Below are 115,343 nucleotides of genomic sequence, written 5' to 3'. Positions count from 1 at the left end.
CGGCAATTACCTAGCAGAAAGCATTACCACCACCCTAAATCTTAAGGAAGGCGGGGTAAGTCACGTAATAGCCAAAGCTTCTTCGGAAACTCACTTAAAACTGTTGAAAAAAGTCGGTGCAGATCATGTAGTTTTTCCAGAACGAGAAATGGGCTGCTCTGTGGCCCGCCTTCTTACAAAACCCAGCATTTTAGAACGCTTTGACCTCGACCCAGATCACAGCATCGTTGAGTTGCTCGTTCCTGAAAAGTTTGACGGTAAAACCATCTCCGAATTGGAGCTCCGGCGCAAGTATGGTTTGAACTTGCTAGCAGTCGGGCGCGCCGAAAAGTTCGAGATTAATCCGGAGCCAAGCGAACGCTTGAGAAAGGGCGACGCGATGGTAGTAATTGGTTCTAATAAAGATATCAATCGCTTGCCAATTTAACAGCTTGCCATTTTACGCACATACAGCAACACTCCTGGACTCAGAAACCCGGTTTCTTGGGTTCCGAGTGTCTAAGTCCTCAGCAAGTGGTGCGGGATGTGTCAAAATTTCAGGCCCTCAGAAACCCGGTCGATCTTAGATCGACCGGGTTTCTCTGTCGATTTTTATGTTCTAATTTTTAACCGAAATATCTAAATTGAATTTCACCAATTCTAGGGTTGGTTCCGCCTTTGCGACCCCCTCTGAGAACCTAGCCAGACAAATCGCGAAAAATTTTAACAAAGTAGCAGCACTCTATCGCGCTCCCGCAAATCATAGGAGCGCTAGCCCTAAAAATTCAGCCGACTTTCAAGATTTTTTGCAAATAAGCTTTGCCGAAAACCACCACCGCCAAGACTAGAGCGAGTTCAACAGGCCAAGGACACGCCGCCACAAACCAAATTAACGAACACACTCCAATAATTGCAGCTATGGGAGCCGGAATTCCGTCTAGCGTTCTACTGTCGGTCCCGGCAGTCACCCACCCAGCAATCAAGCACAACGTCAACGGAATTAAGCAACTTGCGATCATGATTTTTACCCCATCAATTTTTTTTACATATGGCATCTGAGCATATTGTAACAATACATCAAAAATTGGGAAATGCACCATGAATTGCGATAAAATGTAAGATTAGATACTTAATAAGTATATAGGCGGAATTAAACTCAGCTATATAACAGTATGTAAACAGGCCTGACTTAGCCACGCTTAGGGCATTTGGATACTTTACAATCGTTTACATAATTGCGTTTGACAGCGCCTAGCTACTTACGCTGGAATCATAATAGTTGGTAATTTTTAGCTTCGGCTATCTCCGAAGGCAGAATTAGGTTGGCATCAGGTAGAATTTAGGGATTTTTTTTATTTCTACAGAAGTGCTTTTGGTTTCTACCTGGAGATGAATTGCGATGCGCCCATCTCTGCAAGTTATACTCAGGATTGCAGTCAGTTACTGTAGAGCGTGAATCAATGCTGGGCAAATTTTTTCGCAAGCCAGAATTAGAAAACAGCGATCGCGTCCCTCCGGGTCAATACCTCGCCAACGGGTTTCCCGTGCTGACCTACGGCGATACACCCTCGGTCAGTATTGAGAGTTGGGAATTTAAAGTCTGGGGATTGGCAAAACCCAAAACCTTCACTTGGTCGGACTTCCAGGCGATGCCCCAAAGTAACTTTACGGCCGATTTTCACTGCGTCACCCGGTGGTCAAAACTCGACGTGCAGTGGACGGGAGTCAAAGTCACAGATTTTATGAACTACATAGAAGTCGATCCGAAAGCTCTGCACGTCCTGGAACACTGCTACGGCGGCTACACTACTAATATTGCGATCGCCGACTTCCTCCGAGAAGAAAACTTTTTCGCCCACACCGTCTTCGGCGAACCTCTATCCGCAGACCACGGCGGCCCAATGCGGCTGGTAGTTCCCCACTTGTACGCTTGGAAAAGCGCTAAATGGATTAACGGCCTGGAGTTTACAGAAACCGAAGAACTCGGTTTTTGGGAACGCAACGGCTATCACCAGCGGGGCGAACCTTGGGCAGAGGAACGCTACAGCGGTCTGTTTTGATGCGGTCGATCGGGAGCAAGGACTCGGCCACAGCTTCTCTATACAATCTTTGTTGAGGGGCAATCCGGTCTTTTACCGCTTCAATCTGCAGAAATTGCATCTCCTCGATCGCCTCTTTGGGATATCTCACGCCACGGGCTCTATTGAATTCAACCAAAATACGTAGACCCAACGATCGCATTTTGTAGGTAATTTACCCGATAGATAAACTACTTTAACTCCCCTATACAAGTCCCAAAAAACAAATATTCCCAGTTTCTGGTTAATAGAAAACTCCTTTAACTATCAGTACACACGAATATTACCGTATTTATACTTAAGTGTTGGCTGTTGAGGATTTAGACTTCAGAATATAATAAAAAATTAGCAGAAGCCCGCTCTAAATCACTTGGGCTTACCCGCGCTCCCATGCCCGCACCTGCAAGGTTTCAAGCCACAATTTTTATAATTATTGGGTGTGTATTTTTAGGGAGCGATCGCCCACCGGCAGATGCGATCGACACCATTTGTGAAGGTTATGTAAAGGCTTGATAAAGAATGTGTCAAACTTTACCTAAAGTGCCCCAAATACAAAAAAAGTATCGCATAATGAAATTATTAAGACCCTCGCACAAAAGGAACAGGTTATGAATACCAAACTATTATCCGCCTTAACAGCTACCGCAGCCGCCACAGCTCTGTTTGGGGCAGCAGTTCCTGCTCAAGCCTTCTCCTTTGGTACCACCGGCATCACATTCGACCAAGATACAACTATCAAGTTTAACTTCAAAGAATCTCACGGTCAGTACCAATCCTCTTTGGGAATATACAGTGTGGAGAACTCGGCGGCCTCTCTAGTTAAGACCCTGTTTTCGGAAACTAAATCCTCAGACAACGAGTGGGAAAATGAATGGAAAGGAACTCTGGGCAATACAGTCCTGGGTTCTGGCTCGGAAGTATTCACATTCCTGGCAAATAAAATTTATACTTTGGGGCTCGACAGCGACTGGGGTGGCCGTGTCTTCTCGACCTCAGCCTTGAACAACCTTAGGACGCAGCAAGCAGTGTTTGGCGGGCAAGAGCAACTGTGGAACGGGCTCAACAAAGAAACAACGAACGTCTTCAAAGCTGCCGGAGAATTCACAAACGGAGCAGGTTCTCTGTTTAATGGAGGCACCCTAATCTCCTTCGACGATCGCGGTAACAGCAAGGACTCAGACTTCCAAGACTTCACAGTGAGCGCAGAAGCAGTTCCAGAACCCATGACAATGACTGGTTTGGCTCTCGGTTTGGGTGGCTTGGTTGCAGCCCGCCGCCGCCGCGCTAGCAAGACGACTTCATGATATTTTTCAACCCGAACAATCTGCTGAATTAGGTTTGACAAAATAAAATAATATTAGGAGGCGCGCTAATGAGAAATCGGCTCGCCTTTTGCTTGATTTGAAAAGTCAGAAGGGAGAAGTCATATCAATTCTGGTTGCACTCCTCATGACTGTTGACTGTTGACTGTTGACTGTTGACTCTGGGTCGCCAAACTGAATAATGGTTGAGTGTTGGATATTGACTCGATTTTACGCCCGACGATGAAGCGCGGATTTGATATCAGGGTGAAGTTCGGGAACGCGCAGTGTACGGGATTTAACGGATGGGTGTTGAGGGAAGAAGTCAAGCCTGAAGAAGTCAAGCGTTAAGCAAGAGGATTTTTCCCACTCTCCCACTCTCTCCCTCTCCCAACTAAAAATTCAAAACTCAGTCACGGTAAAGTGTTCGATAAAGTGTTCGATCGTACAAAGTCACGGATACCGGTTGAAGAATTTGGCGTTGTATAATAGCGGGATGATTTTGATTGTTTTGTGGGATGGGCCCATGAGCCCGAAGGCGTGTATTTTCACAGCAGGCGGGACGCCTAACCCCTACTCCCCACAATAATCATCCTCAAATTGTGCAACGCCAAGAATTTTAATGTCTGCCCGGACGCACGCTACTTTAATCGCCACCCCACGGTTTTTGTCCGTCGCACCTGTGCTTGTTCCCGCAGCTTCCAATAGCGGAGAATAAGATGTAAAGAACCTTGCTTAATGCCTGAACTATCAACTTCTCGAGTTGTGTGGGACAAAACGCCTTCGACTTCGGAAATAGCTTTAACCAAGGTTTCAATTGCTCAGGAAGGCCGGTCTCGTAGGCTAAAATTAAACGCAGGTTGGTTCGCCTGTGTGGAATAATTGTTAGTACCCGCACTGAATTGGTAAATACGATCGCCTTCGGCACGATAACTCGCTCTCCCCGATCGCTAATAATTTGAGTTGAACGCCGCAAAATCTTTTCAACAGTACCTTCAAAGCCTTCTACAATCATCCGATCGCCTGCTTGAAACGGTTCGTGCAACAGCAACAATATTTCCCCTAAAAAGTATTTGAAGATTTCTTGGAACGCGAAACTAATCGCTACTGAACCAAGTCCTAACCAACTGATGATATCTGCAGGCCGCCAAGCTGGGAACGCAATCACGCAGGCGCTCAAACTGCCAGCAGCCAAAGTGAGAGTGTCAAATAATTCCAGAACGCCACGCTAACACAAAAGATTGAGCTCGATCGGCCGACAGGAATGTTTGACTCTCACTGTGGGGGTGACTCCATCGACTCGTTCGCTAATCATTAAAACACAATCAAAATTTAATATTAGCAGCGCCGACCCCGATCGAGTAAAATCACAGCACTTGCCCGCCGATGACTTAATCTGCTAAAACTAACAAAGTTTGATGATTTCTGAGAAATAACATACATGGTTGCTACATCCGTCAAGATTAAACACGAAGTCAAAGACTTGTCCCTCGCCCCCTTGGGAAAGCAACGCATCGAGTGGGCCGGCCGGGAAATGCCCGTTTTGCGGCAAATTCAAGAACGCTTCGCTAAAGAAAAGCCTTTCGCTGGCATTCGCTTGGCTGCTTGCTGCCACGTAACCACAGAAACCGCTCATTTGGCGATCGCCATCAAACTCGGCGGTGGCGACGCCGTACTGATCGCCAGCAACCCCTTGAGCACTCAAGATGACGTAGCGGCTTGCTTAGTTGAAGACTACGGCATTTCCGTCTTCGCCCTCAAAGGAGAAGACGCGGCTACCTACGAACGTCACGTCTACACAGCCCTAGACCACCGCCCCAATATTATCATCGACGACGGCAGCGACGTGGTAGCCGCACTGATCCAGCACCGCCCGGACCAAATTTCCGACTTAATTGGAACTACCGAAGAAACTACCACAGGCATCGTGCGCCTGCGGGCCATGTTGAAAGACGGCGTGCTGACTTTCCCCGCAATGAACGTCAACGACGCCGACACCAAGCACTTCTTTGACAACCGCTACGGCACCGGTCAATCTACGCTAGACGGCATTATCCGCGCTACCAATATTTTGTTAGCCGGTAAAAATATTGTGGTTGCAGGTTACGGTTGGTGCGGCAAAGGCACGGCACTGCGCGCCCGCGGTATGGGTGCTAACGTAATTGTCACCGAAATCGATCCGATTCGGGCGATCGAAGCAGTGATGGACGGTTTCCGCGTCATGCCGATGGACGAAGCAGCAACAGTCGGAGATATATTCATTACCGTTACCGGCAACAAACACGTCATTCGTGCCGAACATTTCGAGACAATGAAAGACGGCGCAATTGTTTGCAATTCCGGTCACTTCGACATTGAGATTGACCTCAAATCCCTCGGCGCAAAAAGCACCGACGTGAAAACAGTCCGGTCTTTCACTCAAGAATATCACCTCAATAATGGCAAGTCGGTTATTGTATTGGGCGAAGGTCGTTTGATCAACTTGGCAGCAGCCGAAGGACACCCCAGCGCCGTGATGGATATGAGCTTTGCTAACCAAGCTTTAGCCTGCGAATATCTGGTCACGAACAAAGGCAAACTAGAGCCTGGTATTCACTCAATCCCCGTGGAAGTTGACAAAGAAATTGCCCGTCTCAAATTGGAAGCAATGGGTATTCACATTGATACCTTGACGGCCGAACAAATTGAGTACACAAACTCTTGGACTTCGGGCACTTAATCATCGTTTCTCGTTTCCACGCTGTGCCGGGGAATGAATACAAGGAGGCTCTGCCTCCCTCATGGGGAGTCGAGGCAGAGCCTCTAGATATGCGTTCCCAAGCACAGTCTAGGAACGAGCGATGACTAATGACTAATGACTACTGACTTCTTCTTACCAAATTATTAAATCAAAATGGTTGAATGGATAACTAACACAATGCAATCGATGGGCTATCTCGGAATTGGCCTGTTGATGTTTTTAGAAAATCTTTTCCCGCCTATACCCTCAGAATTGATTATGCCGCTGGCAGGATTCACGGCATCAAAGGGTGATGATATGCAGTTAGCGCCGGCGATCGCAGCAGGAGTAATCGGTACAATTCTGGGCGCGCTTCCCTGGTACTATGCGGGTAAGTTATTGAGCGAAGAACGCTTGAGGAATTTAGCCGACAAATACGGCAAGTGGATCACAGTATCCGGCGCTGATATTGACAAAGCAAATAGATGGTTTAACAGACACGGCAACAAAGCCGTGTTTTTGTGTCGCCTCGTACCGGGAGTTCGCACCCTGATTTCCCTGCCCGCTGGCATCAACAATATGCCTTTAATTCCTTTTTTACTCTACTCAACAGGCGGCACTCTTTTATGGGTGAGTTTGCTGACTTTTGCCGGATACAAACTAGGGGAAAATTATACAATTGTAGAGGATTATCTGGGTCCGGTTTCCAAAATTGTTGTGGTGATTATTGTCATTTGGTTTATTTTGTGGGTTGTAAAAAAGAATATGCAGAAGGAAAAATATCGCAAATAAATGCAAATTTTGTGAAAATAATCTGCGTTTATTTGCGTTCATCGGCGGCTACAATTACCCTTTTGACCCCGCCCAAAAACCGATACAACTTTCCGACAGGAGTCGCGAGCAGCCCAAAATTTTAGACGAAGGTTCAACCTCCCAGATTCATCTGTGGAGTAAATCTAAAATCTTAAATCTTAAATCTTAAATCCACTGACTTGCTTCCAGCATCTTCCCAACCGTAGCGCTGAAAGATAGAGAGGCATATTTGATAGAAACTTCTGCTATCTTTGCTACTTTTTTAAAGTTACTTTTAAATTTACGATCGCCCAAAAGTCACAGTGACGGCCAGCCGGTCGCCCCAAAATCCAACTTAAATTTATACAAATATTTAGGATTGGTTGAGGTTTAGGCAGATAATCGTGGCAAAATAGGGAACATTGCTATCCGCGCTGTTAAGATATGTACGAAAAGATTGTAGCCCCGACAACTGGTTCTAAAATTACTTTCAAAGACGGTTTGCCGATCGTCCCCAATGACCCGATTATTCCCTTCATTCGCGGCGACGGTACCGGCGTTGACTTGTGGCCTGCATCCCAGAAAGTCATGGATGCTGCGGTAGAAAAGGCTTACGGTGGCGATCGAAAAATCAACTGGTTTAAAATCTATGTAGGCGACGAAGCCTGCGATGTCTACGGTACTTACCAATATCTGCCCCAGGATTCCTTAAACGCCATCAAAGAATACGGAGTCGCCATCAAAGGGCCGCTGACAACGCCGGTAGGGGGCGGCATTCGATCGCTAAACGTAGCTTTGCGGCAAATCTTCGACCTTTACGCCTGCGTGCGGCCCTGCAAATATTATGCTGGAACACCATCGCTACACAAAACTCCTGAACTCCTAGATGTAATTATTTACCGGGAAAATACAGAAGATATTTACCTCGGAATTGAATGGGCTAAAGGCAGCGAAATCGGCAAAAAATTGATTGAATTCCTCAATAATGAGTTAATTCCAGCAACACCCGAACATGGCAAAAAACAAATTCGCCTCGATTCTGGAATCGGAATTAAACCCATTAGCAAAACAGGTTCTCAGCGTTTAGTAAGGCGCGCCCTTACCCACGCTTTACGGTTGCCAAAAGATAAGCAGCAAGTGACTTTGGTGCACAAAGGCAACATCATGAAATATACTGAAGGAGCTTTCCGAGATTGGGGTTATGAATTAGCAACCACCGAATTTCGAGAACTGTGCGTAACGGAAAGAGAGTCTTGGATTCTGGGCAACAAAGAAAAAAATCCAGACATTACCTTAGAAGATAATGCTCGCCAAATAGACCCGGGATACGATGCTTTGACCCCAGAAAAACAAGCCAAAATTCGTCAAGAAGTAGCCGACGTTCTGTTTGCAATTTGGGAGAGTCACGGCAGCGGTCAGTGGAAAGAAAAAATCATGGTCAACGACCGAATTGCTGACAGTATTTTCCAACAAATTCAAACCCGACCGGCCGAGTATTCGATTTTGGCGACAATGAATCTGAACGGGGATTATTTATCCGATGCAGCCGCCGCCATTGTGGGTGGATTGGGTATGGGCCCTGGTGCGAATATTGGTGATGAATGTGCAGTTTTTGAGGCGACTCACGGCACTGCACCGAAACACGCTGGTTTGGATAAAGTCAATCCCGGTTCCCTGATTTTGTCCGGGGTGATGATGTTAGAATACATGGGATGGCAGGAAGCAGCAGACTTGATTAAGAAGGGTTTGGGAGCGGCAATTTCTAATGGTGAAGTTACTTACGATTTGGCGAGGTTGATGGAGCCGCCGGTGCCTGAGTTGAAGTGTTCGGAGTTTGCTGAGGCGATTATTAAGCATTTCGCGGATTGAGTTTGAGGGCTTTTTTTGAACGGGCTAGAAGCCCGTTCCACAACCAGTAAACTTGCTTGGTGGGGTGGGCTTCTAGCCCGCCCGCTGTTTATTAAGAACAGGCTAGAAGCCCGTTCCACAAAAGTCCACTTGCTTGTGGGGTGGGCTTCTAGCCCGCCCGCTGTTTATTAAGAACGGGCTAGAAGCCCGTTCCACAAAAGTCAACTTGCTTGTGGGGTGTCCCGCCCTCCCGAAAATACAATTTAGATGGGGGGTTTATAATGATGGAACAGCCATTCCGCGCTCAACTGCGGGACGCTTCTGCAAGGTTTCTACCCAACGTTTGAGGTGGGGATGATTGTCGAGGCTTAATCCTTGAAATTCGTAAATAGCAACCCAGGGATAGGTAGCAATGTCGGCGATAGAATAGTCGCCGCAGATATATTCATATTTTGCTAGTTGAGTGTCTAATACTCCGTAGAGGCGCAAGGTTTCTTTTTCGTAGCGCCCAATCGCATAGGGAATTTGTTCGGGTGCAAAGCGTTTGAAGTGGTTTAGCTGACCAAACATCGGGCCGACGCTGGCCATTTGAAACATCAGCCACTCTATAACTTGAAAGTATTTTTGTTTGTCTGTGGGCAGAAATCTGCCGCTTTTTTCGGCAAGATAGATTAGAATAGCGCCGGACTCGAAGACGGTGATGCCGTTATCTCGATCGACTATCGCCGGAATTTTGCTGTTGGGGTTGATTGCGATGAACTCGGGACTAAATTGGTCGTTTTTTGTGATGTCGATGACGTGCACGTTGTAGGGTAAACCTATTTCTTCGAGCATGATCGAGACTTTGCGACCGTTGGGTGTGGTAAAAGTGTAGAGGTCAATCATAGTTGTGATGTTAAGTTGAAAGTTGGCGGGGCAGGAAATAACCCTATATATTATCACACTTTGGACGAGAATTGCGGATTTTCGATCTCTTGTGTTAAAATTATATTCTAATAATAGAAGAATAACGATCGCTCGAAATGGACATTATTGAAATTCTCAAAGACGATTATCAAAGATTTCCCGATAATCAGACTTACAGCATCTATGCAAAAGATGTTTATTTTGAAGATCCGGTGAATCGATTTACAGGAGTCGATCGCTACCGCAAAATGATCGGGTTTATGGGGACTTTTTTTCAGGATGTAAATCTCGATTTGCACGGGATTTCCCAGTCGGGAGATACTATAGAAACTCGCTGGACTCTGAGCTGGATCGCACCGTTACCTTGGAAACCGAAAATGGCGATCGCCGGTAGGAGCGAACTGAAAGTCAACAGCGACGGTTTAATTGTTTCTCACATAGATTACTGGGACTGTTCGCGGTTGGATGTGCTCAAACAGCTTGTATTTCCTCTGAAAACTAATGTTTGAGAATTAGAATTTTTCGGAGGTTTTTTAGCCATAAAAAATAGTGTTTCAAGAGCGAGAGCCCTTTTTTAACCGCAGATATTAGCAGATAAACACAGATGAACGCTGATGGATTTTTAGGCGCCGCAATTGATATTTGAAATAAATAATTTTAACTGATCTTGACATGGCAGCAATTTCGTGAATGACCGAAAATGTGCTGTGTCCGGCGGCTGCTTGTCGCCCAAATTAATTCCCCCACTAAATTAATCTCTGTTACAGAACGTTACAATAAAGAAGTAAAGAATTTTCAGGCGAGCTAAACAATCAATGCGCTTAATATTAATGACCGGAAAAGGCGGCGTCGGCAAAACCTCTGTAGCCGCTGCGACTGGGCTGCGCTGTGCCGAATTGGGATACAAAACCCTAGTGCTGAGTACAGATCCCGCTCACTCCTTAGCCGACAGCTTTGACATGGAACTCGGACACGATTCGCGGCTGGTGAAACCGAATTTGTGGGGAGCAGAATTAGACGCTCTCAGGGAATTAGAAGGCAATTGGGGAGCAGTTAAGCGCTACATTACTCAAGTCTTGCGAGCACAGGGACTCGAAGGGGTGCAAGCTGAAGAATTAGCCATCTTGCCAGGAATGGATGAAATCTTCGGTTTAGTGCGAATGAAGCGGCATTACGACGAAGGCGAATTTGATGTTTTAATTATCGATTCTGCCCCAACTGGCACTGCATTGAGACTGCTAAGTTTGCCGGAAGTTGGCGGCTGGTACATGAGAAAATTTTACAAGCCGCTGCAAGGCATATCAGCCGCCCTTCGACCTTTAGTTGAACCTATTTTTAGACCACTTGCGGGTTTTTCTTTACCAGACAAAGAGGTGATGGATGCACCTTACGAATTTTACGAACAAATCGAAGCTTTGGAAAAGGTTTTAACTGACAATACTGTCACTTCGGTAAGGTTAGTTACTAATCCCGAAAAAATGGTAATTAAAGAGTCTCTGCGCGCTCATGCGTATTTGAGTTTGTACAATGTAGCCACTGATTTAGTAGTAGCTAACCGGATTATTCCCGCAGAAGTAACTGACCCATTTTTCAAACGGTGGAAAGAAAGCCAGGAGCAGTACCGTCAGGAAATTCACTCAGATTTCATGCCGCTGCCAGTTAAGGAAGTGCCACTTTATTCTGAAGAAATGTGCGGTTTGGCAGCTTTGGAACGGTTGAAAGAAACGCTTTACAAAGACGAAGACCCCAGCCAAGTTTATTACAAAGAAAATACGATTAAGATCGTCCAGGAAAACAATCAATATAGTCTTGAACTGTATTTGCCCGGAATTGCTAAAGATCAAATTCAGTTGAGCAAAACGGGAGATGAGTTGAATGTTCGGATTGGGAATCACCGCCGTAATTTGGTGTTGCCCCAAGCTTTAGCGGCGCTGCAACCTTCGGGGGCGAAGATGGAGGATGATTATTTAAAAATTAAGTTTGCTTAATTAGGGCTAAAGTCCTCACTACGAACCTTGTTGGGTTTTCGTAGTGAGGACTTCAGTTCTTTCTTTGGTTTTTAGTAGTTGCAGAACTGTTTTCTGGACAAAGGTAATCTCTTCCAACTGGGAAATGGATGATGATTCAGTATGGCGCAGCGACCGGCTGAAATTGCATATCATTAAAATCAAATAATAGGACAACGTTGGTTAATCCTTCCGCTGTTACCTCTGCCGCATAGAGGTTGCCTTCAGCCGCCCAGACTAGCCGTTTGCCATCCAGCTCTGCCCACTCCCATTGGGGATAACTAATCGTGGCATTAGTAGCCCGATTAACCAGTGAATGTTCATCCCAATAACAGCCTTTCCCCTCTGGTTTATCAATCTCGGCATGGGCGATTTTGCGGAGTATCCAGTCGTTGCCGATCGATTTTTCAAAGATATCTTGGGCTTTCCATTTGCCGAACTGTACGCGATCGACCAGTTGCCAACCATCGCGTAAAAGTCGAGGGTAATAGACGCCGAGACACTCGTTGTTGCCATAATTGCAGGTTGGGGCGTAGGTGGTGTCGCGACGGACTGTCGAAGTATCCCGCAATATCTGGTGGCCGTAGCCGTCGTTGAGCCAGTAGGTGGCTTTGCTCGTCCACAGACCACCCCCATGCCAACAATCCCCCTTGGGAAAAATGGCGATCGCATTAAGGTATGGTGCTTGTGAAATCGCAGTCCAGGCACCACAGGCCTCCGATTGCCAGCGACCATTCATCGCGAAGTAAATCAGATATTTGCCGTCGGGTGAGAGGTCACTCCGGCGTTCGTAGATACGTCCCTTTAACCATTGTCCCAGTTGGAATCGATCGCATTGTCGATCCCAGAGTATTGTGGCAACCTGCTTAGACGGGCCGCGTCGAATGATTAGTCCGACGGTAGCTTGACTCGCAAGCAGAATATGAATGCGAGCAGGGAATATTTTCATTTTCATTAATGCTCGATGTCCGAATGCAGATTTGTACCGTTTTAACCAGCGATGAAAGAACTCCTCAGACAGCGGTGGAATCTCGGAGGTATTGATATCTTCATCGCTCATTGCATGGATTCTAGCTTAGGCGGTTCTTGAGGTATTATGTAGAAAGAAGAAGGAAGAATGCTTATATAGCTCCCTGACTAAAATCATAATCTGCTTCAATGACTATTCCTCTCCCTCTTCTTTTCCCTCCTCTGCATCCTCTGCGGTTTGTTCACTGTTTACTGGATTCAACTCAATCTTTTTCTGCTGGCGTTCCGAGGCAGCTTTTTGCAGCATTGTCAGTTTTTCTGGGTCAGCATTCGATCGCCAAAACAACTTATGATCCTTAATTTTAAGGCAGTTTTCCTCCAAACACTTAACCCACTCCCGATGTTTCTTAACTGCGCCACGGTCGAGAATCCCTAACTTTTCTTCTTGGCGGGTGAGTTTAGCAAACTTTTCGTAATGGGGATAATTAGGACTAACAAAAGCTTCTTTCCTCACTAAAATTGGCGGATTGTACAAATCAGAATAGTCTTGATAGCTGACAGAAAGGTCGCGCAAATGTATGTGCATAGCCGTGTGGAGGGCTGGATGCGGGTTAGTGTCAAAATCGGGATAAAATAAATAGGAAATTTGAGGTTTGCGAGCGTAAAATTTGATGATTGTCGCGCCGTCAAGCCTGCCAATTGTGCGGTTAGCGCAGCCTTCGTAGAGCCGCAGCAAAGGGTCTAGTTCTTCTAAAACGGAGACGTGAACTGAAAGGGAACCGGGCTGTTTGTAGCCGATCGCACTATCTTCGCAGCAATCAGCCACAATATCAGGTTTGCTCAGACTGTATAGCATTAAATCTGCCAAAGTGCAAGCTTTTTGATAATTGTCAAACAAACCTTTGATGTCGTTGCGGATTTGAGCCGGGAGTCGGCGGATTGAAGGCCGATCACCCAAACCGTTGAGAGCGAGATATACTAGCAAATCCTGGCGGCGCTTATCGGCGATTGTCTCCCAATCATCCGCATCCGTTGCTTGCAAAATCACCCTCCAAGCGCGATTAAAACTGTGGAATTCCCCCTTAATTACCGATTCTTCAGCTAATTCGCCTTTAACAGGAAGGCGGCCCCGATCGCTCACAAAAGCCATCAAAGGAGCCAACATTTCCGCATAATCCTCAAACCGCTTAACTTGCGATCGCACTCTGGGAGTCGATAAGTGCGATCGAAACCGAGAAGCACGAAAACCTTCACCCTCCGCTGCATCCCGAAACACAAAATAAATTCCCAAAGCCACAGGAATTGCATCAACATTCAAAACTTGGTCAATATAAACCTTCAACTCTTCTTGTTCGTAATACTTCTGAAAAGTATTTCGAGAAGTAATCACCCCATCCCCATAAGCAATTTGGCCTCGATCACTATCATCAATCAAAACCTGAGCAGCCACAACTAATAAATTCTTAGTTAAATCCCAAGCATTCAGCAAAGCTTCTCGTCGTTCCGCCAAAGATTCAATGACATTAATCACATAACCAATATTCACAATATCCGCACAAATTCGCGGAGTATCCGGCTGATAGTAGGGGTCCCAACCTGAAATAGCATAACCCTCTTGTGCAATATATTTAATATCCGCGCCGTAACCGCAACCGTAGTCAAAAAAAGTCGCCCCGTCCCTCACTAAATCAGCTTCTAAAACCAGACGCAGGGGTTTAGAAAGAGAATGACGCACCATTGCAGCTTTGTGTCGCTCGATCTTAGGAATTGATAACTCACTATTCTCCTGTTTCAAACGCTCGACAACAGTATGATCTTGGATTTCTACACCGCAATATCCCAAGTATTTGAGCCAACCCTCGCGAGTGCCGATAACGCTAGTATTGTCCAGCAGGCCCCACTTTTCCTCGCAGCGAGTCAGCCGCGCAAACTTTTCGTAATTGGGATAATCCGCAGCTAGAAAAGTTTCCTTACGGTGCAAAACAGGGGGATTTTCGCTGTTGCTGTAATCAAAATATTTAACTTCCCCTGTTGCTAGATTAATCTGGATGCTGGTTTGCAAAGCAGGATGAGCATCTGTATCGAAATCCGGGTAAAAAAGATAAGATATTTTAGGTTGATGGAGTGAAACTTTAACTAAAGTTGCTTCATCAATATTTTCGAGAGTGCGTCTGGCACAATTTTCGTAGATTACGAGGACAGGGTTGAGTGTCTGTAAAGCCGAAACGTGAACGTAAAAAGCCGTCGGTAATTTTTTTCCCACCTTGCTTTCCCGACAGCAGCGAGCCACTTTTGCTAGGAGATTGTCAAGACATAAATTAGTGATTTCATCGACCGGAGACGGCACAGCATTTACAGAATCTTGCTCAGAAATAACCTTGTTTTCATACAATAAAATTTTCCGAGCAAAAATCATCAAAGGCGTTAGCAGTTTTTCATCATTTTCTAATGAATCGCTATCTAAAATAGTGTTTGTACTGGTATCGTAATTCATAGCTAAATTAATTATTTTTTTAATTAACCGCAGAGAACGCAGAGGACACGGAGTGAAGAAACAAACAAAATTTTCCTATATTTTTTATATGTAGGATGCAGACTCCGTACCGTACCGCTTTATTTCTTAGTCTTTTAGAGAGGAACTTCGTTTTTGTAAGGGCGATTTTAATCGCCGACTAATATCGGCTAGGAGCCAGTAAGATACTAACCAAACATTCTAGTTTCCACAAATTCTTGAACCCGGGCTAAATGAGTTGACAAACTCACTAATATGTTCTCAACCCTCTCAATATTTAACAATTCCCCCTCTGGTGGTTCAGCTTGAAAGCCTCGCGCTTGATGCTCCAATTGTGCAGCCAAATCCGACATCAGAACAACTCCCACATTAGCCGAAGTTCCCTTGAGACGGTGTGCTTGATATTCCACAGCTTGCCAATCTTTAGCTTTTACAGCTATTTTGGCAGCAGCCATATCAGCTTGGGCGTCTGCCACAAAAGCTTGCAAAAGTCGCTCTGGCAATTTAATATTAACTCGTCCGAGTTGCTCCAATCTGCTCTTGTCGAACAGTCCGTCGTAGTCTCTGTGTTCCCAAGCTTGAAGTGCGATCGCCCTTGGTACCGGCTCAGCCACAATCTGTGCTTTTTCCACAACTTCTGTATAATTTGTTGCTAATTGAGATTTATTTTCCGAATTAATACTTTTAACTCCATACTTATTTTCACCCTGAACATTTAGGGCTTCATACTTTTTCAGGGCCGCCGCCAAAGCATCTAAATCTACAGGTTTGCTGAGATAATCGTCCATCCCCGCCGCCAGACACTTTTCTCGTTCCCCCGGCATAGCATGAGCAGTTAAAGCCATCACGATAGTATGCCGATCGCTTCCTTCGATTTGCCTCAACTTTTGCGCCGTTTTGTAACCATCAAGTACCGGCATTTGACAGTCCATCAGCACTAAATCATAGCTTTTTTTTGCGAGCAACTCCAGCGCTTCTTGACCGTTGACCACGCAGTCAGCCTGATAGCCTAAAACGGCCAACTGTTCGACAAGAACTTGTTGATTGATCGGGTGGTCTTCCGCCACCAAAATTCTCAGCGATGACGGCGAATCAGAAGTAACATATTGAGTATTAACTGGTGGCAACTTGCAAGTATTACCAGCCTCCACTCTCCCAAAATCTCCCGTTCCCTTCACCGGCGCCAGCATTGCCTCAAGCAGGTGGCTTGGCCGCACCGGCTCGATTAAATATCTGTTAAAGCCCTGACGGCAAAGCGATTCAGCCTTCGGCTGTTCTCGCAAAGCAGTCATGGCGATTAACGAACCAACTATAGAGGTCGATCGCACTTTCCTAGCAAATTCCTCCGCATCCAACTCGGGCATTTGCAAGTCCACAAGCACCACATCCCAGCTTTTTTCCCCCTCCCCTGAATGCTGAGAAATCCGGCCCTGGGCATTTTTCAACCAACTCAAAGCCTCAGCAGCAGTTTCTGCCTCATCGCAGCGGGCCCCCCAACTTTGAGCGAGCGATCGCACCGCTGCCCTCCTCAAAGCGCTTCCAGAGACTACTAATAGCTTCTTGCCGGCAAGTTCGGGATCATGAGGCTCAACTAGCAACTGTTTTTCCAAAGGTACAGTAAACCAAAAAGTAGCACCGCTGCCTAGCAAACTGCGAACTCCAATGTCCCCTCCCATCATCTCCACTAACTGCTTACAAATAGCCAAACCCAAACCCGTCCCGCCGTAAGGTCTAGTAGGAGAATCGTCTACCTGAGAAAAAGATTGGAACAGCTTTGTTTGCCCTTCTGCCGAAATTCCAATGCCAGTATCCCGCACCGAAAATAGCAATCTTGCTTCTTGTCTACCGTCTGCCAGTCGGTTGCCCTGTTTCACAGTTACGTGAACGAGAACTTGACCCTGATCGGTAAATTTTATGGCATTCCCTGTCAAATTCAGCAAAACTTGCTTCAATCTGCCCGAGTCGCCCACCAACTTCCTCGGCACCGAGCTGTCAACTAAAATATTCAATTCAATACCTTTTTCTTCGGCCAAATGGGCTACAATTTCTATCACCGACTCAACGCAGCTATCCAAATCAAAATTACCCTTTTCCAGCCGCATTTCTCCAGCTTCAATCTTAGAGAAATCGAGGATATCATTAATAACATTCAGCAAATGTTCAGCACTGCGGTAAATAGTCTGAGCGCAATCCCGCTGTTTCGGTTCCAGTGGAGCGCGCAGCAGCAATTGAGCCATTGCCAAAACCCCATTCATCGGAGTACGAATTTCGTGACTCATGTTCGCCAAGAATTGCGACTTCACCCGGCTAGCTTCTAAGGCAGTTTCCCGCCCTTCCACCAACTCATTAATCTTGTCGGCAACCATCACAATTCCCCCGACTTTTTCGTCTGGATCGTACCAAGGGTGAGCAGCCCACCGCAGGTACAGAACAGATCCGTCTGCTCGTTCCCAGGCCTCTTCGCTCACAGAAACTACGTTGCCTTGGAGCGCTTCTTGGTACATTACTTTCCAGCGATTCGGCGTATCTGGAAACAATTCGTAATGGCTGAGATTATTCAGGGACGGCAAGTCCAAATTAAATTGACTAACCCATTTTTTAGAGTTAGCCATATAGCGCATTTGTGTATCGAACATCGCCATTGCTACAGGCACGCAAGTAATAATTTGTCTCAGTTGCTGCCGTTCCCTTTCCAGAGCATCTTCCGCCTGTTTGCGCTCAGTAATGTCGCTAATCATGCCGGCCATCCGCAGCGCTTTTCCTTGGGAATTCCGTTGAGCTTTTCCCTGAGAAGTACAGTAGCGGTAAAGGCCGTTTGAGTGCAGCAGCCGAAATTCTACATTGTAGTCTATTTCTTGTTCCAAGTGAGCGGCGATCGCCCCGACGATTCCCTCCTTGTCATCGGGGTGCAGGCGGTTGTATAGAGCGTCCATAGTCTTGCCAAATTGCTTTCGCGACAAACCGATAATTTCCAAAAGGCGATCGTTCCAATAAACCTCATTTTTACTTAAATCCCAATCCCAAATTCCGTCGTTCACCCCCTCTAAAACTAACCTGTATCGTTCCTCACTTTCCTTGAGTTTTTGACTGGTATGAAACGCCTGAGATTCGGCGCGGTAAACGCGCATAGCATTGTACAAACTGCGAGACAAACTCTCGGGAGAAAGCTTGTTTTTAGCAATATAATCAGAAGCTCCGGCCTTCATTAATTCCACAGCAATTTGTTCGTCGCCTTGACCTGTGAGCACAATTAAGGGAACTTTCAGCCCCGCTTCTCGTAGATTTTTTACCAAACTCAGTCCGTCTCCGTCCGGCAATCCGTAGTCGAGCAATACGCAGTCAAATTTGCACTCAAATATTTGATTTAATAGCAGCCCCTTTTCTGTCTCCTCAACCTCCCTTAAAGGTTGAGATTTATGGTGTTTGGAGAGTTTTGCGGTAGCCTGGGTATAATTTTTGCTGACCGAGAGTTGGCTCAGGGCATCCGCGCAGTCTTCTGCCTCAGTAACTTCTGCCGAAACACCAGCAGACTTGAGCGAGCGTTTGATCGCCATTCGATCGACTGCATCGTCATCAACTATCAGAATTGTGAGAATTTTGTCCATAACAACCGAATTGTGGATTACTCCGAAAAAGCTGCAGTCTGGAAAAAAGAATTAAAACAACTGCATTCCTGAAAAATCACCAAGCCACATTAAAAAATATATTTTTTATTAAATTTCCCCTCTTTTAGGGAATTTCACTCAGCATCCAGTATCTGTTTAGGGTAGCCATCACTTCCACAAAGTTAGAAAAAGTAACAGGTTTAAGAATATAGCCAGCTACATTCAAATTATAAGCTTTTACTTTATCTCTATCTTCATTAGAAGTCGTGAGGACGATTACCGGAATCGACCTCAAACATTCATCCAGTCGCAATTCTTGCAAAAACTCGATCCCGCTCATTCTCGGCATATTCAAGTCCAGCAAAATCAACCGGCGCGCTTGAGGCATTGGAGGATCTATTTTTCCTTCTCCACGCAATATAGATAGAGCTTCTAATCCATTGGCAGCAATGTAGAGGGGGTTGACGATGTTATTTTTTTTGAATGCTCGCCGGACGTTCATCACATCAACCTCATCATCTTCTACCAAGAGAATATGAATTTTTTTGTCTTCCATAAATGAGCCACTTTGCAGATGTTTTTTAAGCGCCAGTCTCGTTGGCGAGGTTTAGCCCGCACGGATCGCGAACCCAGCAGGTTTAATCTCTATTGTCCTTTGTCAAGAATCATTTATGCCTGGGCCGCTCGCGGGATCTACCTGCAGGTGTACTCGCCCCTCATGCTCTGAGGGGCGCAGCCGAAATCCAAAAACTCGCCAATAATGCCCGATCGAGCTACGGTAAAATCTACAACTCATCTACATTATTAATCGCCATGTCAGCCGATCGCAAACTCTACGAAGGCAAAGCCAAAATCCTCTACTCCACCGAAGACAGCGAAATTTTGCTGACCCACTTCAAAGACGACGCTACAGCCTTTAACGCCCAGAAACGCGGCAGCATCGTCGGCAAAGGCGAAATCAACTGCGCCGTATCCGCCCACCTGTTTCGGATGCTAGAAGCCAAAGGCATCCCCACCCACTTCATCGACACGCCGGCCCCCAACCAAATGCGAGTCTGTCGCGTCCAAATCTTGCCGTTGGAAGTCGTAGTCAGAAACATTGCCGCTGGCAGCCTTTGCAAGCAAACCGGACTCGCCCTCGGCACAATTATCAATCCGCCGCTGGTGGAGTTTTATTACAAAAACGACGATTTGGGAGACCCGCTGCTGACCCGCGACAGGCTGCTGCTAATGCAGCTAGCCACCCCCCAACAAGTAGACCAACTAGAAATCGCCGCCCGCGAAATTAACGAAATACTCAAAGAATTTTTCAGCCAGTGCGGCATCACCCTGGTAGACTTCAAACTAGAATTCGGTATCGACCAACATCAAAATCTGATCCTCGCCGACGAAATCAGTCCCGACACCTGCCGCCTCTGGGACAACGCAGAAGCCGACCCCGACGCCCGTGTTATGGACAAAGACCGATTCCGCCGCGACTTAGGATCGGTAGAAACCGCTTACCAACAAGTTCTCCAACGCGTTCTCGCTCAGAAAGTCTAGAGGCCTTGGTAATGCGCTAGAATTGCACAGTTTGTCACCCTTCTGCTTTCGATGTCAGCAATCAGCGGTCAACAGTCATCAATTAGCGGTCAGCGCGAAATTCAACCGACTTATATAACTAATGACTAATGACTAATGAATAATGACTAATGTGGTGTGTGGATTGCCCAAAAAAGTGAACAAAAATGCGTTTATCTGCTGTATTGGTGGCAGTTTTTACTGCCTCAGCAACATTCGGGTTATCAAATTCGGCAAGTGGCCAAACATCCTACTCTGAATCAGCAGAGGAAGCTTTGGCTGCCGTTCCGCCTGCCCCGTCGATCGAATTACCCGATCGCCCCATTCCAGAATTAACCCAAAATCCTCCTCAAAACCGCAAAGCCTCTAAAACCGGCAAAGCCGAAGCCCTAAAAATAGCGGAGGCCCCTGCCAGAGGAGAGGACGACCGCAAACCCCCAGAGCGATTCACAGACACGCCCTCCCCGGTTTCGCCTTCCTTGCTTCAACTCAAACCCGAGCTAGCAGCCAACCCCTCCCCCGCCTCTAGCAGCCAAAACGCCCTGCCCGAGGCGCCGCTGGGCAGCCCGCTCCCCCCCGAGGAATCGGCTGTAACGCCCGCCTGGATCGCAGCAGAGCTAGGGAAACCAGAGGAATCAGGGGCGATCGCTCAAAACGCCCAAGTTACCCCCAGACCGGCCCCGACCAGACCGCCGACTAACACCGTTCCCCCATTACCCCCTGGCCCAGCACCGCAGCCCAGACAAACCCCCGCACCCGCCGGGGCGGCAGAACCGCAAGTGCTAGTTGCAGAAGTTACAGTCACCGGGGCGACGGACGACCTGGAAAGCGAAATTTACCGAGTCATCAGCACCCAACCGGGACGCACGACCAACCGCAGCCAACTGCAACAAGACATCAACGCCATTTTTGCCACAGGCTTTTTCAGAAACGTGCGGGCAGTACCGGAAGACACCCCGTTGGGCGTCCGGGTGACTTTTATTGTGCAGCCAAATCCGGTACTGCGGGGAGTGACAATCACCGGTCAGCAAGTGCTGCCCCAAAGCGTAATTGACGAAAGCTTCCGCGATCAATACGGCAAAATTCTCAACCTCCGCCGCTTTGAGGAGGGAGTGAAAAAAATTAATGCGTGGTATCAAGAGAACGGCTATGTTTTGGGCCAAATCACTGATGCCCCGCAAGTAGGAGACGATGGCACAGTCACCCTGGTAGTGGCAGAAGGCCAGATCGAATCCGTTGATGTCCGCTTCCTGAACAAGGAGGGAGAGGCAACAGATGCCACGGGTCAGCCGATCGGAGGCAACACCCGTCGCTTTGTCGTCACCCGCGAAGTAGAACTCAAGCCCGGAGACATCTTTAACCGCACCAAGGCGGAAAGAGATTTGAGACGGGTGTTTGGTTTGGGAATTTTTGAAGACGTGCGACTTGCCTTGGAACCGGGAACGACTGACCCCCGCAAGGCAAGGGTAATTGTCAACGTCATCGAGAAAAATACTGGTTCTCTGGCCGCTGGTGCGGGTTTGAGTTCCGCGACGGGTTTGTTCGGTACGGTGAGTTACCAGCAGCAAAACTTGGGCGGTAGGAACCAGAAATTGGGGGCTGAAGTACAAATCGGGGAACGCCAAACGCTGTTTGACCTGAGTTTTACTGACCCCTGGATTGCAGGCGATCCTTACCGGACTTCTTTCACCGCTAATGTTTTTAGAAGACGATCGATCAGCGTGATTTTTGACGGTGGCGAACGGGAAGTCAGATTGCCCAACGACGATCGACCCCGCGTCGTCCGCACCGGTGCCGGCATCAATTTCACCCGTCCGCTGTCGCGCAATCCTTTTGCCGATGCTGAGTGGACAGCTTCAGTCGGCTTGCAGTACCAGCGAGTCTCAATTACCGATCGCAAAGGCAGGCGCGAATCCCGGGACGAACTCGGCAACCAGTTGAGTTTTAGCGATTCGGGATCGGATGACTTGACAACACTGCAAGCAGGTGTTGTGCGCGATCGGCGCAACGACCCCCTCCGCCCCACTAGCGGTTCCCTGCTAAGGTTTGGGATGGAACAATCGATTCCTGTAGGTTCCGGCAGCATCCTGTTAAACCGCCTGCGGGCCAGCTACAGCTTTTACCTACCAGTCAAGTACACTAACTTTACCGCCGGCCCTCAAACCCTGGCATTCAGTTTTAGAGGCGGCACCGTATTCGGAGATTTGCCTCCCTACGAAGCCTTTGCCTTGGGCGGCGCCAACTCGGTGCGCGGGTACGCCGAAGGCGACCTCGGAGCCGGTCGCAGCTTCCTAGAAGCCAGCGTTGAGTACCGTTTCCCGATTATTTCGTTTATCGGCGGAGCGCTATTTTTGGATGCTGGCACCGACTTTGGCACGGGCAAAGATGTCCCGGGCGACCCTGCCGGTATCCGCGGAAAGCCGGGTAGCGGTTACGGTTACGGCCTCGGCGTGCGGGTTCAATCTCCTTTAGGACCGATCCGGATCGATTACGGTATCAACGACACTGGCGACAATCAAATTCACTTTGGGATTGGTGAGCGATTCTAATTAACGAAGAGTCAGTAGTTAGCAGTCATTAGTTATTAGTTATGAGTAATTGGTAATTGCTAATTGCTAATTGCTAATTGCTAATTAGTAAGCTACGCCTCGGCGCACCCTACAAATCATGTCTAAGGTGCGCGACCAGGCGCACCCTACTGTTAACTTCCCTCTTCCCTCTTCCTTCTTCCCTCTTCCTTCTTCCTTCTTTCCTCTTCCCTCTTCCCTCTTCCAAATGACTCAACGTACCTTAAAATCTGAATTTGAACTGTCGGGAATCGGTTTGCACAGCGGCGAACAAACTCGCGTCCGAGTTTTGCCTGCTGCGGTTGGGGAAGGCCGCTATTTTGTCAGAATTGACTTGCCTGGTGCTCCGATAATTCCTGCAAAAATTGAGGCGGTTTGCCAGACTGCACTTTCAACTGAACTGGCAGGTATCGATGCTCAAATTCGCACTGTAGAGCATTTATTAGCCGCTTTGGCGGGGATGGGAGCGGATAATGCTCGAATAGAGGTTGATGGGCCGGAAGTGCCTCTGCTGGACGGTTCGGCTGTGGTTTGGGTAGAGGCGATCGCCCATACCGGCTTAGTTCCTCAAGAATCGAAGCAAGACCCCACTTCCTCCTTCGTCCTAGAACAGCCAATTTGGGTGCGTCACGGGGATGCTTTTGCAGCGGCTTTACCCTCAGCCGAAACTCGATTTAGTTACGGAATTGATTTTGAGGAACAGGCGATCGGCAATCAATGGTACAGTTGGTCGCCAGAGGCAGAAAGTTTTGCTAGCGCGATCGCCCCAGCCCGCACTTTTGGACTTGCTCGCCAAGTTGACCAATTGCGACAAGCAGGTTTGATCAAAGGTGGTACCCTAGAGAACGCCCTAGTTTGCGATCGATCCGGGTGGCTCAACCCGCCTTTGAGATTTACAAACGAACCGGTGCGCCATAAAATCCTAGACTTAGTAGGCGACCTCAGTCTGCTCGGAACTTGGCCAAAAGCTCACTACTTGGCTTACAAAGCCAGTCACAATCTGCACGTCCAACTCGCCCAAGCCCTGAAATCGGAAGCTCTAGCTACGCTAGATAAAAGTTAGGAAAAAACACGTGCTCTGTTAAGATTGCATATTCCTTCTGCCATACTACACTCAAAAGTCTTCAAGCAATGTCCACGCTGACTGAAGTTAACACCCTCAATACTGCGAATTCTGAATCCGTTCCCACTGAAAACGGTGAGGATTCTCCAGCGGTTAAATCTACTTTTACTCTCGAAGAAATTCAGAAATTCTTGCCTCATCGCTATCCTTTTGCACTGGTTGACAAGATTGTTGATTACGTGCCGTCGAAGAAGGCTATAGGAATTAAAAATGTGACTTTCAACGAACCACATTTTCAAGGGCATTTTCCCGGACGGCCAATTATGCCTGGGGTATTAATTGTTGAAGCTATGGCTCAAGTTGGCGGTATTGTTCTCGCTCAGTTGCCCGACATCAAGCAAGGATTGTGGATGTTTACCGGAATCGATCAAGTGAAGTTCCGTCGTCAGGTTGTACCGGGCGATCAGTTGCGGATGACTGTAGAATTGCTGTGGGTAAAACGCCACCGCTTCGCAAAAATGCAGGCTCTGGCTGAAGTAGACGGACAAAAAGTTTGTGAAGGAGAATTGACGTTTTCGATGGTAGATTAAATTGGGGAAGTGGTGAGGGCTTGCGGGTAATTGTGACTTGTGAGTTTTGAATTTAAATTAAAACTGCTAAGTGTTCGTCGGAACGACGCCATCTTAAAATTTCTAAAATTCCCTCTTCCTTCTTCCGTCTTCTGTCAACATCCATCCGTTAAATCCGTTCAATCCCTTACACTGCACTTAGCCGAACTTCCTTCCCACTTACCAGCAAAAAAATTGACAAATGCTTACTTTGATTCACCCAACTGCTGTGATTCATCCCGGCGCTGAACTTCACCCGACTGTACAAGTGGGAGCTTATGCTGTAATTGGGGAAAGAGTGAAAATCGGGCCGGATACTAAGATTGGCGCTCATGCAATTATCGACGGGCTAACAGAAATAGGCGCTCGCAATCAAATTTTCCCCGGTGCGGCGATTGGTTTGGAACCTCAAGATTTGAAATACGAGGGTTCTCCGACTAGGGTGAAAATTGGCGACAGCAATCAAATTCGGGAATACGTGACAATTAACCGCGCTACGGGAGCCGGGGAAAGCACGACAATTGGCAATCATAATCTATTGATGGCTTATGTTCATGTGGGACACAATTGCGCGATCGCCGATCGAGTAATTATCGCCAATGCTGTAGCCTTAGCCGGACACGTTAAAATCGAGTCTCAAGCCCGCTTGAGCGGTGTTTTGGGCGTTCATCAGTTTGTCCACATCGGCCGCTTGTCTATGGTGGGGGGCTTGAGCAGAATCGATCGAGACGTACCTCCTTATATGCTAGTCGAAGGTAATCCTTCGAGAGTGCGAGCAATCAACAAAGTCGGTCTCCAACGCGCTGGTTTGACAGAAGAAGATTTGCTAGTTTTGAAGAAAACTTTTCGTATTTTATACCATTCTGGCTACACTCTCAATCAAGCTTTGGAACAGTTGGATTTGTTACCAGAAAACGCCCACTTGCAGCACCTGCGGAGATTTGTGCAGCAGTCTATAACCAAAGGGCGGCGCGGTTTGATTCCTGGCAAAAAGTAAATGAGGTAGAATAAACCTATTGTTTGTAGTAAGGACTTTAGTCCTTATTAGCTAAAAGTCGCGTCAGATAGGACTGCAGTCCTCACTACAAACCTATGAGCAGTTAGCTGTAGGGTGTGTCAGTTTCAAGCCTTGACGCAGCTAAAAAAGTTTTGCTCCGGGGCACCTTACTGATGATATCGAGGATTTTATGAAAATTTTTATCAGCACTGGTGAGGTTTCTGGCGATTTGCAAGGAGCTTTGTTAGTTGCAGCCTTAAAACGTCACGCTGTCGCCGCTGGTTTTGATCTCGAAATAACCGGATTGGGCGGTCCTCGTATGGCAGAAGCTGGGGCTACTATTTTAGGCGATACTGTGGGCATTGGTTCTATGGGTCTGATAGAATCAGTGCCGTATATCTGGCCAACGATTAAAGTTCAGCAAAAAGCTAAACAATATCTCAAAAACTTCCGCCCCGATGCTGTTGTATTGATTGATTATTTGACTCCAAATCTCGGTATTGGCAGCTACATCCGCCGCTGTTTGCCGGATTTGCCGGTGGTTTGGTACATCGCACCTCAAGAATGGGTTTGGTCGATTTCTCGTCGCAATACCGATCTGATTGTCAATATTAGCGACCAACTTTTGGCAATTTTCCCCGAAGAAGCTTGTTATTATCGAAAAAAAGGAGCCCAAGTGAGTTGGGTTGGTCATCCTTTGGTGGATAGAATGCAATCTGCGCCCAGCCGGGAAGTTGCCCGCAAAACTTTGGGAATTGGGCCGGAACAGGTGTCGATCGCCCTAATTCCCGCTTCCAGACACCAAGAACTCAAGTACCTGATGCCGGTTATATTTGAGGCAGCTCAAATTATTCAAGCTAAATTGCCGGAAGTTCATTTTTTGATTCCGCTTGCTAACAAAGCTTTCCACAGCAAAATCGAAAAAGCGATCGAGAATTACGGTTTGCGGGCTACTTTGTTAGAAAATCAAACTCTGGAAATCTTGGCGGCTGCCGATCTGGCGATCGCTAAATCTGGTACTGTTAATCTGGAGCTAGCTTTGCTCGACGTTCCGCAAGTTGTCGTCTATCGCGTCAGTCCGATTACGGCGATTATTGCTCGCCACGTGCTGAAATTTTCGATTCCTTTTATGTCTCCGCCCAATTTGGTGCAAATGAAGCCGATCGTCCCGGAGTTGCTGCAATACGAGGCGACTGCGGAAAATATAGTGAACCACGCACTGGAATTGCTGCAAAATGCCGATCGACGCCAGCAAATCAAAGCGGGTTATCGGGAAATGCGCGAAAGTCTCGGAGATGTGGGTGTGTGCGATCGGGCCGCTGCGGAAATAATGAAAAACGTCAAATTAAATACAGCTTCTTAAAGCAATTTTGGTATTGAAAGGTTATGTATAAACCCGGTTTCTTTGTAGATGGCTCCTTGACAAACCCCAGATTTCTTGCCAGAAACGCGGTTAATTTCCTTAATTTCTATTAAAGCAACTTTGTTATTGAAATGTTATGCCAAGCAATCGGAAAAAGCGACCGATCGCTGTTGATTTATTTGCAGGCGCGGGCGGCATGACCCTGGGCTTTGAACAAGCAGGTTTTGATGTACTTGCCTCAGTCGAAATTGACCCAATTCACTGCGCCACACACCAGTTTAATTTCCCGCTGTGTTCTATTCTGTGCAAAGATGTCGCACAGCTTACGGGTTCGGAAATTAGGAAAAAATCGGCGATCGGGCGGCGCGAGATAGACGTAGTAATCAGCGGTTCGCCCTGTCAAGGATTCTCGATGATGGGCAAGCGCGATGTGGACGACCCGCGAAATTCTCTAATTTTTCACTTTAAACGCTTAGTTTTGGAGCTAAAACCCAAGTTTTTCGTAATGGAAAATGTTCCGGGAATTGCGTCAGGAGAACACAAAGAACTCCTGAATATTTTAATTAGCTCTTTCCTGGAAGCAGGCTATCAAGTAGAAGAAAACTATCAAGTTCTCAACGCGGTTCACTACGGAGTACCGCAAGCTCGCAAACGCTTGTTTTTGATTGGCTGCAAAAAAGATTATGAGCTGCCAAAATACCCTCAGCCAACTACTATACTGCCGAAAGTTAAAATTCCTAAACGCTATAAAAAAGTTAATTTACCTGCTGTCCCGACAGTTTGGGATGCGATTGGAGATTTGCCGGAAGTGGAAAAGTACAGCGAGTTGCTGCACCGAGATTGGGTGATGGCGGAGTACGGAAAGTGCAGCGCTTATGCGAGTATAATGCGCGGAATTGATGGTTTGGATGATGATTATTCCTACGCTCGCGAGTACGATCGGCAAATTCTTTCTTGTAGTTTGCGAACTCAACACTCTCTGGAATGTATAGAAAGGTTTCATGCTGCTAAACACGGCGAAAAAGAGCCGATCAGCCGTTTTTATAAGCTTCATCCCCAGGGAGTTTGCAACACTCTCAGGGCTGGAACCGACCGGGCTAGGGGGGCTTATACTTCGCCGAGACCGATTCACCCGAGCACCCCTCGGTGCATTACTGTCAGGGAAGCTGCGCGACTGCATTCCTATCCTGACTGGTTTAGATTTCACGTTACAAAATGGCACGGTTTTCGCCAAGTCGGAAATTCTGTACCGCCGCTACTGGCGAAAGCTGTAGCAGCGCAGATTATTAGCGCTTTGGGCGTGACAGCAATTAAGCCGAGTCTCAAACTGACCTGGGGAGATGATTCGTTGCTTAAACTGAATTGGTCGGAAGCAGAACAATATTATCTAAAAAGTTAAGAGTTAGATTTAATTATCTCTAACGGGGAATTGGTGAGTAGTAATTGGAAATTGGAAATTGGTAATTGCTAATTGGTAAACAAGTAGTGGTTTTTGCCTGTCATCTCCTTCTACAGACCGGGTTAGATCAAATTGCATAATTACTTATAGCAATCCTCGCATCATTTGTGAATTTCTTACTCCGGAGCGAGGGGATTCGGGGAGGGTTGGGGTGGGGTAAAAAATTTACGACTCCTGCAAGGATTGCTATATGCAGGACTACCCTTAATTAAGCCCGGGCTATCGTCCCCTGTATCAGTGGACACACATTGATGACCCGCAGGAGATGTCCCGGGTAGTTAAACAAACCGGGAATGTATTCCGGCGCGTTGTGCAGTTTTTTTAAGGTGACAGTGGGGGAACTGCTTCGACTATGCCTCTGCTATCCAAGGCGGAGCGATCGTCCTATACATCAAATAGCAACATCAATATCTAGATACCATTTAAGATTTTAGATTGTGAAAGTCTCCCGATAAAACATTTTGATAAATTTCGCTGAGTTTTGCAACAATTACGAGTCTTTTGGAATTCTAGAGCTATCGTGTAAAAAGTGTATTTTCAGGAGACTCAACTAATATGGGTTGGTTTAAAAGACTGTTCGGACTCGAAAAGCCTGAAGCCCCGGCTGAACCGATGGCACAAGTAGTACAGCAAGCAGCGCAAGCGCAATCCATCGCTCCTGCTAAAGTCGGCCCAGACGGAAATTTTGACGACAGCGGCCTCGCGAAGCGGGTCGCTTTAGCTTTTGACGGCGATCCAGAAGTTGCTGATATCGAGACTGTTTATGTAGCTCAGCTCAGCAGCACGGTTGTTCTCAAAGGTCAAGTTCCCAGTCAGGAAATTCTCGACAAGTTGGTGGCGATCGCCTCTGCTGAAGAAGGCGCCACAGACGTGCAAACCGATCAGGTGACAGTTGGCTAGTTCTTCGGAACCGAAGCAGTTTCGCTCCGGATGCTGCTCGAATTAGTCAAAAACTCGATTAAACCCGCTGCGGCGGGTTTTTTCTTGCCCTCTGGCCCTCAAAATATTAATTTTTGTAAATTTAACCGATTTATCTTAAAAAACAGTATAATTGAATACAGAAACTAAAAAAGTTTTAGCAAAGAAAACCCAAGCTGGCCTGACTGCCCTTTTTATCTCCATAAATATAAGGATCAAAAATATGAAACTCACTTATCGCGGCGTCAACTACGAGTACGACATTCCGACAGTCGATATGATCGAAGGCGAAGTAGCGGGCAAATACCGGGGCCAAGACTGGAACTATCGGTATCCGAGACACATTCCCGGCCCAAATAAATACGGCGGCACAAACTATACTACAAAGCGAGATTCTCAAGGTGGCGATCGCGATAGCGCAGCAGTTCGCACCCCAGGGACGGTTGAATCTTACCCAACTGTTGTGGAAGTGGCGCAAATCCACCAAGCGAATATTTGCAATATTCTCGATCGTAGAAAGCAAGCAGCCAAAGCCAATGGCGATGAAAGACTGCTGCGCTTGCTAGAAATTGAGTCGAGACAGATGGTCTGTTAGAGAAAAAGCTTCAGAAAACAAAGCGTTTGTCCAGAGGGGGGAAATCGAGTTAAGCTCAATTTCCCCCTTTTGATGCTGTTTGTGCGATCGACTTCTCCTTTCCCCACAGCGCGCACGGCGATGTATTATTTATTTAGTTGCCCCTTAATTTTCAAACAAAACTTTATAAATTCTTGAAAACTAAGTAAGTGATCTGAATTTGCCTCAATTCTCGCTATCAGTTGTTTAAGGTAATATTCTTCTTGTACTTCCCTCGGTTTAGATTTATGGTAAGAAAAACTCTTGTTTGACGCAGAACTACGCTCTTTGAAAATTTCTCTAAGATAACCTTCATGAAACAGAGCTTTTGTTTTATATCCAAAAATATCCTTTGTATTTTCTTCATCTTGCACAAATTCACCAGCTAAGTCTTCGGGATTACTTTTGCTTACATCAAAATATTCGATGTATTGTGTCAAAGTTGGATTATTTTGTGGATGTCTGACAAAGAAATTCCTATTGCCTAAAAACCAAGTTTCAATACAAACTTTCTGGACAATAATTTCTAGTTGGCAATTTCCCGGTAATGTTTTAAAAGGTTTATCTTGTAATTCTAACTTAATTTGCTCATCAGCTTCCGCTTTTTTTTCTGCAACTGTAAAACGGTCTGCATCTGTAAATAGTACCAAGTAATTATATTTAGGAAAAGCGTTAATGTCTTGGATAGCATTAGCAGCAACTCTGTAGCAACTAGGAACGCCCATATCACTTACGTAATAATAGTTATTCTGATTTACAGCATCAAAACTATCCACTTCTGTCAATTCTGGAAGAAGTACAGATAACCACTTCTTATAAACAATCGGTTCTGTCTTCCCTTCAAATACAAAATAGAAGTTCATACTATGATTGTTTTTCGAGAATTTTGGTTAATTGAATAAATGCGTCTTGTTTAGATTTACCCAAATGATAATCTGAGGCATTACAAATTCTAATATGTCCGCCCTGTCGAGTCACAATTTTCCAATATTCATACGGAATATTATTGATAATGTAAGGGTGATGGCTTGTAGCAATAAATTGTAAGGTTTTATTTTCGTGAATCAGGTCATCAGTCAAGATGTCAATACAATTTATGCCTAAACTATTTTCAAATTCATCAATCAATATTACCGAACCTTCATTTGCCAGAAAAATTTCGGCTATATGAATAATTGTACGCAACATCCCCGAAGACATCCTCTCTTCTATAATCCATTTTTGTACAGATTTCTCTTTTATAGAAATACCAGGCTGAATTGTCTCAGCAATTGCTTTAGGGAAGATGTCAGTTTTATAAGGCTCAACTTTTATATCTCCGATTTTTGGAAAAATGTCAATAAATCTTGACTTTATTTTTTCATAAATATCTAACTTGTTTTCATAAGTCAGATATAGTTTAGTTCTAATATCCTCATCACTATTTACTATGCTGTCTAAGGTTTTGTATTTATTTTTGAGCGAGTGCAAAGATTGGTTTGAGCTTATTATAAAACGCCGACCGTGTATTGTTTTTGTATGATCGCGATATTCTATTTTATTTAGAGCATCAAAGGCTTCTTTAATTACCGTTTCTTCTTTCAAAATATATATCATTGATTGATGCGAAGAAAGTTTAGGCATTGAGCTACCTTTATACCTAATTTCTTTCAAATCTCGCTCAATTAAAACCTGATTGTTTGAGGTCAATTTTTCATAAATTAAGGAAGATTTTTCTCGCTCATCTTGTTTTTCTTTTTCATCATCCTCAAAACTTAGTTCATTTTTTTCAACAGTATCAAAACCACCTTCCCAAATAAATTCAGTACCGGTTACCGTAGAAAATAGGATTTTCCATTCAAACCCATTTATAGCTGTTCCATTTGCAATACGTCTTAAATCGATAATTGCACGCAGGATTTGGGTTTTGCCTGCACCTGATACACCTACTAAAAGGGTTAAGTTTGATGAAAAGTTAATTTCATCAAAATCCCACTCCCAAAAATTATTGTTGAGTCTAAGTGAAATAATCTTCATAATTTAAAATGGTTTTTATTGTTCATATGACCCAACGTATTTGCATTTTTGCAATCGAGTAATATTCGGGATAATTCTAAGCTCTACACTTTATTTATAAACCATTAAGAAGCCTTGTGTCAATACCGACTTTGGGAGACGCACTCCTGAAAAAGAAACCGGGTTTTTCACGAGGGTTCAAGGCTCAAATGCAGTAATTTCGTAAAAAACCCGGTTTCTGATTATCACCATCACCCCTTGACACAAACCACCTGCTTCAAAGTCGCCACAATTTCCACCAAATCCGACTGCTGACTCATCACCTCATCAATTGGCTTATAAGCCCCCGGAATTTCATCTAAAAATTCCTTATCTTTGCGGCACTCAACCCCCTCAGTCTGCCGCACAAAATCATCGAGAGTAAATACATTCTTCGCTTGATTTCGAGACATCAAACGCCCCGCACCGTGACTGCAACTACAGTAACTCTCAGCATTTCCCTTCCCTTTAACAATGAAAGATTTCGCCCCCATCGAACCCGGAATAATCCCGTAATCCTCTACATCTGCGCGCACAGCCCCCTTGCGAGTCACATACACATCTTCGCCAAAATGCACCTCTTTTTCCGCGTAATTATGGTGGCAATTCACCTCTAATAACGGCTTAACAGATTTGCCGCCCGCGACGTGCCTTTCCACAATTCGCTTAAACCGATTCATCATCACATCGCGATTAAAACGAGCATAATCTTGCGCCCACTGCAAATCGTGCCAGTAAGCGGCAAACTCCCGCGTACCCGCTACAAAATAAGCCAAATCTTGATCGGCGAGACTAATTTCTGCCAGTTTAGCTAAATGTTTAGCAGTCTCGATGTGCTGCTGTGCGAGCAAATTCCCAATGCCGCGAGAACCGGAATGCAGCATCAGCCAAACAAAGTTTTCACTATCAACGCAAACCTCAATAAAATGATTGCCGCCCCCGAGGGAACCCATTTGTTTTAAGGCTTTATTGTTTTGGTGCTGCACGCCTTGATGAAGTTTCTTAAACTCGCCCCATCCCTGCCAGTTGGTGACAGTTTTTTCTACTTCCTTGTTTTCCGCAAATCCCACGGGAATTGCGGCTTCGATATCGAGGCGAATTTGTTTGAGTTTGCCTTCTAATTTGTTGGCTGTGAAAGGCATTTTAATAGCAGCCATCCCGCAACCAATATCAACCCCCACAGCAGCCGGAATAATCGCTTCTTTTGTGGCAATTACTGAACCGACTAAAGCACCTTTTCCTAAATGTACATCGGGCATTAGTGCGACGTGTTTGAATACAAAGGGCAAAGATGCTACGTTGGCGGTCATCTTGGTTTCTTTTTCGCCCAGGGCGTGATTGGCCCAAGATAGCACGGGTTTTGGGGTTGATATGTCTAATTTTTCGTAGGGCATTTTTGTTTAAGTTGGTTTTGCCAGTTTGTTATGTAGTATTATTGTAATATAAAAACTTTCGGATGTCAAAAACACTAATTCTGGTAGGGTGTGTCAGTCGGGAATTTATTTTGGGAGTCATAAAATGTTTACTGACGCACCTTACCCACTAATTCTTGGGGCGTCAACTTGACATCAAATGCAGTACCGATATTGTTTGTAAGTCCGACAGTCCGACAGGGAATGAATTCCCTGTCTCATAGCTAAAGTCCTCTGAAAGAGGACTGAAATAGATCGTATTTTCCATCAAAATCTACAGTCGGTTAAAACCGACTTTCGCTTTGAGGCAGGGGTTTAAACCCCTGCGGGATTGCGTCGAAGGGCGTAAAAAGCTGACACTATATTTTACAAATTCGGAGTCTTTCTCCCCGCTTTCTGCACAGGAATAGCAACTGTCTGCGGCTTCTTCGCTGCAAAAATCCCAAAGAAGTCGTGCAGCAAAATATAGAAACACGGAATAATAAACAGCGTCAGCAGCGTCGCCAGCGACAAACCGGAAAACACCACCACTCCCAGCGGTTGCAAGAATTCCGAACCTTCTCCAATCCCCAAAGCTAGGGGAAATAAACCCAAAACTGTGGTAATAGTTGTCATCAAAATCGGTCGCAAGCGCTGAGGTGCTGCCCTGAGAATTGCTGTTGTGCGATCGACCTTTTCCTCTTCCAGAATTTGGTTCGCCAACTCGATCATAATGATGCCGTTATTCACCACAATTCCCACGAGCAAAATTGCACCGATCATCACCGTCGCACCGATCGCAGTTTTGGTCACATAAAGCCCGAATACTCCCGCCGCCAACGCCAGAGGCACTGTCAGCAAAATCACCAGCGGGTCAACCAGGGAATTGTACTGCACCGCCATCGCTACAAACACTAAAAAAGTCGCCAATCCCCCCAAAAGCTTGAGAGAAGTTTGCAATTGTTCATTAGTTTCAGCAGCCGAACTCGGCAGAATTCTTACTCCTCGTGGCAACTTCAGTTCTGATAAAACTGCATCGACTTGCTGGACAGCATCGCCGAGACTTGCACCCTTATTCAAGTTTCCGACAACTAAGAAAACTTGCCGTTGATTGAGACGCTGAATTTCTGCAGGCGCTTTGCCGATCGTAATATTAGCCACGTCGCTTAAACGGATGATGCTATTATTACCAGATAACGGAATTTGTCCGAGTTGAGCAATAGATTTTACAGAAGTGCGATCGAACTGCACCCGCACATCTATTAATCGGTTTCCCCGCTGCAACTGAGTGGGAACAGCACCTTCAATTGCTGTCTGAATTGTCTCCCCAATATCTTGGGCTGTCAGCCCGTACACAGCGGCCCTTTCCCAGTCTGGACGAATTTGTACCTCTGACTGCGGCGCGTCTGCCTCCGGCCGAAACCGGGCTAATTTTACCTTCTCATCTAATTCTTTTAATATCTGACGGCCGGCTTCCTGCAATGATTGTTCAGTTTCCCCCTGAACCACGACATCAATTTCGCCACCCCGCACGGGAGAATTAGTTAAAACTAAACCCCTAATCGATTCTGGAACTAGCCGCAGACGAGTTCCTTTAGGAAGGTCAAGTTTTTTAAATTCCTCAGTCATTTTTTCCGTAAAATCGGTGGTATTCGTACCTGGTTTTAGCGTAATTGTGCTGCTTCCCCTGAGCAAATTTTCCACCGTATTGTTGCCGAAAAGCAGCCCCCCTGCTGTAGTTAAAGTGTAGTCTGTTTCTGGCTGTGCGAGCAGAAGTTTATCGGCTGCAGCAATCACTTTTTGATTGGTTTCCAAGTTAGTCCCCGGAGGAAACGAAGCAAATAATCGGGCTTGACTTGTATTAACTCTCGGCAAAATTTCTTGGGGAATTTGACCCGCCATCAGCCAAGTGCCACCGCCTAAAATCACAAAAGCTACTGCAATGATAATTAACCGTAAACTCAGAACTTTTGACAGCATCGAACCGTAAGCCCGCGTACCGTTCTCAAAGCCGCGGTTGAAATGTTTTATCGGCCCGAACTGACTGATACCGCTGGAATAAGACATTCCCATCAGGCGAGAAGTCAGCATCGGCACTACCGTTAAAGCTACTAGCAGAGATGCTGCTACTGCAAAGCTAATTGTCAAAATTAATTCGTTAAATAGCAGAGAAAAGAAGCCGCCTATCAGCAAAAATGGAAGCACTGATACTAAGTTGGCTGCTGTGGAAGCAACCATTGCTGATTCTACTTCTTCACTCCGCAATACCGACTCTTCTATTGTGCGTTCTTTTCGATCTTTGATTCTGCCTTTTTTCAGATGAGGGTTGCTGTCTAGACCGACTACAATATTTTCTAAAATAACTACGCTGGTGTCGATCGCCTGACCGATACCTAACGCTAAACCGCCTAAACTAAACAAATTCAGCGACAAGCCGAACAGCCGCATTAAAATAATGGCTGCTAGAGTACACAGGGGAATAGTCAGAGAAATAATCAGCGTTTGTCTGAGAGAACCTAAAAAGAACAAAACTGCGACCGCAGCCAACACTGCACCTGAAACTCCCGCATTCGCCACATCCGCTAAGGAATTGCGGATAAATCGGGATTCGTCTAAGGTAGTAACTACGGTCATGTCTGCAGAAATTAAGCCGGACTCCTGCATTTCTTTGATGCGATTTTTCACTCCGTCTACAACAGTAATGGTGTTGGCGTCCGGCTGTTTCAAGATGCTAATTTTAACGGCAGGTTTTTGATTGAGGAAAACTTTGACTCGCTGTTCTTCCGTGCCGTCATTGACTTGGGCAAAATCGCGCAGGTAAACTCGTTTTGGGGGGTTGGAACCGGATACTTGAAAGGAAAGATTGGCGATTTCAGAGGCTGTTCTAAAGCGACCGATTGTGCGCGTCAGCGGTTCGTTAGATTCTTGCCGCAGGCGACCACCGGAAGTGTCTAAATTGCGATCGCGCAAAGCATTAAAAACGTCATTAAGATTAACTCCTAAACTTTGCAGCCGGTTCAGGTCAATATTAACTTGAATTTCTTCTTGAACGCCGCCGGAAACGTCAACCGAAGCTACTCCTGGAATAACGTTAATTTCCCTGGCTAATTCGTCATCGGCAAATACCCGCAAATCTACCCCTTGTCGCGAGTCTGAAGTTAGGGCAAATTCGTACACCGGCTGTTGAGAAGGGTCAAATTTAAACAGACTGGGCGATTCAACTGTATCGGGAAGTCGGTTGCGAATTCGGTTGACGGAGGCTGTAGCGTCGTTGAGGGCTTGGTTGATGTCGCCCCCTGGCCTGAAAAATAAATCGACGCTGACTTGTCCTTCGCGGGTGCGGGAAAAAACTTGCGTGACTCCTTCTGTCGCTGAAAGTCCTTGTTCGAGGGGGCGGGTAATTTCGTCAACTGCAACTTCTGGCGAGACTCCGGGGGCGTCTAAGCGCACGCTGATGCGGGGATAGGTGATGGAGGGCAGCAAGTCAACGGGCAGTTGGGTGATGTAGAAAATGCCCACGACTATAATCGCAAGTGTCAGCATGAGGGTGCCGATGTGGCGGCGAATGGCGGTCGCGCTAATGCTGAATCCGGGTTTATCGGCGGTCATTTGATTTTAGATTTTAGATTTTAGGTTAAAAAATTGAAAAGTTTACCCAGTCAGTCAGCCTGCAAAGGAATGAATCGCAGGGCTGGCGACCAAATTGTTTTCGGTCAGGCTTTATTTTGTATAGGGAGTGAGAGAATATTTACGCTCCGCACCTGACAAGTAGTATAATAAATTTTAATAAATTGTCAAAAATGTTTTTTATAATATTCCTTTAGAGGTAGTCGATCGCCCAAAACGCAGATTGACATAAGTTGCGAGGGGCTTTTAAATCTCTGTAAGTTATCGCAATCAGGAACAGGCAAGATGCCTGTTCCACAAGAAAGTTTATTTGTTGTGGAACAGGCATCTTGCCTGTTCCTAAAGTCTTCTTCCTTGTTCTCTCTTTCTTCTTTTACTGTACTTGAGAGCCGTGGGCGCGGGGGTCGGAGCTACTTGTTTTCACAGGCCCTGTGGGGGGAGTAAAATTAGAAACTTGACCGCCAGCTTGGACGTGTGGCAGAGGTTTTCCTGCTATTAAAGCTTCTAAGTTAGCTTCCATAATACTGCGCGGCATTTCGCCCATCGTTTCCGCAACGGGGCTGCCTTTATCGTTCAAATAGACAAAGTGCGGAATGCCGTCTACTCTATATTTGGTGATTTCTGGCAGCCATTTGTCATTGTCTACATTCAGCATCACAAAATTCATCGGTTCGGCGTATTTCTGTTTGATTTCGCTCAGATCGTTAGCCATTGCCTGACAGCTACCGCACCAATTAGCATAAAATTCCATGAGTGTCGGTTTGCCGTTGATCAAAGCTGTTTCTAATGGCGTTGAAGCTTTTGCCATATCGGTGAGACTGCTTGATGGCGTTTGGGTTTGCAGCCCTAAGAAGATAGATACTGAAAGGGCGATCGCGGCTAACACGATCAATAAGTTTCTGAGCCGCGTGGCGACTTTTGTTTCGGGATTCTTAGCAGCCGGAGAAACAGTTGAGTTGGGCGAATTCTGGGTCATAAAATAAATTGCCGTTTTATTTCTATGTTTTTATTTTAAATAGATTCAGATTATACCACATTTTGAGATAATCAGACCCATATCATAAAAAATTTGGATAAAGGCAGTAATTAGACCAAGTGCGCTAAAACATAAGATAACTAAGATTGTTTGTAAATTATCGAGGACTTGCAGGGTGAAAAAACGGGTAACACTGACGTTTCCCCAACGATCGATCCAAATGCCTGTCACCTATCGACTGGCAAAGGATTTTAATGTTGCAGCCAACATTATCCGTGCTCAGGTGGCTCCCAATCAAGTGGGCAAACTGGTGCTAGAGTTATCAGGGGACATCGACCAACTAGAAGCGGCGATCGACTGGATGCGATCGCAAAACATCGGCGTTTCCCTAGCCAGCCGGGAAATACTGATAGACGAAGATATCTGCGTTCACTGCGGTTTGTGTACGGGGGTTTGCCCGACAGAAGCCTTGACCCTAGACCCAGAAAGCTTTAAACTAAGTTTTGCTCGATCGCGGTGTATCGTTTGCGAGCAGTGCATCCCTACCTGTCCGGTACAAGCTATTTCAACCAACCTCTAGCCCCTGTAAAAAGTCCTCTGGATCGTCATCTTTTTTTTGCCTGGTTCTCCTAATTGTGCCATTGGATGAAAAAAAACTCTTGGGTTTCCCTAACTCTACTTTTTGTTACTTATTTCACCTTTGGCTGGAAATTATCTGAGTTTGATGTTCCCCCGCACCTGACTTGGTTTTTAGCCATAGCTTCAATTTTAGTGTTCACTGTCGCCTTGTCGTTCCCTCTGAGAGACATAAAAGCCTTAATTATGCGGTGGTTTTCTAGTGATCTCGGTGCTTTTCTTTCTATTATTGTAGGAGCTTTGGTGGCAGTGGTAGTTTTTGCCTGGATGCACCTTTTTGCTACTTGTTTACTCTTGATTTCAGCCGGAGCTTTGGCAAGACTCGATATTCAAATATCTGGTTGGAAAAATTGGCGGGCTTTTGCGGTATTAGCTAGCATTTCTTTAACAGGTGTGGGGCTGGGTGGAGCGATCGAGTTTTGGTCAAAAACAGGCAGGCTCGTATTCTCTTAATGAGAAACGGGAAATTCATCCAACCAAATTCTATAACTCGCAACGGATAATTAGCCGAAAACTATCAGATCGCCCATCAATAAATACAGCTTATTTTTTTTCAATCCCCCACCCCCGGATTAAGACCTCGTTCCGCGCCGTAATCAGAGCAGTTTTCAAGCCGGGTGAGGTACAGCATCTCAATTGCCGATTCCCCGCTGGTTGTTACCAATGCCCAATTCCCAACTACCCATTCCCCATTACCAATTACCAATTACCGACGAACCGGGAGTGGAACTGAAAACCGCTATGGCAGTATTGAGGTGTAGCCACTGTTGCTCAAAATGTTATTCCCAAGAGTCCGCAAGTCGGGCAGCCAAAAACTCGATCGCAATAAAAAAGCAGCTTTTGAGAGCTGCTAGTCAGAATGCATGAGGTATTGTTTTTAGAATAGGACAGGTTGAATTCGAGCGGTGCTGGGTTACATTTTTTGATACCGGAAAATTGATGAGTGAATGGACGATCGTAAAATCGTCACATGGGACGATAGCATTGATGCTAAATTTCCCGACAATCAAGTTAGCGTTTAACTGTCCTTGCGCCCTACAGCCCTTCAGCGGTGGGGCCCTTTTATTTTTAGGGAGAACTCAATAGGCGACCTTAACGCATCAGATGAGTCTGCCATTAGTTCTTGTATAAAATCTCCGCATCGCCACATCCTCATAGTTATAAAAGTTACGCCTCACATCCACTCAAACCCGGTGGATTGCAAAATATTGGGTGGTTAAACGGACACACTCAGACAAAAACCAGTATTTTCACCGAAGTCATACCCTTTTAGATTTTAGATTTTGTTAGATTTTGGGAATTACTGATCAAGCTGGTGGTTTGGAGCTTGTGTAGAGTTGCATTATTTTTGGGAACTAATACCACAAGTCCTGAGAAACCTGTTATTTTCTGAGAAACCGGGTTTATGAATGTATCAATTGAGATCGGACCCGGTTTCTGATTTGATAACTTTTTGGATTTCCTCGATCGCCCTAGTCGCCACTGCTTCAGGCCTTTCGCCCACACCAGCAAAGACTCGGACATCTGCTTGAGTGTAAAAACGCTCTCGCTCTTTCAAAAGGCTTTGCAGCTTAGATTTGATCTCGCCCTCCTGCAGTAGGGGTCGAGCGGTGTCCGAACGCAGTCGATCGTAAAGTTGATCTACAGGCACATCCAGCCAAACCACTACACCGTAGTGCAAGTAACCCCAATTCATCGATCGGGCCACAATGCCGCCGCCCGTAGCCACAACCGAATTTTGATAAGCAGACAATTCGCCGAGCACTTTAGTTTCTAGTTCCCGAAAAGCCTCTTCCCCCTCTTGAGCGAAAATCTCAGCAATTGACTGATTAGCAACTCGAACAATTAGTTCATCAGTATCAAAAAAACGGTATTTTAATTTTCTTGCCAAAATCCGCCCCACCGTTGTTTTTCCCGCACCCATCATCCCGACGAGATAAATATTTACTCCCCTCAACCCATCCACTGCCAAATCCTCCAATATTTTTCTATTTTTTTAGGTTAATAGATCCGCCACTGGCGCGATCGTCGTCATCAAACTCATCACCCTCATCCAATCCCCAATCATCCTCTGCTTCTGCAAGAGGATTTATTGGTGCTTCATCAGCGGGTTTAGGAATCTCCCCTCCCGGAGGAACCAGCACTCGATACTCCGCATCGTATACAGCCTCAGTTTGCCCCACCCCAGACTGGCTCGGATCTCGATAGCCGTAAGAATATACTGAGCCAGCCCAAGATTTGCTTTTCGGTTCCTGCTTAGCTTCGTAAGCCCTCGGATTTGCCGCTGGAACATCATTTACCTGCGGTCGATCGGGAAAATCGCGATCGTCCCCCCAATCGTCATCGCCGCCTTGAGAGCCGGATTTTGAGCCATCTGAGACCCAATCGTCCTCATCGTCTGCTGCTGCATAAGTCCCTGGTTGAGCGTAATCCGTCGCCCCATCCTGGTTCGGAGTTTCTTGCAGGAAAGTCCGGGAACTGTAACCGGCCGGCGTACCGTACTCAGTTCGGTAGGAACCAGCAGCCTGAGTTTGGCTATTTTCCCTATTCATATCCGGGTCAATTCCCTCTTTTCTAGGAGGGGGAGATGGCGTGTAAGGTGTTCTCCTGTCCTCTGGGAAAGTATCGGGACGGCTGCGACTGGAGCGGCCGGTGCGGTCTCTTATTACAGATAGGTAATTTGAAAAAGCCAGCAAACCAGAAATCAATAAAGATGTGAGAGCTCCCACCACCATGCTGAGCAGAATCCAGATAGATAAGGGCAAAGCAGGCGATCGAACTCCCAAAAACACCAGCGATAATGCTGGCTCCACATTTTGCAGGGCAAAAATAGTCAGCCCCACCACAATTACTAGCAAAAATACAGGTCGCATATTAAAAATATTGGTAATTGGTAATTGGTAATTGGGAATTGCTAATTTAAACTAACAAATCATCAATAACAAATAACAAACTGTCAACTGTCAACTAACTCCCTTCTTCTTCCTTCCAGCGTTTGAGAGGAACGCAATCAATCCCCAACTGGTCTAAAGCGCGAGCCACCACAAAGTCTACCAAATCTTCAATAGTTTGCGGATTGTGATACCAAGCAGGAATCGCTGGTACAATTCTAGCTCCAGCTTCCGCCAAGGTAGTCAAATTCCGGAGGTGAATCAAGCTAAAAGGCGTTTCGCGAGGCACGAGTACCAATTTTCGCCCTTCCTTGAGCTGAACATCGGCCGCTCTTTCGAGCAAATCCGAGCTCAAGCCAGCCGCCAATTTGCCCAGCGTACTCATGCTACAGGGAATAACGATCATCCCTTGGGTGCGAAAGGAGCCACTAGCAATATTAGCACCGACATCTTGCCAGGGATGGCACCGAAGTTTACCCATTGTGGCTACTCCTGCTTGTTCCCGCCAGAATTCCTCTTGAAGCGTCGGCTCTGCGGGCATTCGGGTGTTCTGTTCGCTTTGCCAAACCATGTAAGTAGACTTGGAAGCGACCAGTTCAATAGCGCGATCGGCCTCCAACATAAACTTCAGAGTTCGCACCGCATAAATCAGTCCCGATGCACCGGTAACTCCTACAATGAGGGGGTAGTTATTCGTCATTAGTTATTTTTTATTTGACCGTTTACTGTTGTTAGTAATTAGTTGTTATATCAAATTTGTTAGCATCGGAATTCTTCCTCTCTCTCTTCTAGACCTCTGCGTGAATCAGCGTCCATCCCTTGTCATTGGCAGTTAATTAATCCTCTTTTTTTTACCGCAGATACAGGCAGATTAACACAGATTAACGCAGATAAATTATATAAATTCCGGTTGCACCGTCCGTGATTGTTAACTCTTGACTACATTTTACAAATCCGATGCTATCGGATTTGATATTAGTCCTTAATTATTTAGTGATGATTGCTGAGTCGAGTTGGCAGCCCACTTCTTAATACTTAGTTGCTAGACAATGACAACTAAGTATTGAGGAAAATCAACAGTCAACTGTCAACTGTCAACTGATTATTCATCATCATCAAAAGCTTGGCTGCCGCCGCCAACTGCAACTAAATCAATTTGCTGGCGGTAGTAGTCAACACTCTTGACTTGAACTTCCACCCGATCGCCCAAACGGTACTGATTGCGGTTTTTCCGGCCCACCAGAGTTTGCTGGCGCGATCGATATTCGTACCAGTCATCCTTCAGCGAAGAAACGTGAACCAGTCCTTCAACTCGCAGGATGTCGCTCTCCGGCGGCCGCACCTCAATTTCCACAAAGAAACCATAAGACTGCACGCCTGTAATCAAACCCTGGAAAGTTTGCCCGGTGCGTTCTTTCATCAATCCGGTTTTCTTCAATCCCTGCAAATCGCTTTCGGCATCCTCAGCAACCCTTTCCCGTTCCGTCAGGTGTACCACGGCCGATGCAAACTCCGTCTCAAATTCGTGGTGCAAATCTGGCGGGAGAACATTCCAAGTAATTTGACCGTGACAGGAGGAATGGTGCAAGTCAACTTTTTCCTTAGCCCGTGTTGTGCGACTGCTGCGGCCTTGCTCGAACACCGCTTGCAACACCCGCAGTATCAGCAAATCGGCGTAGCGGGAAAGTGGCGAAGTGCAGCGCGTGTAACCCTCTGACAGCGCCAAACCGAAGTGCGGCTTGGGAGTTGTGCTGTAAACAGCGGGCTTCATCGTATCTTCGAGCAGGTAGGTGAGAACTCTTTCGGACTTAAGACCTGCAAACTGCTGGGTAAATCGCTGAAAGTCCAAGGGCAAAACTTCTTCTTCGCTTTCGAGATACAGTTCGCCTCCGAGGTTGTTGGAGAGTTTGATGAACTCTTGAATGTCTGCCGGGTCTGGCATCGGCTGGACGCGGTAGATTGCTGGGACTCCCAAGGCCTGCAGGTGAGTGGCGACAGCTTGGTTGGCGAGTACCACCAACTCGGAGACAGCCGACTGGGCGGGGGGAGCGAATGCAAAAGCTCCTAATTCGCCTTCGTCGTCGAAGTGAGAGTTAGCATCGGGCAAATTTAGTTCAAAAGCTCCCCGCTTGAGCCTTGCCTTTCTGGCAGCCTGTGAGGCAGCCGACATTTGATCTAGGAAAGGACGGAGGGCGGATGATAAAGGGTGATCTTCGGCACCGCTTGGTTCGAGAATTGCTTGAGCTTGCTGGTAGGTGAGGTGGTAGTCAATTTGAATGACGCTGGCTTGAATTTCGTATTCTAAGAGTTCTCCAGATTCGTCTAGGGTGAGCAGTATGCTGAAGGTCAGCCGTTCGGTATCTGGCAGCAGAGAGCAGCGCTCGTTGAGGATTTCTGGAAGTACGGCGATGATTTTTTCTCCCAGATGGGCGGCGGTGCCTCGCTTGCGGGCTTCGCGGTCGATCGGGGTTTCTGGCTGCACGTACTCGGCGGCGTCGCTGATGTGGATTCCTATTTGCCAGCGGCCGGGCTTCAGGGTTTCGATCGACACAGCGCGTTCCACTGGCGGATCGGATAGGAATGATGTCGGGTCAAACTCGTTTTCGGCTCCTCCCTCGGAGAGATTTTCCTCTTCAACTTGACGAGCATCGTTTTCGCTGTTGGTTGTTCCCGGTTCGTTTTTGCTGAAGCTAACAGTCAGAATGTTACGCAAATCTAGCCGTTTTTTGATGTCGGTTTTTTTGACTTTGCTGGGCAAATTTTCGGCTGCTTTGATGACGGCGGCGGGGAACGATCGCGGCAAGTCGTGTTTGCAGCATACGATGTCGAGGTCGTCAGCGGCTTCGGCGTCGGAACCGAGTACCTGTACTACTTTGCCGACTGGGCGGTGGGTGCCGAGGGGGTAGCGTTTGACTTCGACGTGTACTAGGTGGTCGATCGCCTCTTGAAGATTTGTGCCATTTGCGAGCAAGTCTAGTTCAAACAACAGGCGATCGTCCAGGGGGATTGCTCTGTAGCTGACGCGGCCGGTGGGGGTGGCGGTTTGCTTGACTCGCGCGAGTACCGAGGGGTTGGCGCGTTCGAGAATGAGCATGACTTCGCCTTCGGGCGATCGGCGGCGGCTACCTTCTTTGATGATTTTGACTAAGACTCGATCGCCATTCCAAGCTGTCGAGAGGTGACTTTCCCGCACGTAAACGTCTTCTGAGCCTTCGGCGTCTTGAATTGCAAAGCAAAATCCTTTGCTCGAACAGCGCAGTTTTGCTTCTACTACGTCGTCTTCAGCTACTCGGCGATAGCGGCCTTTGTCTTTGACTAATATGCCAATTTTCTCTAGAGCTTCTAATGCGATTTGAAGTTTGAGTTGACTGGTGGCGTCGTTGCAGTCGAGTTTTTTCTCTAATGCTTTAGGAGCCACTAATTTGTCTTCTGTAAAATTTGCCAGCAGTGCAGCGATAGAAAATTCCATGTAGCGATCGATCCTCTTGTTTCCAGCAATTAGTCTAATTTTGGCGAAATCAGCCGCACCCCCTCGGGCCCTCGCAGTGCCTGCTTCCCAACAAATGCGCGGGTTAATAGGTGGAGACGCGAGCACAGCCACCTTGTTTCATCGCGAGGTTTTTTTGAGATTCTCTCCCGACACCGGCTTGGTGCTAATTGTCTGCTGTCTGTCTTGAACTGACTGCTGACGGTGCAGACAAATGTCCCGCACGCTATTCCCCAATACAATTTTTTAGCGTTGGTTTGTTTGCTTTTAGGTCAGCAGCGCCGAGCACTTCGCGAATTAGAAAGCCCCTGTCGCTTCTTAAAAGATGGCTCGATACTGAAAGCGACGGCTTGAGTCGAGGATGAGCCGATGGAGGGATGGAGAGGGATAAAATTTGCATTTCTTCCTTCTGCCTTGTTCCTTCTGCCTTGTTCCTTCTTCCTTTTGAAGTGCCTCTTGCTTCTTGCTTTAGCAAAGAATTTACCGGAGCTTTAAGGCAAAATTGCTAGTAGCTCGCTGCTGCGATGCCCTTGTTTTTTTGCACGCGATCTGTCCTTGCGGACGGAGGTGCAACGAGCGGGTCGGGAGCAATCTGTGCTGTAGAAAGTGCAAGGTACACAAAACCGGAGACTTTTACTACTTTTGCTTAGTTGCTGTGTCATCTCCGATAGGTAGAAATGACGCCCGGTGCTTGTTAGCTTAAACTGCCGGATGTGGGATGGGGTTTAGTGGCGTGAAAGGTTGCGCGGATGACTCACCTTTAATTTATTGTATGTTGAATAGGTGCTTTCAGAAAATTGTTTTCTCTCTGGCTGTACTACACTTAAGTCATAAGCCCCTCCTGGTTTCGGGGTCAAAAAATTATGTTTGCTGAATTTCGCGCCCTTTATCCCGCTGGACAGTTAATCTGTGAGTTGTTGACTGTTCATCACGGTAAGTTTGTTGTTCGCTGTCTGGTTCAGGTTGACGGCAAAACTCTTGTTACGGCTATGTCGGCTGCTGAGTCTGTTGAGGATGCTGAAGACCGCGCCCGGTTGCGAGCGATCGCTGTCCTTGGATTTGCTGCGCCCGATCGTGCGATCGCGAGTGTTGAGCCGGCTCCGGTTGCTCCGGTTGCTTCGGTTGCTCCGGTTGCTTCGGTTGCTCCGGTTGCTTCGGTTGCTGCTGTTCCCCCTCCCCCTCCTCCTGCTGTTCCGGTTCCTGTTGGGCCGACAAGTGTTCCTCTTCCGGTTCTAGAAATGCCTGTTGCTGACAAATTGCCTGTAACACATCAAAGCAATTTTGTCAAGACTGAAGCGAAATTAAATGAAGAGCCGATCGCACCTGTACCGGAACCGCTGCCTCCAAAGGTCGATCGCGTGGAGGCTACTGGATTTGTACCGAAGCAGTTAGACTCGGACGCTTGGCTTTCTTCCAGCTACGGCGAACCGCTTGAGGAACTCGATGTGCCGACTCCCAGCCAAAGTGAACCGCTACAGGGTGCCGCCGAAGTCAGGGGATTGCAACCGATCGCAGTGGGAATCCCCAGCGATGCGATCGAGGATAATTCTGATACGATCGCCCAAATAGAGGCAATCCTCAGGCGCTTGAAATGGACTAAGAAACAAGAAACTGACTGTCTCGAACAAAATTTCGGCAAGTCGTCGCAGAGAGAGCTTTCTAGCGAACAGTTGGTAGATTTTCTAGAATATTTGGAAATCTACAGCAGAACTACTGAGGAAATCAAACGATTGGGCTGGACTGCCAACCAAGGAAAAGATCATCTCAAACAAGGTTACGGCAAGGAAGCGCGCCATTTCTTAAATCAAGTAGAATTGCTCGACTTCCTGCAATATCTCGAATCTTTGCCTTAGTAATTCTGTAGGGTTTCTAGGTGTGAGGTTTTTTTAGAAAAAGCTAAAAATAGCAGTTTTCAATTGTATGAAATACAGTAATGACTTAACTGTGACGCCGTATCATGCGCCCCAGCATCTGTAATTCACTCCACTGAAAACTGCTATATAACCGTTAAAAATTAAAAATCAAAAATGAAGAATATTTCCTCATTTTTGATTTTTAATTTTTAATTTAGACGACAGCGGCGATCGGTCTGCTGGCGGAAGGACGGCGATCGATCACTTGATCGACTAATCCGTAGTCCTTTGCTTCTTCAGCGGACATGAAGAAATCCCGTTCGGTATCTTCTTCAATGCGGGAAAGCGGCTGACCGGTATGGTTGGCAAGATGTTCGTTCAGGCGGCGCTTGTGGTACAAAATCTCTTTGGCCTGAATTTCAATATCCGTTGCTTGTCCTTGAGCTCCGCCTAGAGGTTGGTGGATCATAATCCGGGAGTGAGGCAAACTCATCCGCTTGCCTTTAGCGCCGGCACTCAACAGAAAAGCGCCCATGCTGGCGGCCAAACCGAGACAAATAGTGCAAATGTCGGGGCGGATGTGGTTCATCGTGTCAAAAATGCCCATACCTGCTGTTACCGAACCCCCTGGGGAGTTGATATAGAGGTAAATATCTTTCTCCGGGTCTTCGGCGTCTAAAAATAGCAATTGGGCAACGATCAGGTTGGCTAAGTCAGAGTCAACCTGTTGGCCCAAGAAGACGATGCGATCGCGCAGGAGTCGCGAGTAGATATCAAAGGCGCGTTCGCCGCGACCGGATTGTTCTATAACGGTTGGGATCATTGACAGGGCCTGCCTATTACGTATCTTTTTTTTATTTTAGCGATTTGGGTTTATTTGTAGTGAGCCATCGGTGGCGGGCGATCGGCTTTTACGCGCAAAATCCTTAAGCTGCGATGGGTTGAGGCATTTGGGCCGTCGCAATTTCTCGATCGGAAGCTCGATCGGCTGTTTCTGCTTTAGACTAATTGCAATCTAACTGCAATAACGACATAAGTAGTTGAAACAATTCTGTGTAAAGAAACAGGAGGCAATTGCTAGGCAGTAGCCATTATGCCAGTCTTGACAGTCGGCTTAAATGTTCTCTGGCAGAGCTTGGTAGGCTGTTGAAATCCTCCTTAAGGCAATACTGCGGACTATTTTGAGATAGGGATGCGATGCCTGCGGCCAGCAACGCTTACGCAGTACAGCACAGAAGCGAAAAAAGTTAGTCGAATCGGATTTAAAAACAAACAGAAAAAAAAGCACTCTTTTAGGTTAAGCTAAAAAAACACACAACCTCTTCAGATTTACTGATGATTATTATTCAATCAATCTTACAACAAATACCAGGAATTAGTCAACCCCAAAGAAGTTTTTAGGGGTTTTATTTTCAGCTATTTGGCTCGTTTAGGGCAAAGTTAAATTTACAAATCTTAGTTGTCGTTATAGTTTTTTTTTTAAGTAGAAGAACTGATAATCGTCACTTTCGCAAAGACTTTAACTTTCCACAATTTAATCAAGGCTGCTTAAACAGTGTCGGAACTATTTTTAAGGGAGCTCTGCCTGTCTAATTTTTGACAGATATTGAGTAGGAGAGATACGATGTGTTTAAACTGTATGAAATCTTCTAAGAGAAACGATTAAGCGTTGGCCAAATAAATGGATTTAACCCTCACCTTTGGCATTAAGGCAAATTCGGACGCTGGTTGCGGAACAGGCTCAATCCTATTCAATCGTCATTCGAGAGGGCAGCAAACAGCTTTTAGCTCAGTATTTTTAAGCGAGGTATAGTGTGTGAGTGATTTGGTAGATGAGGCTGCTCCTAAAAATTTATTTGCAGGCGATAGCGAGATGGCGATGCGGATACGATCGCACGATTGGTCGCAAACTTCACTGGGGGCGGTCGAAACCTGGTCGGACAGCCTGAAAACGGCTTGGCAAATCCTGTTGACCGAACTCGATCGCACTCAGCACCCGGAAAAGACGCAGCTAGAATCTAATCTTCTGCCGCAGGAGCGCCCATCAACAGATGCCTTGCGCCAAGCTGCCCAAGCCGATGCGTTTCGAGTCAGGCTCACCAATGCGCTACGCCCGCTGAGTGATGCCAATGAGATTCAGGCAACCGCTGCCCGCATTCTGGGGGATTCTCTAGGAGCAAGCCGCGTCATTTACATCGAAGTGTTACCAGGCGGCAAAGAGGTCATCGTTCATAAAAACTACACGAACGGCGTTGCCGAATTGAGTGGGCTGTACCGTCTGGAAGACTTCGGACGCAACCTGACAGACGACCATCGAGCGGGGCGAACAGCGATCGTTCCCGATGTGGCAAACAACCCTAAATACACAGCAAGCCAGAAGGCAAGTTATCAAGCGATTGATATTGCTGCACATATTGATGTGCCGCTGATCAAGAACGCTCGATTTGTCGCGTTGTTGGCGGTGCATCAGGCAAACCCTCGTCCGTGGAGGGAAGATGAGGTGAGACGAGTCGAGGAAACCGCAGAGCAGACGTGGGCAGCCATCGAGCGTGCCCGTGCAGAAGCCGCATTACGCCAGAGCCGCACCGAACTCGAACAGCAAGTGCGGAACTTCGATGCGATCGTAACTGCAATTCCCGATTTTATTTACACCTTTGATTTGGCGGGACGGTTCACGTATATCAGCCCGGGGTTGCTCGCTCTTTGGCAGAAAACTTCGGATGAAGCTCTGGGAAAGAATTTTTTCGAGCTAGATTATCCAACCGATTTAGCGACCCGACTTCAACATCAGATTCAACAAGTCATCGAGACGTGCCAGTTGCTCAAAGACGAAACGCCCTACACTAGCGCCATCGGCACGCGCACCTATGAATACATTTTCGTGCCGCTTTTATGCATAAACGGTGCTGTAGAAGGAGTGGCAGGCGTGATGCGAGACATCACCGATCGCAAACGGGTAGAGCAAGCCTTGCGCCAAAGCGAGGAGCAGACTCGGAATATTCTGGAGAGCATCGCTGAAGCGTTTTTTGCCCTGGATGAAAACTGGCGGTTCACCTACGTCAATCGCTCTGCCGCGACACTGCTCGATCGCACTCCAAGGGGTTTGATTGGCAAGAATTTATGGGAAGAATATCCAGGACTGATTGGCAATGATTTGGAGCAGATTCACTGGATCGCCATGGGCGATCGTGTGGCTGCGTCAATGACCGCGTTTTACCCGGATCACGATCGTTGGTATGAAGTTCGCACCTACCCAGCGCCAAATGGCATCACCGTTTATTTCAACAATGTTACCGAGCAGATTCAAACTGCCGCAACCCTGCGTCAATCCGAAGAACGCTACCGCACTTTATTTGAGTCGATCGACCAAAGCTTTTGCCTCTGCGAAATGCTGTTTGACGAGAACGGTGAACCGATTGATTATCGCTTTCTGGAAGTCAATCCGATCTTTGAAAAGATGACGGGACTTCAGGATGCAGTCGGGAAAACGGTGCGGGAACTGGTTCCAGATCTGGAAGCGCACTGGTTTGATATCTATGGCAAAGTCGTGCAGACTGGTGAATCTGTGCGGTTTGAGAATCAATCCGCTGCGATGAATCAGTGGTTTGATGTCAACGCTTTTCGAGTCGGCGAACCGCAAAATCATCAGTTTGCCCTCTTGTTCACTGATACAAGCGAACGCAAACGGGCAGAAGAAATTTTGCAGCGAGCCGGCGAATTCGATGCTTTCCGTGTTTCTCTCGCCGACGCGCTGCGTCCGCTTGCCGACCCAGTGGAGATTCAGGCTACGGCCAGCCGTGTGCTGGGTGAATATCTCGGCGCCAACCGGGTGGCGTACTTTGAGGTTCGCGGTGCTGATTACGTCGTTGAGCGTGATTACGTCAATGGAGCCTTAGGGATGGCTGGCAACTATTCGATTGATTCGTTCGGGCCGAAGCTGCTCGCAGCATACCGCAGTGGTCGCGCCGTGTCCGCATCTGATGTGGAAGCAGATCCCAACCTATCTCCAGATCAGCGATCGGCCTACGCCGCGATCGAGATTGGGGCATACATCGGCATACCCCTGGTCAAGGAGGGCGAGTTCGTAGCGGGGCTGGCAATCCACACATCCGAGCCGCGAGCCTGGACACTGGACGAGGTGTCCCTGGCCGAAGAAGTGGCCGAGCGCACTTGGGCTGCAGTCGAACGCGCCCGCGCCGAAGCAGCCTTGCGAGACAGTGAGGAGCTAAAGCAACGCATACTCCAAAGCAGCCAAGATTGCATTAAAGTCTTAACGCTCGATAGCGAAATCGTCTATATCAATCCAGGCGGATTCTGCTTGTTGGAAATCGACGATCCGTCACTCGTTCTAAACACCAGTTGGCAAGATATCTGGCAAGGTCAATATTATGAAAATGCCAAGGCGGCGATCGCGGCTGCCAAAGCGGGCAACGTCGGTCAGTTGCAAGGCTATCTTCCCACTTGCAAGGGCACACCAAAATGGTGGGACATCATTATCACACCCGTGCGGAATACCACTGGAGAAGTGACGCAACTTTTAGCAATTTCACGTGATATCACGAAGCAAAAGCAAGCTGAAACTGAACTGGAACGAATGCTGGCGCAAGAGCAAGTTGCACGAGAATCTGCCGATCGCGCTAACCGAATCAAAGATGAGTTTTTGGCGGTGCTGTCCCATGAATTGCGATCGCCACTCAATCCGATTCTCGGCTGGTCAAAACTATTGCAGCAGAGAAAATTGGACGCGGCAAAAACCGCAATGGCATTAGAGACGATCGAGCGTAACGCGCAACTCCAAGTGCAACTCATTGACGATTTGCTCGACATCTCTAGGATTTTGCGCGACAAACTGATTTTAACCGTGATGCCCGTCGATCTGAGTAAAGTTATCTCAGAAGCCCTAGAAACGGTTCGCTTGGCCGCAGAAGCGAAAGCCATTCAAATTGACACAACGATTTTACCCAGTGTTGGCATCGTAATCGGCGATGCTGGGCGCTTGCAGCAGGTGGTTTGGAATCTGTTGTCTAACGCAGTCAAATTCACACCTCAGCGGGGACAAGTCGCTATCACCCTCACTTTGGATGAAACCCACGCTCAAATTCAAGTTACCGATACTGGAAAAGGGATTCGCTCTGATTTCCTGCCCTATGTCTTCGAGCATTTCCGGCAAGAAGATGGAGCCACCACCCGCAAATTTGGCGGCTTGGGATTAGGACTGGCAATCGTGCAGCAAATTGTGCAATTGCACGGGGGAACAGTCGCGGTTGATAGCCCGGGTGAAGGACAAGGAGCTACGTTTACAGTTCGGCTTCCGCTTGCGCCTCGCTCTCAGGAATTGCCAGGGATCGAGCAGCCATCCGACTCAACCGCCGGAGATTTAAGCGGCATTCATGTCTTAGTCGTGGATGATGAGGCAGACTCACGCGAGTTTGTGGCGTTTGTTTTAGAACAAGCGGGGGCGAGCGTCACCAGCGTTTCCTGTGCAACTGAAGCACTGCAAGCATTGTCCCAAGCGGTTCCAGAGATCGTTGTCAGTGATATTGGGATGCCAGAAATGGATGGCTATATGTTGATGCGTCACATTCGTAGCCTGCCGCTCGAGCAAGGCGGACAAATTCCAGCGATCGCCCTCACAGCCTATGCTGGAGAGATGGATCTACAGCAAGCGATCGCCGCAGGCTTTCAACGTCACCTTGCCAAACCTATTGATCCAGAGGCAGTGATTGCGATCGTCACCGAATTAGTATGCTCTTGTAGTTAATTTTGTAATTAAACAATATAGTCAGCCCGAGTTTTGCCGTGGTATTCACCGACAATACCCAAAGCCTTTTCAAGTAGATCGGGCGCTACCCAGAAAAGAGGTAGATCCAATACATACCAAACCACTCAAATTTTTATCGCCCAACCACGTCGGTACATTCCATACAAAATTAACCACCAAAATAAGACCGCAGTCACGGCAAATGCTAGGGAACCATTCAGCGGCCCCGCCCACGGCACAAACCAGTTTTCATAAATCCAAGTGTAAGTTGTTGGAGCTTTTTCACCAGTACCGATATGGGTTTTTAGAAGAATTCTCGCGACAATACCGGAAGCAACAAACAGGAAAATAGCATTCAATCCCAGGATTTCAAAGGGTCGCCCCCATTTCCAACATCGCACTTCTATTGTGTCGTAGCAAACTGCTAGTAATAGCAACGCCCAACCAGCGGTAAACACTACATAGGAACTTGTCCACAGTTGTTTGTTGATCGGAAATAAAAATCCCCACAAGTGGCCGATTACCACGCAACTGAGGCCGCAGATTGCTAAGTTGATACTGGTGCGGGTTTTGATTGGCTGTACGCGCAGCCATTCTCCTGTAAAGTAGCCGATCAGGACTGTGACAACTGCGGGTAAGGTACTCAACAATCCTTCGGGGTCGAAGGGGCCGCCTTTGTACAGGTGTTGGCTACCGAGAATTAGCCGATCGACATATCCCCCTAAATTGCCCTCTGGCGTGAGTTCGCCGGCAGTGTACCCCCCTACAGCAAATACGGTGAGTGCAGCCCAATAGCCCAAAAGTACGGCAACCGCCAGCAGTTTTTGATTGCGGGGGGAAAGGTTGAGAATGGCGATCGCACTGATGAAATAAGCTAAGCCGATGCGCTGCAATACTCCCATGATGCGGATTTTACCGAAGTTTTCAAGCGGGGCGCTGTTGAGAAGTACGTCAAGGGCGATCGAAGATGTATTTAGCAGCAATCCTAATATAAATAAAATCGCGGCGCGGCGCGCAATTCGCCAGTAAATATTTGAATAAGGAAGAAGGAATAAGGAAGAAGGAAGAGGGTTTTTGGCGGATGCTGATTTTTGCTTTATTTGTGTAATTTTTGAGGTTTCTATTCCGGTTTTTGGATAATTTTGAATATATTTAGACAGCGAGAAAGACATCGCGCAGCCAACGATGAACAAGAAAAACGGAAATATTAAGTCTGTCGGGGTGCAGCCGTGCCATTCTGCGTGCTCTAGCGGTGGATACACCTGTTCCCAACTGCCGGGGTTGTTGACTAGAATCATCGAGGCGATCGCAATTCCGCGAAAAACATCAAGGGATTTGAAGCGCATGGGGGAGAAGAGAGAAGGAAGAGGGAAAAGGGAAGACAGAAAAACTACTAATTACCAATTATCAATTACCTATTACCCATTAACTAAATTTCTATTCCTTCCAGAGTCATAATGACTGCATTCTTCATCAACATCTCGCAGCGTTCTGCATAAAAAGCTGCTGCCTTATCATACTTGTTGACTTGCAGGACGCGCAGAAACATTTGCCTTGCTTGCGCGAATTGCTGCTGGTAGTGAAAAAAAATTCCCTGTTCAAAATAAGTTTGAGTTTGTGCTTTTAGTTCGATCATTGTCGGCGAGTCGCCATCGTAAATTTCAAATACAGCAACAGGTGTTTGTTTTCCTTTTACTTGAACGCGATCGAGAAATCGGCACTTGTAATGTTGAGGATCGTCTATCCGGCAAAGGGTTTGGACGCTAGCTACAATAGCCACCCCATAAAGCTTTGTCAATCCTTCCACGCGGGAAGCTAAATTAACGGCATCAGAAATCACCGTACTTTCCATTCGTTCCGCTTCGCCAATCGTACCTAACATTAAAGTCCCCGTATGCAAACCAATCCCTATCGAAATAGGTTGATAGCCACTGTTTTGCCTGTGTTTGTTATAAATCTTCACTTGCTGCTGCATCTCAATTGCTGCTTGCACAGCATCTTCAGCCCTGTTAGGAAACAAAGCCATAATCCCGTCACCAATATATTTATCTATAAAACCGTTGTACTCGCGGATAACTGGGCCAACTCGGCTTAAGTAAGAGTTAATAAATTCAAAGTTTTCTCGGGGAGACATACTTTCTGACAGACTTGTAAATGAGCGAATGTCGGCAAACATAATCGTCATTTCTGCTTGTACAGAGTCTCCTAGTCTGGCATCAACTATGCTTTCTCTTTTGAGAAACTTCAAAAATTCACGGGGTACAAAACGGGCTGATGCGGCTGCAATTTTTTCTAGTTCGCTTTTGCTGGATTCGATTTGATTGAGCGATCTAAATGCTCTCAGTGCGGTGACTACTGTGGTAAATAATTTTTTGTTAGTAAGTTCTGTTTTGGTTTTGTAATCATTGATATCGTAGCTGACAATTACTACATCTTCTGGTACTTGCCCGGGCTGTCCAGTGCGTAAAATAATTCGCACAATTTGATTATTTAAAATATCGCGGATGTATTTAACTACTTCCAAGCCTGCTTCTTCTGTTTCCATAACTACATCGAGTAAAATCAATGCTATGTCGTAGTTATTTTGGATTATTTCTTTAGCTTCTTTCCCTGAGTAAGCGCTGATAAACGTTATACTTTTTCCTTCAAATTTAAAATCGTTTAACGCTAGTTTAGTAATATTGTGAATTTCTATTTCATCATCTACAATTAATATTTTCCAACTGTCTTCTAGGGGTTTTTGTTCCGCCTCGTCTTCTTCTGCAAATATTAATTCATCGTCGCCCGCCGCGATTAATTCCTCATCGCCTGCAGCCAACAGGTTTTTACTAGCTTCTGACATATATCGTTCTCCTATATAAAACTTATATCCATGTTGGCGGTCTAATAACTAATTGCTCATTTTAGCGGGAAATTCAATCATAAATTTTGTGCCTTTATTTACTTGACTTGTGCAGTTAATTGTGCCTTTTAGTTTTTGAGTAACAAGGTTATAAATAATGTGCAGTCCCAATCCCGTGCCTCCCTGACCTCTTTTGGTGGTAAAAAACGGTTCAAAAATTTTACTTAGATTTTCTGGGTCAATTCCTTTGCCGTTATCGGCATATTCAAATATTAGCCGATCGCCCTCTAGTTTGAAATCAAAAGCCAGAACGCCTTCGTCTTCTCCATCGTAGGCGTGAATTAGGGAATTCAACACCAGATTTGTCACAATTTGACACACTACGCCGGGGTAACTGTCCACTACAATATTTTCATCACACTTAATCTCTATTTTGTGCTTAGTTCTTCTTAGTTTGGCTGTTAAGGATGTCAAAATTTCCTCTAGATAGTTTTTAACATTAAACGTGCGTTTTAACTCGCTCGACTGATCTACAGCTACTTCTTTAAAACTGTGAATCAAGTCGGCTGCCCGCGTGAGGTTAGATAAGATCATATTACTGCTTTGCATGGCGGTATCCAGAAACTTTTCTAACTCGGAACGTTTTATTTGGCCGTTACTGTAAACCTCAAAAAACTTTGTGGCTTTTTCAGCAAGCAGGGAGGCGGCGGTGATGCCGATGCCGATGGGAGTATTGATTTCGTGGGCAACACCTGCAACCAACCCGCCGAGCGCAGCCATTTTTTCCGACTCTACGAGTTTATTTTGAGCCGATTTTAAGTCTTCTAAAGTTTGGGAGAGCTCGGAGGTACGCTGCTGTACTAAATTTTCGAGATTCTGATTGAATTGGTGCAAGTTGGCGTAAAGTTGGGCATTTTCGCTGGAGATAGAAATTTGAGATGACAGCAGTTTTAATATTTCTAACCTATCTTGTGTAAAAGCGCCTGTAGTCAGATTGTTTTCTAAATATAGAATACCAGTGAGTTGGCTTTGATTAATTAACGGAGTGCAAAGAATTGATTTAGGTTGAACAGCCATTATATAGGGTGTGCGAGTAAATTGTCCTTCGCGGCTGGCATCGTTTAAAACTATACTTTGCTGGGTGCGGGCGACGTAATTCACAACTGCAACGGCCAGCAAAGTTACTTCTCGATCGTCGGCTACAAAATCTATCGGAATTGATTGCATGACAGCAACGCGATCGACATCTACAGAGCCTGATGCTTCAATCACCCATTGACCATCTTTTTCTAGTATTAAAAAGCCTGTTTGCGCCCCCGCATTTTCAATAACAATTTTCATCATTTTTGCCAGCAGTTTGTCTAGAACTATTTCGCCGGCTAAGGTTTGCGATGCTTTAACTGCTGTGGTCAAGTCTAGCACGCCTGCACTGTCGTTCGTAGTGGAAGCGCTGCTGGTAGATTTGTGAGTTTCAATATTAGTTGAAATCGAGCCTGAAGTTAGCAAGTGCGAGTATTTCGATTCTAAATGCGCTGCTTTGGCTGTTGCTCCCCAGCGCTGATAGCAATAACGCGCTTCTGTCAAGTAAGTTTTAGAACTTTTTTCTCGTCCTATCGATAGATAAAATGCTCCTGCCAATTCTGCTGCTAGTGCTTGGACTTGTATGTATCCGTTTTCTTGGGCTCCTTCAATTGCGCGATCGTAATATTCCATTGCTCTCACAACATTGCCCAAAACCCGCGCTTTTTCTGCCGTAAGTAAGTCGCATTTGTGCTGAAGATTCATGGGCGCCAAAAGCGCTTTTTGTTGCAGTTTGTTCCGGTTACTGACAGCGTAAAAAATATGCTCTTCTTGTTCCTCATCTGTCGCAGATGGATAGGCTGCTAGGCGGGCTAGAGAATCGTAAAACTGGTATTCAGAAACATTAATAAAACCTGCAACTCCGTCTAAATATACTTCGGCTTGCGCTGCATTTTCTAGCGCTGTAGCGGTATCCCCAAATAAATACGCTAGTATTAATTTTTGCACATAAAAGTGCTGTAGTCCCACCCGATCGTTAGCTTTCAACAGCAGCGACAACAATTTTTCTTCGCTGTATGCTTCATCTAATATAAGGTGTGCACTTTCCAATTTTCCCATCAATTCCAAAATAGTTTGCCGATATATTTGATTCCAATTCAAGACAGTTTCTTGCTTGAGTTGAAACAGCAAATGGTTGTAACTTACCATTCTCCGTTCCAGTTGTGGCAATTCTTGACCGATGAAATACAAAGACTGACAAATATTTACGGCTGCATATCCGACACATTCTAAATCCCCATTTTCTAGCGCGCTTTGATAGGCGTCCTCTAATAGCGGCAAAGAGTCTTTAACGTGATGCTTGCCGTTCATCAAAATGAATGCTACTAAATTAAGCGTTTTGCTTTTGAATTCTAACGCATTTAATCTCTCGCTCAAATTTAAAGCTAATTGACCAAAGCGATCGCCAGATTCAATATCTCTAACTATTCCTTTTAAAATTGCTCCGTAATTAGCATAACCGAAAGCAGAAAAAGTAGAGTTTCCGTAATTAATAGATAAATTCACTTGCTCGCACACAATCAGCGGCAGCAGCACAGGTTCAACTATAAATGTAGCTGAAAACATACTGGAAAGCACGCGCATAGTTGCTAGCTTGTGCGGATTTGTCATAATCGGCAAGTTAATTAAATCTTCTATTTTCTTTCCTGTTAAATAAGCTGCCGTTTTAGCCAGTGCTTGCTGAATGTGGAGGGGAATCGGCGATTCGGGAAAGTTTATTCCTAACATTTTTAGTGCTTCGCGACCAATTTTTACCGATTCTTGGAGTTTGGCTTGCATCGCACAAGCTATGATTCTGATTTCAAATACTTTGATTTTGTCTAGTTCATTTTTTGCGTGTTGCAGGACAATTCTCGCCCATTTTTCCATTGGCTCAAAGTCGGTATTGAGGTAAGCAGCTTCTGCTGCTGACTCGTAGAGTGCAAGAGTCAATTCGTAGTCAGTTTCCCAACTTTCCGGGGGCAGCAGTTCAATACCTGCGGTTAAATATTTCAGGGCAAGTTCGTAAGCTGCACTTGCTTTTGCTTTGCGGCCTGCAATTAAATTTAATTTGCATAAATGAAATTGTTCTAATTGGCTGCTGATGATTTCTTTGGCAAAATTTAGTTGGTTTACGGTATCAAAAATATGCTCTTCTAATTGCTCTGGTGGTGCAGTGCGTAATAAAAAACTGCCTATTTTTAGATGAATTTCTTGTTTTTGAGAATCGGATATTAAAGCATAAGCTGCTTGCTGCACTCGCTCATGCAAAAATTTGTAAGTTGCGCTCAAAATATCAGCCACTGGCAGGGAAAATTTATCGGTAAAGTCTCTAGATATTGTGTCTGTTACTTCTGTGCTTGCTGCTAGTGCGATCGGCATTTTGTAGGCGTTATTCACGAGCAAAATCAGACCGGACTGAAGTGCCTCACCGAGGTCGGTTGCTGCGGACGCCAGAGGTTTTTCGGCGATTGTCGAGAGAGTTTTTAAATCAAATTTGTTTCCGATACAAGCGGCTAATTTAAGCAGTTCCTGGGTAGCCTCTGAAAGTTTCTGAATGTTATCTATCATTAATTCGACAACATTGTCAGTTATTCCCATTTCTTGTATTTGTTCGATATCCCACTGCCACTCGCCTGTGATATGGCATTTTTTCATAATTTGCTCTGAGATTGGTTGCGCTAAGCCCGACAGGTTAGATTTAGCTAGCTTGACCAAATTATTCGAGGGTGAAAGTTTAAAGTAAATTAAGTTTTTTGAGTTAAGAAATTTAATCAATTGAGTTAAAAAGAATGGATTGCCAGCGGTTTTTCGGAAAAGCAATTCTGCTAAACTTAGGGATTTTTCTGGGGCGCAGTTCAAAGTATCGGCAACGAATTGGTTGACGCTGCTTATATCTAACGGCGGAAGGGCGATCGCCCTCACAGTTCCGCCTGCTTTTTTAATTGCTTCGGCGGTCAGCATTAGGGGATGATTTGCATCTACTTCCTGCTCTCTATAAGCTCCAATTATCAATAAATATTGAGTTTCTAGGTCAGTTGCTACCAGTTCTATTAACTTGAGAGAGGCTGAATCGACCCACTGCAAGTCGTCGAGGAAAATTACTAGGGGGTGTTCTTTTTGAGCAAAAACGCGGATGAAGTTTTGAAATACTAAATTAAAGCGATTTTGAGATTCATTGGCTCCTAAATCGGGCACGGGGGGCTGCGGCCCGACAATCAGTTCTACTTCGGGAATAGCTTCAATAATTACTTGGCAGTTGCCGCCGAGTGCTTTTAAAATTTTTTGTTTCCAAACATGAATTTGTGCGGCATTCTCTGTGAAAATTTGCCGTAACAAATCTTGAAAAGCTTGGAGCAAAAAAGCGTAGGGAATATCGCGCTTAAATTGCTCAAATTTGCTGTCAATAAAATACCCGTTTTCCCGCCGAATCGGCTTGTAAACTTCATATACTAACGACGATTTGCCCACACCTGCACCACCAGAAATCAGCACGATTTCTGTATTGCCTCGCCTCATCCGCTGGAAAATACTGAGAAGCATATTAACTTCTGCTTCTCGCCCGTAAAATTTTTGCGAAATTTGCAGGTGACTTGACTGATCTTGTTCGCCGAGGATTATGTGGGAAATTTGGCCTGTTGTTTGCAGTTGAGCGAGACAATTTTCCAAGTCGTACAAAAGTCCGAAAGCACTTTGATACCTGTCTTCGGCTGTTTTTGCTAAGAGTTTTATGACGATATCGGAAACGACTTGAGGAATCTCTTTGGTTCCTACTTGATTGATTCTGCCTTCGATGCTTCTGTTTTCTACTTTTTGCTTTCTGTTTTCACAAGGAGAAACTGGCGTTTTAGCAATATGGCAGTGTACTAATTCCATGGGATCGATCGCCTGAAAAGGCAATTCGCCACAAAGCATTTCATAAAAGGTGACGCCTAAAGAATAAAAATCAGTGCGGTAGTCGATCGCCCGATTCATGCGTCCCGTTTGTTCAGGAGACATATAGGCGAGAGTGCCTTCGAGTAAATGGGGATGGCTGGGGGCGGGGTTTTCGCCCGGTAGCAGGGAGGCGATCGCAAAATCAGCAATCTTGACATCTCCTGTCTCGATATTGACAATAATATTGCTGGGTTTAATATCTTTGTGAATAATGTGGTGTTCGTGAAGTTGCCCAATAGTTTCTGCTAGTTTGATGCCAATATGCAGAAATTGTTGTAACTCTAGCTGGTTGTTGCTGAGAAAGTCTTTTAGGGAAATGCCACCAAAATCTTCTAAAACTAAAACAGGAAAGTGATTGTATGTTTCTATTTTGTAAAGCTTGACTATTCCGGGCAAACTCAAATTTTTAAGAATTTCGGATTCGTGCAGGAGTTGGGATATTTGCGCTGGGGTAGGGTATGTCGGCGTGAGAGTTTTGAGGATAACAGGTTTTTCTTCCTCAAGCTGCATCCCTCGATAAATAACTGTGTGAGGGTTTGTATAAAGTTCTTCGTCAATGCGGTATCCAGGGATAGAAATCATGATATTTGGGGTAATTTTAAATATCTGGTTAGACAATTTTAAATGTTAGATTGGGAATGATTGATGACATAAGGTTTTGGATCACACCTACAGTTGCATTCTTTTTTGCCACAAGTATTATTAAGTAAGTGGAAATACACATCGCGAGCGAGTGTGGTTTTTACGGCAGTAAACTGGCTACTATTATATAGCTGAGCTAAATCCCTCCCCAAAGGGCCCTCCTAGATACTTTTTTTGTCGCTTATTTACTTATCTATATTTTAGTCTTCAAAAAATCAGAAGTCGCACTTTGCTATCCCGCCAGTGGCAAAATAAATGGGTGCTTGCAAATCAACAGCTAAAATCTAAAAAAATCATGCAGAATATAACTGCCTCAAATCCAGCTAATGCGACCGATCGCGCTTTTGGCACCGCAGACATTCAATTGCTGGTAGTGGATATAGACGGCACGATCGCAGGTTTGTCAAATACCATCCGAGAACCAGTCAAGCAGGCAATTTTGGCTGCCGAGTCGCGGGGAGTGAAAGTGGCCGTCGCTACGGGCAGGATGTACCGCTCAGCTTTGCGTTTTCACCGCGACATCGGCTCAACATTGCCGCTGATTTGCTACCAGGGCGCGTGGATTCAAGATCACGCTACTCAAAAACGGCTGCGGCACTTGCCGCTGTCGAAACAAACTGCTCTGCAACTGTTAGATTATTTTGAAGAACCGCATTTGCGACCGCTCCTTTCGATCCATTTCTACATTGAGGATCAACTTTACGTGCCGGAAATTACCGCAGCTACCCGAATTTATGCCGAACGATCGGGCATTGAACCAATGGTGATTAAAGATTTGCGGCGAGATCTTCCGGGGGAACCGACGAAAGTTTTGGCTTTGTGCGAGAATCCGGGGGTACTCGACGGCTTGCTCAGCAGTATGCGGCAGCGCTACACGCCTGCGGAGCTTTATTTGACTCGATCCGTTGCTACTTTTTTTGAAGCTACGCATCCTTTGGCGAATAAGGGAGATGCGGTGCAGTATTTAGCGGAGGAACTTTTGGGTTTGCAGGCGGCGAACGTGATGGCGATCGGCGACAATTTTAATGATGTAGAAATGATTGCCTACGCGGGTGTGGGCGTGGCAATGGGCAATGCTCCTGATGCGGTGAAGGCTGCTGCTGATTGGGTGGCGCCGGATGTGGAGGAAGATGGGGTGGCGGCTGCGATCGAACAATTTGTTTTGGGCGATCGTTGATATTTGTAGCACGAATACCGCAGGGGCGGGTTTAGCGACATTTGGAAAAAATGTATATCAACTCGCCCCGACCCAGCGACAATTTATTATTATATAACTCTCTAGTTTTGAGTTCTATGCAATCAAATTTTGATTATAAAAAAAATCCACAATTTCGGATTTTTCGAGATTAAGTCCAGTCAATTACTTTGTTTGCAACATCCGAATATTTATTTAACGAACCGCGAAGACGCTAAGAACGCGTTCGGCGAAGCCGTTCCCGAAGGGTAGGAAGAAATGAAGAAAGCGGGGCGGGCTTACAGATCTTCTGGATGTGAATTTATAGATAATTTCAAACTCTTAAAAATGGGTTCCAACAGAAAGAGCACCGACGACTGGCCGTGTTTCGTCTCGGTGCTCTTACTGGTTCGCTCCTCACACGTCCATCAATATAGCTGACTCAGTAAATTGTGTCAATACTTTTTACAAAAATTGTTTTTTGAGTCGGCTGCTGCCGGGGTGCTGGTGCGGTGGAGCGAGGCTGAACCTTTGTAAGGCAGGGGTTTTTGTCGATCGCCCAAGGGTTGGATTCAGCATAAAAATTTTACTTCACTTCCAGCAGCCAGTCCAAAATCAGAGCGTTGACTTCACTCGGCCGCTCGTCGTGGGGACAGTGGCCTGTGTTGGGAATGGAAACAAATTTCACTGGTTTATCGTTGGCGGCCAATTGTTGATAAATTTGGCTGCCGGCGATTGGCGTCCACGGGTCGTCTGCGCCCCAAAGTACCAATAACGGACGATCGACTTTGGGCAGCAATTCTGACGGTTGAGGGCCTGGAGGAGCTGTGAGAATCGAGGCAAACACTTGTTGAGCTCCGGGCTCGCAGGAGGGGGCGTGGAGGAGTTCTACGAGTTCGTCGGTGATGGCTTCGCGGTTCCCGTAGACTTGGCGCAGGGTGTTGCGGATGCGGTGTTTTTGGCGGATGTTGTTGAACATAAAGGGGCCAATCAGGGGCGATCGAACTAATTTAGTAAAAGTCCCCATTACTACTCGCAGCGGGAAATTCAGTTCGTCGGGCCGGTGGTTGAGCCCGCCAGCACAGTTGATTAAGACTGCACCTGCTGATATTTCTGGATGGTTGGCGACTACCATCAAACTCAGCAAAGCGCCGATCGAATTCCCGACAAATACCGCCGGTTCCTGTACCAGATCCGCCCAGAAATCTCTCAGCAATTCTTCCCACAATTCCAGAGTGTAATCTAGGGCTGGTTTGGCGGAAGCACCGAATCCCAGCAAGTCCAAAGCAAATACGCGATAGCCACCGGCCGCTAGTGGGGGGATATTTTGCCGCCAATGTCCGATCGAAGCCCCAAATCCGTGAATCAAGATCAGAGGGCGGCCGGTTCCTTGGACGGTATATTGGATTTTGTGACCTTTCCAAGTCCAAATTAGCTTTTCAAAACTCGTTGCAGATACTAATTGTTGTGCAGTCACGGCTATTATGTAAAGTTTCGTTAACTACTTTCATCATAGCAGAAGTCAGTAGTCAGTAGTCAGTAGTCAGTAGTCATGAATTATTGGTTATTGGTTATGTGTTATTGGTTATGTGTTATTGGTTATGTGTTATTGGTTATTGGTTATTGGTTATTTGTTATTTGTTGTAATACCCCATGCCCAATGCCCCATGCCCAATGCCCCATGCCCAATGCCCCATGCCCAATGCCCCATGCCCAATTCCCATTTTTAGTTTTTTTCTAGCAACCAATAAGTCATCATATTCCCCTTACCTTTTACCGGAATCACGCCTCGCCTCTCAAATAAATACTTATCTTTCAAAAGCTCATAAGTAACATCAGTAACTTGAATTCTGCCTGCAAAACCCGTAGCTTCCATCCTCGCCGCTACATTCACCGTATCTCCCCACAAATCATAAGTGAACTTGCTCACACCAATTACTCCCGCAACCACCGGCCCGGAATTGATGCCGACGCGAATTGCCAGTTTTTCCCCTGTCTCGGCGCACAACTTTGCTATTTTTGCCTGCATTCCCAGGGCCATTTGGGCGATCGCCTCGGCGTGGTCCTGTCTCGGGGTAGGCAATCCCCCGACTACCATGTAAGCATCGCCAATAGTCTTAATTTTCTCCACCCCGTACTTTTCAGCTAACTGGTCGAAGTGGGAAAAAATTACGTTCAAGCGCTTGACCAACTCGGTGGGAGACATTCTAGCAGACAACTCAGTAAAGCCAACAATATCAGCAAATAAAACACTTACTTGGGCAAAACTGTCGGCGATCGTGCTTTGCTCTGCCTTCAAACGTTCTGCTATTGGTTTTGGCAAAATATTTAACAGCAACTTCTCGCTTTGTTCTTGTTGAACTTTTAGGGCTTCTTGTGCTAATTTGCGCTCGGTAATGTCCGAAACAGTACCCTCATAGTAGAGCAGCTCACCTTTTGAATCTCGAACAGCCCGGACATTTTCTGACACCCAAATCCGCCGCCCGTCTTTGCGGCATACCATAGATTCAAACCCCGAAACGGCATTTTCAGCATCCATAGCAGCCACGAATTCGACGCGGCGTTCCTGGTCAACATACAGTTGCTGAGCAATATTTTTAATGTCGGACATCAGTTCTTCTGGGGATTCGTAACCGTACAATTTGGCCAAAGCTGGATTAGCGCTGAGATAGCTTCCTGAAGGCGTGCTTTGAAAAATGCCTTCCATCGCATTTTCTACAATACTGTGATATTTTTCTTGAGCAATACGCAGCAATTCTTCTGCTTGTTTGCGCTGAATTAAAGAACCTAATTGAGTGCCGACTGCATTAAAAACGTCTATAAATCGTGCGTCTTTCCCACCCGACGAAATTTTAAAGAAAACTAGCACTGCCAATACTTCATCGCCTACCAAAATCGGCACGCCAAAACCCGCTTTGAATCCGAGTTCTAGTGCTATCTGACTTCGGAAAAAATGCGGGTAGCCCTTGGAAATATCTTCTACCCATTCCGGTTGCTTGGATGCCCAAATTCGTCCCGGCAGCCCTATATTCCGGGCAAATGTCAGTTGTTCGCTTTGCTTGCGGAACGATTCCATGCTGGGGTTGCTGGCATACCAGCCCCGGGCAGATTGCAGCACAGTTCCTTCTGCATCGGGAATCCAAGCTTCTCCTACATCCCATCCGATTGTTTCGCCAACATGGTGCAGAATTACTTCTAAAGCTGAGTGAAAGTCTACAGCTTCGCCGATCGCCCGCGTAGTTTCCAGCAAAAACCGGATTGATTCTTCAGCCCGCTGCCGTTCTGCAATTTCTTCCTGCAATCTAGAATTGCGATCGTGCAGTTCCGTAGCTTGCAGTTGCAGTTTGGATTGCAGCGAACGAAGGGAAAGTTGGTTTTGGACGCGGGCTAAGACTTCTTCTACTTGAAAAGGTTTAGTAATATAATCCACTCCTCCTACTTGAAAAGCTTTAACTTTTTCCAGCACGTCATCTAGCGCACTAATAAAAATTACCGGAATATCTTTAGTTTTTTCGCTGAACTTTAACTGCTCACAAACTTCATACCCGTTCATTTGCGGCATATTAATATCTAGTAAAATTAGATCGGGAGGAGATATTTGTGCCCCTTGCAAAGCCAAGTGTCCGTTAATAGCCTTCCTGACATGATACCCGTAAGATGTCAGCATAGTGGATAAAAGTCGCAAATTATCCGGCATATCGTCAACGATCAGAATGTCTTTAGGAGTCACTGGTAATGGATGGTCGTTCATCATAATATAATTGAGTTAAATCGATAATGATATCTATCCGAAAATTATCGACTAAATCTGTTAAAGCGTTAGCGAGATTTGCCTCTGTTTCGGGAATTTCCTCGATCAGTTCGAGGATGCGCTGGTCATCTACACAAAGTGCTGCTCGGTGCAACTCGACCACCCAGTCTGTGGGCATTACACTCAAATCTTCGGTGGTCAAACTTTTAAGCAGCGTCGGTGTTGAAAAAGAAGTAGATAAGTTTTCTTTCTCATAAATATAACGCAGGTTGAGGTGATGCGCTATCTTTTCAAAGAGTACCTCTTCCCGAAACGGTTTACAGATCAAATCGTTACAACCAGCCGACAAAATTATTTGCCGCTGCTCGTCAAAAGCACTGGCAGTCAGGGCAATAATTATTGTTTCTCTACCTTCTAGAGTTTTTTTGATCTGTCTTGTCGCTTCATACCCATCCATCACGGGCATCAGCATATCCATTAATATCAAGTGCGGCTTCCAAGTTGAATGCAAAGCAATTGCTTCTTGACCGTTTGTTGCTTCCCGGACTTCAAATCCCAGGGGTACCAGCAGCTTAAGCAGCAGTTGGCGATTTTCCGCTACATCTTCAACTATTAATATCCGATAAGTTTCTTGTCCGGCTTCTAAAGCAATAACTTGTTTAATCGGTGATTTTTCTTGTTCATCACTTTCTGTTACTAAGTTAACCCAGATATTAAAGCTGAAAGTTGTGCCTTGACCGAGTTGACTTTCAACAGCAATATCACCTCCCATAATCCGGACAAACTGTTGGCTGATCGGCAACCCCAGACCAGTTCCCTGCATGGAGTTTCGACCAGTTTCGGTTTGTACAAAGGGCTTAAATAATGTGGAAAGTTCCAAGGGAGAAATGCCGGGGCCCGTATCGGCAATTTCAAAAGACAATAGGGATTTGTTTTCTTCGGTGGCGTCTTTTTCAGCTTGGCTGCTGACGCGCAAAGTAACGGTTCCCTGTTGAGTAAATTTAATCGCATTGCCGAGGAGGTTAATTAAAACTTGCCGCAATTTAGCTTCGTCTGTTTGAATGTACTGCGGCAAATCCTCGGCATTTTCAAAAATTAGGTGCAAACCTTTTGAGTTTGCTTTTAGTTGCAGCATTTCTTTGAGACTGTTGAGAAGGTTGTATAGATTAAAGCGGCTGGGATTGATAGTAATTTGACCGGATTCTATTTTGGACATTGACAAAACATCATTGATGAGTTCCAGCAAATGTTCGCCGCTGCGGTTAATAATTTCTATGTATTCTTTTTGTTCTTCCGTGATAGAACTGTTGCGGGCCATGACTTGGGAAAAACCGAGAATGGCGTTGAGAGGTGTGCGGAGTTCGTGGCTCATGGAAGCTAGAAATTGGCTTTTGGCGCGGTTGGCAACTTCGGCGTTTTCTTTGGATTTAATCAGTTCCATTGACTGCCTTTGAGTACGGGCGAGCAATTCCGCTTGCTGTAATGCTACTCCTAGCTGAGTGCTTACATCAACTACAACGTTGATTTCAGCTTTGCTCCACTGGCGGGGAGCTGAATTTTGATAGGATGCTAGTAATCCCCAGAGCGTTTGGCCGCAGAAAATTGGCACAATAATGTAGGATTTAGCTTGAAATTTTTCTAGCAAATTGATGTAACAAATATCGAATCCTTGCTTGTAAATGTCTGGGACACAAAGGTAAGTTTTACCTCGGCTGAAAACTCCGCCTTGGGTTTCTTGCAAATAGGTATCCTGTATTTCTTGTGAGGGGCTATCTAATTCTTTGACAACGCAACGTTCGCTGTCTAAAGCGCCTTCAGTAAAGTGAGAATCGAGTTCCTGTTCTTGGATGAAAGAAACCCACTTGTGGTCACGGGATTCGGCTACAAATTCGCCGCTCCAGTCTGGATTGAAACGGTAAATGGCGACTCGATCGCACTTCATGGTTTGGCGCAATTCTCGGGTTGTGGCGTAAAAAATTTCTCGGATATCTAAAGTCTGCCGCATTCTTTCAATGATGCGGGCGATCGCTCTTTGTCGTAAAGCACTTTCTTGCAGTTCGGTTTCTGCCTGCTTGCGTTCAGTAATATCTACAGCCATTAGAGCAATGCCGATCGCTGTACCGTTATCGTCAATTAGCTGAGTATTGTACCACTCGCAGATGATAATTCTGCCGTCTTTAGTCCGATTTTCGGTAGTGCCGCTGGATTTGGCATTCAAGTCATGATTGAAAATCTCAGATAATTGCGGGTGGTAGCTTTCAGGTACGATAAAATCGGAGGCGACTCGACCAATCGCTTCTTGCTCACTGTAGCCAAAAATAGCAACTGCGGCGGGATTCCAAGTAATAATTTCTAAATTGAGGTTTAACTCAATAATGGCGATCGGCGTTTGCTGCAATAAAAACGAGATTCTTCGCTGCGATGCTAGAAGTTTCTCTTCGGCTAATTTGCGGTCTGTGATGTCATTAGCAGTGCTGAGAATTTGTTTGGGTCTACCATCGGCTGTTCTGAGAAATACTGTATCCCAAGTGTGCATCCATCGCCATTCACCGTTTTTGTGTTTCATGCGGTATTGACATTCAATGACATCACCGTCTTTGGCTTGATCTACTTTGTGGAGGTTTTCAAAAAAGTTTGGCAAATCGTCGGAGTGGAGCAGCGTTGGCATCATTGCTGTACCCATATCTTGTATTTCTTGGGCGGTGTATCCAAGTATCGTCGAAATTTGTCGGTTGGTATAAACATTCCGCTGTTCAATTAAATCGTAAACGTACAATAGGTTCGGGTTGGAATCGGCGATCGCTTGAATGAAGTGCTGGCTCTGTCTGAGTGCGGATTCTGTTTGTTTGCGAACGCTAATATCTCTGGCTACGATAATTACTGAATCAGGAGTAAGCGGAGAAACTTTAGCGTCTAGGCAAACTTCGCGCTCTCCGATTTTAAAGCTATATTCAACATTGAGGGTTTGCTTCGTTTTTAGAGCTTGTTTGATGGCATTTAATACTAAATCTGCTATAGGTTGCGGCAAGACTTCATGAGCGGTTTTGTTAATCATTTCGCTGGGAGGTTTCACCAAATTTGTTGATGCTGTAGGGGCAATTTTGATGCAGCGTCCTTCTGCATTTCTCACTAAAACTGTGTCAGTCATGGCGGCAAAAATCGCCCGCAATTCTGTTTCAGATTCTTGCAAAGCTTGCTCGGCGCGGACACGGGTGCGAATTTCTGCTTGCAGCACTTTATTTTGCCGATCGAGCTGCTGAATTCGGTTTTTTTCTCGTTCGATCAGTTTAGCCTGAGCGATAGCGATCCCTACTTGAGCCGCCACAGCTTCTAATAAGTCAATTTCTTCGGAAGTCCATTCCCGGTAACGATCGCACTGGTGCAAACAGATAGCGCCGTTTGCCATGCCTTGGTAGGAAGTGCGAATTGCCAGCATTGATTTTAACCCAACCTTCTGGCAAATCGGTTGAACAGCTAGCAACAGAGGGTCTGAATAAACATTGTTGGAGGCGATCGGCAGATCTTGTATCATCATTTGTATGACGTGAGGATTGCCCCAAATTGGAACAGGTACGTTCCGAATAGATTCGCACTCGGGTTCGAGATACTCTGCCGCCAGAGGAATATCCACTTGGGGAGTAGTAACGTAAGTATGAATCAAACAGCGATTGGCGCAGAATGCCAGACCGATTTGAGTTGCAGCTATTTGAAATATTTGTTCTGGCTGCAAGCTTGAGCGAATTTCTTGAGTTATTTTTGCAATCAGCAATTCTCGCTGAACTCGCCGTTCTAGAGCAGCTTTAGCTCCAGCCATTTCTATTTCTGCGTGCTTGCGATCGCTGATATCAAAAACTACGCCATACCAAACAATATCGCGATTATCGCGTATTTCTGGCCGAGAATTAGATTGCAGCCATTTGAGTTTACCCGACGGTGTAATAATCCGCCATTCAAAGGCAAAAGGTTCTAAAGTTTGGGCGCTAGTAGCAATTTTTTTGACCAGATAATCTTGGTCATCTGGATGATTTTGAGAGAAGCAAAATTCGGGATCTCTTAATATTTCTTCACTCTCTAATTCGTAAATATCCCGACAAGCATAACTAATATATTCAAACTTGAAACTTCCATCTGCCTTCTTTATAAATTGATAAAGAACTCCCGGTATATTGACTGCCAATTTCTGCAACCGTGCTTTGCTTTCCCGGAGTGATTGTTCTGTTCGCTTGCGAAATTCTACCTCTTGTTGCAGTTGGGCATTCTGCTGTTTTAATTGTTTGGATAGCTGTTGTATAGTCAATTGACTTTCGAGCCGCACTAAAATTTCTTCCACTTGAAAAGGCTTAGTAATGTAGTCAACACCGCCGACTTCAAAAGCTTTGACTTTGTAAAAAGTTTCCTCAAAAACGCTCAAGAAAATAACCGGGATTTCTCTAGTTTTTTCGTTAGCTTTCAGTCGGGCGCACACTTCATAGCCGTTCATTTTGGGCATGGCAATATCCAGCAAAATTAAGTCTGGGAGGACGGTTAAATTAGCATTAACCACCATTTCTCCCGAAATTGCCCGCTGAACTTTATACCCTTCTTTCGTCAATATGTCTGATATAAACCGCAGGTTTTGGGGCTGATCGTCAATAATTAAAATTTGAATATTTCCTTTATCTAATATCATTTTTGTCTGATTACTGTGAATTTTTTAGTGCTAGCAGCAGGTTGATAATTTAATAAGTTTAGCGATTCCTTTCCGATCGTAATTATTTTTTATTAAACACTTTTTGACCTCACCAACAAAAAGAGTAATTTTAGATATTAGTTCATCAAATAACGCACATTCTCTACTTTTAACTTATTAGTTGCTAGTCTTAAGTTAGCAACTAAAGTTAACCGTATTTTAATTATATTTAATTGCCCACAAAAATCCCCTTATTTGCTGTCCAAATTAAGTTGGTGGAAAAACAATCATCGCTTAGGCACTCCACACCAAAGCAACCGGGTTTTTTAACTTTGTTCAAGGGCTGCGACAACGTATTTTTGTACAACCAGGTTGAGCCGCCGGGGACAGTTTTTTTTACTTGACTTTAGCATTAAATATCCCAGGAGGGTAACGCAAGTTTCTTGACATTTTGCTGCCATCTTCAAAAAGTTTTAGCACATATACATACCTGGACGCAGTGCGAGGCGAATAAACCGGGTTTTTTACTCTTGCCCCAGGGAGCATCTCAACGAAAGCAACCAAGCTAGAAATTGGAGTTTTGAGGCAGGAGACAGGAAGAAGAAGGAAAGAGGAAGAAGGAAGTAGTCAGAAGAAGTGTTTTTACAAATATGAGATGCTCCCTTGCCCCAGGCTGTAACGAAGTATGGCTGTGAAAAAACTCGGTTTCGACGCACCCGTCCACAAGTCTTAAGATATTTATAGGTGACTAAGAGTATACATCGCTCATCCCGCACCCCAAGCCTACCATATCAACTATTTTCTCCGTCTTTTCTATGCCAGCAATTCCTTAAGTTTAGCAAAATTTTCATGGCTGAAGTAAATTTTAATTTCTAGTTCTTGGTCAGATTCCCACAGCAGCAGCATATTATCTTCGCCCAAGGCGATTTCGGGATTGTTTAATTCAAGTGTTTGATATTTAACTTCGGGAATGCCTACGCGAATTACCAGTTCCGATTCCAACTGAGGATAGATGTACAATTGCTGTTGCAAGTTGTCAAGTTCTAATTTGTCAACAGTGTTGTTACGTTGGACAGGAGAATCGGGTGTGGACCAATAGAGAGTTTGCTCCCGAATTTCGGGATTGACTATCACAAATGTTTCGTCAAAACGCTGGGGGTGCCAGTGAATTTCGCTCAAACCGCCGATTTGCGGAATTAGTCGCTCTACCCAGCTAATTTCTTTGCCGTTGAGGTTGCCCCACCACTCACTGATATTATGGAGGTTGTCAGCATTTTCGGGGTGGCTGCTGCCGGACTGCCAGACTGTTTTTAGTTGTTGCATATACAGGTTCTCCAGCGAATTAAAATTTGAGATTGCAGGCTTTCAATTGGAGATTCATTCGTTATACAATAATTTTAATGGACTTACCAATTATTTACCACGAAGATTACGTTGCACCTCTGCCACCGGATCACCGCTTCCCGATGGCAAAGTTTCGGATGCTTTACCAGATGCTGCTCGCGGACGGGGTAGCAGATAAATCGCAATTTCACGCTCCCGAACTTCCCCCTCAAGAATGGATTGAATTAGTCCACGACCACTCCTATGTTCAAGCTTACTGCAACGGGACGCTCGATAACAAAGCGACTCGGCGAATTGGTCTGCCTTGGAGTCGCGCCCTTGTTAATCGCACTTGCACTGCGGTTGCAGGAACTGTACTAACTGCCAAGCTCGCTTTAGACTACGGTTTGGCTTGCAATACTGCAGGCGGAACTCATCACGCCTTCCCTGCTTTTGGGTCTGGTTTTTGTATTTTTAATGATTTGGCGATCGCCTCTCGCGTCTTACAAAAAAATGGTTTAGTTCGCAAAGTTTTAATTGTCGATTTAGATGTCCACCAAGGAGACGGAACCGCCGTAATATTCCAAGATGACAGCAGCGTTTTTACTTTCTCAATGCACTGCGAAGTAAATTTTCCCGGCACTAAACAAAAGGGCGATTTAGATGTACCTTTGCCTGTGGGTATGGAGGACGACGAATATTTACAAACATTGGATAAATTCTTACCTGATTTGCTTTCAAATGTCAAGCCAGATTTAGTTTTGTACGATGCTGGAGTAGACCCTCATCACGGTGACAAACTGGGAAAATTAGCTTTAACTGATACGGGTTTATTTCGCCGGGAAATGCAAGTTTTGATGGCGTGTTTGGCTGGCGGCTATCCCGTTGCCTGCGTGATTGGCGGGGGCTATTCCGATGACGCTAAGGGGTTAGTTTACCGGCATTCGCTGCTGCACCGAGCCGCCAGTCAAGCCTACAGGCAGTATCGACTTTGATCCTGATCGGCGATACTTCCGAAATATGGCAGAAAAAACTGTCTCCCTCACCCAAACAACTAAAAATACTATTAGCGAGCGCTCCTGCTTGCCAGATGGGTACAACTTGAGCTAAAAAGTTGTTAAACAAACAACCGCACCTATGTCCAATGCCCGCGAGTCCAATCACCCGTATCCACTGCTGGTTGTCATTGTTAACTACCGAACCTCTAGTTTGACAATTGACTGCTTGCGCTCTCTAGTTAGCGAAGTGCAATCGCTGCCCGGTATGCGGGTCGCAGTTGCCGACAATGCTTCAGGCGATCGCTCAGTCGAAGAAATTAGTAGTGCGATCGCCTCTGAAGGCTGGAGCGAATGGGCATCCTTCGTTCCCCTAGACCGCAACGGCGGATTTGCCTTCGGCAACAACGCCCTGATCCGTCCCGCCCTCCAATCCACCAATCCCCCCCCTTACTTCCTGCTGCTCAACCCAGACACCATTGTTCGCCCCGGTGCCTTAAAAGCCCTCGTCGATTTCATGGACTCCCACCCCGAAGCCGGCATCGCCGGCAGCCGCTTGGAAGACCCCGACGGCACTCCCCAGGAGTCAGCTTTTCGGTTTCACAACCTCTTGACCGAACTCGATTTTGGTTGGCGCACAGGCTTTATATCCAAGTTATTAGCCAACTGGGCCGCAGCGCCTCCCATTTCCCAAGAAACCTGTCAAACTGATTGGGTAGCTGGAGCCAGCATGATCGTCCGTCGCGAAGTATTTGAAAAGATTGGCTTGATGGATGAAGCTTATTTCATGTACTGCGAAGAAATGGACTTTTGCCTGCAAGCGAACAAAGCTGGCTGGAGTTGCTGGTACGTACCCGAAAGTCGCGTTGTCCACTTAGTCGGCCAAAGCTCAGGCGTCACTGACACCAAAAAGCCCGCCAAGAGGCGACCCACCTATTGGTTTGATTCCCGGCGTAGGTACTTTATCAAAAATTACGGCTTGGTTTACACAGCATTAACTGATGTATCCTGGGCTTCGGGTTTTGCAGCCTGGAGGGTGCGCCGCGTACTTCAAGGCAAACCAGATAGCGATCCACCACAATTGCTGAGGGATTTTGTATTAAATAGTGTATTTTTTAAGGGGGGTAAGATTGAAAAATCCAAAAACTTTTAAAGAAAGTTGGTAAATCGGTCAAAGCCAACTAAACCATGTTAACCTAGGCAAGCAAAATATTTTATGATGCAGCCGAGAAATTAGTATTCTCGATCGATAAAAGCAGATTGCTCCTTCCTCAAAAAGCTGAGAAACCAATTAATATCGTCGGCATCTAGCAATAGAGTAAACAAGAAATAGTGTGAATTAGAGCTTATGGTAACTGAGCAAAACTTAATCACGAGTGAAAATCAAGTAGAAGGCCCCGGCCTGGGACTGTGGCAGCAAATTAAAGAAGACTGGATTGCTCATGGTCGAGATTGGACAAAACCGGGATTTCGCGCCGTAGCAGTGCAGCGTTTTGGCGTCTGGAGAATGCAGGTAGAACCGAAATTACTGCGAGCTCCTTTTAGCATTATTTATCGAGCACTCTACCGAAAAGTCCGCAATAGTTACGGGATAGACTTGCCTTACACTGTGAAGCTCGGGCGGCGCGTGGTGATTGAACATCAAAACGCTATTATTATTCACGGATATTGTAAAATCGGCGACGACTGCATTATCCGCCAAGGTGTAACGTTGGGAAACCGCTATTTGGACAAACCGCTAGAATCCCCTCAATTGGGCGATCGGGTTAACGTCGGCGCTGGTGCAAAAATCCTCGGAAAAGTAAACTTGGGAGACGACGTAAATATCGGTGCCAATGCAGTCGTCTTGTCAGATGTTCCCGCAGGCAAAACAGCAGTGGGCATCCCAGCCAAGATTCTTCAATCTACTAAAAATTCCGACACTTAATGCTAAAATCAATCAAGTCAGTTGACAACGGAAGGCTAGTAAAATGCGTTTATTAATAGTCCAGTATGCCGGCGATTACAGCGAATCATTTGAACGCTTTGCTGAAGGTAAAGGAGAAACATACTCTGCTCAAAAATATTCGGTTGACGCAGTTGCTGAAATTGGCAAGCTGATGGAGGAAGTTACAGTTATTTGTTGCTTAACAGCCGAACCTTACAATCGAGTTTTAGCAAAGGGAGTACGAGCAATCGGTACCGGATTTCAAGGTAAAATTCAGATGAAAAACTTACTTCGCTTGATAGCAGAACAAAAGCCTACTCATTTAGTTTTGCGAACCCCGATTAGAGAAATTATTCAATGGGCAATCCGACAAAAAGTTAAAACAATAGCCACGTTAGCAGACTCTTTTTCAACCGAAGGTTGGGGCAACAAAATTAAAACTTATTGGCTAGCTAGCGTATTAAATAACAATCACATTGAAGGGATAGGAAATCACGGTATTAATTTATGCCTATATCTTAAAAAAATAGGTGTAAAATCGAGTAAAATAATTCCTTGGGATTGGCCTTCTACTGTTACCCCAGATTTGTTCACACAGAAAACACTGCCAGTTGGTAAAAGCACTTGGGATCTAGTTTACATCGGCAGCATTACAGAATCTAAAGGCGTTGGCGATCTTATAGAAGCCGTAGCCAAGTTAAAAGCCAAGAATTTATCAATGAATTTAAAGATAGCAGGTGGAGGCGAAATCGAAAAGTTTACCAAACAAGCCAAACAATTGCAAGTAGAAGACCGGGTACAGTTCCTGGGATTGTTGGAAAACAATCGTGTAGTACATCTGATGAGAGAAGCTGACCTAGTTGTCATTCCCAGTCGCCATGCATATGCAGAAGGAGTCCCAATGACAATTTATGAAGCTCTGTGTTCTCGAACTCCTATTATTGCCTCAGATCACCCATTGTTTCAGAACAACTTAAAACATCAAGAGAATGCGATGATATTTTCGGCTAGCGACTCTAGAGATTTAGCGGCACAGATTGAAAAATTGCTGTCAGACTCGGCTCTTTATGAAAGTATCTCATTGGTGGCAGCTGATGCCTGGAAAAGGTTACAAATTCCGGTGAAATGGGCATTGATGATTGAACGTTGGATCGACGGTAGCGAAGAAAATCGGCAGTGGTTGTTAGAACACGCTCTTTCGTCAGGACTCTACAACTCTAGATCGGCATAAAAGCAACTTACAGTGCCTCAAAATCGAACCACAGCTCGTACAGTTGCGGGTGTCACACTATACAGTGATACATCAGCTTCAATGGAGGCGCGATCGATGGCTTTGGCACAACCAAATTTTAACAAATAAGCCTAGGTAGATTGATTAAAAAGTCAACCATAACTCTGCGGAGATTCAAGCACTCTCCCTACTCAAGTTAGAGATTCCTCTCAAGGTAAACTTCACAAATAAGCACAATAGTCTACATCATTAAAACACTGCACAAACAATGGTTGAGTCAATCATTTCTGCTACAGAAGCAGACTGGAGCCGCGAAAAATCTAGCAAGTGGTGGGAGCCCAGTCGCCAACTGCTCAAATCTATCCGCCACTATCAAAAGTGGCAGAAGCAGGGTGGAATTGCAGGATATATTTTATGCCGTTGGAACGTTATCCAGCATCGATTTGGGAGCGTTGTAACGGCAACAGACATCCCTTTAAACTGCCAACTACAAGGAGGACTACTGCTGCCTCATCCTAATGGCATTGTCATTCATCCCAGTGCTTCCATTGGCCCTAACTGTCTGATTCTTCAACAGGTGACAATTGTTGCTGATGTGAAAATCGGCGATCATGCTTTGATTGGTGCTAATGCTGTGGTGATTTGTGACGTGCCACCAGGTGCAACTGCAGTGGGAATTCCCGCAAAAATCATCGAAAAAAAAACCCAGGAAGTATGAAAAATAATTTCTAGAAGTCGCAGAAAAATTATGAAATTAGCTGGACTTTTATTAAAATATAAAACGAACTACTCAGTAGTCGAATTTAAGAGGTAAAACTTGAAACAAATTGGATTAGTAGCGATCGGACGAAATGAAGGGCAGCGCCTCCGCCAATGCCTAGTCTCGGCCACCAATAAAGTTGCCCGCGTCGTCTATGTCGATTCCGGCTCAACAGACGGTAGCCTAGAGTTAGCCCGATCGATCGGAGCCGATACAGTAGAACTAGACTTATCTATACCGTTTACCGCAGCACGCGCCAGAAACGAAGGCTTTGCCCGCTTGGTGGAACTAGCGCCAGACATCGAATTTGTCCAATTTGTGGACGGTGACTGCGAAGTAGTTGATGGATGGATCGATCGGGCCTACAGCGAACTCGCAGCCAAACCAGACGTCGCAGCAGTATGCGGGCGCAGGCGCGAACGATACCCCGAAGCAAGCATCTACAACCAATTGTGCGACATCGAGTGGGATACCCCCATCGGCGAAACCAAAGCCTGCGGTGGCGACTCCATGATGCGCGCCACCGCATTTCAGCAAGTCGAGGGTTTCAATCCTGCACTAATAGCCGGCGAAGAACCCGAACTTTGCTTGCGACTCCGCCAAAAAGGTTGGATAATTCTTCGCTTAGACGCAGAAATGACCCTGCACGACGCGCAAATGACCAGTTTCGCTCAGTGGTGGAAGCGGGCTCAAAGAGCGGGTCACGCCTATGCCGAAGGTTCCTGGATGCACGGAAGCCAACCAGAGCGCCATTGGGTCAAAGAAACCCGCAGCACCTGGTTTTGGGGCTTAGTCTTGCCAGCCCTAGCCTTGGCAATGACATGGCCGACACAAGGCTGGAGCTTGTTACTATTGAGTGGCTACCCCTTAGCAACCTATCGCACCTATAACTATTATATAAAGCATCGGGAGCTCAGAACTAAAGAGGCAGCCATCTACGCTTTTTCATGTGTATTAGCCAAATTTCCCCAGCTACAAGGTCAAATCCAGTTTCACCAGCGCCGATTGCTGGGGCAGCAGAGCAAGCTAATCGAATACAAAACAACCAACTCTATTAATTCAGCCAGCTAGAATTACAGCTAACGTCCCAGAAAGTCCACCCCTGATTAGCCAACAAATGAGTAATAAAAAATTAAAAGTTTTACTAATTGTAGAGCAGTGCAATCCTGACTGGGCATCTGTACCTTTGGTCGGATACAATTTTTTTCAAAAAATTAACAACTTAGTTGATGCAACCCTCGTTACCCATATTAGAAATAAACCAGCTATAGAAAAACACCCGGAATACGAAAAAATTTTCTATCTTGAAGAAGAAAACTTAAGCCAACAATATTATAAAATAGTCGCCAAAATTACCGCAAATGGACGAGTAAATTGGCCTCTTTATAATGCCTTGAGCTACCCACTTTATGAGGAATTTAATCAGCAAGTCTATCAAAAATTTAAAGGGAAAATCCTCAAGGGAGATTATGACATAGTTCATGCAATTACCCCGATGATGCCGCGATATCCGTTTAAGGTAGTCAGTGTGTGTCAGCAGACTCCTTTTATTCTAGGGCCTGTGAATGGGGGCATTCCATTTCCACCAGGCTTTCAAGAAACGGCCAGACAAGAATTTGCTCAATTCAACTTTTTGAGAGCAGTTGGTCGAGCATTAATTCCAGGCTATGTAGAAACTTACAAAAAAGCCGACAAAATCCTAGCAGGTTCCACCTATACTTTAAATATGCTAAAGGATTTGTTTGCAATCCCTGAGAAAAGAATTGATTTGTTCTACGAAAATGGCATTTCCGAGGAATTTTTAAGTCAGACAAATATCCCCAAGAAAGATGTCAACCATATCAATTTGCTTTTTGTGGGCAGATTAGTGCCTTACAAATGCGCCGATGTTGTCATAGAGTCTATTGGGAAATTAGCCCTGGCAATTCAAAGTAAAATACGCTTAACAATCGTAGGAGATAGCTCGGAAAGAAATAACTTGGAAAACCGAGTAAAGGAGCTTAATTTAGGCGAAATAGTCCGCTTTGCAGGATGGGTAAATCAATCAGAAACTGTGGATTATTACAGGAAAGCAGATATTTTTTGTTTCCCTTCGAGCCGAGAGTTTGGTGGCGCAGTGGTAATGGAAGCTATGGCTTGCGGACTCCCCTGCATAGTGGCGAATAACGGCGGTATTGGTGAATACGTGAATGAAGAAACTGGTTTTAAGATCGAGCCGATTTCTAGAGAGTATCTCACCCAGGAGTTGACAAGTAAAATTAAGCTGTTAGTCGAAGATGATCGGCTGCGGGAAAGTATGTCAGCTAAGGCGATCGAAAAAGCCAGAGAATTTGCATGGGAAAACAAAGCCCTAAAAATCGTCGAGATTTACGAAAAAATGCTCGGTGAGAAAAGTGTTAGTGCATCGACATAGTAGAGGGATATTGTTGAGTTAAAAATTAGAAAGCAGGTACGAAATGAAGGCAAAAATTGGATACTTTATTCCACAATTTCCAGGACAAACACACATTTTTTTCTAGCGGTAGCGACAATTTATTGCAGAACTGGGAATTGAAACAGATTTAGTATCCACTCAACCGCCCCCCAGAGCGATCGCTTCTCACGTATGGGCAGAAGAAGCTCAAAAAAATACTGTTTATCTATTTCCCTTTGCTGCGAAAGATTTTATTAACTCATTCCTAGAGGTTCTCAAAGCTGGTCCCCCTGCATGGTGGCAGTGCCTCGCAGTTATTGCCAAAGCGAGTGACACATCCTTATCTCAAAAGGTTCGGCTATTGGCATTGGTTTTTGTTGCTGGCAAACTAGCAGGGTTAGCAAGAACAAAAGGTTGGTCGCACATCCACGTTCATTCCTGTGCCAATGCCGCCAGTATAGCGATGTTCGCCTCATTACTCTCAAAAGTATCGTATAGCCTGACGCTGCACGGCCCCCTAACTGACTACGGCCCTAACCAAGAACAGAAATGGCACTTTTCTGCTTTTGCAATAGTCGTTACTAAAAAGCTTTATGACGAAGTGAACAAATGCCTTGCGGGTCATCTTCCTCAAAAGGTTGAAATAGCTCCTATGGGGGTTGACCTCTCCCGTTTCCAGAGAAAAACACCATATTCCGCATGGAATGGAAGTGATGCTTGCCACATTTTTAGTTGCGGACGTCTCAACAGATGTAAAGGTCATGCGGATTTGATTGCTGCGATAGATATACTCAGAAAACGAGGATTTAATGTTGAGCTGCAAATTGCTGGAGAAGACGAACAGGGTGGCAGTGGCTACCGCCTGGAGTTAGAAAAGCTGATCGAACAGCTTGGCTTGAAAAGTTGTGTTACCCTTCTCGGTGCGGTGTCTGAAAATACCGTCAATGAGTCCCTAGAAAAAGCACAGGTATTTGCCCTTGCCAGTTGGCACGAACCTCTAGGTGTCGCGATCATGGAAGCGATGGCAATGGAGATGCCTGTAGTAGTTACAGGGTCAGGAGGAGTAAAGGAGCTTATAGATGACGGCATTGATGGGTTACTTGTAGAACCTGAAGCCCCCGAGCAATTAGCAGACGCGATCGCCAATCTCCTCCAAAATCCAGAACTTGCTTTGAGCATCAGTCAGGAATCCCGGAAAAAAATCCTGGCCAAATTTAGCCACGGCCGCAGTGCAGAAACTTTAGCTCAGTGCTTGGAAAAACTTGGAATAACTAACCCGTCTTAGTTATTCCAAAGAATAAATTTCCTCTCAGAGTGCATCAATCCAGGGGGACCCAAAACAAGTTATGCGACTTTTAATTGTTGCTCAGAACGCCTCAACTAAATTCGGCGGCGAGTCATTGCTGCCGGTCAACTACTTCAGGATACTTCGATCGCGCCAAATAGAGACATGGTTAGTAGTGCACGCGCGCACCCAAGCAGAACTCACAGGGCTGTTTCCAGAAGACCGCGATCGAATGCACTTTGTACCCGACACTTGGCTGCACCGGCTGCTTGACAATTGCGGGGGATTTATCCCTGCAAGAGTGAATGAATTTACTTTTGGGCTGCTCAGTCACCTGTACACCCAAGTGCTACAGCGTCGTATTGTCCGCCGGCTCGTGAGCGAACACCAGATTGATATTGTACACGAACCGACACCAGTCTCGGCAACAGTTCCTTCGTTGATGTTCGGATTGGGGGTGCCGGTAGTTATCGGACCGATGAACACGTCGGTTAAATTTCCTCTGGCCTTTCGAGCGCGCCAAAATCCGACCATCGATCTTTTAATCGCGATCGGTCACCAGTGCGTCGATTTCTTCAATCGTCTTTTGCCCGGTAAAATCAAAGCCGAGACGCTGTTAGTGGCAAACGATCGCACAAAGCAGGCACTTCCATCTGGGGTGCAGGGTAAAATTATTGAACTTGTGGAAAACGGCGTGGATTTCTCTGTGTGGCGATCGGAATCTAGCTTATCAACAGCACGGGCCGGGCAGGTTCATTTTGTGTTCTTGGGGCGCCTGGAAGACTGGAAAGGTGTAGACTTGCTGCTAGAAGCCTTCGCGCCCGTCGCCGCTCAAACCGATGCAGTCTTGGAAATCATCGGTGATGGGTACATCCGAGGGGAACTCGAAGCTCAAACAGCTCGTTTAGGCATCGACAGCAGCGTTGTATTTAGTGGCTGGCTGTCTCAGGAGGAGTGCGCTCTCAAAATGCAACAAGCTCATGCAATGGTTTTCCCGAGTTTGCGAGAGCCGGGGGGAGCCGTAGTTCTGGAAGCAATGGCAGTGGGCTTGTCGGTCATAGCAACGAACTGGGGGGGCCCAGCGGATTATCTAAATTCCACTTGCGGTATTTTAGTAGAACCAGCTTCTAAAGAAGGCTTTGTGAAAGGACTGACTGATGCGATGCTGAAGCTCGCCCTGTCGGCGGAGTTGCGGCAGAGTATGGGTAGCGCTGGACGGGAGCGGATCCGGCAGCATTTTGACTGGGAACGCAAAGTCGATCGAATACTTGAAATTTATCAACAAACGATCGACCATTGCTCGAAGCATTAGGTAGCCGACCATTAAAGCATAAAGCAGCAGCTTTCAACCTGAAAGCTGCTGCTTGGGGGTGCTAAAAAAGTATGTGGCGGTCCAAAGACCCCCCTCTACATCCTAGCGATCTAAAAACGGGTTAACCCGTTTGTTTGGTTAACCCGCGAGCTTGGAAACTTGCAGATCAATTAGTTTTGCACTACCAGCTTAACGTTGGCATTTTGCAAACCGCGCTGCTTGACAGCGGCCAAGGTCTTGTTAACTGCGTACTTCTGGTTAATGGAGTTGATTAACTCAGTTTGATTGTGTTTTTTGGCGACGCCCCAGAGGTCGGCAATCAGGTCAAAGGAACCATCGCTATTGCGAGACCAACCTAGGTCATATTCGCCTTCGAGAATCGCTACGATGTCGGAGCGAACGCGCTGACCGTTATAGCCACGAACATCGGCTTCTGACTTGACTGAAATGCCCAAGTCGCGCAGAGAAGCTTTCAGGATTTCGGCATCGGTGATTTTGGTACGCAGAGTGCTAAAGTGAGACATTGGATTTCCTCCTAATAAAACTGAGAGAGAAACAACAACGGTCTGGATTTAACGGTGCCGCTGGGCGGCTCTTGAATCGAACTGCTAGCTGTTGCTAGCCTTTGCTCCTGTTTGGACCAGGAGAAAGCTTTTAGAATTCCATTCGCTGGTATTCAGCGACGGAAGACGCAGCGGGCCGTGCACGCTGTCTAGCCCAATCTCGCAGGGCGGTGACCTGTTCGGTCATTGTTTTAGACAGTGGCATTGTGGATTTAATGGCCGCGATGATGTCTAGCTGCGTAAACTCTCGATCTTGAGCGAAGGCTTCGTACATTGCTGCTACTAGCGCTTGCTCAATCTCTGCACCTGAAAAGCCGTCGGAAACGTTGGAAAGTTGCTCTAAATCGAAGCGAGTAATTTCCCGACGCCGCTTAGACAGGTGAATCTTAAATATATCTTGGCGTTCTTCTTTGGTAGGCAGATCAACAAAGAAGAGTTCGTCGAATCGGCCTTTCCTCAAGAATTCTCCCGGCAACCGCTCGATTCGGTTGGCTGTTGCCATTACGAAGACTGGGGAAGTCTTTTCTTGCATCCAAGTGAGGAAGGAACCGAAAATCCGGCTGGATGTGCCTCCGTCTGAGTCGGCCGAACCAGTGCCTCCTGCAAAGGCTTTGTCTAGTTCGTCGATGAAGAGGAGCGCTGGAGAGATGGATTCTGCGGTTTTGAGGGCATTGCGGAGGTTTGCTTCCGAGCGACCCACCATCGAGCCGTCGTAGACTCTACCCATATCTAGCCTCAGCAGGGGCAGTCCCCAGAGGCGGGAGGTGGTCTTGGCAATCAGCGATTTTCCGCATCCCGGTACGCCGAGAATTAACATCCCTTTTGGTTGGGGCAGACCGTATTCTCTCGCCCTTTCTGTAAAGGCGTTGGAACGCTGTCTCAGCCACCGCTTCAGCTCTTCTAAACCGCCGACTGCATCTAGGGTTTCGTCTTCTTCAATGAACTCTAGAATGCCGTTGCGCCGAATTAATTGCTTTTTCTCCGAAAGAACTATGTCTACTTCTTCTTCTGTGAGGCGCCCAGTCGAAACTTGGGCTTTACGATAAACTTTTTCAGCTTCGTCTTTGGTCAATCCCAAGGCTGCTTTTAAAAGTTTTTCTCGCGCTTCTGTGGTAATGCGTCGCGATTTCGTTTGCTCCAACTGACCAGACAATACTTGGTTTAGTTCCTTCATGTCTGGCAACGCGAAGTCTAATACCACTACTTCCTTTTCTAGCTCGATCGGAATTTGCTGCAAAGGAGACATCAGTATAATTGTCTTTTGCGTTCCTTTGAAGTTGGCGATCGCATCGCGCAACCACCTCGTTACCGGAGGAGAATCTATAAAAGGATGCAAATCTTTGAAAATGTAGATGCTAGCGTTAGTGTTGGGTTCTCGCTGCCTGATCACCCATTCAATTGCTGCCTCTGGCGAGACGGTGTTGTGTTGGGTGGTGGTGCGGGGTTGACCATACTCCACAATGCCGTGAGTTACAGTCCAGATAAATACTCGTCGCTGTGGTTTTGCTTGAGCTATTGTCGAAATTGCTTGCTCACACCGCTCTTCCTCGGATGTCACGAGGTAGATCAGAGGATATTGAGCTTGGATTAGAATACTGATCTCTTCTTGCATAGTCCTCGACCCACTAGAGACGGTGCTATCTTTGCTGAATCTCAATGCTGCCCTTCGCCCTCTTACTGAAAATTTCAGTTTTAGCTTTTTGGGGAAGCAAGGCATTCTTAGCAGGGAACCAATTCTTCCTCTCCCGGTTTGGCCGTGCTGGCGCTGACGCCCGACACCTGCTTTACTGGAAGATCCTGTTCAGCCAATACGCTCGGCTGACTTGTTACGGATGCCAGTTCTCCATCTCGCATTACTACTGAACTCGTGCATTCTGGACAGTTGTATACCCGATGGGTTTGTCCGTAGGAGGCTTCTACTTCGTCAACCAGTTCGGGATTTCCTAGGTAGAAGACAATTGCCCTTTCTGCAATTGATGACATCGGTTCAGTTTCGACTGCGGCTCGGATTTTGAGCTGGCGATGCAGTTCTGGTGGAAGATACAATGTAACTTTTTGCTTTTCTTGCATATGACAGTGAATTGACTTACCCGGGTATGTATATCAGATTAGCCGCTTAATTCTTTGCTGTCAAGCCTCTATGCTGCTTTAGCGTCATCTTGTAATATTTCGTTACATATGAGGTAACTCTGGGGCTGTTAAAAACGAAAAACTTAGGGTTGTAGCTGATGAGGCCGAGGTGCAGCGGCAGGCAGGGGTAGCGTCAAGGACGATCGACCAACTATAAATATGAACAATAGATATAGAGGAGTAGGGCCAATAAATTCTTTGAGTCGCCATCTGGGGTAAGGTGCGCCATCAGCACCCAGCCCGCTCATGAGTGGTGAAGAATGCCCCCAAAGGCTTGAAATGTCATAACGGGCGATCGATAAATCTTCTTCCTCAAATAAACTACTCGTAATAAATAATATCTATTGCCAATACCCAACGGCTACAAGGACGCAAACACGTAGATTGCACTCATGAGCGGGCTGGGTGCTGATAGTCAGCTCGCTCTTGAGTGGCTCAAAAGCTTGGGCTAAAAGTCCCTCAAACGTTGGAAATGTAGTAGTTTGTAGGTGTAGGGTGCTATGCGGCACCGAGGTTGAGTTTGTAGAGTGCGGCGCAAGCACCGGTGGACTCAGTAAACAACGAAGTTACTAACTTTGGGCGTTTTGATTTTGAAACCCAGCTCCCCCAAGCAGTTTTTATTGCTTTAAGTGTGAAAAATCCGAACGTGAAATAGCCGTTTTCGGCTTTTTATCGGGCTCAGATTTAACACACCTTGACAGCGCTAGCGCTCAGCACCCTATGGTTAGACTTTTTGGATGACATTGTGTAAGCTGTTACGCACTTAATTTTTTTGCCCCAATGCTCGCTACAAGGACTCTAGAGTGCTAAATATTAAATTTAGATGGGTGTCAGCTTATCTTTAATAGGGCAGTGCTGGGTAATATATACTTGGATGCGGACCTGCTAACCTGAAATTTTTAATTTTAGATATCAAAGAACTGACTGATGGATTTAGACCAACAGATTCAAGCATTGATCGAAAAAGCTCCGCCCGACGGTTCGACGCCACAAATCTTAAAGGCGATCGCCCCGGCACTGGTGTTAATTGCCCAACAGCTACAGCACCTCGAATACTCGATCCTACAAGCGGTAGACCAAAGTTGGGCGATCGTGGTTTTGAGCAATCTCAAGCAACCGGGACGGGAGAAGAGGGTGATTTATGCTTGGAACAGTCTTAAAGATGCGTCGCAGGCTGCGGCTGCTGGGGGCGATCGCCTCAGACCGGTGCTTTTGCCTGTCACTCACATTTTATTTCAGATGATAGCTCTTGAAGGTCTTGACAGCATTGTTTTTTTTGAAAGTCCCGGCAATCAGGAAGTCGGGACGGAAATCCCTCGCGAGCAAATACAGAGCTTAATTAACGTTTACTTGCAACAGTATCGATCGGCTCCACCGCCGGATATTGCCTAAACAACTCAATTTTCTATTTATTGGTAACAGGGCATTAGGAATTGGGAATTACGCATTACCAATTCCCCATTACCAATAAAATGTAACTTTTTAACCTCTAATAAAGTCTACTCAAAACGTATTCAGCCAAATCAATCAAAGCTTGACGGGACTCTGAATGAGGCAGCGCAGCTAAGTATTCGACGGCTTTCTGTGCGTGATTTGTGGCTAGTTCTCGCGATCGCTCTATGCCTTTAGAATCTTCTACAAGTGCCAGGGCCTGCTCTATATCTCCTTCTTGGGCAAATTCGCGTTCTATGAGAACTTCCAAGTAAGGCTTTTCTTCTAGGGCAAATAGTGCTGGTGCGGTCAGATTACCGCTTCTGAGATCCGAGCCTGCCGGTTTCCCCAAAGTTTCCGTTGAAGCGGTGAAATCTAATATATCATCTACTATTTGGAATGCCAAACCAATGTTGCGACCGTAGTTGTACAAATCGTCTGCTATTTCCGCTGAAACCTCGCTCAAACAGCCCGCTGCTTTGGAACTGTTGGCAATTAAAGACGCTGTTTTGTAATAACTTTTTTCTAGGTACGCTTCGATCGACAAGCTGGTGTCAAATCCATTGAGTCCCTGTTGAATTTCCCCCTCAGCTAAATCCATAATCACTTCTGAAAGCAGTTTGACTACTGGCAGGTTGTCGAGATTTGCCAAATGCCAGGAAGATTGAGCAAACAGAAAATCTCCCGCCAATACTGCCACTCGGTTGTTAAACCGACTGTGAACCGTCGGCACTCCCCGCCGCAGATCCGACTCGTCCACCACGTCGTCGTGTACGAGACTAGCTGTATGGATCATTTCCGTGATTTCAGCGAGCCGGCGGTGTTTTTCCGTGATTTCCCGATCGGGCATAGTCGCCTTGGCCATCAACAGAACGATTGCGGGTCTCACTCGTTTTCCCTTTGTGCCGAATAAGTATTCTGCAGCCGCGTACAAGATGGGATGACGGGCACCCACTAACTGTTTTAAGTTTTCTGTCAACAGTCGCAGGTCTTCTTCAACCGAGGAAAATAGGAGAGTGCTAGAGATCATGGATACGCCGACTCAAGCCGTAAAGTAACAAAATTTTACAAATCATATCTTTATTTTAAGGTAATTCTCTGCAATAGAAAAGAAAAATCTAGGCGATCGGCAGTTATTTGTCATCTGCCACCCGATGGGAATCACCCGCCTGCCAGAGGTGAGTAGCCGGCTGCCAGAGGGGTTGCCCCTATTGTATCGAATTGTTAAGGACACTGCCAAAAAATCTCTAAATCCCAGAAACCCTGTGTTATTATGGGTATTAAGGATTTAAACAATTCTATACATTAAGTACAGCCAGACTGGCAGGTAGCTTTTAGGTGCCTGTAAAAGTTTCGTAGAGCCAGCCTTGTTAGTCGATCGCAGCCAAAATTTCTGGGACAGATTTTTAGTTCCTCGCGGCTAAAAGTTTTCAGAAGTTAAGAGTAGCGCATCTTATGTGCACGGTAGCTCAAAGCAGCTAAAGTGGATGGTTTTAGGCTGTTTAAGCATCTGTAAAGCAGTAAATCATTATAGATGACCGGGAACGCCTAAATGTTCCCGCAGGCTTGATATGGAAAAACAGCCTTCAGAACCAAGGCATGGTCTTGCGTACTGACTTAATGTAGTAGGTCTTGAACTTGTCCTGCTCCTCCTCGTCCTTGACTTTTGGTTCTAATTATGATTTATCGCGATATTCCTCTAATTATTCCCATTCTGGCCGCCGGCTATGTAATGACTATTTATGTACTGCTGATGTTGGCCGAACGCAGCGCTAAAATCACTCGATTGGGCGAGTAGTGCACTGCTGGGCAGCCGAAGTCGGCAGCAGCGTCCTCGCTTCACCCTTGAGAATTCGGAATACTCAATAATAACCCTGCCTTGAATGCTTGCGCGCAAAGGCAGGGTTATTATTTACAATTGCGGGTACCATGATTTTCTGGGCTGCTAGTTACTGCAACACGTAGCTACAGTTATCGATGTTCAATGCCCACAGCCTCTGAGACAGGATATTATATTTAGTAGCAGCTTGTATCGCTCACAGCAAGTTTCATGTCAGGGAAACCCGGCCAATATTCCGAGAAAGCTATTAAAGTGCTCTCAAAAACGCTGAGTTTGAAGTTATCGGTTATTGTGCCAAAAATCTCAATATTCCTATTTTGTAGGGCAAGAAATTACAGAAATAAAACACGAAATTTCTGAATCTAGCAACCTGCTTGCTCAACTAAAGGCATCCATAAACTTGCACTGCCATCAAATATTTCATCAAAGGGTGCTTAACTTGCTGAGTCAGGAAGATAGTCTCTGCCATTTATTCACAGCTTCCCAAGAAGATAATTTGCTAGAGAGAGCCACCAAAGTAATTTTTAACTTAAAAAAATATATTTTTTTAAGTTAAAAAAAACCTACGTGCCAATATTACTGGTTCATTAAAAATCTATTAAGTCTTGATTAAAAGAACTAAAACACAGAGTAGAAATTGTCATAAATTATCAAGCTCGACTGCCTAAATTGTTGTCTGAGCCAGACAAACTAAAACAAGTTTGGATAAAAAATCTGATGCACAATGCTTTACAATCTATAGATAATTGCCGAGTTTTAAAAGTAGAGGTGAGAGCAGAAAATCAGAGCCTGCTCGTCAGTGGTCACTGAATTGTCGGGGAATTTGGTCACTAATATTTGAGCAGTTCTTTATCACAAAACCCGCCGACGAAGGCAGCGGGTTGGGACTGGAGATTGTTAAAAAAAGTGTGGAAAAACATTTGGGTAAAATAGAAGTAACATCAGTTATCGGTCAAAGGACGTGTATTGTGTCAATTCCGATCGCCGTTTAGCGCAATCGTACTAAAAACCCTACCAATGCGTGACTAAAAATGCAACTCTAGACCGATGTCAAACCAGGATTGCGGTGAGCGTACCGCGACTGTAAAATCGGAAATCTAAAATGGTATTAAGTGCCGGTTCCGCCTGCATCTATCCCCCTTGATTTGCCCATGTCAACAACAGCTTCTGATACCCAAAGCTTGCTAGAACAGGCGATCGACCCCAAACCCCCGGTGGTGCCTCCAGACACACCCTTGAAAGTCGCAATTGCTGCCATGACTGAGGCGAGTGCCAGTTGCATTTTAATCGCGTTTGAGCAGCAATTGCTTGGAATTTTTACAGAGGGCGATGTGGTGAAAATAACTGCTAGCGAAATACCGCTAGCAGGGGTGGCAATTTCTGAGGTAATGACTGAAAACCCGATCGCCATTTCCCTCGATAAAGCGGGGAATATCTTCAAGGTATTGAGCATATTGCGATCGAAAAGAATCCGTCATTTACCCCTCACAGACGAAGGTGGCAACTTGCTAGGCGCTATCACCTCCGAAAGCATCCGTCAAATCCTCAAGCCGGCAGACTTGCTGAAAATGTGGCGCGCCGAAGAAATTATGACTGCACAATTAATAGTTACTTCAAGCAGCGCCTCAGTTTTAGAAGTCGCAAAACAGATGAGAACCCAGCGGAAAAGCTGCATAGTCATTTGCACTGACAGCGACAACAAAAATCAAAAACCTGTGGGCATAATTACAGAACGCGACATTGTTAAATTCCAAGCTTCTGGACTAGATTTCGCACGTACTCCCGTCACTGCCGCGATGAGTTTTCCGCTGATACCGTTGCAGGTAAAAGCCACCTTGTGGCAGGCTCACCAGTTAATGCAGCAGCACGGCATCCGGCGCTTGGTGGTGGTGGACGAGGAAGGATATTTAGCCGGAATTGTGACTGAAATTAGCCTGCTGCAGGCATTAGATCCGGTAGAAATGCACGCAAATGTCGAGCTTTTGCAGGAAACAGTTGCCGACCAAATTCAGGAGTTGAACAAAATGAACGAAGAATTGCAAAAAGAAGCGTTGCGGAGAACAGAAGTCGAGGAAAAATTGCGAATTTTAAATGAAAATTTGGAAGAACAAATTAAACAGCGAACTTTAGAATTAATTAATGCCAACAGTCAGTTAAAAAAGGAAATAGAAGACCGCACCACCGCTGAAAATGAAGTTCGTCGCCTCAACACGGAACTCGAACAGCGAGTTCTAGACCGCACGGTTCAACTAGCAGCCAGTAACGAAGAATTGCAGCAACAAATTAGCGGGAGAAAATTGCTCGAAGAAAAATTGCACTTTTCTGAAAGGAAAGTCCGCGCCGTTTTTGAAGCGATGACCGACATCGTTCTCGTGCTAGACAGTCAGCGAAACATAGAAGTTTTGCCAACGAATGTGGCAGCGGCTTCTGAGCCTGATTGTGATATAGTCAGCTTGACCATAGAACATTTTTTTGACGACGACAACCCGGATGATTGGTGGGTGTTAGTTCAGCAAGTGTTAGAAACACAACAAACTCTCAATTTTGACTACAGCTTAACAGTTTGTGACCGCGAAATTTGGTTTTCCGCCTGCATTTCTCTGTTCTCAAAAGATGCAGTCATTTGGGTTGCCCGCAACATCAACGCCCGCAAAATAGCCGAGTCAGCGCTGTGCAAAAAAAATGCAGAGTTATCTCATACCTTAGAAGAACTGAAGCGGACTCAAAAAGAACTCATTCAATCAGAAAAAATGGCAGCCCTCGGACAGTTAATTGCTGGAGTTGCTCATGAAATCAATTCTCCTTTAGGGGCGATTCGCTCTTCGGTGCAGAACATCGCCGACTTCTTGACCGAACAATTGCAGCAGTTGCCGATATTTTTTCAAGAACTATCCCCGGAACGGCGGGAGGATTTCTTTGCTTTGCTACACAACTCCAGCCCAGAAACAGATACATTATCTAGTAAAGAAAAACGTCAGTTAAAAAAACTTTTGCAGGGGCAATTAGAATCAGAAAACATTGACGACGCCGCCAGTCTTGCCTGTACTTTATTGGATATCGGCATCGGCAATAATGTAGAACGTTTTTTGCCTTTGTTGAAAGACAGCCAAAGTCGAAATATTGTACAAACTGCCTACCAATTTGCTACGGTACAAAAAAGCACTAAAAATATTGCTACGGCTACGGATAGGGCAGCAAAAATCGTTTTTGCTTTGAAAAGCTACTCTCGCTACGACCAGTCGGGTTCTAAAGTAATAGCTAATATTACCGAGGGTATTGATACTGTTTTAACGCTTTACCACTACCAAATCAAACACGGTGTGGAAGTAGTCAGAAACTATGGTACTAATTTGCCCTCTGTGCTATGCTATCCTGATGAACTCAATCAAGTTTGGACAAATTTGGTTCACAATGCTTTACAAGCGATGGGCAACAAAGGAGTGTTAAAAATTGATGTCAAACACCAAGCGAACGCAATATCAGTCAGTATTACCGACAGTGGTCCAGGCATTCCCCCAGAGATTATGCCGAGAATTTTTGAGCCGTTTTTCACAACTAAACCTCCAGGGGAAGGCAGTGGTTTGGGATTAGATATAGTTAAAAAAATTCTGGAAAAACACCAAGGTGAACTGCAAGTAGAAAGCGTGCCGGGTCAAACAAAATTTACTATATCCTTGCCCATCGGAATCCCTTGATAGCAATTAAAAAAAGAGGGAAATACCCCTAAGTTTAAAGTTTAATAGAAGTAAAGTTTTATGCCTAAACCAGTAATTTTGTGCGTTGACGATGAAGTTGTAGTGTTAAATAGTTTAAAAATTCAACTTAAAAAAGAATTTGGGGATGCTTACCTCTATGAAGTAGCAGAAAATGCAGATGAAGCTCTGGAAATTATCGAGGAAATTCAAAAAGAAGATGAAAGTGATATTTTGGTCATAGTATCTGACTGGTTAATGCCAGGTATTAAAGGAGATGATTTTTTGATTATGGTTCACCAAAAATATCCCAAAATTGTGAAAGTCATGCTGACCGGGCAAGCCGACGAAGTAGCAATAGCACGGGTGAAGGAGCAAGCAAACTTGCACCGTTGTTTGTACAAGCCGTGGGAGCGGCAAGAATTAGTAGAAACTATAAAATCGGGTTTGACAAAAATATGAACAATAAACCTGTGATTATTTGCGTGGATGACGAACCGATAATTCTTGAGAGTTTGAAAATTGAGTTAAAAAAAACCCTGGGGGAAGAACATTTATTAGAAACCGCTGAAGGCGGCGAAGATGCTTTAGAGTTAATAGAGGAATTACTGGCTGAGGGCAGCGAAATCGTAGCAGTGATTTCCGACTATCTGATGCCGAATATTAAAGGGGACGAATTGCTGAAGCAGATTCACAGAATTTTGCCAAAAACTATCAAAATTATGCTGACGGGGCAAGCAGACCTAGAAGCAGTAGCGAATACTATTAAATATGCTAAATTGTACCGATACATATCGAAACCTTGGCAGTCAGAAGATTTGAAGTTGACGGTAAAAGAAGCGATTAACAGCTATTTTAGGGAGAAGCAATTAGCGGTACAAAATTCTCAACTCCAAAAGCTGAATCAAGAATTGGAAACTTTAGTCGAGGAGCGGACTGCACAACTGCGATTGTCTGAGGAAAAGTTTGCTAAAGCTTTTCGTTCTTCTCCCAACCCGATTACTATTACCAGACTTAATGACGGTCGTTATTTAGAAATTAATGAGGCTTTTTGCCAGACCATCGGTTATTCAGCCGCAGAAATCCTCGATCGCACGGCGCTTGATTTGAATCTTTGGGAAAATATACAAGCCCACGGCGAGTTGTTTAAAATGTTAGAGGGAAAACAAATTATTCTCAACTACGAATTTGATTTTCGCACTAAAACAGGGGAACTCAGAACCGGGCTGCTGTCAGCAGAAATCATTGACATTCATGGCGAAACCTGCGTGATTTCAGTGATTCAAGATATTAGCGAGCGCAAATTAGCCGAAGAAAAACTCCGAGCTGTAGCGGCTTCTTTAGCAGCAGCGCAAAGAATCGCCCGTGTCGGTAATTGGGAATGCGATTTCTCTGCCAACACAACTACTTGGTCGGAAGAGTTATCTCGGATTTTTGGGTTCGATCCAACCCAGCCTGCGCCAACACTAACTGAGTTTTCGCAATACGTGCATCCGGACGATCGACAAAAGTGGCAAACAACGATCGACACTGCTATTGCTAGCGGGCAATCTTACAGTTTGGAATATCGAATTCTCCGCCCGGAACCAAAAATTGCTGCAGATAATAGCCCATCACAAATAAGTGAAGCCGGCTTCATTCGCTACATCGAAGCCAGAGGAGAAGTAGTTGTCAACCACCAAGGGCAAGTGACAAAACTATTCACAACTTTGATGGACATTACCCCACGCAAGCTGGCAGAAATAGCCCTAGCAGAGAGCGAAGAAAAATACCGTCATTTAGTTGAAACTTCCCAAGATATTATCTGGTCTTGCAATGCTCAAGGACACATTACTTTTGTGAACCAAGCAGTTAAACAAATATACGGTTACGAGCCGGAAGAAATGCTCGGCTGTTCTTTTAGCGATTTCTTGGCTCCCGGAGAAATAGACTGGAAATGGGAACTTCAGCAGCGCTTGCTGACGGGAAAAAATGTGTTTCAGTACGAAAATATAGTATTAGGAAAAGACGGCCGAAAGATTGATGTAAATACCAAGGCGATCGCGCGCATGGACGCTGAAGGAAACATCATCGGCACCACAGGCACTGCTAGCGATATTACCGAACGCAAACAAGCTGAAATAGTCCTGCAAAAAGCCAAAGAAGAAGCCGACAGAGCCAACAGGGCAAAAAGCGAATTTCTCTCGAATATGAGCCACGAATTGCGGACTCCCCTCAACGCAATTCTCGGTTTCAGCCAACTGCTGGCCCGCGACCCAAACCTCGGTGCCGACCAACAGCAATACTTAGGAATTATTAGCCAGAGCGGGGAACATTTGCTCGTTCTGATCAACAATATTCTACAAATGTCAAAAATTGAAGTCGGGCTGGTGACACTTAATAACAGCACCTTCGACTTGCACAAAATGCTAAAAAATACTGAAAATATGCTGAAACTGCAAGCCGAAAAAAAAGGCTTGCAGTTAATTTTTGATTTCCGACCCGACCTACCTCAATATATAGAAACTGACGAAAGCAAGTTGCGACAAGTATTAATAAATGTCGTTGGAAATGCTATTAAATTTACAGCGGAAGGGGGTGTTAATTTGAGAATTAAACATGAGCTGCTAAAAAATAAAAATTATTCCGATATTGCGCCAAGAGAGAATTGCTGTTTGCTATTTGAAGTGCAAGACACGGGTTCAGGAATTTCTGCCGAAGAAATGGACAATTTGTTTAAACCTTTCGCGCAAACAGAAAGCGGGAAAAAAGCTCAAGAAGGAAGCGGTTTGGGCTTGCCAATCAGCAAACAGTTCGTTCAGTTAATGGGAGGGAAGATGACGGTAACAAGCACCCTCGGTCGCGGCAGCATTTTTAAATTTGATGTTAAAGTTTCACTCCCTAATGAAATGGAAATTCAGGTGGCTCAAACAGCTCGCCGAGTGGTGGGTATTGAACCGGGACAGCCAGAATACCGGATTTTAGCTGTTGACGATCGCCTGGAAAGCCGCTTGCTGTTGGTCAGAATGCTGACATCGCTCGGCTTTGCGGTGCAGGAAGCTGAAAATGGCGTTCAAGCTGTGGAAATGTGGTCGAGTTGGGAACCTCATTTGATTTGGATGGATATGCGGATGCCGGTGATGGACGGTTACGAAGCTACTAAACAGATTAAAGCGCATTTGAAAGGTCAAGCAACGGTGATTATTGCTCTGACTGCAAGTGCTTTTGATGAGGAGCGATCGCTGATTTTGTCTGCTGGTTGCAATGATTTTGTAGCGAAGCCTTTTCGGGAGCAAGTGATTCTGGAAAAGATGGCTAAGCATCTGGGAGTCCGCTATGTTTACGATCGAGAAGCTTCGCTAAGTTCTGATGCTGCGGTGTCCGCCGAGGTTTCTATGGCAACTGAAACGGCTGATTTGGCTTTTACGCTCAATACTTCATTTTTGGAAGCTATGCCTGCTGAATGGATTGATGAATTGTATTCTGCGGCGGATGCGGTTGATAACGAGGAGATTTTTCGCCTGTTGTTGTCGATTCCTTCTATTAATGCTAGTTTCCGCAGCGCGATCGCCGATTTGGCGAATAACTTCCGATGCGATCGGATTATCGATTTGATTGAGGAGTTTAGAAATTGTTGAAGGATGACAGAAGAAGGGATAGGGGCAGGCTCAGGATTATTGATGGTTTAGGTCGCTCCCCTATTTGTAAACTCGCCCGCAGGCGATCGGGTAATTTACTTGTAGCCAAGCTCCACACCCTGGTAATCATCAGTAATTCCCAATTCTTTAATCTCTAATCTCAAATCTCAACTACGGTAAGTTCTGTAAATATCAAAACAGTTGCTTGAAGAGGGAGTGCTATAATGAGTATTATACCAGTTTTCCTAAAATTAACAATTATTAAATTAACAAAAAATAGCAATCGATGACCACAAATACAATAGAAGAAAATAAAGGCAACATATTAATTGTTGACGATACTCCAGAAAATTTGCAAGTTTTATCAGCAACGCTGTCCGATCGGGGCTACAAAGTCCGCGGCGTAATTAACGGTAAAATGGCCATCAGAGCCGCGCGCTCTGGTTCTCCCGATTTGATTTTGCTTGACATCAAAATGCCGGAAATGGACGGCTACGAAGTCTGCACGCAGCTCAAGGCAGATCCGAAGACATCAGAAATTCCTGTTATTTTTATCAGCGCTTTAGATGAAGTATTGGACAAAGTAACCGCCTTTCAAGTTGGAGGCGTAGATTATGTCACAAAACCGTTTCATGTAGCAGAAGTTTTAGCGCGAATCGAACACCAACTGACTATCCAAAGACTGAAAAAACAATTGCTCGATCGCAATAAAGAACTGCAAGAAGAAATAATAGAACGCAAAAAGGCCGAAGAAGCAGCGGCCGCTGCATCGCTCGCAAAAAGTCAATTCGTTGCCAACATGAGCCACGAATTGCGGACGCCCCTGAACGCCATCCTGGGTTTTACCCAAGTCATGAGCCGCGACTCTTTGCTCAGCCACGAAAATCTGGAAAATCTCCGAATTATTAACCGCAGCGGTCAACATTTGCTGGAACTAATTAACGATGTTTTAGACTTGTCGAAAATAGAAGCAGGGATAATTGGCTTAGATGAACGCAGCTTTGACCTTTATCAACTCCTCGACACTCTCGAAGAAATGTTTCAAATCAAAGCTGAAACAAAAAAAATGCAACTGATATTTTCCGTCCAGGCAAATGTTCCGCAATATATAAAAGCTGACGAAAAAAAACTGCGCGTCTGCTTAATTAACCTGCTGGGAAATGCCATAAAATTTACTCGCGACGGGGGTCGTATTTGGCTGCGCGTGACCGTGGAAAGCAACCAGCCGCAGCAGCCGGCCGAATCGGAAAGTCATCCTAACTCTACCTCACTCGAACCCTTGTTAATTTTCTTTGAAGTTGAAGACACGGGAATTGGCATAGCAACAGCAGAAATTGATACTTTATTTGATGCTTTCGTGCAAACACAAGCGGGGAGAAAAGCGGCTGATGGTACGGGGTTGGGTTTGACAATTACTAAAAAATACGTGCAGATTATGGGCGGGGATATTTGGGTAAAAAGTGTTTTAGGTGAGGGAACCAGTTTTAAATTTAATATCCGAGTATGTGCGGCTATTTCGTCTGAAATAACAGTGGCGACATTGCAGCGGGTGATCGGACTAGAAGCAGATCAACCGGTTTATCGGATTTTAGCAGTTGACGACAATCAAGAAAATCGGCGGCTGCTGGTTAAAATGTTGCAACCAATTGGTTTTGAAGTCCGAGAAGCAGAAAATGGCTACCAAGCGGTTGAACTTTGGGAAAGTTGGCAGCCTCATTTAATTTGGCTGGATACGCGAATGCCGGTAATGGACGGTTTTGAAGCTGTCCGACAAATTAGAGGTAAAGAGAAACAAACTCAGTGGCGAACTGTAATTATTGCTCTGACTGCTAGCACTTTTGAGGAAAAAAAAGGCGACATTATGGCTGCTGGTTGCGACGATTTTGTGCGGAAACCTTTTCAAGAACAAATCCTGTTTGATAAGATGGCTTGCTACTTGGGAGTGCGCTATCTTTATCAAGAGTTGCCCCGCCTCCCAGCCGGGGCTTTACCGCGTTATTGTGTGAGCGAAAAACCGGATTCATTTTTCGCAGGGCTGCTGGCTCAGATGCCTCAAAGCTGGGTGCAGGAACTCTACGATGCAGCTAATGATGTTAATGAAGAGCTGGCGATTCAACTTGTCGATCGCATCTGGGAAAGTCATCCAACTTTAGCTGAGGCTTTAAAAGATTTGCTTGCCGATTACAGACTCGACAAGATCATGGATTTAACTCAATCGAGTTTAAAATAAATGGATAATAGCGAAATTAAAGTATTGGTGGTTGATGACCAACCGAGCAATCTGCAGTTCTTATCCAAACTGCTAACATCCCAGGGATATCAAGTTTACCGAGCTATTTGCGGTCAACTGGCGTTGAATGTTGCGATCGCCTATTGCCCAGATTTAATTTTGCTCGACATTAGAATGCCGGACATGAACGGTTATGAAGTTTGTCGGAGACTGAAAGCGACACCGGAAACCGAACAAATTCCGGTGATATTTTTAAGTGTATTAGATGAAATGAACGATAAATTACAAGCTTTTCGAGTAGGAGGAGCCGACTATATTACTAAACCATTTCAAGTAGAAGAAGTTTTAGCGCGCATCGACAAGCAAGTCGGCTTCCAAAAACTGCAACAGCAATTAAAAGAACAAAATTATAAACTGCAACAGTCGCAATCGCTGCTGGCTAGCATATTAAATAGTTCCTTAGACTGTGTGGTGGCTTATTCAGCAGTCCGCAACAGGGAGGGAAATATTGTAGATTTCCAGTGGCTCTTGATCAACGCTGCTGCCGAAAAATTTTACGGTCTTCTATTAAATGAGATAGTTGGTAAGAATTTGTTAGCCCAAGTTTCCCAAGTTAGCAATAACGGCTTATTTGATTTGTATGTTTCTGTAGTAGAAACAGGAGAAACTGTAGACCAAGAATTTTATTACGAACACGAGCGAGATACAATTGTTTGGCTGCACATTGTGGCGGTCAAATTAAACGATGGTCTGGCAGTAACATTTCGCAATATTACCGAGCGTAAACGAGCAGAAATTGCCCTACGAGACAGCGAAGAACGCTTCCGAGCGATATTCGAGCAAGCTGCGGTCGGCATAGCTAAAACCGCGCTTTGCGGTAAATTTATACGGGTAAATCCCGGCTTTTGTCAAATTGTTCGCTATGCACAATCCGAATTGTTACAGCAAAACTGGGAGGCAATTACTCACCCCGATGACAGAGAAGCGGACAGAGAATACTTGCGCTCGCTGTTATCCGGGAAGATTCAAACTTTTTCTGTGGAAAAGCGGTTGCTATGCAAAGATGAAGCTGTGCGCTGGGTCAATGTTACTGTTTCGGCAATGCGCGATGTCAAAGGGACGCTGCAGTATTTGATTTGTGCGATCGAGGATATTTCCGAACGCAAGCTGGTACAAGAACTCCTGCAAGCGAGTTTAGACACTCAAACCCGCTACGCTCAAGAATTAACTCGTTCTAATGCCGAACTAGAACAGTTTGCTTACGTAGCTTCTCACGATTTGCAAGCGCCTTTGAGCACCATTGCCGGCTACGCTCAACTATTAGAAAAACGCTTTCCCAAACAACTTGATGCCCAAGGGAATAAATTTATCCGCAATATTGTTAATTCTTGCGAGCGGATGCAGGCGCTGATTGATGACTTGCTGGAGTATTCGCGGGTCAGCCGCAGTCAGAAACCTTTTGAGATGATAGATTGCAATCGGGTTTTTGAGGATGCTTGTGCTAATTTGCATTTGGCCATCCGCGAGAATCAAGCTTCAGTTACTAGGGGGAATTTGCCAAGGGTAAAAGGTGACAGTTTTCAACTGCTGCAACTATTTCAAAATTTAATTTGTAACGCCATTAAGTACCGCAGCAGTGAGGCGCCGGTGGTGTATGTGGACGCTTCGCGTCAGGGGGATAGCTGGGTGTTTTCAGTGCAGGATAATGGTATTGGGATTGCCTCACAGTACCATCCGCGAATTTTTCAGATTTTTCAGCGCTTGCACACCCAAAAACAGTATTCGGGAACTGGTATCGGTTTAGCGATTTGTCAAAGAATTGTCGATCGGCACGGCGGCAGCCTTTGGGTAGAATCAGAACCCAATCAAGGCTCGACTTTTTATTTTTCTATTCCTATAACCAAGTGAAGTCAGCAGTCCGCCTGAAGCAGTCACCTGTCCTTTACTTAAGCTTTAAATATCTTTATGTTTTCTTTACAAAAATGCTGATAAAGTGTAGCATATTCACTGATGACATCGAGCTAAAAATCTATCAATATATATCTATTAGCTCTCTCCTTCTACAACTTATAAATCAGCGGTGCGCGCAAGACTTGTTAATTTTTTTCAACTGTACCCAGAGCATCTTGCTTTGGGATGCAGTAGTTTCCCTCGTAGTTGGCGGACAAGGATTTGTGATGTGTTTGCAGTTTGCCGCTTCTCGGACAGACTGCCAAGTGAAACAAGCATGATTCGCAAACCTTTGCAAATGGAGAAAAACGGTAAATTGCTGCAACACAATTTCAGTGTTCTCAGCCAGATTTACCGGATGATGGCAAGAGATGCTTTGCAGGTACTCAGACACGGCTCACAGTCCCGCAACCTCACAAAAGACGTTCGTAGTGAGGCAAAGCCGTGAATTATAAAAAGAAAAAATTTACTCTTTTAATAGCAAACGATGACGAGGATACGCGCTTTTTGATGGAAGAAGCACTGCGAGAAGTTCGATTAGGAATTACGAGCGAATTTGTGGAAAATGGAGAACAAGTGCTAGACTACTTGTACCGTCGCGGTCAATATTTTACTAGCAGCAATTGGCATCAGCCAGACTTGATACTTTTGGATCTGAATATGCCGAGGCTGGACGGGCGCGAAACACTAACTTCGATCAGATCGGACCCCCATTTGCAACACATTCCGGTTGTAATGCTCACAACTTCCCACCGCAGAGGAGATATCTTGCTTTGCTACCGCTTGGGAGCCAATTCTTTCATATCCAAACCAGTCACTTTTGAAGGATTGCTTGAAGTAATGAAGACTTTATGCGAGTATTGGTTTGAAATCGTTTCACTCCCGCCGGATATGTAAACTTTAATGGAGGGCTAAATCCATAGTTTGAGGGTATAGTGAATTTGATAAGCAGAAATATTGACCGATCGCAAGTATCGCTCTCAAAACAAAAAAGTTGCCTTAGACCCGCTCCAAACGCTATAGTTGTGTTAACACGTAACCAATGTCTGAAAATTTTGTTGGTTGAGGATGACCTGGGAAATCCGACAATGATCCAAGACCTTCTAGGGTCATTCAGCGACTCTCTATTTCTTCTCCAAACTGTTAAGTCTCTGGAGATAGGAGTTGGGCGTCTGGAAGTAGACAAGTTTGACGCCATACTATTAGATTTGTCAGGGTCAGACAGCTTGAGGGGAAGCGAGGATGTCGCAGTTTTGAAAGGGCGATGGCCCACATTGCCAATTGTGGTGCTGACAGATATCAACGATGAAAATATGGCCCGGTTGGTATTGCGCTGGGGCGCTCAAGATTGTTTGGTAAAGGGAAGATTCCACCGAACTCTGCTGGTGCGGGCAATCCATTACGCGATCGAACGCCAGGAAATCGAAGAACAATTGCGGCAGCAGGCTCTGCGACAGCGGCTGTTGGGCAAAATGATCGAACATATTCGATCGTCAATAGATCCGGCAAGCATTCTTCAAAATACCGTTGCAGAAGTGCGCCAATTTCTCCAAACAGACCGCGTTTTAATTTATCGCTGTCAGGATTGGGTGTCTCAATTGGACGGGGAAGAGCAAAAAGGTGCGATCGTCGCCGGTGACGGTTTGCCAGAAGGTTATATTGAAAACCAAAATATTAGTGCTGCTTTGGCGGTGTCATGCTTTGTTTTAGTCGAATCCCAGTCGGTACAAGCAATAGCAGATGTCAGCACTGCCCCCTTGGCTGGCAGTTGCAAAGAATTGCTGGCAGATTGTGAAATTGCAGCAGTTATCAGCGTGCCAATTTGGCAATCAGGCGACTGGGAAACGGCAAAAGAAACACAAGAAGCCACTGTTTGGGAAGTTGAGAAAAATCAAGATGCAGCAGAAAATTATATCTGGCAGCAGGCGAGTGGCAAACCGCAGGCGGAGGGTAAAAATTTGCCGGATTCGATCGCAGAAAATGGCAATAGTTTGTGGGGAATGCTGACAGCATACAATTGCTGCGGTGTCAGGGAATGGCAGCAGTGGGAAATAGATTTTTTACAGCACTTGGCAAATCAAGTGGCGATCGCGATCGAACAATCTCAACTTTACCGCAAGCTAGCAATAGCCAATCAAAAATTGCAGCAACTGGCAACTACTGACGGACTGACTGGCATTGCCAATCGCCGCCAGTTCGATCGGGTTTTGAGCTTAGAGTGGCGCCGATTGGCAAGAGAGGAACTGCCGCTGTCTTTAATTATGTTTGACATCGACTTTTTTAAACTTTACAACGAGTTTTATGGGCACCTGGGCGGGGACGATTGTTTGCGCCAAGTTGCCGGGGCGATCGCCACAGCCACCAACCGGGCTGGGGATTTGACTGCCCGCTACGGTGGCGAAGAATTTGCCCTAGTGCTGCCGAACACCAGCGCCCAAGGGGCAAACGTTGTCGCCCGGAAAATTTGCGACGGCATCGCCAGCTTGAAACTGCCCCACGCGCGATCGTCGATCGGGCCCTACGTTACCCTCAGTTGTGGCATTGCGACAGCGATTCCTTCTGCCCAGGAATCTCCCAACACCCTAATTCGCAGCGCTGACAGCGCCCTTTATCAAGCCAAAACCGAAGGCAAAAATCGCATTTGTCACGCCAGCAGTAACTCGGAATCTTCCCCGATTTTTATGTAAAAGTTGAAGGTCATTGGTAATTGGTAATTAGTAAGATCGTGTTTAATTTTTTACTCATAATTCAGAACTCCTAACTCATATTGTTGACCTTTGCATCGGAATAATAATTTTCCGAGTGCAGTGCGAGCGGGACGCGATCGAGTGACCCGGAGCAAGGATAATGCTCGCTTTCAGGGTATAATTCCGATGGTACGGTATTTGATATTACTGAGATTTTGCACCCTTCTCAATTACTTGTTTAGCAACAGGCAAGATGCCTGTTCCACAATAAAATTCACTCTGTGTGGAACAGGCATCTTGCCTGTTCTTGAGAATGGTGCAAGCTGTGAGATATTACTCATTTCCGCTGCCCAGTTTCTAATTACAAATTCCTAATTTATTGCCCCAAATTTGAGTTCGTACCAGTTAAATTCGGCCGCACTGGAATTTCAATCAAAAACTCCGCTCCCTCTCCCGCTGTGGAAATACAGCTCAATCTGCCGCCGTGGCGATCGACGATAATCGAGTGAGAAATCGACAATCCCAAACCCGTACCTTTGCCCACAGGTTTAGTCGTGAAAAAGGGGTCAAACAGCCTCGATCGCACTGACTCCGGTATCCCCCGCCCGTTATCCGCAATGGATACCGCTACGAAGCCGGCAGCCGCCTGATAGCTGCGAATAGCGATCGTGCTTGGGTGTCGATCGCACTCCTCGATCGGACGCTGCTTGTCTCGTTCTTCCAAAGCATCGATCGCATTAATTAAAATATTCATAAATACCTGATTCAACTCGCCCGGAAAACATTCAATTTGTGGCAATACTTGGTAATCTTTAACTATCAGAATTTCTCCATGGCTGCTGTGAGATTTTAACCGATTTTGCAAAATCATCAAACTGCTGTCAATTCCCTCGTGAATGTTAACCAACTTCCCAGCAGACTCGTCCAATCGGGAAAAGTTACGCAACGATTTCACGATCTCGACAATTCGCTCGGTTCCTACTTGCATCGAATTAAACAATCTCGGGAAATCCTCAGCAATATAATCCAAGTCTATTTCATTAATTTTATCCAAGACTTGGGCTGGAGGATTAGGACAGTAATGCTGGTAAAATTTAATCACTTGCAGCAAATCTAAAGTGTAATTGCGAGCCGGAGTGAGATTGCAGTGAATAAAACTAACAGGGTTATTAATTTCGTGAGCAACACCAGCAACTAACTGACCCAAACTCACCATTTTTTCATTTTGAACGAGCTGAGCTTGAGTGGTTCTGAGTTTGTTAATAGCTGCTTCTAACTCTAGCGCTTTTGAACGTTCTCGCGCTTCCGATTCCTGCAAAGCTGACTCGGCTTGTTTGCGATCGGCAATTTCACTTTGTGCTTGCTCAAACAGCATTGATTGCTGGATTGCGATCGCCAACTGCACGCTAATTTGTTTGAGACACTCGACCTCAATTTCCACCCAGTGGCGGGGACCAGCGCACTCGTGAGCAATCAATAGCCCCCACAACTTCTCGCCTTGCAAAACTGGCACTACCAAATTAGCTCGCACCTGAAATTGACTTAATAAATTAATGTAGCACTCGGAAAGATCAGCTTGGTAAATATCATCTACCGCTACAGCACGACCGTGTTCGTAAGCAGAAGCATAGCTGTCTTCAAAGCAGGAATCGTTAATAGTTATTCCCTGAATAGCCCGCCAATTTTCGCCCACTGACTCGACATTTACAAAACCGCTCCAATCGGGATTAAACTGATAAATAACTGTCCGGTCTGTTTGTAAAAAATGCCGTACTTCAGCAACAGTTTTTGTCAAAATTTCTTCTAAATTGAGAGAAGAGCGAATGCGTTCCAGCATTCCTACCACCAGGCGTTCTCGCTTTAATTGCTGGCGCAAGATAGCCTCGGCAAGTTTGCGAGTGCTAATATCTTCAATCACACCAATTACATAGCTAGGTTCCCCAAACCCATCCCGCACTAAAGATACAGTCATATTAGTCCAAACAAATGAACCATCTTTGCGAATAAAGCGTTTCTCAAGGGAATAATTAAAAATTTCCCCAGCTAACAGTCTGTCGCGCGACTCGACATCGGCTGCTACATCTTCAGGGTGAGAAATATCCCCAACATTTCGCGCTTTCAGTTCCAATTCCGAGTATCCGACAATATTGCAAAAGCCTTGATTTGCATTCAAAAATTGACCGTCTTGCCACACTTTCACAATGCCGATCGCCGCTTGTTCAAATACAGCTCGAAATCGCTGTTCACTTTCTTGCAAAGCAGTTTCGGCTTTTTTGCGATGGGTAATGTCCATTGCCGTGCCAAACAGCCTCACCACCTGACCCAACTCATTTTTAACAGATTGTCCTTTAGCGTTAACGTGCCTGATTTCTCCTGATGGAACATAGATGCGGTGGTCGATGTCGTAAGCTGTCCCTTCAGTCACTGCCTTTTGCACAACTTGTGTAAACCTTTCTTTGTCATCGGGATGAATTTGCTCTAAAAGTTCTTCCATTGTCGGCGGCCGATTCAATTCTCGACCGTAAACTCGAAACAGTTCTTCCGACCAAGTAATAATTCCTGTCTCCCTATCGGATTCCCAATTGCCGATGCGGGCTATTTTTTGCGCGGCTTGCAACTGTTCGGCAAGTAGTTGCAGAGATGCGATCAACTGCGTTTTTTCGGCTTCTGCTGCAACGCGGGCGCTGATATCTTTATGAGTGCCTGTTATCCGCAACGGCGCACCCCATTCGTCGTACTCGACTACCTTGCCCATCGCCAGAATCCACTGCCAATTGCCCGCTTTGTTGAGCATCCGAAATTCAACTTCATAGATATCAGTCTCACCTTCCAAATAGGAATTTAAACGTTCCATTACCTTCGCTCGGTCTTCTGGATGCAGCAAACTTTCCCAACCTTTGAGGTTATTTTCAATTTCGGTTTCTGCATAGCCAAGCATTGATTTCCAATAAAAGTCGAAATAAGTTTCGCCAGTAGGTATATTCCAATCCCACAGCCCCAAATAGCTGCCTGAAACCGCCAACTGCAATCGCTCTTGACTGAGTTTTAATGCCGATTCGGTGCGTTTTCTTTCTGTGAGGTCGGCAATTATGGCTATCATTCCTATCGGTTGACTAGCGCTATCTTTAATACAGTTAGCTCGCAAGAAAGTTTCTATAATATTGCCATTTTTACTCTTTATTTGAATTTCAGTTTCCCAGGAAAAACCTTTCCGCAGCACCCTAAATAACTTTCTCAACTCTTGAGATTTGGGGTACATTACTGCTGGGCCGCCGGCATTATTTAGTTCCTCAACTGTATAGCCGTAACGCTGAATAAATGCTTGATTGTGATAAACGGAATAACCGTCCAAATCTGCGATCGCGATCGCATCACTAGCGCTGTCTACAGCTTGAGTTACCAGGCACAGAGTCAGTTCGGCTTGTTTGCGATCGGTAATGTCAAAAATCGCTCTGTCGAGCCACGAAACCAGCCCTTCTAGATTGTAAGTTGGCCTACCTCTTTCCGAGATCCACCGCACCGCCCCGTCAGCGCGAACAATCCGGTATTCTAGATTGTACGGCTGTTTTGACTCTACTGCTGCGCTGATTTGTCGATCGACCATTTCCTTGTCTGCCTCATGGATAATGCTAGTAAAACTCCAGCAGTTCTTGCCAATAAAATCCTCAGCAGGATAACCGCTAATTTCCTCAATTTCATCGCTAATAAATACCATCGTCTCATCAGCATCATACAAGCTGCGGCAGATAGCGCCGGGGATATTCTCAACGAGCGAGCGAAATCTGGCTTCGCTCTCCCGCAAAGCTGCTTCTGCCTGTTTTAAATCAGTAATATCCAGCACCATGCCTTCCCAAACTATATCGCCTTCCTGCCCTATTTCTGTGGGAAAATTAACTCGTTCCGGTCTCGAAACCGCTTGCAACCATTTAATTTTTCCCGACGGGAGAATCGCGCGCCATTCCTGGTACCAAAGCTGCATATTTGCCGCAGAAACAGCAATTGATTCTTCAAATTTTTGGCGGTCGTCTGGATGAATACAACTAAAAAGTAGTTGGGGATTTTGCTGAATATTTTCTGGTTCCAATTCATATAAATCGCGGCTAGCCGAAGAAATATAAGGAAAACTTTTTTGGCCGTCGGTTGATAGGCGAAATTGATAAATTATTCCGGGCAAATTGGCAGCCAGTTGCCGCAGTCTAGCTTCGCTTTCTTGCTGGGCTAATTGTTTGCGCCTATCCTGAGTGATATCTCGAATTATCCCCACGAGAATTTTACTGCCATCGGTATTTTCAAAGACAGTTTTTTTAGTAGACACAATGTGCTTTGCACCGTTGGCGTCGGTAAATATTTCCTCACTCTCGTTTTCTTTACCCGTCCTAAACACTTGTTGGTCAGTATGCCAAAAAATCTCCGCTTCTTGTTTTGGGAAAAAGTCATAATCCGATTTGCCCATCAGTTCCTCGCGCTGCTTCCCGATCAGCTTGCAAAAAGCATCATTTAACAGTATCCAACGGTGCTGTTCATCCTTGACAAAAAGTGGGTCGGCAACTGCATCGAGCGTATAATTCAAAAACTTTTTACTAGCTTCGAGTTCTGAAAGAGCTAAAATTTTATCTGTAATATCGTTGATAGTTCCTGTCGTCCCCTGCGCCTCTCCGTTCCCGCCCAAAATAAAAAATTCTTGCACTTCCACCCACCGAATTTCGCCATTTTTGGTAACATATCGACTTTGATAACAACAGGGTGTTTCTTGATTTGGTCTCCGATGTCTAAACAAATTTAAATAGTGGTATTTATCCTCAGAATGAATGTAACTCAAACAGGAAGTTCCTAAGCTTTCATCAACGGTAAATCCGGTAATTTCCGTCCAAGCCGCATTAAGAAAAGTCCAATTCCCAGCAGTATTTGTTTCAAAAACGACTTCTTTGATATTGTCAACAACCTGCTGGTATTTTTCTTGACTTTTTGGCCATTCTGCTTGCCGTTTCTGGCGGGCGATCGCGCACCTGAGCGTCCGCACCAGCAGCCGGCTGTCTACCTGTCTTTTCACCAGATAATCTTGGGCGCCGGCGGCAATTAACTCGACAGCCAGTTCTTCGTCATCGGCCGCTGTCAGAAGGACGATCGGAGTATTTATACCGCAATTTTGAAGGCGGAAAAAAGTATTAAATTTTAGGCTGTCAGGAAGTGAAAGATCTAATAAAATTACATCAAAAATTTTGTCGCTTACAATTTCTATAGCTTCCCGGAGGCGAACTACATTGGTCAAATCAATTGATTGTCCTAGTTGGGGCTCAGACAGCAGTTCTTGAATGAGTTCTGCATCTTCTGCACAGTCTTCTACTAGCAGAATTTTCAAACAAGCAGGCGTTAAAGTTGACTCAAAAACAGATGTCATACCATTTTAGATTTTAGATTTTAGATTTTAGATTTGGAATGACTGATGACTATCGCGGTTTGGCTGTTGCGTAAACTGGCATTTTTTTACTGGTATCCTTTTGCTATTTTTTAGGAATAAAAAAAATCAGCAGCGGATGGAGTTACCTAGCTCATTATTGGGGAACTTGAAGCGCACGTTTGAGAGTGCGCTGTGTGCTTGCAAAGCCCGCAGATTTATTTGTAGAGTTGAGTTTTTCGCTGCAAGTTTTCCGCCTCACCCCAAACCTAGTGGCCCAAACTTATCATATTCTTACCAAGATTGCAACTCAACTCTATTTTAATTTACAACCTTTGGCAGGGGAATAGCAAGAGGCAAGTCAAAATAGCGCGGAGTAATCAGAATTTGCATTGCTGATAGCCTTTGAAACTTTAGATTTTAAATAGCCGTTTAAAGCTTGTCTAAAGTTGGATTATTTTTTTTTACTGGTATTACTACTAAGCTAAGACAATTACCGTTGATTTACAAAATATGCTCTGAGATTCTGTTCGGTTAATGGCCCGCAATTAGCGCCTATTTGTATTGAGCAATGCAAGTCCTCTCTCGCTCGATGAACCAAGACTTGCATTCCTTGCTACAAATTTAATTACAAACTTAATTATGGTTGTCTAACCGGACACCATTTAACTCAGTTGAGTCGCTCAATTTTTCTGCGGTTTGGGCAGCACCACTGTAAACACGCTGCCTTGACCGACATTGCTGCTAATAGCAATCTCACCGTTAAAAGGCTTTAAAAGTTCAATACAAGTATAAAGTCCTAGGCCAGTTCCTGTCGGTTCCCCTTCGGTTTTTTCCTCGCCTTTAGGCGGCTTGGAGGTGTAAAAAGGGTCAAAAAGTTTTGGCAAATCTTCAGATGATATGCCGCATCCCGTATCTGCAATATCCATGTATATGTTAGACTCGTCTTGCCGAGTCACGATAGTTATTTCTCTGCTTTTCTTTTCCCACATAGCATCCATTGCATTATTGATTAAATTATAAAATACTTGAGAAAGATAGGAATAAATTAAGGGAATGCTAGCAATTTCTTCGTCATAAAAGTATTTTTTTCTAATCTTATTTTTAAAATACAGGTTGCCTTCCAATAGCTGAATTTCTCGCTGCACTAAATCGTTGATATTCACAGGGTGCAAATCTTGCTTTTGCTCGTTTCGGCTTTTCATCATCAGAGTATCCATGATCTGATTGATTTTTGTGACAGCTTGAAATATATACTTAGTATAATTAAACAGAGAGTCTTCTTGAATTTGTGTGGCTTTTGTTTCAATCAAATCGACGCTAGTCTGGATCACTTGCAGGGGACTTTTGAGGTTGTGAACCATTCCCTGGGTCAAACGTCCGATGATGGCTGTTTTTTCCTGGTTTATTAATTGCTTGGTTTTTTGTTCAACAAGTCTTTCCAGGTTTTGGTTGAGGTGGGCAAGTTCCAGGTTTTTTTCTTCGAGTTTTTTCTGCAAGCTGCGGATTGTCAAGTGGGTTTGAATCCGGCTCAAAACTTCTTCGTGCTGGAAAGGCTTAGTGATGTAGTCAACTGCTCCTGTCTGAAAGCCTTTTACTTTATCAGGCGTATCGGAAAGGGCGCTCATGAATATGATGGGAATATCTTGCGTTGACGAGTCTCCTTTCAAACGTCGGCAAGTTTCAAAACCGTCAATTCCTGGCATCATGATATCCAAAAGAATCAAGTCTGGATGGATGTAGTCAATTTGCTCGATCGCACTTTCGCCGTCTAGAGCCACTAATACTTTAAACCCGTAATTCCTTAACAACTCGAAAAGTACGTCCAGATTTGTTTGGTTATCATCGACAATTAGTATGATGCTTCTTTCGGAATTCTTATCGTTCATATTCAAGGGAAACATTCAATTTTTTTACTTTTTAGTTGTGGGTTGTGAGTTTAAATCGGATTCAAGTGATTTTCTGCAGCTCTAGAAATCCGGTTGCTTCATAGATGCTTTTATTTCCAATCACTTTTTGAGGAGCCCGCTGCGAGTCAGGGCCGCCCAAGCAAATTAAGTTGTCGCTTCGCGGGAGGGGAGAGCCCCTGATTGAGAATGGTACTCAGCGCGCGAGATTTAACTGATTTTGAGTTGTCTGTTAGCTACCGTCAATTTTAGGACAAATGTTGCTTCAAAAAATCTCGAATTTGCTTGAGCTGAAATCCTTTAGCAAGTTGGCGCAGGTGATGAACGAAAGGCACTAATGTCGCGTCAGAATGTTCGAGTTTAGCAGTTTCTTCCAGAATAGCTTCAATATCGCCCATTGCAGCCAATCTTAACAACGCCAAGACTGACTCTGAGGCAGGAGACACCATCGTTGAGTCAGCAGCAGCAATCTCAGAACAGGCTTTTGCAGTTTGATCGATCCGCTTTTTGCTTTGTGCTCTTTCTTCGTAAACCCATTCTAGTCTCAAATGCAGGCGCAATAATTCTAAAAGCTCGTTAGTTTGAATCGGCTTGGTGAGAAAATTATCGCAACCTGCAAGTATGCTCTCTTGCTTGGTAGTCTCGTAAACGTTAGCGGACAAAGCAAGGATAACCGTATCTTTTAATTCCGGCAACTGTCGCAGCCGCCTGGTAGCTTCCCAACCGTTCATTACGGGCATCAGCAAATCCATTAAAATTATATCCGGTAGAAATTCCTGTGCTTTGTGCAAGCAGTCTTCGCCGTCTGTAGCTTCTGCAATTTCAAAGCCTAAATGAAAAAGCAGCCTGTGCAACATGGCGCGATTTACTTCGTGATCGTCCACTATTAGCACTTTCCGCTGGGCGCCGATAAAACCTACAAGCTGCCTTTTTTCTGGCCGGCAGGGGACTTCCGAACAGTGGGCGACTGCTGGCAACTCTAGATCCAACCAAAATATGCTGCCTTTGCCGGAGGTACTTTGGACGCGAATTTGGCTGCCCATCATTTTGACTAATTTTTGGCTGATGGAAAGTCCCAGTCCAGTACCTTCGACGAAATTGTTATGATCGCCCACTTGATGAAAAGGCAAAAATATTTCTTCTAATTTATTCTGCTCGATGCCAATGCCGGTATCTTCGATTTGAAAGCGAATTTTAGGCGTAGGGGCACGATCGTCGGTATTGTCTGCTGTTATCACCTCGGGCGCTTCTTTTGTTCCCAGCGGCGGGAGCGACATTTGCTGCGCGTCTAAATTGGCGGTCAAATTAATCATCGTTTTAGTGGCAATTTCCGCTGTCAAATTACAAGTTTCGCACTTGGTTTGAGGATAATTATCGGGGAAATTTTCTGCATAACCGACTTTGAATGTAACGCTGCCGCTGTTCGTAAACTTAACGGCATTGCTGAGCAAATTAATCAAAACTTGACGCAACCTTTTTTCGTCTGCCAAAATGCCCTCTGGGAGCGCTGAAACCTGCTCGTAATTAAAGGCAATTCCTTTTTGAGCCGATCGCATCTGGAACAAATCAATAATACTTTTAACAAAACTGGAAAAATGCACGTTTGTCAGCGACAGCTCCATTTTACTAGCTTCGATTTTTGAGAGGTCTAAAACATCATTAATCAGCATCAGCAGGTGGTTGCCGCACTGGTGAATGTTGTTAAGACTTTCCTGCTGATCGGCGGTAAAGTTTTTCTCCACTTTGAGCAGTTGAATGTATCCCAAAATCCCGTTCAAAGGCGTCCGCAATTCGTGGCTCATATTGGCGAGAAAGTCGCTTTTAGCGCGGTTGGCGGATTCGGCGGCTTCTTTAGCTAATTGCAGGGCGGCTTCTGCAAGTTTGCGATCGGCAATTTCGGTTTGTGCTTGTTCAAATAGCATCGATTGCTGAATGGCGATCGCCAACTGCACCCCCAATTGTTTTAGGCACTCTCCCTCCAATTGCTGCCAGGGACGGGGGCCCGTGCAGTGGTGGGCAATTAACAGCCCCCACAAGTTTTCGCCTTGCAAAATCGGCACTACCAGATTCGCTCTCACATCGAGCCGAGTCAACAAAGCCAAGTGGCAGTCGGCCAGGCCGGCATTATAAACATCTTCTATGGCTCTAATTCTTCCGTCTCGGTAAAGACTAACGTAGGCTTCCCCAAAACAGGGGTCATAAATTTCCATTCCTACAATTGGTAGGAAATTTTCGGCAACCGATTCGACAGCGATAAATCCGCTCCAATCCGGATTGAATTGGTAAATAATAGTGCGATCTACTTGCAAAAAGTGCCGCACTTCTTCGGCACTTTTGGTAAGAATTTCTTCGAGATTGAGAGAAGATCTAATGCGTTCCAGCATGGCTACTGCCAACTGTTCGCGTTTTAACTTTTGGCGCAAAATTAGTTCTGATTCTTTGCGTTTTGTGATATCGGTAATTACTGCAATTAAGCCGATGGAATTCCCATTAATATCTTGAATACTGTCGGCTCGCACCAGAGCAGTTACTGCTTCGCAGCTCTTAGTTTGCAGCGCAACTTCACCACACCAAGAGCGACCTTGACGAAGGCTTTTATAAATTTGTTTGTAATTTTTATGCCGGACGTAAAGCGCTGCCATATCGCCAATATCATTGAGTTCTTCCACCGTGTAGCCGTAGCGCTGAATGAAGGCTTGATTGTGGTAAATAGATCGCCCTTTCAAGTCGGCGATCACGATCGCATCGCTGGTACTTTCGACGGCTTGAGTGACCTGCAGTAAAGCTAATTCTGCTGCTTTGCGATGGCTGATATCCGTCATCGAACCCACCATCCGCAGAGGGTTTCCGGCTTCGTCCCACACTGCTTGAGCGCGGGCGAGCACCCACTTATAGCTGCCGTCTTTGCACTGCAAGCGGTATTCCGTGGCGTAATTCGGGGTTTGGCGATCGAGATAATCTTGGATTGCTGCTTGCACTCGCGAGCGATCGTCTGGATGGATGCGATCGATCCATGCGCGGTTGCAACTGTCTATTTCGCCCTCTGCGTAACCGATAATTTCGTGCCAGCGGGCCGAGCGAAAAGCTTCATTTGTTTGAAGATTCAGATCCCAAATTCCGTCTTGATTGCCTTTGAGAACTAACTGCCAGCGTTCTTCACTTTTACGCAATTCTTCTTCGGCTTGTTTGCGCTGAATATGATCGCCCAACTGAGTCGCTACAGCCTTAACCAACTCTACAATACGCGGTTCCATAATCGAGCGGTCGCGCTTGCAGAATACTAAAACTGCCAGCACCTTGGAGCTAGCGTGAATTGGCACTCCGAAACAAGCTTTCAATCCGACTGATGCCGCCATCTGCGATCGGGTAAAAAGATGATTTTTAGCTAGAGAAATATCTTCAATCCATTCTACATTTCTGGTTGACCAAATCCGTCCCGGTACTGCCACTCCGGCGGCGAATCTAATTTTTCTACTTTCGCGGCCGAACGTATCTAAATCGCCATCGCTAGCGTACCAAGTTTCGCTGTGTTCCAAAAAAGTACCATTAGCAGTCGGTATCCAAGCTTCCGCAAAATTCCAGCCGATCGCATTGCACAGCAACCGCAGGATATCTGGGAGGGCGCTGTGAAAATCTGCCGACTGACTAATGGCTTGAGTTGCTGCCAGCAACAGCTTTATTTCATCTTCTGCTTGCTTGCTTTCTGTAATATCAGTTCCCGTGCCGAGAATTTGTTTTAACTTACCATCTGCTGTTTTTGCAAATACAGTATCTCGGCTGACAATCCAACGCCAAAAACCATCCTTGTGCCTAATTCTGTATTCAATTTCAAATATCTCCCCTTCCGCGCCAGTTGCGACTTGCTGTAAATAATCAGGTATTTTGATTGCATCTTCCGGGTGCATTAAAGTTGACATTATCCACGGCCCGATTGCCTGAATCTCCTCTACTGTATAGCCGAGAATGCGGTATAGAGAAGCGTTCGCATAGATATTTTTTTGTTCTATTAAGTCATAAACATACAACATATTAGGACTTGCCCCAGCAATTTGTTGAGCGAACCGCTGGCTTTCTCGCAGTGCTGCTTCTGTTTTTTTTCTTTGGGAAATATCGCGAACAATGCAAATGATTTCCCCGCCGGGCAGCATTGTCAGCGAGACATCTATAGGGACTTCCGAGCGGTCGCGACGGCATCCTACTGCTTCGGTGCTGTAAGAACCTTTCTGCATTAAAGTCGGCAGGACTTCTTGCTCGAACCTTTGCAGCTCTGCACCTTGGTAGAATGTTTTCCAATTTTTACCTAAGATTTCTTCGAGAGAGTCGTAACCGTAGATTTTTAGTCGGGCTGCGTTGCAATAAATCACCTCTTGGTCGGCACTGAATATGGCGATACCTTCGGAAGCTTGGGCCATGGCTGCTGCTTGCCTCTGGAGGACTGACTCAGAGCGTTTGCGTTGAGTGATATCGCGAACTATCGCGATAATTTCGTCCTCCGTGCAGAAGACAATTCTCGCTTCAAAATCGTACAGTTCACCATTAACTGGCATTTGATATTCTACGACTTGAATCTCGCCATTGTCGCTCGCTTTTTGATTGCCCGACAATATTTTTTCAGCAAAAGCAGTCGGCAATAGGTCTTGTGCTTTTTTACCAATCAGTGCTTGTTGTGGTAGGATATTCTCGAAATCTTTGGCAGGTTTGAAGTCTACAAAAGTGCCGTCTGCCCGACAGCGAAATATCATGTCTGGTATCGCATTTAAAAGAGCGCGGTTGGTGGCTTCGCTCTTACGCAATTCAGCTTCAGCTTGCTTGCTAAATGTAACGTCGCGAGCCACTGCATAAATCAAACCTTCTTCTGCAAACGGCGATGCTGTCCACGACAGCCATTTATAAGTACCATCTTGGCAAAGATAGCGGTTTTCTAAGCTAATAACAGGGTGGCTTTTTTTAAGTTTTTCTAATTCCGCTACAGTAAATTCTAGGTCTTCTGGATGGACGAATTCTATCAAAGGTTTGGCTAAGATTTCTTTACTGGTATAACCTAATAAATTCGACCAAGCGGGGTTTAAGCGTTTGAAATAGCCATCAAAACCTGCAATGCAAAGTAAATCTAGCGAGAGATTAAAAAATCGATCGCGGTCTTGCTGGGTTTGTTTTAATTCCGTAACATCCATCACCAAACCGTCCCAAACTATATCGCCGTTGGCTTGCTTTTCTGGCTGGGACGCGCCTTGCAGCCATTTCACTCGATCTCCCATAACTTGCCGCCATTGGTGTTGCCAAGCTTGCTGAGTCGCCGCTGAAGTTGCGATCGACCGCTGCAAGTCTGAGATGTCGTCTGGGTGAACTGTTGCAAAAGCCAAAGTGGCATTTTCTTCTATTTGTTCTGGCTTTAAATTGTATAGCTGCCAACTGCCCGAAGAAACGTAAGTAAAAGATGTTTTACCATTTGCATAAAGCCGATATTGATAAATCATTCCCGGCACGTTGTCGGTCATTATTTGAAATCGAGCTTCGCTTTCCTGCAACGCAATTTGCTGGCGTTTGTATTCGGTAACATCTCGCATTGTTCCGACCAACATTTTACGACCGTCGGCGTTGTTAAAAACTGTTTTTTTTGTAGATATAATGCGTTCTTTTCCGGCGCCATCGGTAAAATTTTCTTCCGTTTCCTGAGAAATACTTCTTTGCAATACTTGCTCGTCTTGTTGCCAAAAAAAAGCCGCTTGAGCTGGGGGAAAAAAATCGTATCCTGACTTGCCAATCAGTTCCGAGCGCCTTTTTCCTATCAAATTGCAAAAAGCATCGTTTAAAACGACCCATCTGTGCTGCTCATCTTTGACAAAAATCGGGTCAGGAGTAGAATTAATCGTGTGATTTAAAAACTCTTCTGATGCTTTTAATTGAGCTTCGTAACGGTAGCGATCGCTCACGTCCAAGACTACTTTAATCAGGTGGTCGATCGAGCCGTCGAGGGCGCGAATACAGCGCAGGGAAACTCTAGTATAAACTGTTTTTCCGTCTTTTCTGCACCATCTTTGGTCTAAAACATAGCCTTCACTC

General features: G+C 45.6%; 74 protein-coding genes (2 of these 74 running past the window's edge). 43 read left to right on the top strand and 31 right to left on the bottom strand.

All coding sequences use genetic code 11. From position 1 onward, the window contains the following. Nucleotides 1–427, top strand: partial view of a TrkA family potassium uptake protein gene (locus tag QUA71_RS01300; RefSeq protein ID WP_333217090.1) — the 3' portion only. 269 nt of this gene lie to the left of the window's left edge; only the last 427 of its 696 coding nucleotides appear in the window; the start codon falls outside the window, past its left edge; the stop codon is at nt 425–427. A gap of 337 nt (nt 428–764) precedes the next feature. Here QUA71_RS01300 and QUA71_RS01295 read toward each other — a convergent pair whose 3' ends face one another. After that, a complete protein-coding gene (locus QUA71_RS01295; RefSeq protein WP_190658305.1) occupies nt 765–1,034 on the bottom strand; it encodes a hypothetical protein in 270 nt (89 codons plus the stop codon). A 405-nt stretch (nt 1,035–1,439) separates the two neighbouring features. On the opposite strand from QUA71_RS01295, the gene QUA71_RS01290 reads away from it, so the two are divergent. From QUA71_RS01290 to QUA71_RS01280, 3 genes are all read left to right on the top strand, one after another. After that, a complete protein-coding gene (locus QUA71_RS01290) occupies nt 1,440–2,039 on the top strand; it encodes a sulfite oxidase-like oxidoreductase (RefSeq protein WP_190658307.1) in 600 nt (199 codons plus the stop codon). Between the two features lie 626 nt (nt 2,040–2,665). Further along, the gene (locus QUA71_RS01285; RefSeq protein WP_333281231.1) at nt 2,666–3,361 is read left to right on the top strand and encodes a PEP-CTERM sorting domain-containing protein; all 696 of its coding nucleotides are present in this window, start codon (nt 2,666–2,668) and stop codon (nt 3,359–3,361) included. Between the two features lie 207 nt (nt 3,362–3,568). After that, complete coding sequence (locus tag QUA71_RS01280) at nt 3,569–3,709, top strand: hypothetical protein (protein WP_190658311.1); 141 nt, start codon at nt 3,569–3,571, stop codon at nt 3,707–3,709. 295 nt (nt 3,710–4,004) lie between these two features. Here the strand turns inward: QUA71_RS01280 and QUA71_RS01275 are convergent, their stop codons facing one another. After that, nucleotides 4,005–4,553 (bottom strand): mechanosensitive ion channel domain-containing protein, encoded by a 549-nt coding sequence (locus QUA71_RS01275; RefSeq protein WP_333281226.1) that lies wholly within the window; start codon nt 4,551–4,553, stop codon nt 4,005–4,007. 246 nt (nt 4,554–4,799) lie between these two features. Here QUA71_RS01275 and ahcY point away from each other — a divergent pair, with 246 nt between their 5' ends. The 3 genes from ahcY (at nt 4,800) to QUA71_RS01260 (ending at nt 8,738) form a co-directional block, all read left to right on the top strand. Next, on the top strand, nt 4,800–6,077 hold the full coding sequence (gene ahcY, locus QUA71_RS01270; RefSeq protein ID WP_190658315.1) for an adenosylhomocysteinase: 1,278 nt from the start codon (nt 4,800–4,802) through the stop codon (nt 6,075–6,077). A gap of 174 nt (nt 6,078–6,251) precedes the next feature. Continuing rightward, nucleotides 6,252–6,869 carry a DedA family protein gene (locus QUA71_RS01265; RefSeq protein ID WP_333281223.1) on the top strand — a complete coding sequence of 206 codons (618 nt, stop codon included), beginning with the start codon at nt 6,252–6,254 and terminating at the stop codon, nt 6,867–6,869. A gap of 444 nt (nt 6,870–7,313) precedes the next feature. Beyond that, the gene (locus QUA71_RS01260) at nt 7,314–8,738 is read left to right on the top strand and encodes an NADP-dependent isocitrate dehydrogenase (protein WP_190658320.1); all 1,425 of its coding nucleotides are present in this window, start codon (nt 7,314–7,316) and stop codon (nt 8,736–8,738) included. Between the two features lie 255 nt (nt 8,739–8,993). Here the strand turns inward: QUA71_RS01260 and QUA71_RS01255 are convergent, their stop codons facing one another. Continuing rightward, on the bottom strand, nt 8,994–9,602 hold the full coding sequence (locus QUA71_RS01255; RefSeq protein ID WP_333217080.1) for a glutathione S-transferase N-terminal domain-containing protein: 609 nt from the start codon (nt 9,600–9,602) through the stop codon (nt 8,994–8,996). Nucleotides 9,603–9,739: 137 nt separating this feature from the next. On the opposite strand from QUA71_RS01255, the gene QUA71_RS01250 reads away from it, so the two are divergent. Both QUA71_RS01250 and QUA71_RS01245 read left to right on the top strand, forming a co-directional pair. Beyond that, nucleotides 9,740–10,132 (top strand): DUF2358 domain-containing protein, encoded by a 393-nt coding sequence (locus tag QUA71_RS01250; protein WP_333281220.1) that lies wholly within the window; start codon nt 9,740–9,742, stop codon nt 10,130–10,132. A gap of 306 nt (nt 10,133–10,438) precedes the next feature. Next, nucleotides 10,439–11,611 (top strand): TRC40/GET3/ArsA family transport-energizing ATPase, encoded by a 1,173-nt coding sequence (locus tag QUA71_RS01245; RefSeq protein ID WP_006631786.1) that lies wholly within the window; start codon nt 10,439–10,441, stop codon nt 11,609–11,611. A gap of 136 nt (nt 11,612–11,747) precedes the next feature. Here the strand turns inward: QUA71_RS01245 and QUA71_RS01240 are convergent, their stop codons facing one another. From QUA71_RS01240 to QUA71_RS01225, 4 genes are all read right to left on the bottom strand, one after another. After that, the gene (locus QUA71_RS01240; RefSeq protein ID WP_333281217.1) at nt 11,748–12,689 is read right to left on the bottom strand and encodes a hypothetical protein; all 942 of its coding nucleotides are present in this window, start codon (nt 12,687–12,689) and stop codon (nt 11,748–11,750) included. A gap of 102 nt (nt 12,690–12,791) precedes the next feature. Continuing rightward, on the bottom strand, nt 12,792–15,092 hold the full coding sequence (locus QUA71_RS01235) for a DNA phosphorothioation-associated putative methyltransferase (protein ID WP_333281214.1): 2,301 nt from the start codon (nt 15,090–15,092) through the stop codon (nt 12,792–12,794). A 206-nt stretch (nt 15,093–15,298) separates the two neighbouring features. Beyond that, complete coding sequence (locus tag QUA71_RS01230) at nt 15,299–18,715, bottom strand: response regulator (protein WP_333281211.1); 3,417 nt, start codon at nt 18,713–18,715, stop codon at nt 15,299–15,301. Between the two features lie 124 nt (nt 18,716–18,839). Further along, nucleotides 18,840–19,271, bottom strand: coding sequence for a response regulator (locus QUA71_RS01225; protein ID WP_190658331.1), 432 nt, complete (start codon nt 19,269–19,271; stop codon nt 18,840–18,842). Nucleotides 19,272–19,528: 257 nt separating this feature from the next. Between QUA71_RS01225 and purC the strand changes: the two genes are divergently transcribed. The 9 genes from purC to QUA71_RS01180 all read left to right on the top strand — a co-directional run bounded on the left by purC (nt 19,529) and on the right by QUA71_RS01180 (nt 29,845). Beyond that, nucleotides 19,529–20,257, top strand: coding sequence for a phosphoribosylaminoimidazolesuccinocarboxamide synthase (gene purC, locus QUA71_RS01220; RefSeq protein ID WP_190658532.1), 729 nt, complete (start codon nt 19,529–19,531; stop codon nt 20,255–20,257). 185 nt (nt 20,258–20,442) lie between these two features. Beyond that, complete coding sequence (locus QUA71_RS01215) at nt 20,443–22,824, top strand: BamA/TamA family outer membrane protein (protein ID WP_333281208.1); 2,382 nt, start codon at nt 20,443–20,445, stop codon at nt 22,822–22,824. A gap of 226 nt (nt 22,825–23,050) precedes the next feature. Continuing rightward, the gene (lpxC, locus tag QUA71_RS01210; RefSeq protein ID WP_333281205.1) at nt 23,051–23,905 is read left to right on the top strand and encodes a UDP-3-O-acyl-N-acetylglucosamine deacetylase; all 855 of its coding nucleotides are present in this window, start codon (nt 23,051–23,053) and stop codon (nt 23,903–23,905) included. 68 nt (nt 23,906–23,973) lie between these two features. Further along, on the top strand, nt 23,974–24,495 hold the full coding sequence (gene fabZ, locus QUA71_RS01205; protein ID WP_333281202.1) for a 3-hydroxyacyl-ACP dehydratase FabZ: 522 nt from the start codon (nt 23,974–23,976) through the stop codon (nt 24,493–24,495). Between the two features lie 220 nt (nt 24,496–24,715). Continuing rightward, on the top strand, nt 24,716–25,510 hold the full coding sequence (lpxA, locus tag QUA71_RS01200) for an acyl-ACP--UDP-N-acetylglucosamine O-acyltransferase (protein WP_190658339.1): 795 nt from the start codon (nt 24,716–24,718) through the stop codon (nt 25,508–25,510). A gap of 190 nt (nt 25,511–25,700) precedes the next feature. Then, on the top strand, nt 25,701–26,873 hold the full coding sequence (gene lpxB / locus QUA71_RS01195; RefSeq protein WP_333281199.1) for a lipid-A-disaccharide synthase: 1,173 nt from the start codon (nt 25,701–25,703) through the stop codon (nt 26,871–26,873). Between the two features lie 136 nt (nt 26,874–27,009). Further along, entirely contained in the window at nt 27,010–28,272 is a 1,263-nt protein-coding gene (locus QUA71_RS01190; RefSeq protein WP_333281197.1) for a DNA cytosine methyltransferase, read from the top strand. 615 nt (nt 28,273–28,887) lie between these two features. After that, nucleotides 28,888–29,232: a BON domain-containing protein gene (locus QUA71_RS01185; RefSeq protein ID WP_190737264.1), complete on the top strand. Its 345-nt coding sequence runs from the start codon at nt 28,888–28,890 to the stop codon at nt 29,230–29,232. A 241-nt stretch (nt 29,233–29,473) separates the two neighbouring features. Beyond that, nucleotides 29,474–29,845 carry a DUF4278 domain-containing protein gene (locus QUA71_RS01180; protein ID WP_333281195.1) on the top strand — a complete coding sequence of 124 codons (372 nt, stop codon included), beginning with the start codon at nt 29,474–29,476 and terminating at the stop codon, nt 29,843–29,845. A gap of 125 nt (nt 29,846–29,970) precedes the next feature. Here the strand turns inward: QUA71_RS01180 and QUA71_RS01175 are convergent, their stop codons facing one another. From QUA71_RS01175 to QUA71_RS01155, 5 genes are all read right to left on the bottom strand, one after another. Next, complete coding sequence (locus tag QUA71_RS01175; protein WP_333281192.1) at nt 29,971–30,726, bottom strand: hypothetical protein; 756 nt, start codon at nt 30,724–30,726, stop codon at nt 29,971–29,973. Between the two features lies 1 nt (nt 30,727). After that, nucleotides 30,728–31,879, bottom strand: coding sequence for an AAA family ATPase (locus QUA71_RS01170; RefSeq protein ID WP_333281189.1), 1,152 nt, complete (start codon nt 31,877–31,879; stop codon nt 30,728–30,730). Between the two features lie 230 nt (nt 31,880–32,109). Then, complete coding sequence (locus QUA71_RS01165) at nt 32,110–33,291, bottom strand: RtcB family protein (RefSeq protein ID WP_333281186.1); 1,182 nt, start codon at nt 33,289–33,291, stop codon at nt 32,110–32,112. Between the two features lie 384 nt (nt 33,292–33,675). Further along, nucleotides 33,676–36,897 carry an efflux RND transporter permease subunit gene (locus QUA71_RS01160; protein WP_333281183.1) on the bottom strand — a complete coding sequence of 1,074 codons (3,222 nt, stop codon included), beginning with the start codon at nt 36,895–36,897 and terminating at the stop codon, nt 33,676–33,678. A 391-nt stretch (nt 36,898–37,288) separates the two neighbouring features. After that, the gene (locus QUA71_RS01155) at nt 37,289–37,891 is read right to left on the bottom strand and encodes a thioredoxin family protein (RefSeq protein WP_190737270.1); all 603 of its coding nucleotides are present in this window, start codon (nt 37,889–37,891) and stop codon (nt 37,289–37,291) included. A gap of 175 nt (nt 37,892–38,066) precedes the next feature. Between QUA71_RS01155 and QUA71_RS01150 the strand changes: the two genes are divergently transcribed. Together QUA71_RS01150 and QUA71_RS01145 are read left to right on the top strand one after the other, a co-directional pair. Continuing rightward, on the top strand, nt 38,067–38,471 hold the full coding sequence (locus QUA71_RS01150) for an NIL domain-containing protein (protein WP_006635751.1): 405 nt from the start codon (nt 38,067–38,069) through the stop codon (nt 38,469–38,471). A gap of 65 nt (nt 38,472–38,536) precedes the next feature. Then, the gene (locus tag QUA71_RS01145; RefSeq protein WP_333218034.1) at nt 38,537–38,980 is read left to right on the top strand and encodes a hypothetical protein; all 444 of its coding nucleotides are present in this window, start codon (nt 38,537–38,539) and stop codon (nt 38,978–38,980) included. Nucleotides 38,981–39,941: 961 nt separating this feature from the next. On the opposite strand, the gene QUA71_RS01140 is transcribed toward QUA71_RS01145, so the two are convergent. The 4 genes from QUA71_RS01140 to QUA71_RS01125 form a co-directional block, all read right to left on the bottom strand. Beyond that, nucleotides 39,942–40,493 carry a shikimate kinase gene (locus tag QUA71_RS01140; RefSeq protein ID WP_333281261.1) on the bottom strand — a complete coding sequence of 184 codons (552 nt, stop codon included), beginning with the start codon at nt 40,491–40,493 and terminating at the stop codon, nt 39,942–39,944. Between the two features lie 22 nt (nt 40,494–40,515). Then, a complete protein-coding gene (locus QUA71_RS01135; RefSeq protein ID WP_333281179.1) occupies nt 40,516–41,400 on the bottom strand; it encodes a LapA family protein in 885 nt (294 codons plus the stop codon). Nucleotides 41,401–41,494: 94 nt separating this feature from the next. After that, nucleotides 41,495–42,118 (bottom strand): flavin prenyltransferase UbiX, encoded by a 624-nt coding sequence (locus QUA71_RS01130; RefSeq protein WP_190737279.1) that lies wholly within the window; start codon nt 42,116–42,118, stop codon nt 41,495–41,497. A 402-nt stretch (nt 42,119–42,520) separates the two neighbouring features. After that, nucleotides 42,521–44,887 carry a ribonuclease R family protein gene (locus QUA71_RS01125; RefSeq protein ID WP_333281175.1) on the bottom strand — a complete coding sequence of 789 codons (2,367 nt, stop codon included), beginning with the start codon at nt 44,885–44,887 and terminating at the stop codon, nt 42,521–42,523. A gap of 881 nt (nt 44,888–45,768) precedes the next feature. Between QUA71_RS01125 and QUA71_RS01120 the strand changes: the two genes are divergently transcribed. Next, nucleotides 45,769–46,758 (top strand): hypothetical protein, encoded by a 990-nt coding sequence (locus tag QUA71_RS01120; protein ID WP_333281172.1) that lies wholly within the window; start codon nt 45,769–45,771, stop codon nt 46,756–46,758. Nucleotides 46,759–46,972: 214 nt separating this feature from the next. Here QUA71_RS01120 and clpP read toward each other — a convergent pair whose 3' ends face one another. Then, the gene (clpP, locus tag QUA71_RS01115; RefSeq protein WP_333047400.1) at nt 46,973–47,605 is read right to left on the bottom strand and encodes an ATP-dependent Clp endopeptidase proteolytic subunit ClpP; all 633 of its coding nucleotides are present in this window, start codon (nt 47,603–47,605) and stop codon (nt 46,973–46,975) included. Nucleotides 47,606–48,631: 1,026 nt separating this feature from the next. Here clpP and QUA71_RS01110 point away from each other — a divergent pair. Then, complete coding sequence (locus QUA71_RS01110; protein WP_445243741.1) at nt 48,632–52,519, top strand: PAS domain-containing protein; 3,888 nt, start codon at nt 48,632–48,634, stop codon at nt 52,517–52,519. A gap of 125 nt (nt 52,520–52,644) precedes the next feature. Here QUA71_RS01110 and QUA71_RS01105 read toward each other — a convergent pair whose 3' ends face one another. The 3 genes from QUA71_RS01105 to QUA71_RS01095 form a co-directional block, all read right to left on the bottom strand. Further along, nucleotides 52,645–53,865 carry a heparan-alpha-glucosaminide N-acetyltransferase domain-containing protein gene (locus QUA71_RS01105; protein ID WP_333281166.1) on the bottom strand — a complete coding sequence of 407 codons (1,221 nt, stop codon included), beginning with the start codon at nt 53,863–53,865 and terminating at the stop codon, nt 52,645–52,647. Nucleotides 53,866–53,948: 83 nt separating this feature from the next. Next, nucleotides 53,949–55,361 (bottom strand): adenylate/guanylate cyclase domain-containing protein, encoded by a 1,413-nt coding sequence (locus tag QUA71_RS01100; RefSeq protein ID WP_333281163.1) that lies wholly within the window; start codon nt 55,359–55,361, stop codon nt 53,949–53,951. A gap of 48 nt (nt 55,362–55,409) precedes the next feature. Beyond that, on the bottom strand, nt 55,410–60,938 hold the full coding sequence (locus QUA71_RS01095; RefSeq protein ID WP_333281160.1) for an ATP-binding sensor histidine kinase: 5,529 nt from the start codon (nt 60,936–60,938) through the stop codon (nt 55,410–55,412). Nucleotides 60,939–61,293: 355 nt separating this feature from the next. Between QUA71_RS01095 and QUA71_RS01090 the strand changes: the two genes are divergently transcribed. Beyond that, the gene (locus tag QUA71_RS01090; protein ID WP_333281157.1) at nt 61,294–62,175 is read left to right on the top strand and encodes a Cof-type HAD-IIB family hydrolase; all 882 of its coding nucleotides are present in this window, start codon (nt 61,294–61,296) and stop codon (nt 62,173–62,175) included. Nucleotides 62,176–62,758: 583 nt separating this feature from the next. Here QUA71_RS01090 and QUA71_RS01085 read toward each other — a convergent pair. From QUA71_RS01085 to QUA71_RS01070, 4 genes are all read right to left on the bottom strand, one after another. After that, complete coding sequence (locus tag QUA71_RS01085; protein ID WP_190658379.1) at nt 62,759–63,649, bottom strand: alpha/beta fold hydrolase; 891 nt, start codon at nt 63,647–63,649, stop codon at nt 62,759–62,761. Between the two features lie 249 nt (nt 63,650–63,898). Next, nucleotides 63,899–65,926: an adenylate/guanylate cyclase domain-containing protein gene (locus tag QUA71_RS01080; protein WP_333281149.1), complete on the bottom strand. Its 2,028-nt coding sequence runs from the start codon at nt 65,924–65,926 to the stop codon at nt 63,899–63,901. Continuing rightward, complete coding sequence (locus QUA71_RS01075) at nt 65,892–70,592, bottom strand: response regulator (protein WP_333281146.1); 4,701 nt, start codon at nt 70,590–70,592, stop codon at nt 65,892–65,894. The genes QUA71_RS01080 and QUA71_RS01075 overlap by 35 nt, the downstream gene beginning before the upstream one ends. An 813-nt stretch (nt 70,593–71,405) precedes the next feature. Further along, a complete protein-coding gene (locus QUA71_RS01070) occupies nt 71,406–71,915 on the bottom strand; it encodes a hypothetical protein (RefSeq protein ID WP_333281143.1) in 510 nt (169 codons plus the stop codon). A 77-nt stretch (nt 71,916–71,992) separates the two neighbouring features. On the opposite strand from QUA71_RS01070, the gene QUA71_RS01065 reads away from it, so the two are divergent. The 9 genes from QUA71_RS01065 to QUA71_RS01025 all read left to right on the top strand — a co-directional run bounded on the left by QUA71_RS01065 (nt 71,993) and on the right by QUA71_RS01025 (nt 81,838). Further along, entirely contained in the window at nt 71,993–72,910 is a 918-nt protein-coding gene (locus QUA71_RS01065) for a histone deacetylase (RefSeq protein WP_333281140.1), read from the top strand. 142 nt (nt 72,911–73,052) lie between these two features. Continuing rightward, entirely contained in the window at nt 73,053–74,063 is a 1,011-nt protein-coding gene (locus QUA71_RS01060; protein WP_333281137.1) for a glycosyltransferase family 2 protein, read from the top strand. 195 nt (nt 74,064–74,258) lie between these two features. Continuing rightward, the gene (locus QUA71_RS01055) at nt 74,259–74,837 is read left to right on the top strand and encodes a serine acetyltransferase (RefSeq protein WP_333281134.1); all 579 of its coding nucleotides are present in this window, start codon (nt 74,259–74,261) and stop codon (nt 74,835–74,837) included. A gap of 172 nt (nt 74,838–75,009) precedes the next feature. Beyond that, nucleotides 75,010–76,068 carry a glycosyltransferase gene (locus tag QUA71_RS01050; RefSeq protein WP_333281131.1) on the top strand — a complete coding sequence of 353 codons (1,059 nt, stop codon included), beginning with the start codon at nt 75,010–75,012 and terminating at the stop codon, nt 76,066–76,068. Nucleotides 76,069–76,336: 268 nt separating this feature from the next. Next, entirely contained in the window at nt 76,337–76,786 is a 450-nt protein-coding gene (locus QUA71_RS01045) for a serine acetyltransferase (protein ID WP_333281128.1), read from the top strand. A gap of 99 nt (nt 76,787–76,885) precedes the next feature. Continuing rightward, on the top strand, nt 76,886–77,899 hold the full coding sequence (locus tag QUA71_RS01040) for a glycosyltransferase (RefSeq protein WP_333281126.1): 1,014 nt from the start codon (nt 76,886–76,888) through the stop codon (nt 77,897–77,899). Between the two features lie 46 nt (nt 77,900–77,945). Then, nucleotides 77,946–79,241, top strand: coding sequence for a glycosyltransferase family 4 protein (locus QUA71_RS01035; RefSeq protein ID WP_333281123.1), 1,296 nt, complete (start codon nt 77,946–77,948; stop codon nt 79,239–79,241). A 121-nt stretch (nt 79,242–79,362) separates the two neighbouring features. After that, nucleotides 79,363–80,526: an exopolysaccharide biosynthesis GT4 family glycosyltransferase EpsE gene (gene epsE / locus QUA71_RS01030; RefSeq protein WP_333281258.1), complete on the top strand. Its 1,164-nt coding sequence runs from the start codon at nt 79,363–79,365 to the stop codon at nt 80,524–80,526. Between the two features lie 61 nt (nt 80,527–80,587). Further along, nucleotides 80,588–81,838, top strand: coding sequence for a glycosyltransferase family 4 protein (locus QUA71_RS01025; protein ID WP_333281120.1), 1,251 nt, complete (start codon nt 80,588–80,590; stop codon nt 81,836–81,838). Nucleotides 81,839–82,008: 170 nt separating this feature from the next. Here QUA71_RS01025 and QUA71_RS01020 read toward each other — a convergent pair whose 3' ends face one another. From QUA71_RS01020 to QUA71_RS01010, 3 genes are all read right to left on the bottom strand, one after another. Further along, nucleotides 82,009–82,362, bottom strand: a complete 354-nt coding sequence (locus QUA71_RS01020) for a DUF1257 domain-containing protein (RefSeq protein WP_006635781.1) — start codon at nt 82,360–82,362, stop codon at nt 82,009–82,011. A gap of 130 nt (nt 82,363–82,492) precedes the next feature. Next, the gene (ycf46, locus tag QUA71_RS01015; RefSeq protein WP_333281117.1) at nt 82,493–84,013 is read right to left on the bottom strand and encodes a stress-responsive protein Ycf46; all 1,521 of its coding nucleotides are present in this window, start codon (nt 84,011–84,013) and stop codon (nt 82,493–82,495) included. 107 nt (nt 84,014–84,120) lie between these two features. Next, on the bottom strand, nt 84,121–84,471 hold the full coding sequence (locus QUA71_RS01010) for a hypothetical protein (protein WP_172188736.1): 351 nt from the start codon (nt 84,469–84,471) through the stop codon (nt 84,121–84,123). Between the two features lie 987 nt (nt 84,472–85,458). Here QUA71_RS01010 and QUA71_RS01005 point away from each other — a divergent pair. Next, nucleotides 85,459–85,923 (top strand): hypothetical protein, encoded by a 465-nt coding sequence (locus tag QUA71_RS01005; protein ID WP_333281114.1) that lies wholly within the window; start codon nt 85,459–85,461, stop codon nt 85,921–85,923. Between the two features lie 97 nt (nt 85,924–86,020). Here the strand turns inward: QUA71_RS01005 and sds are convergent, their stop codons facing one another. After that, the gene (gene sds, locus QUA71_RS01000; protein WP_190658411.1) at nt 86,021–86,992 is read right to left on the bottom strand and encodes a solanesyl diphosphate synthase; all 972 of its coding nucleotides are present in this window, start codon (nt 86,990–86,992) and stop codon (nt 86,021–86,023) included. 1,556 nt (nt 86,993–88,548) lie between these two features. Here sds and QUA71_RS29170 point away from each other — a divergent pair. The 9 genes from QUA71_RS29170 to QUA71_RS00960 all read left to right on the top strand — a co-directional run bounded on the left by QUA71_RS29170 (nt 88,549) and on the right by QUA71_RS00960 (nt 101,978). Continuing rightward, on the top strand, nt 88,549–88,794 hold the full coding sequence (locus QUA71_RS29170; RefSeq protein ID WP_445243739.1) for an ATP-binding protein: 246 nt from the start codon (nt 88,549–88,551) through the stop codon (nt 88,792–88,794). A 159-nt stretch (nt 88,795–88,953) separates the two neighbouring features. Next, nucleotides 88,954–91,497: a CBS domain-containing protein gene (locus tag QUA71_RS00995; protein WP_333281111.1), complete on the top strand. Its 2,544-nt coding sequence runs from the start codon at nt 88,954–88,956 to the stop codon at nt 91,495–91,497. Nucleotides 91,498–91,557: 60 nt separating this feature from the next. Beyond that, complete coding sequence (locus QUA71_RS00990) at nt 91,558–91,956, top strand: response regulator (protein ID WP_190658413.1); 399 nt, start codon at nt 91,558–91,560, stop codon at nt 91,954–91,956. Next, nucleotides 91,953–95,111, top strand: coding sequence for a PAS domain S-box protein (locus QUA71_RS00985; protein ID WP_333281108.1), 3,159 nt, complete (start codon nt 91,953–91,955; stop codon nt 95,109–95,111). The genes QUA71_RS00990 and QUA71_RS00985 overlap by 4 nt, the downstream gene beginning before the upstream one ends. A gap of 286 nt (nt 95,112–95,397) precedes the next feature. Then, complete coding sequence (locus tag QUA71_RS00980; protein WP_333281105.1) at nt 95,398–97,341, top strand: response regulator; 1,944 nt, start codon at nt 95,398–95,400, stop codon at nt 97,339–97,341. After that, nucleotides 97,342–99,249: a PAS domain S-box protein gene (locus tag QUA71_RS00975; RefSeq protein ID WP_333281102.1), complete on the top strand. Its 1,908-nt coding sequence runs from the start codon at nt 97,342–97,344 to the stop codon at nt 99,247–99,249. Between the two features lie 319 nt (nt 99,250–99,568). After that, nucleotides 99,569–99,739, top strand: a complete 171-nt coding sequence (locus QUA71_RS00970) for a hypothetical protein (protein WP_333281100.1) — start codon at nt 99,569–99,571, stop codon at nt 99,737–99,739. Further along, nucleotides 99,736–100,188, top strand: a complete 453-nt coding sequence (locus tag QUA71_RS00965) for a response regulator (protein WP_333281097.1) — start codon at nt 99,736–99,738, stop codon at nt 100,186–100,188. The genes QUA71_RS00970 and QUA71_RS00965 overlap by 4 nt, the downstream gene beginning before the upstream one ends. Before the next feature lie 38 nt (nt 100,189–100,226). Next, the gene (locus QUA71_RS00960) at nt 100,227–101,978 is read left to right on the top strand and encodes a diguanylate cyclase domain-containing protein (protein WP_333281094.1); all 1,752 of its coding nucleotides are present in this window, start codon (nt 100,227–100,229) and stop codon (nt 101,976–101,978) included. Nucleotides 101,979–102,354: 376 nt separating this feature from the next. Here QUA71_RS00960 and QUA71_RS00955 read toward each other — a convergent pair whose 3' ends face one another. Further along, on the bottom strand, nt 102,355–107,376 hold the full coding sequence (locus QUA71_RS00955; RefSeq protein ID WP_333281091.1) for a PAS domain S-box protein: 5,022 nt from the start codon (nt 107,374–107,376) through the stop codon (nt 102,355–102,357). A 194-nt stretch (nt 107,377–107,570) separates the two neighbouring features. Between QUA71_RS00955 and QUA71_RS00950 the strand changes: the two genes are divergently transcribed. Further along, on the top strand, nt 107,571–107,723 hold the full coding sequence (locus QUA71_RS00950) for a hypothetical protein (RefSeq protein ID WP_333281087.1): 153 nt from the start codon (nt 107,571–107,573) through the stop codon (nt 107,721–107,723). Between the two features lie 333 nt (nt 107,724–108,056). Here the strand turns inward: QUA71_RS00950 and QUA71_RS00945 are convergent, their stop codons facing one another. Together QUA71_RS00945 and QUA71_RS00940 are read right to left on the bottom strand one after the other, a co-directional pair. Then, on the bottom strand, nt 108,057–109,277 hold the full coding sequence (locus QUA71_RS00945) for a hybrid sensor histidine kinase/response regulator (RefSeq protein ID WP_333281085.1): 1,221 nt from the start codon (nt 109,275–109,277) through the stop codon (nt 108,057–108,059). A gap of 251 nt (nt 109,278–109,528) precedes the next feature. Then, a protein-coding gene (locus QUA71_RS00940) for a PAS domain S-box protein (protein ID WP_333281082.1) crosses the window boundary here: on the bottom strand, nt 109,529–115,343 show its 3' portion. Its footprint extends 683 nt past the window's final position; only the last 5,815 of its 6,498 coding nucleotides appear in the window; its start codon lies beyond the right edge, outside the window; its stop codon occupies nt 109,529–109,531.

Source organism: Microcoleus sp. MON1_C5, from assembly GCF_036701875.1.
Lineage (GTDB): Bacteria > Cyanobacteriota > Cyanobacteriia > Cyanobacteriales > Microcoleaceae > Microcoleus.
The sequence above is the reverse complement of the archived record's forward strand: the minus strand, read 5'-3'. Positions and strand labels throughout refer to the sequence as shown.

What these genes read in the sequence shown, in the direction of transcription:
- QUA71_RS01155 (WP_190737270.1), bottom strand. Translation starts at nt 37,891, where the DNA reads ATGACCCAGAATTCGCCCAACTCAACTGTTTCTCCGGCTGCTAAGAAT.
- QUA71_RS01265 (WP_333281223.1), top strand. Translation starts at nt 6,252, where the DNA reads ATGGTTGAATGGATAACTAACACAATGCAATCGATGGGCTATCTCGGA.
- QUA71_RS01080 (WP_333281149.1), bottom strand. Translation starts at nt 65,926, where the DNA reads ATGATGAACGACCATCCATTACCAGTGACTCCTAAAGACATTCTGATC.
- QUA71_RS00975 (WP_333281102.1), top strand. Translation starts at nt 97,342, where the DNA reads ATGGATAATAGCGAAATTAAAGTATTGGTGGTTGATGACCAACCGAGC.
- QUA71_RS01110 (WP_445243741.1), top strand. Translation starts at nt 48,632, where the DNA reads ATGGCGATGCGGATACGATCGCACGATTGGTCGCAAACTTCACTGGGG.
- QUA71_RS01175 (WP_333281192.1), bottom strand. Translation starts at nt 30,726, where the DNA reads ATGAACTTCTATTTTGTATTTGAAGGGAAGACAGAACCGATTGTTTAT.
- QUA71_RS01170 (WP_333281189.1), bottom strand. Translation starts at nt 31,879, where the DNA reads ATGAAGATTATTTCACTTAGACTCAACAATAATTTTTGGGAGTGGGAT.
- QUA71_RS01020 (WP_006635781.1), bottom strand. Translation starts at nt 82,362, where the DNA reads ATGTCTCACTTTAGCACTCTGCGTACCAAAATCACCGATGCCGAAATC.
- QUA71_RS01075 (WP_333281146.1), bottom strand. Translation starts at nt 70,592, where the DNA reads ATGATATTAGATAAAGGAAATATTCAAATTTTAATTATTGACGATCAG.
- QUA71_RS01240 (WP_333281217.1), bottom strand. Translation starts at nt 12,689, where the DNA reads ATGAGCGATGAAGATATCAATACCTCCGAGATTCCACCGCTGTCTGAG.
- QUA71_RS01070 (WP_333281143.1), bottom strand. Translation starts at nt 71,915, where the DNA reads ATGCAACAACTAAAAACAGTCTGGCAGTCCGGCAGCAGCCACCCCGAA.
- QUA71_RS01260 (WP_190658320.1), top strand. Translation starts at nt 7,314, where the DNA reads ATGTACGAAAAGATTGTAGCCCCGACAACTGGTTCTAAAATTACTTTC.
- QUA71_RS01165 (WP_333281186.1), bottom strand. Translation starts at nt 33,291, where the DNA reads ATGCCCTACGAAAAATTAGACATATCAACCCCAAAACCCGTGCTATCT.
- QUA71_RS01295 (WP_190658305.1), bottom strand. Translation starts at nt 1,034, where the DNA reads ATGCCATATGTAAAAAAAATTGATGGGGTAAAAATCATGATCGCAAGT.
- lpxB (WP_333281199.1), top strand. Translation starts at nt 25,701, where the DNA reads ATGAAAATTTTTATCAGCACTGGTGAGGTTTCTGGCGATTTGCAAGGA.
- QUA71_RS01255 (WP_333217080.1), bottom strand. Translation starts at nt 9,602, where the DNA reads ATGATTGACCTCTACACTTTTACCACACCCAACGGTCGCAAAGTCTCG.
- ahcY (WP_190658315.1), top strand. Translation starts at nt 4,800, where the DNA reads ATGGTTGCTACATCCGTCAAGATTAAACACGAAGTCAAAGACTTGTCC.
- QUA71_RS01290 (WP_190658307.1), top strand. Translation starts at nt 1,440, where the DNA reads ATGCTGGGCAAATTTTTTCGCAAGCCAGAATTAGAAAACAGCGATCGC.
- QUA71_RS01125 (WP_333281175.1), bottom strand. Translation starts at nt 44,887, where the DNA reads ATGGAATTTTCTATCGCTGCACTGCTGGCAAATTTTACAGAAGACAAA.
- QUA71_RS00985 (WP_333281108.1), top strand. Translation starts at nt 91,953, where the DNA reads ATGAACAATAAACCTGTGATTATTTGCGTGGATGACGAACCGATAATT.
- QUA71_RS01235 (WP_333281214.1), bottom strand. Translation starts at nt 15,092, where the DNA reads ATGAATTACGATACCAGTACAAACACTATTTTAGATAGCGATTCATTA.
- QUA71_RS00980 (WP_333281105.1), top strand. Translation starts at nt 95,398, where the DNA reads ATGACCACAAATACAATAGAAGAAAATAAAGGCAACATATTAATTGTT.
- QUA71_RS01060 (WP_333281137.1), top strand. Translation starts at nt 73,053, where the DNA reads ATGTCCAATGCCCGCGAGTCCAATCACCCGTATCCACTGCTGGTTGTC.
- QUA71_RS01185 (WP_190737264.1), top strand. Translation starts at nt 28,888, where the DNA reads ATGGGTTGGTTTAAAAGACTGTTCGGACTCGAAAAGCCTGAAGCCCCG.
- QUA71_RS01025 (WP_333281120.1), top strand. Translation starts at nt 80,588, where the DNA reads ATGCGACTTTTAATTGTTGCTCAGAACGCCTCAACTAAATTCGGCGGC.
- QUA71_RS01245 (WP_006631786.1), top strand. Translation starts at nt 10,439, where the DNA reads ATGCGCTTAATATTAATGACCGGAAAAGGCGGCGTCGGCAAAACCTCT.
- QUA71_RS01145 (WP_333218034.1), top strand. Translation starts at nt 38,537, where the DNA reads ATGAAAAAAAACTCTTGGGTTTCCCTAACTCTACTTTTTGTTACTTAT.
- QUA71_RS00970 (WP_333281100.1), top strand. Translation starts at nt 99,569, where the DNA reads ATGATTCGCAAACCTTTGCAAATGGAGAAAAACGGTAAATTGCTGCAA.
- QUA71_RS00990 (WP_190658413.1), top strand. Translation starts at nt 91,558, where the DNA reads ATGCCTAAACCAGTAATTTTGTGCGTTGACGATGAAGTTGTAGTGTTA.
- QUA71_RS01250 (WP_333281220.1), top strand. Translation starts at nt 9,740, where the DNA reads ATGGACATTATTGAAATTCTCAAAGACGATTATCAAAGATTTCCCGAT.
- QUA71_RS01180 (WP_333281195.1), top strand. Translation starts at nt 29,474, where the DNA reads ATGAAACTCACTTATCGCGGCGTCAACTACGAGTACGACATTCCGACA.
- QUA71_RS01285 (WP_333281231.1), top strand. Translation starts at nt 2,666, where the DNA reads ATGAATACCAAACTATTATCCGCCTTAACAGCTACCGCAGCCGCCACA.
- QUA71_RS01065 (WP_333281140.1), top strand. Translation starts at nt 71,993, where the DNA reads ATGGACTTACCAATTATTTACCACGAAGATTACGTTGCACCTCTGCCA.
- purC (WP_190658532.1), top strand. Translation starts at nt 19,529, where the DNA reads ATGTCAGCCGATCGCAAACTCTACGAAGGCAAAGCCAAAATCCTCTAC.
- lpxC (WP_333281205.1), top strand. Translation starts at nt 23,051, where the DNA reads ATGACTCAACGTACCTTAAAATCTGAATTTGAACTGTCGGGAATCGGT.
- QUA71_RS00955 (WP_333281091.1), bottom strand. Translation starts at nt 107,376, where the DNA reads ATGACATCTGTTTTTGAGTCAACTTTAACGCCTGCTTGTTTGAAAATT.
- QUA71_RS01135 (WP_333281179.1), bottom strand. Translation starts at nt 41,400, where the DNA reads ATGCGACCTGTATTTTTGCTAGTAATTGTGGTGGGGCTGACTATTTTT.
- QUA71_RS01130 (WP_190737279.1), bottom strand. Translation starts at nt 42,118, where the DNA reads ATGACGAATAACTACCCCCTCATTGTAGGAGTTACCGGTGCATCGGGA.
- QUA71_RS00995 (WP_333281111.1), top strand. Translation starts at nt 88,954, where the DNA reads ATGTCAACAACAGCTTCTGATACCCAAAGCTTGCTAGAACAGGCGATC.
- QUA71_RS01035 (WP_333281123.1), top strand. Translation starts at nt 77,946, where the DNA reads ATGAGTAATAAAAAATTAAAAGTTTTACTAATTGTAGAGCAGTGCAAT.
- QUA71_RS00945 (WP_333281085.1), bottom strand. Translation starts at nt 109,277, where the DNA reads ATGTTTCCCTTGAATATGAACGATAAGAATTCCGAAAGAAGCATCATA.
- QUA71_RS01120 (WP_333281172.1), top strand. Translation starts at nt 45,769, where the DNA reads ATGTTTGCTGAATTTCGCGCCCTTTATCCCGCTGGACAGTTAATCTGT.
- QUA71_RS01215 (WP_333281208.1), top strand. Translation starts at nt 20,443, where the DNA reads ATGCGTTTATCTGCTGTATTGGTGGCAGTTTTTACTGCCTCAGCAACA.
- fabZ (WP_333281202.1), top strand. Translation starts at nt 23,974, where the DNA reads ATGTCCACGCTGACTGAAGTTAACACCCTCAATACTGCGAATTCTGAA.
- QUA71_RS01005 (WP_333281114.1), top strand. Translation starts at nt 85,459, where the DNA reads ATGGATTTAGACCAACAGATTCAAGCATTGATCGAAAAAGCTCCGCCC.
- QUA71_RS01230 (WP_333281211.1), bottom strand. Translation starts at nt 18,715, where the DNA reads ATGGACAAAATTCTCACAATTCTGATAGTTGATGACGATGCAGTCGAT.
- QUA71_RS01105 (WP_333281166.1), bottom strand. Translation starts at nt 53,865, where the DNA reads ATGCGCTTCAAATCCCTTGATGTTTTTCGCGGAATTGCGATCGCCTCG.
- ycf46 (WP_333281117.1), bottom strand. Translation starts at nt 84,013, where the DNA reads ATGCAAGAAGAGATCAGTATTCTAATCCAAGCTCAATATCCTCTGATC.
- QUA71_RS01160 (WP_333281183.1), bottom strand. Translation starts at nt 36,897, where the DNA reads ATGACCGCCGATAAACCCGGATTCAGCATTAGCGCGACCGCCATTCGC.
- QUA71_RS01045 (WP_333281128.1), top strand. Translation starts at nt 76,337, where the DNA reads ATGGTTGAGTCAATCATTTCTGCTACAGAAGCAGACTGGAGCCGCGAA.
- QUA71_RS01055 (WP_333281134.1), top strand. Translation starts at nt 74,259, where the DNA reads ATGGTAACTGAGCAAAACTTAATCACGAGTGAAAATCAAGTAGAAGGC.
- QUA71_RS01010 (WP_172188736.1), bottom strand. Translation starts at nt 84,471, where the DNA reads ATGCAAGAAAAGCAAAAAGTTACATTGTATCTTCCACCAGAACTGCAT.
- lpxA (WP_190658339.1), top strand. Translation starts at nt 24,716, where the DNA reads ATGCTTACTTTGATTCACCCAACTGCTGTGATTCATCCCGGCGCTGAA.
- QUA71_RS01225 (WP_190658331.1), bottom strand. Translation starts at nt 19,271, where the DNA reads ATGGAAGACAAAAAAATTCATATTCTCTTGGTAGAAGATGATGAGGTT.
- sds (WP_190658411.1), bottom strand. Translation starts at nt 86,992, where the DNA reads ATGATCTCTAGCACTCTCCTATTTTCCTCGGTTGAAGAAGACCTGCGA.
- QUA71_RS01090 (WP_333281157.1), top strand. Translation starts at nt 61,294, where the DNA reads ATGCAGAATATAACTGCCTCAAATCCAGCTAATGCGACCGATCGCGCT.
- QUA71_RS01100 (WP_333281163.1), bottom strand. Translation starts at nt 55,361, where the DNA reads ATGTCAGAAGCTAGTAAAAACCTGTTGGCTGCAGGCGATGAGGAATTA.
- QUA71_RS01050 (WP_333281131.1), top strand. Translation starts at nt 75,010, where the DNA reads ATGGAGGAAGTTACAGTTATTTGTTGCTTAACAGCCGAACCTTACAAT.
- QUA71_RS01190 (WP_333281197.1), top strand. Translation starts at nt 27,010, where the DNA reads ATGCCAAGCAATCGGAAAAAGCGACCGATCGCTGTTGATTTATTTGCA.
- QUA71_RS01095 (WP_333281160.1), bottom strand. Translation starts at nt 60,938, where the DNA reads ATGATTTCTATCCCTGGATACCGCATTGACGAAGAACTTTATACAAAC.